132 protein-coding genes, 1 tRNA gene and 1 pseudogene (2 of these 134 running past the window's edge) are annotated in these 107,495 nt (G+C 69.0%); 57 read left to right on the forward strand and 77 right to left on the reverse strand.

Annotated features, from left to right (window positions below; genetic code table 11):
• From AC0L5F_RS14915 to AC0L5F_RS14995, 17 genes are all read right to left on the reverse strand, one after another.
• Window positions 1-115 carry the beginning of a phage tail family protein gene (locus AC0L5F_RS14915; RefSeq protein WP_473314204.1) on the reverse strand. The gene continues 812 nt to the left of window position 1, outside the view, so the window shows 115 of its 927 coding nt (coding positions 1-115); the start codon lies at window positions 113-115; the stop codon falls past the left edge of the window.
• An 18-nt stretch (window positions 116-133) separates the two neighbouring features.
• On the reverse strand, window positions 134-2,356 hold the full coding sequence (locus tag AC0L5F_RS14920) for a phage tail tape measure protein (protein WP_473314205.1): 2,223 nt from the start codon (window positions 2,354-2,356) through the stop codon (window positions 134-136).
• Between the two features lie 4 nt (window positions 2,357-2,360).
• Complete coding sequence (locus tag AC0L5F_RS14925) at window positions 2,361-2,513, reverse strand: hypothetical protein (protein ID WP_473314206.1); 153 nt, start codon at window positions 2,511-2,513, stop codon at window positions 2,361-2,363.
• 68 nt (window positions 2,514-2,581) lie between these two features.
• Window positions 2,582-3,082 (reverse strand): DUF7426 family protein, encoded by a 501-nt coding sequence (locus AC0L5F_RS14930; RefSeq protein WP_473314207.1) that lies wholly within the window; start codon window positions 3,080-3,082, stop codon window positions 2,582-2,584.
• Between the two features lie 106 nt (window positions 3,083-3,188).
• Complete coding sequence (locus AC0L5F_RS14935; protein ID WP_473314208.1) at window positions 3,189-3,689, reverse strand: phage tail tube protein; 501 nt, start codon at window positions 3,687-3,689, stop codon at window positions 3,189-3,191.
• A 33-nt stretch (window positions 3,690-3,722) separates the two neighbouring features.
• The gene (locus AC0L5F_RS14940) at window positions 3,723-3,887 is read right to left on the reverse strand and encodes a hypothetical protein (protein WP_473314209.1); all 165 of its coding nucleotides are present in this window, start codon (window positions 3,885-3,887) and stop codon (window positions 3,723-3,725) included.
• An 11-nt stretch (window positions 3,888-3,898) separates the two neighbouring features.
• Window positions 3,899-4,357, reverse strand: a complete 459-nt coding sequence (locus tag AC0L5F_RS14945) for a minor capsid protein (protein ID WP_473314210.1) — start codon at window positions 4,355-4,357, stop codon at window positions 3,899-3,901.
• On the reverse strand, window positions 4,350-4,712 hold the full coding sequence (locus tag AC0L5F_RS14950) for a hypothetical protein (protein ID WP_473314211.1): 363 nt from the start codon (window positions 4,710-4,712) through the stop codon (window positions 4,350-4,352). Before AC0L5F_RS14950 ends, AC0L5F_RS14945 begins: the two co-directional genes overlap by 8 nt.
• The gene (locus AC0L5F_RS14955; RefSeq protein WP_473314212.1) at window positions 4,713-5,036 is read right to left on the reverse strand and encodes a hypothetical protein; all 324 of its coding nucleotides are present in this window, start codon (window positions 5,034-5,036) and stop codon (window positions 4,713-4,715) included.
• Window positions 5,029-5,442 carry a hypothetical protein gene (locus AC0L5F_RS14960; RefSeq protein WP_473314213.1) on the reverse strand — a complete coding sequence of 138 codons (414 nt, stop codon included), beginning with the start codon at window positions 5,440-5,442 and terminating at the stop codon, window positions 5,029-5,031. The genes AC0L5F_RS14955 and AC0L5F_RS14960 overlap by 8 nt, the downstream gene beginning before the upstream one ends.
• A gap of 3 nt (window positions 5,443-5,445) precedes the next feature.
• The gene (locus AC0L5F_RS14965) at window positions 5,446-5,709 is read right to left on the reverse strand and encodes a hypothetical protein (RefSeq protein ID WP_473314215.1); all 264 of its coding nucleotides are present in this window, start codon (window positions 5,707-5,709) and stop codon (window positions 5,446-5,448) included.
• 17 nt (window positions 5,710-5,726) lie between these two features.
• Entirely contained in the window at window positions 5,727-6,593 is an 867-nt protein-coding gene (locus tag AC0L5F_RS14970; protein WP_473314216.1) for a major capsid protein, read from the reverse strand.
• A 27-nt stretch (window positions 6,594-6,620) separates the two neighbouring features.
• Complete coding sequence (locus tag AC0L5F_RS14975; RefSeq protein ID WP_473314218.1) at window positions 6,621-7,346, reverse strand: hypothetical protein; 726 nt, start codon at window positions 7,344-7,346, stop codon at window positions 6,621-6,623.
• A 75-nt stretch (window positions 7,347-7,421) separates the two neighbouring features.
• Complete coding sequence (locus AC0L5F_RS14980) at window positions 7,422-7,592, reverse strand: hypothetical protein (protein WP_473314219.1); 171 nt, start codon at window positions 7,590-7,592, stop codon at window positions 7,422-7,424.
• A gap of 23 nt (window positions 7,593-7,615) precedes the next feature.
• Complete coding sequence (locus AC0L5F_RS14985; RefSeq protein WP_473314220.1) at window positions 7,616-9,505, reverse strand: phage minor capsid protein; 1,890 nt, start codon at window positions 9,503-9,505, stop codon at window positions 7,616-7,618.
• A gap of 9 nt (window positions 9,506-9,514) precedes the next feature.
• Window positions 9,515-11,086, reverse strand: a complete 1,572-nt coding sequence (locus AC0L5F_RS14990; RefSeq protein ID WP_473314221.1) for a phage portal protein — start codon at window positions 11,084-11,086, stop codon at window positions 9,515-9,517.
• Window positions 11,087-11,114: 28 nt separating this feature from the next.
• Window positions 11,115-11,504, reverse strand: coding sequence for an HNH endonuclease signature motif containing protein (locus tag AC0L5F_RS14995; RefSeq protein ID WP_473314222.1), 390 nt, complete (start codon window positions 11,502-11,504; stop codon window positions 11,115-11,117).
• Window positions 11,505-11,541: 37 nt separating this feature from the next.
• Here AC0L5F_RS14995 and AC0L5F_RS15000 point away from each other — a divergent pair, with 37 nt between their 5' ends.
• Complete coding sequence (locus tag AC0L5F_RS15000; RefSeq protein WP_473314223.1) at window positions 11,542-12,309, forward strand: hypothetical protein; 768 nt, start codon at window positions 11,542-11,544, stop codon at window positions 12,307-12,309.
• Between the two features lie 2 nt (window positions 12,310-12,311).
• A complete protein-coding gene (locus tag AC0L5F_RS15005; RefSeq protein ID WP_473316203.1) occupies window positions 12,312-12,494 on the forward strand; it encodes a helix-turn-helix domain-containing protein in 183 nt (60 codons plus the stop codon).
• Here AC0L5F_RS15005 and AC0L5F_RS15010 read toward each other — a convergent pair.
• From AC0L5F_RS15010 to AC0L5F_RS15120, 23 genes are all read right to left on the reverse strand, one after another.
• A complete protein-coding gene (locus AC0L5F_RS15010) occupies window positions 12,491-13,759 on the reverse strand; it encodes a PBSX family phage terminase large subunit (RefSeq protein WP_473314224.1) in 1,269 nt (422 codons plus the stop codon). The two genes, AC0L5F_RS15005 and AC0L5F_RS15010, sit on opposite strands and share 4 nt — an antisense overlap.
• Window positions 13,756-14,283 (reverse strand): hypothetical protein, encoded by a 528-nt coding sequence (locus AC0L5F_RS15015; RefSeq protein WP_473314225.1) that lies wholly within the window; start codon window positions 14,281-14,283, stop codon window positions 13,756-13,758. Before AC0L5F_RS15015 ends, AC0L5F_RS15010 begins: the two co-directional genes overlap by 4 nt.
• Window positions 14,284-14,578: 295 nt before the next feature.
• Window positions 14,579-15,385, reverse strand: a complete 807-nt coding sequence (locus tag AC0L5F_RS15020; RefSeq protein WP_473314226.1) for a DUF7341 domain-containing protein — start codon at window positions 15,383-15,385, stop codon at window positions 14,579-14,581.
• On the reverse strand, window positions 15,382-15,636 hold the full coding sequence (locus AC0L5F_RS15025) for a hypothetical protein (protein ID WP_473314227.1): 255 nt from the start codon (window positions 15,634-15,636) through the stop codon (window positions 15,382-15,384). Before AC0L5F_RS15025 ends, AC0L5F_RS15020 begins: the two co-directional genes overlap by 4 nt.
• A gap of 124 nt (window positions 15,637-15,760) precedes the next feature.
• Complete coding sequence (locus AC0L5F_RS15030) at window positions 15,761-16,270, reverse strand: hypothetical protein (protein ID WP_473314228.1); 510 nt, start codon at window positions 16,268-16,270, stop codon at window positions 15,761-15,763.
• 148 nt (window positions 16,271-16,418) lie between these two features.
• Entirely contained in the window at window positions 16,419-16,661 is a 243-nt protein-coding gene (locus AC0L5F_RS15035) for a hypothetical protein (protein ID WP_473314229.1), read from the reverse strand.
• 166 nt (window positions 16,662-16,827) lie between these two features.
• The gene (locus AC0L5F_RS15040; RefSeq protein ID WP_473314230.1) at window positions 16,828-17,529 is read right to left on the reverse strand and encodes a hypothetical protein; all 702 of its coding nucleotides are present in this window, start codon (window positions 17,527-17,529) and stop codon (window positions 16,828-16,830) included.
• Between the two features lie 174 nt (window positions 17,530-17,703).
• Complete coding sequence (locus AC0L5F_RS15045; RefSeq protein WP_473314231.1) at window positions 17,704-19,245, reverse strand: DnaB-like helicase N-terminal domain-containing protein; 1,542 nt, start codon at window positions 19,243-19,245, stop codon at window positions 17,704-17,706.
• A gap of 73 nt (window positions 19,246-19,318) precedes the next feature.
• Entirely contained in the window at window positions 19,319-19,612 is a 294-nt protein-coding gene (locus AC0L5F_RS15050; RefSeq protein ID WP_473314232.1) for a hypothetical protein, read from the reverse strand.
• Between the two features lie 130 nt (window positions 19,613-19,742).
• Window positions 19,743-20,624, reverse strand: a complete 882-nt coding sequence (locus AC0L5F_RS15055) for a hypothetical protein (protein WP_473314233.1) — start codon at window positions 20,622-20,624, stop codon at window positions 19,743-19,745.
• On the reverse strand, window positions 20,624-21,175 hold the full coding sequence (locus AC0L5F_RS15060; RefSeq protein WP_473314234.1) for a hypothetical protein: 552 nt from the start codon (window positions 21,173-21,175) through the stop codon (window positions 20,624-20,626). The genes AC0L5F_RS15055 and AC0L5F_RS15060 overlap by 1 nt, the downstream gene beginning before the upstream one ends.
• Complete coding sequence (locus AC0L5F_RS15065) at window positions 21,172-21,465, reverse strand: hypothetical protein (RefSeq protein WP_473314235.1); 294 nt, start codon at window positions 21,463-21,465, stop codon at window positions 21,172-21,174. The genes AC0L5F_RS15060 and AC0L5F_RS15065 overlap by 4 nt, the downstream gene beginning before the upstream one ends.
• Window positions 21,462-21,632: a hypothetical protein gene (locus tag AC0L5F_RS15070; RefSeq protein WP_473314236.1), complete on the reverse strand. Its 171-nt coding sequence runs from the start codon at window positions 21,630-21,632 to the stop codon at window positions 21,462-21,464. Before AC0L5F_RS15070 ends, AC0L5F_RS15065 begins: the two co-directional genes overlap by 4 nt.
• Entirely contained in the window at window positions 21,629-21,967 is a 339-nt protein-coding gene (locus AC0L5F_RS15075; RefSeq protein WP_473314237.1) for a hypothetical protein, read from the reverse strand. Before AC0L5F_RS15075 ends, AC0L5F_RS15070 begins: the two co-directional genes overlap by 4 nt.
• A complete protein-coding gene (locus AC0L5F_RS15080) occupies window positions 21,964-22,704 on the reverse strand; it encodes an exonuclease domain-containing protein (protein ID WP_473314238.1) in 741 nt (246 codons plus the stop codon). Before AC0L5F_RS15080 ends, AC0L5F_RS15075 begins: the two co-directional genes overlap by 4 nt.
• Before the next feature lie 172 nt (window positions 22,705-22,876).
• On the reverse strand, window positions 22,877-23,839 hold the full coding sequence (locus tag AC0L5F_RS15085) for a hypothetical protein (RefSeq protein ID WP_473314239.1): 963 nt from the start codon (window positions 23,837-23,839) through the stop codon (window positions 22,877-22,879).
• Complete coding sequence (locus AC0L5F_RS15090) at window positions 23,836-24,741, reverse strand: lambda-exonuclease family protein (RefSeq protein WP_473314240.1); 906 nt, start codon at window positions 24,739-24,741, stop codon at window positions 23,836-23,838. Before AC0L5F_RS15090 ends, AC0L5F_RS15085 begins: the two co-directional genes overlap by 4 nt.
• Window positions 24,738-24,926, reverse strand: a complete 189-nt coding sequence (locus AC0L5F_RS15095) for a hypothetical protein (RefSeq protein WP_473314241.1) — start codon at window positions 24,924-24,926, stop codon at window positions 24,738-24,740. Before AC0L5F_RS15095 ends, AC0L5F_RS15090 begins: the two co-directional genes overlap by 4 nt.
• Entirely contained in the window at window positions 24,923-25,276 is a 354-nt protein-coding gene (locus AC0L5F_RS15100; RefSeq protein ID WP_473314242.1) for a hypothetical protein, read from the reverse strand. Before AC0L5F_RS15100 ends, AC0L5F_RS15095 begins: the two co-directional genes overlap by 4 nt.
• Window positions 25,273-25,401 (reverse strand): hypothetical protein, encoded by a 129-nt coding sequence (locus AC0L5F_RS15105; RefSeq protein ID WP_473314243.1) that lies wholly within the window; start codon window positions 25,399-25,401, stop codon window positions 25,273-25,275. The genes AC0L5F_RS15100 and AC0L5F_RS15105 overlap by 4 nt, the downstream gene beginning before the upstream one ends.
• Window positions 25,398-25,616, reverse strand: coding sequence for a hypothetical protein (locus tag AC0L5F_RS15110; RefSeq protein ID WP_473314244.1), 219 nt, complete (start codon window positions 25,614-25,616; stop codon window positions 25,398-25,400). The genes AC0L5F_RS15105 and AC0L5F_RS15110 overlap by 4 nt, the downstream gene beginning before the upstream one ends.
• Window positions 25,617-25,693: 77 nt before the next feature.
• Window positions 25,694-25,885, reverse strand: coding sequence for a hypothetical protein (locus AC0L5F_RS15115; RefSeq protein ID WP_473314245.1), 192 nt, complete (start codon window positions 25,883-25,885; stop codon window positions 25,694-25,696).
• Entirely contained in the window at window positions 25,882-26,127 is a 246-nt protein-coding gene (locus AC0L5F_RS15120) for a helix-turn-helix domain-containing protein (protein WP_473314246.1), read from the reverse strand. Before AC0L5F_RS15120 ends, AC0L5F_RS15115 begins: the two co-directional genes overlap by 4 nt.
• A 180-nt stretch (window positions 26,128-26,307) precedes the next feature.
• Here AC0L5F_RS15120 and AC0L5F_RS15125 point away from each other — a divergent pair, with 180 nt between their 5' ends.
• From AC0L5F_RS15125 to AC0L5F_RS15155, 7 genes are read left to right on the forward strand one after another with little or no spacing between them, the layout of a single operon-like run.
• On the forward strand, window positions 26,308-26,715 hold the full coding sequence (locus AC0L5F_RS15125; protein WP_473314247.1) for a hypothetical protein: 408 nt from the start codon (window positions 26,308-26,310) through the stop codon (window positions 26,713-26,715).
• Window positions 26,715-27,149, forward strand: coding sequence for a hypothetical protein (locus tag AC0L5F_RS15130; RefSeq protein ID WP_473314248.1), 435 nt, complete (start codon window positions 26,715-26,717; stop codon window positions 27,147-27,149). The genes AC0L5F_RS15125 and AC0L5F_RS15130 overlap by 1 nt, the downstream gene beginning before the upstream one ends.
• Window positions 27,146-27,496: a hypothetical protein gene (locus AC0L5F_RS15135; RefSeq protein ID WP_473314249.1), complete on the forward strand. Its 351-nt coding sequence runs from the start codon at window positions 27,146-27,148 to the stop codon at window positions 27,494-27,496. Before AC0L5F_RS15130 ends, AC0L5F_RS15135 begins: the two co-directional genes overlap by 4 nt.
• Before the next feature lie 37 nt (window positions 27,497-27,533).
• Window positions 27,534-28,970, forward strand: a complete 1,437-nt coding sequence (locus AC0L5F_RS15140; protein WP_473314250.1) for a recombinase family protein — start codon at window positions 27,534-27,536, stop codon at window positions 28,968-28,970.
• A gap of 24 nt (window positions 28,971-28,994) precedes the next feature.
• Window positions 28,995-29,600 carry a CpaE/TadZ family protein gene (locus AC0L5F_RS15145; protein ID WP_473314251.1) on the forward strand — a complete coding sequence of 202 codons (606 nt, stop codon included), beginning with the start codon at window positions 28,995-28,997 and terminating at the stop codon, window positions 29,598-29,600.
• Between the two features lie 39 nt (window positions 29,601-29,639).
• The gene (locus AC0L5F_RS15150; RefSeq protein ID WP_473314252.1) at window positions 29,640-31,037 is read left to right on the forward strand and encodes a wax ester/triacylglycerol synthase family O-acyltransferase; all 1,398 of its coding nucleotides are present in this window, start codon (window positions 29,640-29,642) and stop codon (window positions 31,035-31,037) included.
• 13 nt (window positions 31,038-31,050) lie between these two features.
• Window positions 31,051-31,341, forward strand: a complete 291-nt coding sequence (locus AC0L5F_RS15155; RefSeq protein ID WP_473314253.1) for a hypothetical protein — start codon at window positions 31,051-31,053, stop codon at window positions 31,339-31,341.
• Here AC0L5F_RS15155 and AC0L5F_RS15160 read toward each other — a convergent pair whose 3' ends face one another.
• The 5 genes from AC0L5F_RS15160 to AC0L5F_RS15180 all read right to left on the reverse strand — a co-directional run bounded on the left by AC0L5F_RS15160 (window position 31,342) and on the right by AC0L5F_RS15180 (window position 36,764).
• Window positions 31,342-31,830 (reverse strand): DUF2505 domain-containing protein, encoded by a 489-nt coding sequence (locus tag AC0L5F_RS15160; protein WP_473314254.1) that lies wholly within the window; start codon window positions 31,828-31,830, stop codon window positions 31,342-31,344.
• A 9-nt stretch (window positions 31,831-31,839) separates the two neighbouring features.
• The gene (locus AC0L5F_RS15165; protein ID WP_473314255.1) at window positions 31,840-32,583 is read right to left on the reverse strand and encodes a PspA/IM30 family protein; all 744 of its coding nucleotides are present in this window, start codon (window positions 32,581-32,583) and stop codon (window positions 31,840-31,842) included.
• Between the two features lie 77 nt (window positions 32,584-32,660).
• Window positions 32,661-34,565: a TPM domain-containing protein gene (locus AC0L5F_RS15170; RefSeq protein ID WP_473314256.1), complete on the reverse strand. Its 1,905-nt coding sequence runs from the start codon at window positions 34,563-34,565 to the stop codon at window positions 32,661-32,663.
• A 37-nt stretch (window positions 34,566-34,602) separates the two neighbouring features.
• Complete coding sequence (locus tag AC0L5F_RS15175; protein WP_473314257.1) at window positions 34,603-36,048, reverse strand: sensor histidine kinase; 1,446 nt, start codon at window positions 36,046-36,048, stop codon at window positions 34,603-34,605.
• Window positions 36,045-36,764, reverse strand: coding sequence for a response regulator transcription factor (locus tag AC0L5F_RS15180; RefSeq protein WP_473314258.1), 720 nt, complete (start codon window positions 36,762-36,764; stop codon window positions 36,045-36,047). The genes AC0L5F_RS15175 and AC0L5F_RS15180 overlap by 4 nt, the downstream gene beginning before the upstream one ends.
• A gap of 107 nt (window positions 36,765-36,871) precedes the next feature.
• On the opposite strand from AC0L5F_RS15180, the gene AC0L5F_RS15185 reads away from it, so the two are divergent.
• Complete coding sequence (locus tag AC0L5F_RS15185) at window positions 36,872-37,696, forward strand: hypothetical protein (RefSeq protein WP_473314260.1); 825 nt, start codon at window positions 36,872-36,874, stop codon at window positions 37,694-37,696.
• 22 nt (window positions 37,697-37,718) lie between these two features.
• Here the strand turns inward: AC0L5F_RS15185 and AC0L5F_RS15190 are convergent, their stop codons facing one another.
• Window positions 37,719-38,141: a hypothetical protein gene (locus tag AC0L5F_RS15190; RefSeq protein ID WP_473314261.1), complete on the reverse strand. Its 423-nt coding sequence runs from the start codon at window positions 38,139-38,141 to the stop codon at window positions 37,719-37,721.
• 84 nt (window positions 38,142-38,225) lie between these two features.
• Here AC0L5F_RS15190 and AC0L5F_RS15195 point away from each other — a divergent pair, with 84 nt between their 5' ends.
• The 3 genes from AC0L5F_RS15195 (at window position 38,226) to amaB (ending at window position 43,067) form a co-directional block, all read left to right on the forward strand.
• Window positions 38,226-40,400 carry a thiamine pyrophosphate-dependent enzyme gene (locus tag AC0L5F_RS15195; RefSeq protein WP_473314263.1) on the forward strand — a complete coding sequence of 725 codons (2,175 nt, stop codon included), beginning with the start codon at window positions 38,226-38,228 and terminating at the stop codon, window positions 40,398-40,400.
• Between the two features lie 79 nt (window positions 40,401-40,479).
• Window positions 40,480-41,559: a saccharopine dehydrogenase family protein gene (locus tag AC0L5F_RS15200; RefSeq protein ID WP_473314264.1), complete on the forward strand. Its 1,080-nt coding sequence runs from the start codon at window positions 40,480-40,482 to the stop codon at window positions 41,557-41,559.
• A 2-nt stretch (window positions 41,560-41,561) separates the two neighbouring features.
• Window positions 41,562-43,067: an L-piperidine-6-carboxylate dehydrogenase gene (gene amaB, locus AC0L5F_RS15205; RefSeq protein WP_473314265.1), complete on the forward strand. Its 1,506-nt coding sequence runs from the start codon at window positions 41,562-41,564 to the stop codon at window positions 43,065-43,067.
• Window positions 43,068-43,076: 9 nt separating this feature from the next.
• Here amaB and AC0L5F_RS15210 read toward each other — a convergent pair whose 3' ends face one another.
• Entirely contained in the window at window positions 43,077-44,207 is a 1,131-nt protein-coding gene (locus AC0L5F_RS15210) for an HNH endonuclease signature motif containing protein (protein ID WP_473314266.1), read from the reverse strand.
• A 761-nt stretch (window positions 44,208-44,968) separates the two neighbouring features.
• Between AC0L5F_RS15210 and AC0L5F_RS15215 the strand changes: the two genes are divergently transcribed.
• Window positions 44,969-45,235: a hypothetical protein gene (locus AC0L5F_RS15215; protein ID WP_473314267.1), complete on the forward strand. Its 267-nt coding sequence runs from the start codon at window positions 44,969-44,971 to the stop codon at window positions 45,233-45,235.
• Window positions 45,236-45,370: 135 nt separating this feature from the next.
• On the opposite strand, the gene AC0L5F_RS15220 is transcribed toward AC0L5F_RS15215, so the two are convergent.
• The 9 genes from AC0L5F_RS15220 to AC0L5F_RS15260 all read right to left on the reverse strand — a co-directional run bounded on the left by AC0L5F_RS15220 (window position 45,371) and on the right by AC0L5F_RS15260 (window position 52,675).
• Window positions 45,371-45,532 (reverse strand): hypothetical protein, encoded by a 162-nt coding sequence (locus AC0L5F_RS15220; RefSeq protein WP_473314268.1) that lies wholly within the window; start codon window positions 45,530-45,532, stop codon window positions 45,371-45,373.
• Window positions 45,533-45,577: 45 nt separating this feature from the next.
• On the reverse strand, window positions 45,578-45,988 hold the full coding sequence (arfB, locus tag AC0L5F_RS15225; RefSeq protein WP_473314269.1) for an alternative ribosome rescue aminoacyl-tRNA hydrolase ArfB: 411 nt from the start codon (window positions 45,986-45,988) through the stop codon (window positions 45,578-45,580).
• Window positions 45,978-46,574, reverse strand: a complete 597-nt coding sequence (locus AC0L5F_RS15230; RefSeq protein ID WP_473314270.1) for a PadR family transcriptional regulator — start codon at window positions 46,572-46,574, stop codon at window positions 45,978-45,980. Before AC0L5F_RS15230 ends, arfB begins: the two co-directional genes overlap by 11 nt.
• 116 nt (window positions 46,575-46,690) lie before the next feature.
• Entirely contained in the window at window positions 46,691-47,122 is a 432-nt protein-coding gene (locus tag AC0L5F_RS15235; protein WP_473314271.1) for a CBS domain-containing protein, read from the reverse strand.
• Between the two features lie 68 nt (window positions 47,123-47,190).
• Window positions 47,191-48,120, reverse strand: a complete 930-nt coding sequence (locus AC0L5F_RS15240) for an inositol monophosphatase family protein (RefSeq protein WP_473314272.1) — start codon at window positions 48,118-48,120, stop codon at window positions 47,191-47,193.
• 65 nt (window positions 48,121-48,185) lie between these two features.
• Window positions 48,186-49,184 (reverse strand): ribosome small subunit-dependent GTPase A, encoded by a 999-nt coding sequence (gene rsgA / locus AC0L5F_RS15245; RefSeq protein ID WP_473314273.1) that lies wholly within the window; start codon window positions 49,182-49,184, stop codon window positions 48,186-48,188.
• Window positions 49,181-50,497: a 3-phosphoshikimate 1-carboxyvinyltransferase gene (gene aroA, locus AC0L5F_RS15250; protein WP_473314274.1), complete on the reverse strand. Its 1,317-nt coding sequence runs from the start codon at window positions 50,495-50,497 to the stop codon at window positions 49,181-49,183. Before aroA ends, rsgA begins: the two co-directional genes overlap by 4 nt.
• A gap of 15 nt (window positions 50,498-50,512) precedes the next feature.
• Window positions 50,513-50,989 carry a DoxX family protein gene (locus tag AC0L5F_RS15255; RefSeq protein ID WP_473314275.1) on the reverse strand — a complete coding sequence of 159 codons (477 nt, stop codon included), beginning with the start codon at window positions 50,987-50,989 and terminating at the stop codon, window positions 50,513-50,515.
• A gap of 60 nt (window positions 50,990-51,049) precedes the next feature.
• Entirely contained in the window at window positions 51,050-52,675 is a 1,626-nt protein-coding gene (locus AC0L5F_RS15260) for a sigma-70 family RNA polymerase sigma factor (protein WP_473314276.1), read from the reverse strand.
• 238 nt (window positions 52,676-52,913) lie between these two features.
• Here AC0L5F_RS15260 and AC0L5F_RS15265 point away from each other — a divergent pair, with 238 nt between their 5' ends.
• The 4 genes from AC0L5F_RS15265 to rsrA all read left to right on the forward strand — a co-directional run bounded on the left by AC0L5F_RS15265 (window position 52,914) and on the right by rsrA (window position 55,386).
• On the forward strand, window positions 52,914-53,591 hold the full coding sequence (locus tag AC0L5F_RS15265; RefSeq protein ID WP_473314277.1) for a hypothetical protein: 678 nt from the start codon (window positions 52,914-52,916) through the stop codon (window positions 53,589-53,591).
• Between the two features lie 19 nt (window positions 53,592-53,610).
• Window positions 53,611-54,360, forward strand: a complete 750-nt coding sequence (locus AC0L5F_RS15270; protein ID WP_473314278.1) for an SOS response-associated peptidase — start codon at window positions 53,611-53,613, stop codon at window positions 54,358-54,360.
• A 112-nt stretch (window positions 54,361-54,472) separates the two neighbouring features.
• A complete protein-coding gene (locus tag AC0L5F_RS15275; RefSeq protein WP_473314279.1) occupies window positions 54,473-55,117 on the forward strand; it encodes a sigma-70 family RNA polymerase sigma factor in 645 nt (214 codons plus the stop codon).
• Window positions 55,117-55,386 (forward strand): mycothiol system anti-sigma-R factor, encoded by a 270-nt coding sequence (gene rsrA / locus AC0L5F_RS15280; RefSeq protein WP_473314280.1) that lies wholly within the window; start codon window positions 55,117-55,119, stop codon window positions 55,384-55,386. Before AC0L5F_RS15275 ends, rsrA begins: the two co-directional genes overlap by 1 nt.
• 64 nt (window positions 55,387-55,450) lie before the next feature.
• Here the strand turns inward: rsrA and AC0L5F_RS15285 are convergent, their stop codons facing one another.
• Genes AC0L5F_RS15285 through AC0L5F_RS15305 form a run of 5 tightly spaced genes read right to left on the reverse strand, consistent with a single transcriptional unit; the run spans window position 55,451 to window position 59,205 of the window.
• A complete protein-coding gene (locus AC0L5F_RS15285; RefSeq protein WP_369797015.1) occupies window positions 55,451-55,525 on the reverse strand; it encodes a 50S ribosomal protein bL37 in 75 nt (24 codons plus the stop codon).
• A 41-nt stretch (window positions 55,526-55,566) separates the two neighbouring features.
• A complete protein-coding gene (locus AC0L5F_RS15290; RefSeq protein ID WP_473314281.1) occupies window positions 55,567-55,929 on the reverse strand; it encodes a thioesterase family protein in 363 nt (120 codons plus the stop codon).
• A gap of 25 nt (window positions 55,930-55,954) precedes the next feature.
• Entirely contained in the window at window positions 55,955-56,479 is a 525-nt protein-coding gene (locus AC0L5F_RS15295) for a GNAT family N-acetyltransferase (RefSeq protein WP_473314282.1), read from the reverse strand.
• A 39-nt stretch (window positions 56,480-56,518) separates the two neighbouring features.
• Window positions 56,519-58,231, reverse strand: a complete 1,713-nt coding sequence (locus AC0L5F_RS15300) for an acetolactate synthase (RefSeq protein ID WP_473314283.1) — start codon at window positions 58,229-58,231, stop codon at window positions 56,519-56,521.
• A gap of 56 nt (window positions 58,232-58,287) precedes the next feature.
• Complete coding sequence (locus AC0L5F_RS15305; protein ID WP_473314284.1) at window positions 58,288-59,205, reverse strand: DUF2785 domain-containing protein; 918 nt, start codon at window positions 59,203-59,205, stop codon at window positions 58,288-58,290.
• A 70-nt stretch (window positions 59,206-59,275) separates the two neighbouring features.
• Here AC0L5F_RS15305 and AC0L5F_RS15310 point away from each other — a divergent pair, with 70 nt between their 5' ends.
• Entirely contained in the window at window positions 59,276-60,733 is a 1,458-nt protein-coding gene (locus AC0L5F_RS15310) for a sensor histidine kinase (RefSeq protein ID WP_473314285.1), read from the forward strand.
• Between the two features lie 116 nt (window positions 60,734-60,849).
• Here AC0L5F_RS15310 and AC0L5F_RS15315 read toward each other — a convergent pair whose 3' ends face one another.
• Window positions 60,850-61,101: a WhiB family transcriptional regulator gene (locus AC0L5F_RS15315; RefSeq protein ID WP_423844924.1), complete on the reverse strand. Its 252-nt coding sequence runs from the start codon at window positions 61,099-61,101 to the stop codon at window positions 60,850-60,852.
• A 161-nt stretch (window positions 61,102-61,262) separates the two neighbouring features.
• Here AC0L5F_RS15315 and AC0L5F_RS15320 point away from each other — a divergent pair, with 161 nt between their 5' ends.
• The 3 genes from AC0L5F_RS15320 to AC0L5F_RS15330 all read left to right on the forward strand — a co-directional run bounded on the left by AC0L5F_RS15320 (window position 61,263) and on the right by AC0L5F_RS15330 (window position 64,008).
• Entirely contained in the window at window positions 61,263-61,661 is a 399-nt protein-coding gene (locus AC0L5F_RS15320) for a hypothetical protein (protein ID WP_473314286.1), read from the forward strand.
• 189 nt (window positions 61,662-61,850) lie between these two features.
• Complete coding sequence (locus tag AC0L5F_RS15325) at window positions 61,851-63,023, forward strand: NAD(P)-dependent malic enzyme (protein WP_473314287.1); 1,173 nt, start codon at window positions 61,851-61,853, stop codon at window positions 63,021-63,023.
• A 13-nt stretch (window positions 63,024-63,036) separates the two neighbouring features.
• Window positions 63,037-64,008 (forward strand): zinc-binding dehydrogenase, encoded by a 972-nt coding sequence (locus tag AC0L5F_RS15330; RefSeq protein WP_473314288.1) that lies wholly within the window; start codon window positions 63,037-63,039, stop codon window positions 64,006-64,008.
• Window positions 64,009-64,134: 126 nt separating this feature from the next.
• Here AC0L5F_RS15330 and AC0L5F_RS15335 read toward each other — a convergent pair whose 3' ends face one another.
• From AC0L5F_RS15335 to AC0L5F_RS15345, 3 genes are all read right to left on the reverse strand, one after another.
• Complete coding sequence (locus AC0L5F_RS15335; RefSeq protein WP_473314289.1) at window positions 64,135-67,917, reverse strand: multifunctional oxoglutarate decarboxylase/oxoglutarate dehydrogenase thiamine pyrophosphate-binding subunit/dihydrolipoyllysine-residue succinyltransferase subunit; 3,783 nt, start codon at window positions 67,915-67,917, stop codon at window positions 64,135-64,137.
• Between the two features lie 115 nt (window positions 67,918-68,032).
• Window positions 68,033-68,209 (reverse strand): hypothetical protein, encoded by a 177-nt coding sequence (locus AC0L5F_RS15340; protein WP_473314290.1) that lies wholly within the window; start codon window positions 68,207-68,209, stop codon window positions 68,033-68,035.
• A 33-nt stretch (window positions 68,210-68,242) separates the two neighbouring features.
• Window positions 68,243-69,418, reverse strand: a complete 1,176-nt coding sequence (locus tag AC0L5F_RS15345) for a N(5)-(carboxyethyl)ornithine synthase (RefSeq protein WP_473316204.1) — start codon at window positions 69,416-69,418, stop codon at window positions 68,243-68,245.
• Between the two features lie 190 nt (window positions 69,419-69,608).
• Between AC0L5F_RS15345 and AC0L5F_RS15350 the strand changes: the two genes are divergently transcribed.
• From AC0L5F_RS15350 to AC0L5F_RS15365, 4 genes are read left to right on the forward strand one after another with little or no spacing between them, the layout of a single operon-like run.
• Window positions 69,609-70,427 (forward strand): SDR family NAD(P)-dependent oxidoreductase, encoded by an 819-nt coding sequence (locus tag AC0L5F_RS15350; RefSeq protein WP_473314291.1) that lies wholly within the window; start codon window positions 69,609-69,611, stop codon window positions 70,425-70,427.
• A 34-nt stretch (window positions 70,428-70,461) separates the two neighbouring features.
• Window positions 70,462-71,358, forward strand: coding sequence for an ABC transporter ATP-binding protein (locus AC0L5F_RS15355; protein WP_473314292.1), 897 nt, complete (start codon window positions 70,462-70,464; stop codon window positions 71,356-71,358).
• Window positions 71,355-72,953: an ABC transporter permease gene (locus tag AC0L5F_RS15360; RefSeq protein WP_473314293.1), complete on the forward strand. Its 1,599-nt coding sequence runs from the start codon at window positions 71,355-71,357 to the stop codon at window positions 72,951-72,953. The genes AC0L5F_RS15355 and AC0L5F_RS15360 overlap by 4 nt, the downstream gene beginning before the upstream one ends.
• Before the next feature lie 12 nt (window positions 72,954-72,965).
• Window positions 72,966-73,643 (forward strand): nucleotide-binding protein, encoded by a 678-nt coding sequence (locus tag AC0L5F_RS15365; protein WP_473314294.1) that lies wholly within the window; start codon window positions 72,966-72,968, stop codon window positions 73,641-73,643.
• A 35-nt stretch (window positions 73,644-73,678) separates the two neighbouring features.
• Here the strand turns inward: AC0L5F_RS15365 and AC0L5F_RS15370 are convergent.
• Window positions 73,679-73,753 (reverse strand) — tRNA-Arg (locus AC0L5F_RS15370).
• Window positions 73,754-73,833: 80 nt separating this feature from the next.
• Between AC0L5F_RS15370 and AC0L5F_RS15375 the strand changes: the two genes are divergently transcribed.
• From AC0L5F_RS15375 to lysA, 3 genes are all read left to right on the forward strand, one after another.
• Window positions 73,834-74,226, forward strand: a complete 393-nt coding sequence (locus AC0L5F_RS15375) for a response regulator (protein WP_473314295.1) — start codon at window positions 73,834-73,836, stop codon at window positions 74,224-74,226.
• A gap of 277 nt (window positions 74,227-74,503) precedes the next feature.
• Window positions 74,504-76,168 (forward strand): arginine--tRNA ligase, encoded by a 1,665-nt coding sequence (gene argS, locus AC0L5F_RS15380; protein WP_473314297.1) that lies wholly within the window; start codon window positions 74,504-74,506, stop codon window positions 76,166-76,168.
• 5 nt (window positions 76,169-76,173) lie between these two features.
• On the forward strand, window positions 76,174-77,568 hold the full coding sequence (lysA, locus tag AC0L5F_RS15385; protein WP_473314298.1) for a diaminopimelate decarboxylase: 1,395 nt from the start codon (window positions 76,174-76,176) through the stop codon (window positions 77,566-77,568).
• Window positions 77,569-77,589: 21 nt separating this feature from the next.
• Here the strand turns inward: lysA and AC0L5F_RS15390 are convergent, their stop codons facing one another.
• Together AC0L5F_RS15390 and soxR are read right to left on the reverse strand one after the other, a co-directional pair.
• Entirely contained in the window at window positions 77,590-78,243 is a 654-nt protein-coding gene (locus AC0L5F_RS15390; protein WP_473314299.1) for a histone deacetylase, read from the reverse strand.
• Window positions 78,236-78,691, reverse strand: a complete 456-nt coding sequence (gene soxR / locus AC0L5F_RS15395) for a redox-sensitive transcriptional activator SoxR (RefSeq protein WP_473314300.1) — start codon at window positions 78,689-78,691, stop codon at window positions 78,236-78,238. The genes AC0L5F_RS15390 and soxR overlap by 8 nt, the downstream gene beginning before the upstream one ends.
• Before the next feature lie 62 nt (window positions 78,692-78,753).
• On the opposite strand from soxR, the gene AC0L5F_RS15400 reads away from it, so the two are divergent.
• Entirely contained in the window at window positions 78,754-78,909 is a 156-nt protein-coding gene (locus AC0L5F_RS15400; RefSeq protein WP_473314301.1) for a hypothetical protein, read from the forward strand.
• A gap of 4 nt (window positions 78,910-78,913) precedes the next feature.
• Here AC0L5F_RS15400 and AC0L5F_RS15405 read toward each other — a convergent pair whose 3' ends face one another.
• Both AC0L5F_RS15405 and AC0L5F_RS15410 read right to left on the reverse strand, forming a co-directional pair.
• A complete protein-coding gene (locus AC0L5F_RS15405) occupies window positions 78,914-79,228 on the reverse strand; it encodes an AzlD domain-containing protein (RefSeq protein ID WP_473314302.1) in 315 nt (104 codons plus the stop codon).
• The gene (locus AC0L5F_RS15410) at window positions 79,225-79,923 is read right to left on the reverse strand and encodes an AzlC family ABC transporter permease (RefSeq protein ID WP_473314303.1); all 699 of its coding nucleotides are present in this window, start codon (window positions 79,921-79,923) and stop codon (window positions 79,225-79,227) included. The genes AC0L5F_RS15405 and AC0L5F_RS15410 overlap by 4 nt, the downstream gene beginning before the upstream one ends.
• 56 nt (window positions 79,924-79,979) lie before the next feature.
• Here AC0L5F_RS15410 and AC0L5F_RS15415 point away from each other — a divergent pair, with 56 nt between their 5' ends.
• The 23 genes from AC0L5F_RS15415 to AC0L5F_RS15525 all read left to right on the forward strand — a co-directional run bounded on the left by AC0L5F_RS15415 (window position 79,980) and on the right by AC0L5F_RS15525 (window position 99,926).
• Complete coding sequence (locus AC0L5F_RS15415; protein ID WP_473314304.1) at window positions 79,980-81,314, forward strand: homoserine dehydrogenase; 1,335 nt, start codon at window positions 79,980-79,982, stop codon at window positions 81,312-81,314.
• Between the two features lie 18 nt (window positions 81,315-81,332).
• Entirely contained in the window at window positions 81,333-82,397 is a 1,065-nt protein-coding gene (thrC, locus tag AC0L5F_RS15420; protein ID WP_473314305.1) for a threonine synthase, read from the forward strand.
• A complete protein-coding gene (gene thrB / locus AC0L5F_RS15425; protein WP_473314306.1) occupies window positions 82,394-83,269 on the forward strand; it encodes a homoserine kinase in 876 nt (291 codons plus the stop codon). Before thrC ends, thrB begins: the two co-directional genes overlap by 4 nt.
• Before the next feature lie 175 nt (window positions 83,270-83,444).
• Window positions 83,445-85,223 (forward strand): transcription termination factor Rho, encoded by a 1,779-nt coding sequence (gene rho / locus AC0L5F_RS15430; RefSeq protein WP_473314307.1) that lies wholly within the window; start codon window positions 83,445-83,447, stop codon window positions 85,221-85,223.
• A gap of 21 nt (window positions 85,224-85,244) precedes the next feature.
• Window positions 85,245-86,048: an adenylate/guanylate cyclase domain-containing protein gene (locus AC0L5F_RS15435; RefSeq protein ID WP_473314308.1), complete on the forward strand. Its 804-nt coding sequence runs from the start codon at window positions 85,245-85,247 to the stop codon at window positions 86,046-86,048.
• A gap of 60 nt (window positions 86,049-86,108) precedes the next feature.
• Window positions 86,109-86,591 carry a glutathione peroxidase gene (locus tag AC0L5F_RS15440; RefSeq protein WP_473314309.1) on the forward strand — a complete coding sequence of 161 codons (483 nt, stop codon included), beginning with the start codon at window positions 86,109-86,111 and terminating at the stop codon, window positions 86,589-86,591.
• 421 nt (window positions 86,592-87,012) lie between these two features.
• Window positions 87,013-87,222 (forward strand): 50S ribosomal protein L31, encoded by a 210-nt coding sequence (rpmE, locus tag AC0L5F_RS15445; RefSeq protein WP_473314310.1) that lies wholly within the window; start codon window positions 87,013-87,015, stop codon window positions 87,220-87,222.
• Between the two features lie 81 nt (window positions 87,223-87,303).
• Entirely contained in the window at window positions 87,304-88,371 is a 1,068-nt protein-coding gene (gene prfA / locus AC0L5F_RS15450) for a peptide chain release factor 1 (protein WP_473314311.1), read from the forward strand.
• Window positions 88,368-89,216 (forward strand): peptide chain release factor N(5)-glutamine methyltransferase, encoded by an 849-nt coding sequence (prmC, locus tag AC0L5F_RS15455; RefSeq protein WP_473314313.1) that lies wholly within the window; start codon window positions 88,368-88,370, stop codon window positions 89,214-89,216. Before prfA ends, prmC begins: the two co-directional genes overlap by 4 nt.
• Window positions 89,217-89,227: 11 nt before the next feature.
• Window positions 89,228-89,719 carry a VTT domain-containing protein gene (locus tag AC0L5F_RS15460; protein ID WP_473314314.1) on the forward strand — a complete coding sequence of 164 codons (492 nt, stop codon included), beginning with the start codon at window positions 89,228-89,230 and terminating at the stop codon, window positions 89,717-89,719.
• Between the two features lie 115 nt (window positions 89,720-89,834).
• Window positions 89,835-90,497: an L-threonylcarbamoyladenylate synthase gene (locus AC0L5F_RS15465; RefSeq protein WP_473314315.1), complete on the forward strand. Its 663-nt coding sequence runs from the start codon at window positions 89,835-89,837 to the stop codon at window positions 90,495-90,497.
• Complete coding sequence (locus AC0L5F_RS15470; RefSeq protein ID WP_473314316.1) at window positions 90,497-91,618, forward strand: MraY family glycosyltransferase; 1,122 nt, start codon at window positions 90,497-90,499, stop codon at window positions 91,616-91,618. The genes AC0L5F_RS15465 and AC0L5F_RS15470 overlap by 1 nt, the downstream gene beginning before the upstream one ends.
• Window positions 91,618-92,037, forward strand: a complete 420-nt coding sequence (locus AC0L5F_RS15475; protein WP_473314317.1) for a hypothetical protein — start codon at window positions 91,618-91,620, stop codon at window positions 92,035-92,037. The genes AC0L5F_RS15470 and AC0L5F_RS15475 overlap by 1 nt, the downstream gene beginning before the upstream one ends.
• 417 nt (window positions 92,038-92,454) lie before the next feature.
• A complete protein-coding gene (atpB, locus tag AC0L5F_RS15480) occupies window positions 92,455-92,997 on the forward strand; it encodes a F0F1 ATP synthase subunit A (protein WP_473316205.1) in 543 nt (180 codons plus the stop codon).
• A 92-nt stretch (window positions 92,998-93,089) separates the two neighbouring features.
• Complete coding sequence (locus tag AC0L5F_RS15485) at window positions 93,090-93,308, forward strand: F0F1 ATP synthase subunit C (RefSeq protein ID WP_473314318.1); 219 nt, start codon at window positions 93,090-93,092, stop codon at window positions 93,306-93,308.
• Between the two features lie 26 nt (window positions 93,309-93,334).
• Window positions 93,335-93,886: a F0F1 ATP synthase subunit B gene (locus AC0L5F_RS15490; RefSeq protein WP_473314319.1), complete on the forward strand. Its 552-nt coding sequence runs from the start codon at window positions 93,335-93,337 to the stop codon at window positions 93,884-93,886.
• On the forward strand, window positions 93,886-94,698 hold the full coding sequence (locus tag AC0L5F_RS15495; RefSeq protein ID WP_473314320.1) for a F0F1 ATP synthase subunit delta: 813 nt from the start codon (window positions 93,886-93,888) through the stop codon (window positions 94,696-94,698). The genes AC0L5F_RS15490 and AC0L5F_RS15495 overlap by 1 nt, the downstream gene beginning before the upstream one ends.
• A 34-nt stretch (window positions 94,699-94,732) precedes the next feature.
• Complete coding sequence (atpA, locus tag AC0L5F_RS15500; RefSeq protein ID WP_473314321.1) at window positions 94,733-96,373, forward strand: F0F1 ATP synthase subunit alpha; 1,641 nt, start codon at window positions 94,733-94,735, stop codon at window positions 96,371-96,373.
• 3 nt (window positions 96,374-96,376) lie between these two features.
• Complete coding sequence (locus AC0L5F_RS15505; protein ID WP_473314322.1) at window positions 96,377-97,321, forward strand: F0F1 ATP synthase subunit gamma; 945 nt, start codon at window positions 96,377-96,379, stop codon at window positions 97,319-97,321.
• A gap of 7 nt (window positions 97,322-97,328) precedes the next feature.
• The gene (gene atpD / locus AC0L5F_RS15510) at window positions 97,329-98,780 is read left to right on the forward strand and encodes a F0F1 ATP synthase subunit beta (RefSeq protein WP_473314323.1); all 1,452 of its coding nucleotides are present in this window, start codon (window positions 97,329-97,331) and stop codon (window positions 98,778-98,780) included.
• Entirely contained in the window at window positions 98,777-99,148 is a 372-nt protein-coding gene (locus tag AC0L5F_RS15515) for a F0F1 ATP synthase subunit epsilon (RefSeq protein ID WP_473314324.1), read from the forward strand. The genes atpD and AC0L5F_RS15515 overlap by 4 nt, the downstream gene beginning before the upstream one ends.
• Window positions 99,149-99,168: 20 nt before the next feature.
• On the forward strand, window positions 99,169-99,615 hold the full coding sequence (locus AC0L5F_RS15520; protein ID WP_473314325.1) for a DUF2550 domain-containing protein: 447 nt from the start codon (window positions 99,169-99,171) through the stop codon (window positions 99,613-99,615).
• Window positions 99,616-99,740: 125 nt separating this feature from the next.
• Window positions 99,741-99,926: a hypothetical protein gene (locus AC0L5F_RS15525; RefSeq protein WP_473314326.1), complete on the forward strand. Its 186-nt coding sequence runs from the start codon at window positions 99,741-99,743 to the stop codon at window positions 99,924-99,926.
• 238 nt (window positions 99,927-100,164) lie between these two features.
• Here AC0L5F_RS15525 and AC0L5F_RS15530 read toward each other — a convergent pair whose 3' ends face one another.
• Window positions 100,165-100,752 carry a cob(I)yrinic acid a,c-diamide adenosyltransferase gene (locus AC0L5F_RS15530; RefSeq protein WP_473314327.1) on the reverse strand — a complete coding sequence of 196 codons (588 nt, stop codon included), beginning with the start codon at window positions 100,750-100,752 and terminating at the stop codon, window positions 100,165-100,167.
• A 95-nt stretch (window positions 100,753-100,847) separates the two neighbouring features.
• Here AC0L5F_RS15530 and AC0L5F_RS15535 point away from each other — a divergent pair, with 95 nt between their 5' ends.
• Window positions 100,848-102,845, forward strand: a complete 1,998-nt coding sequence (locus AC0L5F_RS15535) for a protein meaA (RefSeq protein WP_473314328.1) — start codon at window positions 100,848-100,850, stop codon at window positions 102,843-102,845.
• Between the two features lie 18 nt (window positions 102,846-102,863).
• Here the strand turns inward: AC0L5F_RS15535 and AC0L5F_RS15540 are convergent, their stop codons facing one another.
• Window positions 102,864-103,034 carry a hypothetical protein gene (locus AC0L5F_RS15540; RefSeq protein ID WP_473314329.1) on the reverse strand — a complete coding sequence of 57 codons (171 nt, stop codon included), beginning with the start codon at window positions 103,032-103,034 and terminating at the stop codon, window positions 102,864-102,866.
• Window positions 103,035-103,096: 62 nt separating this feature from the next.
• On the opposite strand from AC0L5F_RS15540, the gene AC0L5F_RS15545 reads away from it, so the two are divergent.
• Together AC0L5F_RS15545 and AC0L5F_RS15550 are read left to right on the forward strand one after the other, a co-directional pair.
• Window positions 103,097-103,621 carry a ferritin gene (locus AC0L5F_RS15545; RefSeq protein WP_473314330.1) on the forward strand — a complete coding sequence of 175 codons (525 nt, stop codon included), beginning with the start codon at window positions 103,097-103,099 and terminating at the stop codon, window positions 103,619-103,621.
• A 1-nt stretch (window position 103,622) separates the two neighbouring features.
• Window positions 103,623-104,066, forward strand: coding sequence for an SSI family serine proteinase inhibitor (locus AC0L5F_RS15550; protein WP_473314331.1), 444 nt, complete (start codon window positions 103,623-103,625; stop codon window positions 104,064-104,066).
• A 1-nt stretch (window position 104,067) separates the two neighbouring features.
• Here AC0L5F_RS15550 and AC0L5F_RS15555 read toward each other — a convergent pair whose 3' ends face one another.
• From AC0L5F_RS15555 to AC0L5F_RS15575, 5 genes and pseudogenes are all read right to left on the reverse strand, one after another.
• The gene (locus AC0L5F_RS15555) at window positions 104,068-104,589 is read right to left on the reverse strand and encodes a GNAT family N-acetyltransferase (RefSeq protein WP_473314332.1); all 522 of its coding nucleotides are present in this window, start codon (window positions 104,587-104,589) and stop codon (window positions 104,068-104,070) included.
• Between the two features lie 9 nt (window positions 104,590-104,598).
• Window positions 104,599-104,799, reverse strand: a pseudogene (locus AC0L5F_RS15560) (endonuclease NucS domain-containing protein); the annotation flags it as partial.
• A 19-nt stretch (window positions 104,800-104,818) separates the two neighbouring features.
• A complete protein-coding gene (locus tag AC0L5F_RS15565) occupies window positions 104,819-105,304 on the reverse strand; it encodes a WapI family immunity protein (RefSeq protein WP_473314333.1) in 486 nt (161 codons plus the stop codon).
• A gap of 9 nt (window positions 105,305-105,313) precedes the next feature.
• Window positions 105,314-106,054, reverse strand: coding sequence for an endonuclease NucS (nucS, locus tag AC0L5F_RS15570; protein WP_473314334.1), 741 nt, complete (start codon window positions 106,052-106,054; stop codon window positions 105,314-105,316).
• Complete coding sequence (locus AC0L5F_RS15575; RefSeq protein ID WP_473314335.1) at window positions 106,054-106,443, reverse strand: hypothetical protein; 390 nt, start codon at window positions 106,441-106,443, stop codon at window positions 106,054-106,056. Before AC0L5F_RS15575 ends, nucS begins: the two co-directional genes overlap by 1 nt.
• 82 nt (window positions 106,444-106,525) lie before the next feature.
• Here AC0L5F_RS15575 and AC0L5F_RS15580 point away from each other — a divergent pair, with 82 nt between their 5' ends.
• A protein-coding gene (locus tag AC0L5F_RS15580; protein WP_473314336.1) for a 3-hydroxyacyl-CoA dehydrogenase NAD-binding domain-containing protein crosses the window boundary here: on the forward strand, window positions 106,526-107,495 show its 5' portion. Its footprint extends 224 nt past the window's final position; 970 of the gene's 1,194 nt are visible here — the first part of the coding sequence; it begins with the start codon at window positions 106,526-106,528; the stop codon falls past the right edge of the window.

Raw genomic sequence — 107,495 nt, forward strand, 5'->3', positions numbered from 1 at the left:
GGTCCCCGTACTGCAGGTGCCCGATCGCTGTGACCAGGGCACCTGGTGCGGTGCCGGGTGCGGCGACGACGAGTCCGCCAGTGTCACCGGACGGGACGGTTTCGATGAGGGTCACGCCAGGAATCGGCATCGGTCAGCCCCTCGCCCTCGTCTTGCGCCAGAGGCGCTCGGCCAGTTCGTCGGTCGACTCGCCCGGCTGCTGATACACCTTGTCGATCAGCGGGCCGCGGTCGCCCGACGGTGCCGCACCGCCGAAGAACATCGCCGACTCCGCCGCCTGCCCGAGGTTCGCCGCCGTCGGACGGTTCGCCGACGCCGCGAACTGCGGCGCCCCAGTCGAGGAAACGACCATCGCGTCACCCATCGCCTCGGCAGCCTTCCGCAGCCCAGGCAGGCCCTGATCGATGCCGTCAGCGATGCCTGCGGGAATCCACTGGCCGACCTGATCGCGCATCACCTTCGATGGCGAGCTGATCCCCAGCACCTTCTTGAGCCAGCCGGGGATGAGGCGGCCGACACCGCTCAGCTTGTCCTTGATCCACCGGAACCCGCCCTCGATGCCGTTCAGGAGACCGCGCATGATGTCGCCGCCCACGTTGTAGAGCAGGAGTCCGAGGTTCCCGACGGCCCGCAGGATGCGGCCGGGCAGCCCCTTCATGAAGGTCACGACCTTGTCGACGCCCTTGGAGAATGCGCCGGAGATGGAGTCCCAGTGCTTGAAGATCAGGCCCGGCAGCGACCACTTCAAGAAGAACCCGACGATCATGCCGGGGACCTTCTTGACCTTGTCGACGACCCAGTCCCACACGGCGGCCGTCTTCTCCTTGATGGTGTCCCAGTGCTTGATGATGAGGAACACGGCGCCGGCGATCGCGGCGATCGCTATCCCGATCGGGCCCATCGCGATCAGCCACGCAGCAGCCATGCGGGCTGCAGAGGCCAACGACTGGACACCGGCACGGACCCAACCGGCGCTGATCAGGGTCAGGGACAACACCTGCATCCCGGCCGACATGATCGCCCCAGCCTGAGTAGCGACCCATGCGGCCACGTTCTTGCCGGCGGCGATCGTCGCCTGCACACCCCACGCGACGAGCGCGGGGATCAACAAGGCGGTCAAGACGACCGCGATGACCGTGAAGATCGTCTGGTGGTCCTCGATGAACCCGATCGCGTCCTGCGAGGCACCCCACAGCCACACCATCGCGTCGCCAGCCTTGGACAGGGCGGGCCCGAAGTTCTCCGACGCAGCAGCAGCCACGTCGTTGATCGCCGGCAGAGCCCAGTTCCCGAGCCCGTAGAACGTCACCTGCGCCTGCCGCTTCAACGACGACAGCGAGCTGATCGCGTTGTCATTCAGCGTCTTGTCGAGCCGCTTCGCAGCCCCACCAGCGTCGTCCATCGAGTCGCCGCCAGCCTTCAGCGACTTCAAGAACGTGGGGATCTCGGACGTGTTCAGGTCCTCGATCGGGGTGCCGAACAGTGCGATCGCGGTGTTCGCCTGCGTCGCCGGGTCCTTGATGCCCAGCAGGCCGTCGATGACCTTCTGTGTGGCGCTGGCGGCCGTGTCGCCGCCGGAGAGGATGTCGTTGGCCATGTCCTGCGCCGACAGCCCGATCGTCTTGTACGCGCCCACCGAGGCGGTCGACATGTCCGTCGACCGGATCGTGAACTCCTTGATCGCGTCGCCAGCCTTGTCGATGCCGTAGGCGCCCTTGTCGGCGTTCGCGACCAGCAGCGAGAACGCCTGCTGCCCGGAGTAGCCGAGGGTGTCGAAGAACTGGGCGTACTCGTCCGACGCGTCCAGGATGTCCTCGCGCAACGCCTTCGGGACACCCTGCGACGCCGTGATCAGCAGATCGAACGCCTCGGTCGCGTTCTTCGCCAGGCCGTTCTTCACAGCCTGCCCAGCAACCTGCGCGGCCCGGTTGATGTCGACGTCGAAGACCTTCGCGAAGTTCAACGCGTTGATCGCCGCCGACGACAGCTCAGAATCGGAGGCGTCGGCCATCCCAGCAATCGACGTCCGGACCGCAGCGATCGCCTCGTTGACCTCGCCCATGCTGTCGCCGTAGTTCTGCGCGAACAGCCGCCCCGCCAGCCGGCCGATGCGGGCCGACTCCGACTGCGTCAGGCCCAGCTCGGCGGCGAGCTCGTCGTTGGCCGCCTCCAAGTTCATCCCAGCCGCGATCGACGTCACCAGCGCACCAGTGATCGCGACGCCGGCAGTACCGGCGATGACGGCACCCTTGGGCCCGAATCCCTTGAGCCAGTCCAGCGCCCCGTCGAGTGCGTCGCGGAACGGGGAGTTGTCCAGCCCCACGGTGCCGTACAGCTCGCCGAGATTCATCGACATGCGGTCACTCCTCGTCTGGTGTTGGGGGGTTGAGGATCCAGCCGATGCGGGTGGATGGGAACACGACGAGGCGGCGGCCGTTGAACACGCCGGCTGGTGGTGCGTCGATGAGGCCGCGGATGCGGTCCTTGAGCCATGACCAGGACCGTGTGGTCATGAGGTGGTGGTCGTCGACGTCGATGCCGTAGACGTCGTGGAGGTCGGCGGCGATCGCCGGCCAGTGGGTTAGGAGGTCCGCCCAGGAGTGGCCTTCTTCTTGGCCTTGCCCTTCGGGCTCGTAGTGCCGGTGGAGCCCTGTCGGGCCGACTTCGCCCCAGCCTTGCGGTCCTGCGGCTGCTTGGGTGCTTTTGGGGGATTGCCGCCAGAGTTCCAGTACTCTTCGGCAGCGTCCCGGTCGGCCACGATCCACTTGCTGACGGTGCCCAGAACCAACTTGAGCACTTCGTGGCTGAGCCCATCGGACATCATTTCGTCTAGCGCATCTCCGATGAGACGATGCTCGAACGATTCTTCTTCGCTCCCAGCGAGCCTGTTCAGGCGCTCGACCTCGCTGTCAGATACCTCCAGGCCGGACTCGATCCGCGCCTTCATCGAGACGACCGCCTGGAATAGCAGGCCGGTGTCTGCTGAGACCGCCTTGATCGTGTAGGTCTTGCCGTTGATCGGGAGATGAAGGTCTGAATCGAAACGGCTGCCGAGTTCGCTGTACGGGTCTTTGAACCCCATGGGGTGCCTCCTGGTCGGGTGGTGTCCCTGGTCGGGTTGGGTGTTGAAGGCGGAGGGGTCGGGCCCGACCAGGGGAGACTCCCGACCCCTCCGCCGTCCGGTGGGGCTACGGGGCGCCCGGGTGGGTGATCGGGGTCCTCTTGCCCTGACCCATCAGCTTGACGCTCGCGGTCGAGAGGGCGTCCATGCCGCCGCCGTCGTCCTCGTAGGACACGCCGACGAACCCCTGGTAGGCCTCGACCTTGGGGCCGTCTGCCCCGTTGTCCTCGTAGATGCGGACCTCGACGGTGTTGTCGAGTCCGAGCTCGACGGCGGCGAGGCGCAGGACCTCCTGACCGGGGTCGTAGGCGTCGGCAGCGGCCGCGGTGACGCCGCGGCGGACCTTGAACTCCGCGCCCCACTCCTTGGAGGTGGCGGTCTGGGACTTCCAGCCCTCACCGTCGAAGTCGGAGGAGTCCTGGAAACCGGCGGTCCCGATCGGCTTGAACTCGCTGATGCCGAAGACCCCTGTCCACGCGGGGGTCTCGGTGGTGCCGGTGTTGACGTCGATGCACCACTTGCGGTTGACGGTGTTGGCCCCGAGGGGGACCTTGGTGGTGACAGCCATGGGAAAGCTCCTTCGGGGCTCTGTTGGGTGTTGTCAGGCCTGGTCGGGGTCTGTGGTGGGGGTCGGTTCGGCGGGCTCGGGCTTCGCGGCGGCCTTCTTGGGCGCCTTGATCGGGGAGTAGCCGCGGCGCTCCATGACCGCGGCCACGGGGCCCTTCGCGGTGATCCGGTCGCCGGCAGCGTTGACGTGAGTGGCCATGGGGTTTCTCCTCAGGTGCGGTTCGTCGACGGCAGGTGCACGTCGGCGTAGAAGTTCTGGATGTTGGACCAGCGGTCGTTCTCGTCCCGCCCACCGGAAACCTCCGACCGGCGCAGGCACTGCACCACCCACACCCCGTCGACCCCGTCGAGCGGGGACGGGAGGCGGAAGTTCGTGGCACCGTGCAGTTGGTCGAAGATCGGCGACGACAGGGCGGTGGCGTTGGTGTACGCGCCGGCTGTCGCCCGGCAGCGGACCTGCAGCCCGATCACCGAGTGCGACAGCGACGGGTCGTCGTCGACCGTGTACGAGTTCAGCGCGACCACCTGGTCCGGTGATTGCGGTGTGCCGCCGAGGACAATCGCGACCTCACCAGCCGTGTAGGCGGTGTCGGGGCGCCACACACCCAACCCGAGGCCATCCAGGTGCATCGCCCACCCCTTGAGGAACAGGCTCGTGAAGTCAGCCACTGATCCCACCCCTGATCTCGTCGGCGACGATCTTGGTGACCGTGGCCCGCTCACCGGTCAGGGCGGACTCGAGGTACTTGGACTGGCGGCCCGCGTCGTGGTGCAGCGTCGGGTCCTCGTGCTGGACGACCGCGTAAGGGGTGTCGTAGGAGATGACACCGGTCAGGCCGTCCTCGGACACCGACACGGTGCCCGAGCGTTCCAGGGTGCCCTCCTCGATCGGGACCCTCGCGCGGGACACCTGCAAGATGTGCTCGCACCCCTTGCGGAGCCCGCGGGCTGCGGCATCGCGTTCGGCACGGCGGACCTTGTCCAACGCCAGCTCGACACTGGTGGTCGACCATCCGGCAGCCATCTAGGTCAACGCCACTTCGAGGTGCTGCCACGCACCTTGGCCGCCGTCGTCGCGGGGCTTCGCGACGATCACCGTGGCAGTGCGGGTCGGGAGGACCACCCGGGAGCCGGGAGTGAACTTCGGCGCGTGGACCAGACGCATGATCAGGGTCGTCTCGGACACGATCTCGGTGTTCTCCGTGGACCGCACGATCTTGCGCTGGTCGTCACGGAAGCACGGAACGCCGGTCACCGTGCTGGCGTAGGTGTCGCCGTTGCCGGTGGCCCCGGTGAAGGTGTCCACGTCGACCGTGTGCACCAGGTAGCGGGCGGGGATCTCAGCCATGGACGTAGACGCCCACGGGCAGCAGGCCGGCCACGCGCAGCGCCCGGACAGCGGCGGGGGCCACCTGGGCGCCAGAGACAGTGCTGGTGGCCGTGGCGGCCGTGTGGCGGCCGGAGAACGACACCGACCCGATCGACGCAGAGTCGACCTCGATGACGTCACCGACACCGCTGGTGTCGCCGGTGGCGTCCATCCACTGCGCCTGCGCGCAGGTCGCTTCAGACAGGGCGGACGCGACGGCCGTGTCGGTCGGCTTTTCGGTCTCAGCGTCGACGGTGTAGACGGCGCCGATCAGGAGCTCGTCGACGATCCCCGACGCACGCGCCAGCAACGCATCTGAGACCGACTCGGCCGCACCCGAGTACGCCATGTACTCGGTACCGGTGGCGTACACGGGTGCGACCATTGGTCAGGCCTCCTGGCCCGGCTCGTCGGCCGGATCCTTCTCGGAGTCGTCCCCACCGTCGGCGGACGCAGCAGCTGCCGCCTGGTGGGCTTCGATGGCCGAGAGGTACTCGGCCTTCTTCGACGCGGACCCCAGGTCGATGTCGTTCGCCTTCGCGAACTCGATCAGCCGGTTGTTGGTCCACGACTTGTCAGGGCCACCGTCGCCGGACGCGGCGTCGGCACCCGAAGGTGCCTCAGCCTCGTGCCGGTCGCGGTGCCGGCGCATGAGCATCCCCATGCCGATCAGGCCAGCGTGATGTCGACGACACCGTCGTCCGCCACGCGCTTGACCGCGTAGTGGACGTTGGTGGCCACGACGGTCGAGCGGGCCAGGATGTCCCGGTCCTGCTCGACCACGGGGCGCCGCTTGTAGAACAGGCCCAGGCTGTTCTGCTTCAGCAGCAGCGCCTTGGACGCGCCGAGGCGGTTCGTCAGGTAGACGCTGAGGCCGTTCTTCGTGCCCAGCAGACCGTTGTTGATCAGGGTGTTGCCCTGGGCGGTCTGCGCAGCCTGGATGAACTTGTCGTCGTTCATCATGACCTCGGCGCCGGCGGAGTTGACGTAGAGGCCGGCGAACTCGGTCGGGTCGAAGTCGTCGCCGAACTTCAGGCCGGCCTTGACGATGTTCGCCCAGGTCAGGCCACCGGTTGCGGTGAGCGTGAGCGGTGCCGAGTCGGTGGCCGTGGTCCCGTCGGCGTAGGTCACGCCGCCCACCACCGTCGCGGTGGCGGCGGCGATCAGGTCGGCGTCGACCTTGCGGGCGGCGAGGATGCCGAACTGGCGGATGGCCTCGTCCTGGACGTTGCCGATGCCGGTCAGCTGGGCCTTGTCGGTCCACTCGACGGCCTTGCCGGCCTCCTTGATGGTGGCCTGGCTGGACTTCTGGGTCAGCTTCTCGGGGACCAGCGACGCCGTCTCGGCGATGTCGGCCATGTCGGTGAGGTTCATCCACTTCGGGAAGTTGATGGTCTCGCCGGGCTCGCCGACGAGCTCGTCGCTCGAGAGGACGGCGGGGCTGGTCGCGACGATGGCCTTGCCGGTGAACTTCTCGAACGCCAGGTCGGCCCACACCTCGGGGGTGTAGAGGTCGGTGGAGAGGGTCTTTGCCATGATGCTTCTGCCTTTCGGGGCGGGTGGCTACTCCCGGCCGGACAGCCGGGCGTAGAGGTTGGGGTCACGGCGTGCGAGCTCGTTGCGCTCGGCGCCGGTCATGCTCTGGAACTGCTCGGTGGTGATGGCACCCTCACCGGACCCGCCGCTCAGCTCTGTGCCGCTCTTGCCAGCCGCCTGGGCTGCCTTGAGCTTGGGGTTCTTCTCGGCCGCCGCCTGGGCTGCCGTCTTGACGTCGTCCTCGAACGTGTCGGACGAGGGGTCGAGATCCTTGATCGCGTCCGCGAAGGAGCGCGAGTCTGTGAGTGCGCCGGCGTCGACCTTGAGGTCGGTGGCGTTGCGCCAGACGACGAGTTCGGCCTTGGTGTCGCGCTGGTCGGCGCGGGCCTGCTCGGTCTGGGTGGTCTGTTCGGTGAGCTGGGCCGTGAGCTGCTCCACGGTGGGGGTCTCGCCGGTGTCGCCGCCGAGGGCCTTGGTGATGCTGGCGAGGATCTCGTTGCGTGCTTCCTCGGCCGCCTGCTCCTTCGCGGAGACGCGCTCGGAGGCGTTCTCGCGGCGGAGGCGGGCGTTCTCGGCCTCGAGGCGGGTGGCCTTGGCTTCGGTGGTCTCGGTGCTGGTCTGCTCGGCCTGCGTTTCTGCGGCGGTCGCGGTCTGCCCGGTGCCGGTGTTGGCCGTGGTGTCGGTGGAGGTGGTCTCCGTTCCGGTGTCGGCGGCGGTCTGGGTGGTGCTGGTTTCGGTGCTGGTGGTGCTCATGCGGGCCTCCTGGGCTCGTCGGTTGGGCCTGCCGCCTGGGCAGGGTGGTGCACCCGACCACCTGGGTCGGGTAGATCAGAGGTCGCGGTCGGGAAGGTCCACGAACTGCGGCGTCGGCTCTGGCGACACGAAGCCGACGAACGTGCCGATCTGCGCCTCGGTGTCAGGACCGGGCGCCTGGGCCGGAGCTTCGCCGGTCTCGATGCAGAGAACCTCGACGCCTAGGAGGGAGATCCGTAGACGCATCGGACCTCCTGGCTGGGTTGGTTCTACAGGGCGCCGAGGCGCTCGCGCTGCGGCTGACGCTTCGCCGGCGTCGACGCGACGTGGTCGCGGATCTTCGCCTGCAACCCGCGCACCCGAGCGTCCGCTGCACCCTTCGCCGCGTCGTCGAGCGCCACAGCTGACTGGCGTTTCGCCGCGCGAACCTCACGCTCGAGGTACCGGAGCCGCTGACGGGCAGCGTCACCGGCAGGGTCGGCGGTCCGCGTCGGAGTCTTGGTCACACCAGGCAGGAACGCGGACACCGAGTGCCTGCAATTATGTACTACAATGTTGGAGGCGGCGTACCAGCCGCTCCCCGTCTGGAGGTTGTAGACATGACCGTCAAAGTCACGCCGGAAGATTTCGACCACGCTGTCAAGCGCTACCTGTCCGGCGAGCTCACCCAGAAGGAGGCTGCCGCCACCATCGGGCTCAGTCAGCCCGCCTTCTCTAGCAGGCTGATCCGCAACGGCTACCGAACCTTGAGCAGAGGCGAAGCCATGGAGCGCCGCCTCGCTCGCATGAGCCCGGCAGAGCGCCAGGCCCTCGCCGCCGCTGCGAACAAGGCCGCCACCGGGCGCGTGCTTCCAGCCGCCGAGATCGAGAAGCGCGCCGCCACCAAGCAAGAGCGGCAGTCGCACGCCACCGACGAGGAGCGCAGCATTGCCCGACTCATCGAGAGTCGGGGGGAGAAGGTGATCCTGCAGCAGGCCGTCGGCAAGTACAACCTCGACCTTGGAGCCTTCCCCGTCGCCGTGGAAGTCTTCGGCGGCGGCTGGCACTCGCATGGTCGGCACCGCGCTCGCCTCCCGCAGCGCATGGTGGATCTCGCCGATGCGGGCTGGAACACCCTCATCGCCTGGACCCACTTCACGCACCCGCTCGACATCAGCGCCGTGGCGGATGACGCCCTGGCCTACCTTGAGGTCGCCCGCAGGGACCCAGCCTTCCGGCGTCAGTACCGGGTGATTTGGGGTGATGGTCAGTTCATCGCCAGCGGCAGTGTGGATGACCACGACCTGACCCTGGTACCGACGGGCATCCGAGGCACGTATTCCCGACGGCGCTGACACGCGAGTCTCAGCCACGACGCAGCCCGGGTGAAACAGCCCATCTCCACGAGCCTGCGCCAGAGTCCCAGCAACATCGACACCATCAACCCGCCGCACCGGCGCGATCGACAACACCTTGCCCTCCCACGGACGGCACAGCTTGCACTCCTGCGGGGCGTCCGACACGATCACCAGATCCTGCCCACCAGCGGCCAGACGGGACACATGCCCGTCGACCGCAGCATTCGCCGTCGCAGACCTCGTCGCCATCTCCACGTAGGACTCCAGACCCCACCGCCGCCCCGACCGGTCCACGAACCCGGTGACACCCCGGGCCGCGAACTCGTTCAGCGCCGACTGCGCAGCCTCACGACGCGTCTGCGTCCCCAGCAGCACCTGGGGCGCCGACCGGGCGATCACGTCACGGAACACGTCATCGACGGCCCGCAGGATCCCCACATGCGTGGCCTGCACTGCACCGACCGTCTCAGTGACCAGCGCCTCAACCGCCGGCAACCCCGGCGGCAGGCCCCGCGGAACCCCGGTGGCACGTGACGCCAGCTCAGCCAGATCAGCAGCAGCGAGCGCCTCACCACGGTTGTACGCCTTCAACACCGCGGCGGCGATCTCCTCAGCCGAACGCCCCGTCAACCCCTGCAGCTGGGTGACGGTCTGGGCCTGCAGCAGCTGGACCTGCAGGAGCTTCCGCTCGGCCCAGTCCGGGGCGTCGAGGTCTTGGCGCAGGGCGCGGGCGATCCGCTCAAGGAGGATCTGTTCGGCGTCCTGGTAGAGGCCGACGATCCCGGCGACGAGGTTGGTGGTGTACTCCGGCGAGACCGGCATCAGCCCAGCCTAGGCGCCAGAGGAGGGACCGTCACCAGAACCTGCATCCGACGGCAGCGGGCCGAAGTCAGGGACCGTCAACGAGTTCTGGGCCTGGATCAGGCCCACCTCGGTGTCGACCGCGCCCTTGTCCCAGTCCGGGTGAACCATCCGCACGAGAGTCTCGATCGACGCGGCCTGAGCGGTCTTGAGCACAGCCGCTGTGGACGCGAGCTCCATGATGGTGGGCTGCACCGAGGGCGGAAACTCGACCTTGAGACGCTCGAACGGGCCCGGGCCACCGAACTTCGCCGCATCCACCTCGAGCAGCGCCTGCAGCAGGTGCCCCAGCTGAGGCGACCAGTAGCGGGACTTCTTCTCGCGGGTCGTCATCGACTTGCGCTCGCGCGCGGACACCTCGGTCGCAGTCTGGGTGGCCCCGTCGGAGTCAAGCCCGAACGTCTGTAACGAGTACCCGGCGCCGGAGATGATCCGCTCCAACAGGGCCTTAATCGTGGACTCGTAGGCGGCTGCATTCACCTGGAACTGCGTCGCCGTGATTGGAGCTGCGCCACCGCCATCATCCATGCCGGCAATCTTGACGAATGCCTCACGGTCTGCGTCGAACTCCGCGCCCTGACCTCGCCCCCTCGTTTCGAGCATGGTCTCGTCGATGAAGATGCGAGCCTTAGCCAAGCGGATGTCCCGCATCCACGACGTGTACGTCTCGTCGAGGGCATCCATGGCCGGCTCGATGCCGTCGAAGTCTGAGCGGCCGAGGTTCTGCCCGACCGGGTCGTTACGCCACCGCCGGTTCGGGCGGACGTTCGGCACGTACACCGCGGTCATCCGGTTGGTGCCAGTCTCGATCGCGGAGTCAGCGTTCACCGAGATGTCCCGGGTCGACGGGTGCTCCGTCAGCGGGACACGCTTGCCGAGCTCGTTGAACGTGCCCTCGTAGAGGCCGTGCTCGATGAAGCCGGGAGAGTGGCGTTCGAGGTGGCGGATCACCGTGCTGTCGCGGGTCTCGACGATCTGCCAGAACGTGACCGCCGACAGGCGGCCCATCTGGAACTCGGGCCATGCCGCGTCAGCGTGGACGGCGGTGATCAGCGGGTGGTTGGCGATCTGGTCGTCCCACACGATCCGCAGGTATACGCCGGTCAGGGCGGCGGCCACTTCGCCGGCTTCTGGCAGGAGGGATTCCCACGACAGGCCTTCGAGGATGGTGTCGAGGCGAGCCTTTCGGGCCGACACCTTGTCCTCGTCTTCGTTGGTCACGATCCTGGGCTGCTCAGCGAACAGTAGGTCAGCGGACGCCGTCGCGATGTCCGACGCCAACGGCACGTGAAGCTTGGTGCGCTGGTTCCCAGAAGTGGTGGGCTGCCCCCAGAACCAACGCGCGACTCCACCGACGACACCGCCGGCGTACTGTGCCGGGCGGATGCGAGCGAGGGGGCGGCCGGTCGGTCCGGTGCCGCCGTATGCGGAGGTCAGGTCGTCGGGGTTCCCGGAGTACCAGGCGGCCCACTGGGCGATCTGAGGTTGGATGTTCGCGAGTTGCTTCGGGGGCCAGGAGATGTCGCCGGTGGGGAGGGGCATGGGCTACGCGGCCTCCTCGAGCTCGGTGTCAGGTCTTGTTCTTGGCGCGCGCCGCTGCGCGTCTCGCGCGGCGGCAGGTGATGCAGCGACGTGCGCCGCTGGGTTCGATATAGGTGTTACTGGGGGTGTACTCGTGACCGCGGATGCAGCTGGTCTTGTGGGTCTTGCCGCGGGCGATGTTCTCGCGGAGCGTGACGGCTTCGAGGTGGGTCGGATTGCAGCAGGCGCGGACTCGGCAGAGGTGGTCGATCGTCATCCCGTCGGGGATGGGGCCGTTGGCTTCGGCGTAGGTGACGCGGTGGACGAGTCGGGTTGTGCCGGCGATTCGGACTTGTCCGTAGCCGTCCCAGTTCTTGGCTCCCTGCCAGATCCAGCAACCGTTGTCTTCGATACGGCAGCGCGCTTTGATCGACTCCATAAGTCGATTCTATACGATCTGGTGCTATCCTGTACGGATGAATCAGCGCATCTGGACCGACTACGAATTCGGATTCCTCGAGGACAACAAAGACTTGACGGCTGCCGAGGTGGCTGACGCCCTTGGTCGGACCGTGAAGTCCGTCCAGTACGCGCGCTGGAAGCTTTCCAAGGGCTGGTCGCCGATGCTGAAGGAGCGACGCTCTTGGACTCCCTCGGAAGACAAGTTCATCCTCGCCACGCCTCACCTGACTGCCGAACAGGTGGGCAAGCACCTAGAACGATCGAAAGTGTCAGTCTCGAAGAGGCGAGCCGTTCTTAAGGCGGTTCACGGCTCGTCGCTGAGCTTCGGACTGAACACCAATCCAGGGGCAATCGGTTCTCGACCATTGGTGGCGAAAACGTGTTCGAACTGTGGACGGCTGCTGCAAGCCGAGTGGTTCAGGCTGAATACCAAATCCGGCTCGTGGACTGGCAGGTGCAAAAGGTGCAGGGATCGTACCTGTGAGAGGCAGGCCAACGACGACCGAACAAAGGCACTCAGGAAGGCCTCAGTTCAGCGCTATCAGGATCTGACAACTCCGCTCGCTTCGAATGCTGGCAATGCGTGGACTGAGCAGGACTTCAAGATCCTCTCGGACCCAGACCTAACCGTTCTGGAGAAGGCTCTGGCTACCAAACGGAGTTACAAGGCGACGCTTGTTGCCTGCAGTCGCGGCAGATTCAAGTCGAAGGTTGGCCTGGGCGATCCAGACCGAGACCTCTGGATCATCAACAATCCGAACGCTGACAAGATGGCTGGGTGAACATGGACGAGCTCAAGACCAGGACCACGATCAGCGTCGCCGAAGCCGGGAAGGTGCTCGGGATCGGCCGTGATGCTGCCTACGCGGCAGCCGAACGAGGCGAAATCCCCACGATCCGAATCGGCCGCCGGCTCGTCGTCCCAGTTCCTCGACTCATTGCCATGCTCGAAGGAGACGAGACCTAGGCCGCTTCATCGAACTCGTCGACCTCAGGCCCGCCTAGCGACGTCAACGGGATGCTGTAACGCCACAACCGCTGCGACGAGAACACCGCATACCGCAACCCGTCACAGAAGTGATCGGCCTGCTTCAACGGGGCATCATCGCCACGCTCGGTGGCCTTCGGATCCCACGAGTAGCCGGGGATCTCGTTGATCAGGTTCTTGCAGGTCGACGACACCCTCAGCCGGTCCGTCGCCAGAAGTGACGCCACGGTTCGGATGCCAGGTAGCACGCTGTGAGCGGCACCTCGAACGTTGTACATCCCGTCGCGCTCCAGCTGCTTCTTGAAAGAAGCGCCAGCAGGGTCCACGAACACCCACTCCGGTGACCGCCACGACTCAATCGGCCGGCCCCGCAGCCACCGGATCAACGACGCCGAGTACTCCGCGTCGGTCCCCGACCCGGGAGACCACTCGTCCAACACCCACAAGCAGTCCTGGGCGACACCCAGCAGCAGGCCGGTGGTGTTGTTGGTCGTGCCGTAGTCCGATCCCAAGGCCAGCACACGGTCCATCGGGGGGATCTGCTCCGGTGCGACCACGTGGCGGGCCGGGTCCCAATCCGGGTAGATCGCACCCTCAGCGGCAACCCAGTCACCCAGAACGTTCCGCCGGTAGAACAGGCCGGTGTTCTCGCGCCTGATCGCATCCTTGCGAGCCTCCGACAGCGCCGGGTTGTCGTCGAGAACGAACTTCCACACCCGCCAATCCGGCAAGGCGTCCAGCCGGTCCAAGAACTTCCGCTTCAGCCAGTGCCCCGGGTTGTCGGGGTTCGTGGTCCCGAACAGCTTCGCACCCTCCCACAGCCGGTTCAGCAGCTGCGTGAAGAAGTCCTCACGCAGCAGGGTGACCTCGTCCACGTAGGCGCCAGAACAGGTGAGGCCGCGCAGGACGTTCTCGGAGCGGACGTCTGATGATCCGAGGACCCAGACGGTGCGGCCGAGGACGTTCGCGGTGTCGGCGCCGGCGGTGTAGTGGATCTGGTGTGCGGCGTCGCCGAACAGTGTCGGGTCGGTCAGCGGCGCGAAGACGTTACGGGCTGCTGATGAGCGGGTGCGGGACACCACGATCAGTTCGCCGCGGACGTCGCTGGTGGAGACGTAGATCAGCCACCGCAGCAACGACGCGATGGTCTTGCCGGATCGGACGGACCCTTCCCAGATGTTGACTCTCGCGGTGGAGTTTTCCAGCGATCCGAGCTGCTTGGGCGACAGGTCGTAGGTGGTCACTCGTCGCCGCCGTTGACCCTGTCGTTGATCCCGAGGCGCTGTCCGAGTTCGGACAGCAGCGAGGTGGTCGTTTCGTCGCGGCGGCCGCTGTCGATCGACGCGATCTTGGTGATCGTCGCGGACAGGGAGGCGTGGGAGTTGGAGTGGCGTTGCCAGTCGACGGACGGGATGAAGTCCGTCTCGGTGGGTTGTTCCACGCCCTCTGCGCCCCGCAGGACCGTGCGCCACTTCCGGCTGCCGCGGCGGGTCTGCAGCATGTCGAGCTGGTCGAACTCGAGCAAGGCCTGCTCATTCGCGAGGATCCGCTGCCGCTGGTCGGTCAGGTCTGCGCGACGGGCCTCGTTGGCTTCCTTGAGCGCCGTGCGGTCAAACTTCAGCGGCGGATTCTGCCGTGCGCACCACTTGCTGATCGTGTCACCGGACCGGCCGACGAGGCGAACGATCTCGTTGCGGGACGCACCGTCGGCGTGCAGCTGGCGGATGCGGGCCTGTTCGTCGTCGGTGAGTGGTTTGGTTGCGGCCATGGTTCACCGCCCCTTGCTGATGTCGGGGCGGGGCTCCTGGCCTCCGTCCGGGATGACGAAACCCCGGCAGCCACCTGGGCTCCGGGGTTGGTTTTGGGGTCGCGAAAACTCCGTGACCATTCGAGCACATCAACCAGACTTTTTCCTAGGACCTCGTCGGCGTGTCCGGTTGTACTCCCGATTCGCCTTCTTGCACGGCTCGCATGGAAGTTCGCCGGCCCTTCAAGTCCAAGTCCGACGGCTCCGGGAACTCCCCGCCCTCCCATCGCCGGACGCCGCCGCGCGTGACCCAACATCAGCCCACCCGCTGGTGGTTCACCAGCCGCCCCACAGGCTGGTCCTGCACCTTCACGCACCGCGAAGATCCGCAGTCCGGGCACAACATCATCCGCGGCCCCAGCTCGGCGGCCGGGTCAGGTGCACACGCCACCACGTCAACCGGGCGGGCGAACCGGCCAGCCTCGGACTCCTCGCGGATGTGATCTGCCAGCAGGCCAATATTCTCCGAGTCCCACGTCTCGCGGCAGTGCGAACACGTCGCCAACCTCGCCGACCACCGGACCGCCAGCGACCTTCGCTCACCACAGAGGGGGCAGGTGGCGTCCGGCCTCCAGACGGGAGAGTCCCACCCGGTGAGGACCCGGGCGCGGATCCACCAGCGGCGGATGTCGTTGTCGATGGCGTGCCAGGTGCAGCAGGTCACCAGGCCGGTCTCGGACCGTTCCGCGCTCGAGCGGCCGCACGTCTCGGCGGACGCAGACAGGCCGTAGAGGCGTCGGATTGCGGCGATGGTGTCCAGGGGTGCGGTTTCGCCGAGATCGGTGATCCAGCGGTTGGCCTTGAGGTCGATGTCGGCGACGGCGTCGAGGGCGTCGAGGTTCGCGGTTGGGCGGGATCCGGGGTGGGAGCTGCCGATCTCGCCGCCTTGGCTGGTGGCGTTCATGGAGCCGTCGAGTTGGGTGATGAGCGGTGGGTGGGTGGTGATGTGGTCGTTGGCGTAGTGGGTGCCCTTGGCGTCGTAGTCGTAGCGGGCGCGGCTGGTGTGGGTGTTGGTGAGCTGGTGGACGTGTTCGGCCATGGTGAGGCGGGTGGGTTCGGTCATCGCGGGCTCCTCCCCAGGATGCTGGGCAGATAGTTCCGGTCGTGCTCGCTCCTGCAATGGGCGTCGAGGCGGTCGATCGCCTGTAGGCCGGTGTAGGTCCACTCGCAGCTGCCGCAGCGTGCGGTGGCCTGGTCGATTGGTGGTTTGGGGTTGACCTCGGCGAGTACTTGGTCGGCGATGATCCTGGGGTGTTCGTTGTCGGTGATGCCGAGGGCGATGATGCCGGCGATGCGTTCACGGTCGGCGGTCATGGTCGGGTGTCCTTCCGGTGGCGGCGGGTGATGTGTTGGAGTGCGCGGGTGAGTGGTCCGGGCCGTGTGGTGAGGCGGACGTGGCGGCCGGTGCCGTGGCCGAGTTCGATGAGGCGGTGGCGGGTCACTGGTCGACCTCCGTTGCAAGGGCAGCGCGGAGTCGCTTTCCGTCGCTCGTGCGAGCCATGTGCTCGCCGAACGCCCAGTGGCCCTCGGTCGTGCCGTCGTAGTCTTCGACGGGTGGTTCCTTGTCGGCTACCCACTCGTCAGCCAACGCTTCGACGGCCTGCACCTTGGCTCGCAGGTTGTTCAGCTCGGCGGCCTGTCGTTCGTTCTCGGCGAGCAGGTTGGCGAGGTCGGCCGCGGGCATCGGGATCTCAACCCAGTAGCGGCGGACCTGACGCGGGCGGTCCACGTCGTCCCACGGCCACGAGCCGACGTAGTCGTTCTCGTGATCTCCTTCGTGGTCGCCGGGTTCGGTGCAGCGTTGCCACTCTCCGTCCCGGTCACGGTGCTCGGACGTGCAGGAGTCGACATCCGAGTGCTCGACCATCCCTGCCTCCGTCAGTACGCGGGTGATGTCAGCCCGGATCGCTGCGTGGACGTCCGGGGTGGCGTCCTCGTGCGCGCTCATCGGTTGGCCTGCCACGAGGTGACCAGCTTGCCCGAAGTGCGCGACCGAAGTTCATGACGACCGTCGTGGTCACGGTCCAGATCGCAACGAATGCGGATGTTCCCAATCGTGCCGTCGTGGTACTGCGTCGTCGCTCCACACCGCGCGCTCATGCCCGATCACCGCCGTCGGTCGTCGAAGCCGTCCTGACTGAATCGAGCCAACGAAGTAGCATGATCGTGTTGTCGTAGTCGATGCCCTTGCCAGCCTCAAACCGGCTGAGCGTCGCAGTCGATGGGAATCCGATCGCCTCCGTGGCGTCTCTCTGACTGATGCGGAGTAGCCGCCTGACAGCGATTACATCGTTGCGGAGGTTCTCGATCGCGTCGGCAATCTCGCCATAGGTCATCATGTTCGATCACCGCCGTCGGTCCCGTGCGTGCGGACGATGCGAGCGGCTTCATGGCAGGTCGAGCAGAAGTACATGTACGGCCCGTGCTCGGCGCAGCATCCTGTCGGCCCGTTGATCGAGTCGTGTCGATGGTCGCAGGTCGACCCGCAAATGATGACCTCGGGCATCACTCGCCTCCGTTCGCGCGGATGGTGGCGGCGCGGCTCAAGAGCCACGATTTCGCGTCCCACAGGTAAGAGCCCGCGATGAGGTGCTTGGCTGCGTCTTCCAGCGCCCTGGCCGCCACCTCGTCCTCGCGGTCCACGGTCGGCACGGGGGCGGACGGCAGGGCGGCGTAGGGGCATGTCCCGCACGACCCGTCGCAGGCGTCGCAGGCAGTGCAGGACGGACACTCACCCTCAGGCTGGCCGTGACGACACGTCAACGCTGGCTCAGCCTGCTCACCACCCGGCAGGGCGGCGAGAAGGTTGTCCAGGTCCTCGGCGATCCCGAAGTAGACCATCCCGAGGCTGTGGTCCGTCTTGTGCCACATGTCACCACGGGCGCTGATGTCGTCGGCGTACTCCCGCAGCGACTTCACCACGTCGGCCACCAGCAACGGCAACGCGGCGGTGAGGGCGGCGGCTGACATCTTTCGGTATCGGTCACGGATCACCTCACCGTGCCCATCGCCCTCCCAGGACCACCGGTTGTGGTCAGGGTGCGCGTCCGGGTCGTAGGTCGTCATCTCACCTTCGAGCTCAGCCATCGCCCGTGCTGCTGCCTCGACCGCAGCCTCCGACAGCCCCCGCACGTACACCGAAGCACGACCGGTCGACTGCTCTGCGTGGTCTGTGGTGGTGGTTGAGCTGGTGTCCTGGTCGGTCATGGTGTGCTCCTTGGGTGGTGGTGGTTTCCGGGTTGGGGAACCGGTGGGGGTGGTTCGGGGTGCGGGGTGCTTCGACCGGTTCCCCCCGTAGGGAGGGGGAACCGGGGAACCGGTCGAATCTGCGTTGCCCGGTTCCCGCCGAGGAACCGGTGGGGGAACCAGTGGGGGAACCGGTTAGGTGTGGTCATCGTCGGCCTCTCTGTAGGTGGCGACGGAGTGGTAGATGGAGCCTCTGGGGCCGTCGACTTGGGAGACGTAGCCTTCGGCGACGAGGAGGTTGAGGGCGTCGTTGATGGCGGTGGTCTTGCCTTTGACGAACTCGCGGATGGTGCGGCCGGAGGGGTCGGTGTTGGTCTCTTCGAGGTAGCGGGAGACACGTTCCATCAGGACGGTCGGGCGGAAGGTGCCGTCTGGGTTGGTGGTGTTCTCGTCGCTGATGGTGGCGATGATGTGGTCGGGTCTGGTGGAGTCGAGGGTGAAGGTGCCGGCGTATTTGCCGTTGGAGACGGCGCGGAGCTGGCCTGGGCGGTCTTTCTCGATGCGTAGGACCATGCGTCCGGTTTTGCCGGGGGCTGCTGGGGTCTTGGTGTCGACGAAGATGAGGGCGCCGTCCATGGCGCGTTTTTTGGCGGTGCCGCCGATGGCGTAGCCGCTGGTGCGGGCTTCGGTGTTCTTGGGGAGGTGGTCGATGGTGATGACGCATGCGCCGGCGTCGGCCAGTGGTGTGGCGAGGTGTCTGAGGGCGTCGGTGATTTCGTCGTTGTCGACGGAGCTGGCGCCGTACATGGGGAGGAGTTCGCCGAGGCTGTCGAGGATGGCGAGGGTGGGGTTCCAGTCGCGGATTTGGGTGATGGTGGTGAGGAGGTTGTCGCGGTCGTCGGGTTCGTAGTAGCGGAAGTGGTCGGGGTTGGCGATGAGGTGGAGGGGTGCGCCGAGTCGGGTGAGGCGGTCGGCGGTGGCGGCTTGGCCGTTGTGGTCGACGTCGACGAGGGCGGCTCGGCCGCCGTTGGTGAGGGTTTCGACGATCCCGGCTTGGGCGATCCAGGATTTGGCGGATTCTGGGTCGCCGTAGAGGCCGTTGACGCGGGCTGGGTAGAAGAGGGCGTGGCCGTCTTGGCGGTGGCAGATGGTGGGTGGGGGTGGTGTGGGGATGCCGGTGGTGAGGAGGCCGGTGAGGTCGGCGTGTTGGGGGTTGGTGGTGGGTGTGGCGTCCCAGAGGGTGCGGAGGGCGGTTTCGCTGGCGTCGAGGATGCCGGCGAGGGCGTCGTCGAGCTGTTCGGGTGCGGTGACGCTGTTGATGCGTTGTTGGGCTTGGTTGAGGGTGGTGGCGATGCGGCGGGCGATGGCTGCGGTGCGGATGAGGCCGGCGTAGTAGGGGGCTTGGGTGGGGAGGGTTGGGGTGGTGGTGTCGGCGAGGTAGGTCTCGAGGCGTGGTCGGCGGTTGGGGGGTTGGTGGGCGAGTTGTTGGTTGACGGCGATGGCGTCGGGGGCGAGGCCTTGGTTGAGGACGGCCTGGTAGGCGGTCCAGATGGTTTCGTGTTCGGGCCAGTGGAAGTCGTCGGGGTTGACGAGTCCGATGAGGTCGGGGGCGGTTTCGGGGTAGCGGAGGATGGTGGTGATGAGTGCTTGTTCGGCTGGCCTGTTGGTGTGGGGGTGCAGGGGTGTGACGTTGTCGTAGGGGTCGTCGGGTGGTTCGTTGTACGACACGTTGGTCATCCGTGCTTCCTTGGTGGTGGGTGTGCCCGGGCTGGTCGTCGTTGCCTGTCCGGGCTTGTGTGGGTGGTGCTGGTCAGTCGCCGTCGTCGCTGACTTCGCCGTCGTAGAGTTCGCCGGATCCTGGGCAGTCGATGGTGTGCTTGCCGACCTTCTTGGTGTGGTCGCGGAAGGCGAGTGTGTTGGCGTCGATCTGGATGAGGCCGGTGAGTTGGCGCTTGCCGCCGGGGGTGTGGTGGGGGCAGCGGGCCCATTTGACGGACTTGATGGCTCTGCGCTTCACCTCAGACCCCCCCCTGGGGGTGGTGTCGACGTCGAGGGGGAGGGCGTCTTGGTCGATGCCGGCGAACTTGGTGCGGATCTTGGTCATGTCTGCGGGGCTGATGGGGCTCACAGGAGGTCTCCGTTGGGTTGGACGGTGTCGATGGCGGGTGTGGTGATGACGAGGTCGTCGTTGCCGAGGTCGGTGACGTACCAGAGCTCGTCGACGTGCAGTGCGGTCATGCGGCCTCGCCGCCGGCGAGGTAGCGGTATGCGTTCAGGCCGGTGGTGCGCCTGAGCTGCGCCAGGGGTCGGCCGGAGGCTTGCCAGCGGGCGACGAGGGCGACCTTCTCGGCTCGTGTGAGGCGGACGGTCCGGTCGCCGGCCATGCGGCGTTCGATCGCGACCTGGTCGAGTTCTGGTTCCTGCGGCTCGATGGGGGTGCCGAATGGGCTCGCGTTGGGGTCGTCGATCGTGTCCTCGTCCCAGGCCAACGGGGGGACCCAGCCGTTGGCGCTCGCGTAGTTACGGGCCCGGGTGCGCGAGGTGTTGGTGTGTCTGTCGCCGCCCGGTGCTGGGGTCATCGACAGCTGGTCGTACAGGTCTGCGACGGCCCGAGCGGTCGCGACGCAGACCGGTCGACTCCCGTGGGCGAGGGGGCTCATGTTGGTTGCCTTGACGCCGATCCGTCGCCCGATCTCGGACTGGGACCATCCGAGAGCGACGAGCGCCTGGATACGCCTGGTAGTTCCGGTGCTGTCGATGATGGCTCCGTCGGCGAGGTCGAGTTCGACTGCGAGGATCGCTTCGGCGGTGGCGGGCCGGATGCGCTTGGAGGGTCCGTCGAAGCGGGTGCGGTCGCCGTAGACGAGCTTCCAGACGACTGACGGGGAGAGTCCTGCGGCGCGGGCGACGCGCTTCCAGCCCATGCCTTGGGTGCCGAGGCGTCGGACGTGGGCGCGGGCTGGTGTGGCGTCGACGTAGGCGGGGATGCCGTAGGCCCGTTGGCGTCGGCGGACTGCTTCGGCTGCGCGGGATGCCTCGCGGCAGTCGTCGCAGCGGCACTTGTCGATGACGTACTTGACGCGGGTGCCGTGGGCTCTGTGGGTCTTGGTGGGCATCAGAAGTTCGCCTCCTGCGGGAGTGGCCAGCGGATCTTGGCCATCGCGGTGGTGTGGGTGATGGGCATGTCGTCGATGGGCTGGCCGAGGTGGCGGGCGCCCATGGCGGCGAGGACGAGGGCGTCGGCTTCGTCGTTGCCCGTGATCTCGACGTCGGGGAATCGGCGGGCGACAGCCAGGAGGACCGAGTCCTTGTCGGCGTTGCCCTTGCCGGTGGCGTACTTCTTGAGGCAGCTGGCAGGGACCTCGACGACGGTGGCCTTACCCATGAGCTTGGTGACCACGAGCCACCAGAGGCCGTGCCTGTCGAGGTGTCCGGATTGGCGTCCCTGGGAGAGGGTCGGGTACTCGATGACGACGAGGTCTCCGGCGTTCACGTAGTCGTTCGTGATGGTGCAAGCGAGGTCGATGAGGCGCTGGGAGCGGTCGGTGAGGGTGGCGGTGGCTCTGCCCTTGGACTGGACGCGGGACACGGTGGTGGCGGGTCCGGTGATGGTGGCGATGCCTGTGGAGGTCAGGGACAGGTCAAGGCCGACGACTCTGCGGGTCATCGGATGCGCTCGGTTCGGAAGATGGTGGGGCGCGCTGGGTAGACCTCGCGGCAGGCGGCGCAGCGGACGGTGCCGTCGTCGTTCATGAAGTAGTCGAGGTGGTCCTGGCAGACGAAGCGGGCGATGGTCTCGTCGGGGATGCAGTGGTGTCGTGCGACGAGCCACCAGTCCGCTTCGGTGGAGCATGGGCCGGTGAGGGTGTGGATGATCTCGCAGGTGATGTCGTAGTCGAGGTGGTCGATGGTGCTGACCTCGGGCGCGTCGGTAGGTGTGGTGACGGTGGTGGTCATCGGGTGTCTCCGGTCATGCGGGGGAGGGTCGCTTCGGTGTGGGCGATGTCGTCGGGGTTGGGGCGGTAGGCGGCCATGTGGTCGGTTGCGGTGAGGTGGCGGGTCCACCAGATGACGAAGGTCCAGCCGGCGACGCTGATGGGGGTGATGAGGAGGAGCTCGGTCATGCCGGCACCAGCGCCCGAATCGGACGAGTCGCGACGTACCAGTTCGCCGGCCGGGCTCCCGGCGTTCGCTCGAGACCAGATGCCCAGGCCCGCTCCTCGGCCGTCTGCAGCGTGGTGGTCAGTTCGGCCCAGGGGACAGCGAGGTCCGTCTCGACGACCAACCGATGCTCCATGCGATCGCACGACAACGTGTACGAGGTCAATCCCACTGCTCGTCGTCGTGGCTTCGGCAGATCGGTGAGCCAGACGAGTCCGTCGGCACCGGGGCGGATCAGTCCTGCCTCGATGATTCCGCGGAAGCCGTCCGAGCACGTGAAGTGGAACAGGGTTCTCATGCCGGTACCGCCTGGGACTGCAGGGCCGTGTGCAACGGCCACCCACCGTCGACCCCGTCGTGCTCCTTGCCCGCCCGGTCGAAGTACTCCCGCAACGACCGCTGCATCTCCCGACGCCACGTCACCTGCAGCTGGTGCAACGCCTGCGGCCCCATCGCAGCCACAGAGGAGTCCGCAGCCGCGATCGCCTGAGCGAGCAGCACCGCACCCGCGGCATCGGCGGTCGCGTCGTGCGACTCGGTGAACGGCACCTTGTACCAGGCGCACAGGTCGGGGAGCGTGAACTTGCGGCCCTTGATGAACCTCTTGTCGCGGATCGTGTCGATGCCCTTCGCCAGCACCATGGGGTCGATCACCGACAGCAGCGGGGCACTGGTGACCCCTGGGAGGTTGTGGCGGCGGCACTCGACCTCGAGGAGCGAGAGGTCGTAGGCGGCGTTGAACGCGACCAGCGGGAGCCCGGACCTCAGGACCCCGGTGACGGTGTCGGCGATCTGGGCGACACCGTCGAGGGCGGGGATCCCGTCGGTGCGTGCCTTCTCGGTGGTGATGCCGTGGATGTTGGTGGCGCCTTCGGGGATCTCGATGCCGGGGTCGAGGAGCCAGGTGCGCTTGGCTTCTTCGGTCCCGTTGACGATCTTGACGACGGTGGCGGTGACGATGCGGTCGGTGTGGACGTCGACGCCTGTGGACTCGATGTCGAAGCCGTACATGGTCTGGTCGGCCCAGCTGGTCATGAGGTGGCCTCCTGGTCTGCCCTGTGGCGGGGGCGGTCGTCGAGGGATGGGAACAGGGAGTGGGCTTGGTCGCGGCGGTCTGCGATGTCGTCGTAGGCCGCGGCGTGACGGCCGGTACCGGTGAGGCGCCGACGCGCAGTCACGCGTGACGTCGCGGCCACCGGAACCCCCATCACTCGGCCACCCCGTTCCAGTGGCTGTTCGGGTCGTCGACGACGTCGACGTCCTCGATCCCGTCGACACGGATCCGCTCCTCGAGGCTGTCGATGACCTTCGCCGCCTCGGCCTTGGTCAGGTCGGACGTCGACTCGACTGGGCGACCGAGGATCGCAGCGCAGCCGGAGAAGCTCTGCTCCCTGGTCAGGCCCAGCTTCCCGATGAGGACGTGCAGCAGCTTGGACTGCTGGTCGGTGATGGAGTCCGACTCGGCCGCGGGAGCCGCGTCGGGCTCCGAGGGAGGGGCGGCGCCGTCTGCGGCGGCCGAGTCGGACGTCTGGGGGGCGGCCACGGCTGCGCGGACGCGGTCCTTCGTGCTGGTCGTGGCCCGTGTCGGCCGGGGGGCCTGCTCGACCAGCTGCATCTCCTCGACGTTGTAGGCCAGGCCGAGGAGGGCGTCGGGGGCGATGCGGCGGGCGACGTCGCCGGATGCGCGGGCGTAGAGCATCGCGCGGGGGTCGGTCTGGTACTTGCGGTTCTTGGCGTACCCGGCGCGCTCGGCCTGTTCGCTGGTCCATGTGACACGGACGACCTTGTCGGGGGACTCCTTGCGGTGGCCGGCGACGGTGACGGTCCCTTCGCCCTCGTCCTCGGTCCAGATGTTGTGGCCGGCGGAGAGGACAACGGCGACCATCGCGCGGGAGTACAGGGCGGGGCGGCCGCCGATGACGTAGAGCTGCTGGACGGCGGTCATCGGGTCGAAGCCGACGGATGCGCCGTAGAGGATCGCGAGGGCGGTGTCCTCGGGCTTGCCCTTGAAGTGGTCGGCGACGAACGGGGACCGGCAGATCGCGGTCGCGAACGTGTGGGCGTCGGCCATGGCGGCGGTGTACTCGCGGACCATGGACATGGCGCCGGAGGTCAGCTGCGGGGCGGGGACGGCGACGGGCTGGTCGTCGTACTGTTCGAGTGCGGTCATGATGTTGCTCCCTGTGTGATGTGGTCGGCCGTCTTGGCGACCTGGTAGAGGGCGACGGCGTCGCCGCGGGCGGGTTGCCTGCGGGCGATGCGGGTGTCGCCGTGGTGGCCGTACTGCGCTGCTCCCATGGCTGCGAGGACGGCGGACTGGGCGGCGCGCTTGCGCGCTTCGGCAGCCTTGTGCGCGTTGGTGGCGTCGATGAACTCGACGGCGGTGTCGGTGTCCAGGTCGGCGATCAGGCCGTCCTCGATCAGCGGGTGGAGTGCCTTGAGGGTCTGGATGGTGGCGACGGTGTCGTCGAGCGGTGGGGGTTCGTTGGCCTCGAGTGAGGCCCAGAAGTCGGCGCAGCGGGCGATGATGCCGGCGGCGATCTCGGGGTCGTAGTCGATGACGTACTCGGCCATGTCGAACCACGAGCCCCAGACGGGCATGTAGCAGCGGGTCCTGCCGGAGATGTGCAGCTGGAACATGGCCTGGACGTAGTAGTACGGGGGGACCTCGTCGGTGCCGGGCTCGCCCCATTCGGCCATGTCGCGGGCGGTCTTGGCCTCGACAACGACGCTCTCGAACGCGCCCGGAAACAGGGGGTCAGTCACCGTTGCGGAGGCGTCCGGTGTCGCGGCCGCCCATGGCAGGTCGTCACGGGTGAACTGGGGCTGGGACTTGAGGTCGCGGACCTCGTGCTGGTCGCGCCACCACGCGAGGATCGCGGGCTCGGCGTAGTGCCCCCGCCGGTGGTCCTCGGTCTCCTGCTCGAGCGGGACATTGCCCTTCATCTTGTGCCAGCACGACAGCGGCGAGTCGTAGGGCGACAGGCCGAGAATTGCGGACACCTTGCTGGCGGTGATGAGCCGGGCCCACGCGGTGGTACCGGGGACGAGTGGGGTGTCGGTGGCGGTCATGCTGCGTCGCCTCCCCAACGCTCGTCGAGGTACGCCTGAGCGGCTGCTTCTTCGGGGGTCTCCTCGGGAGCGTCGCCGTCGTAGTCGGCCCAGCGGGAGCGGGCGAACTGGCTGTCTTCCCAGGCCTGTTCGGCGGCGGCGAACTGGGCGTCGCTGCAGCTGTACAACGGGATGCCGCGGCTCATCGGTCGGCCTCCGCGCAGGAGGGGCACCGCGACGCGCAGACCACGTGGTGAGGGTCAAGGGAGTCGTCGACACAGGTGGTGAACTCGACCGAGTGCTCGGTGCAGATGGTGACGCCGCAGACGGTGCAGTCGGTCGCGGCTTCGCAGTCGAGGTCGTCGGGGTCGACCGGCTCGAACGTGCCCCGCAGGCTGCCCGGGCAGGCCGCATCCGCGTCGGGGGCAACGTCCGGGCTGACCGGGTGGTGGTCCTGCAGCTCGTCGCCGCACACGCAGACGGTGATGGGGTTCGGCGGGCAGGCCGGCGGCTGGTGGTGGCGCTGGGCCTCGGCCGGTGGGGTGAGGATGGTCATCGAGTCACCTCGATGGCCTGGTCGACGTGGGCTTCGAACCGGTTCCGGCGGGTCGGGCGGTCCGACAGCAGGCCGATCAGCGTCAAGACGGCGAACGCGAGGACAATGGCGAATGCGGCGCTCATGAGAGGACCTGCGCGACCTGGGAGGCGACGGCCTCCATGCCGGCCCGGTCGAGGTAGATGTAGATCCCGTCGGCGACGCGGATCCAGTAGCGGCCCATCGACTCGACGTACTCGACGTGGATGTCGGCTGCGGTGGCGTTGGCCTGGACGGAGTAGACCTCGCTCGCGAGGACCGGCGCGTCCGGCCGGGTGGTGGTGCTGGCGGTTGTTGCCATGGGATGCTTCTCCTAGTTCGTGGGCCCGGTATCTGACTTGGTGGTTGGTGCCGGGTCCCGGCTTGTGTGGGGACGGTTCAGGCGGTGTGCTTGAGGGGCAGTCCCCGCCGTGCGCGGATCTGGTCTTCCAGCTCGTCGACGGTGTGACGACTGGTCGGCGACCAGGCGGCCTCGGCCTGCTGGCGCGGTGTCATCCCCGCGGCGGCACGGCGGCCGGCGGCGAGGATCCGGCCGGCCTCGGCGATCGCAGCAGCGGACGGGCCGGTCATGCTGTGGCCTCGACCGAGTTGGCGAAGAGCTTCGGGTCGCGAATGAGCGCGCCGACGGGGATGTCCAGGACTGCGGCGATCCGATGAAGCACTTCGGGGCTGGCGTTCTTCCGCTCGTTCTCGATGTTGTCCAGCGTCGAGTAACTGATGCGGGCGAGGGTCGCGAACTCCCCGGGCTTCCATCCGCCCTTGATCCGGAAGTGGCGGATCGCTTCGCCGTTCTGCCTTGCGCTCTTGGTCATAGGAAGAGATTAGAAGAGGAGAAAGGAAGAAGTCAAGAGGAAGGTGGAAGACGTTCTGTTTCCGCAGGTCAGGCGGCGTGTCGTCCGGTGAGTTACTGCCTTGTGTTTCTGGTGCTTCCTCTGATTACCTCTTCTAAGTACGCCTAGACTCTTCCGATCACTTCCTGAGAGCGTGAGCCCATGAAGAAGTACCCCGCAGACGCGTGGCAGAGGCTCGGCAGGGCCGTATACAACGCGCGCTTGAAGGCCGGCTACGGCGACACCCAGGCATGGGCCGACGTGGTTGGCCGGTCATCCCGAATGCTGCTTGGACTCGAGCGCGGCGAACCGGTCGGGCGCGGCACCCTGGACCTTGTATCGACCGCTCTGGGCTGGCAGCTGGAGCACCCGTATTCGCTGCTCGAAGGGTCACCGACATGGGGGAGGGGTGGCCAAACTGTCACCCCCGACAACGAGGGTGAACCTGAGTTCGAGCTGTTGACCAGAGTCAGAGAAGACCTGGCGGACGATGAGATGGAGACCTTGATGAACGAGGCGACCCCGTACCTAGAGATGCTGATCCGCGACATTCGCAACCGGCGTTCCTGATGGCGCCGTACAACCCGTGGGACGACGCCGGCGAGCGGCACCCTGGCTGGATCATCGAACGCGTCCCACTCAGGGGATTGCACGAGGTGATGTGCGTGAAGAACCGGATCATCCTGCTCGAGCAGGACCGCACCAAGTGGGAGCGGCGTTGCGACCTGGCGCACGCGATCGCGCACATCGATCTGGCTCACTGCGACCGGTTCGATCGCAAGGCTGAGGCGGCCGCGGTCCGGCACTCGGCGAAGTTGTTAATCGATCTAGAGGATCTCGGGGAGGCCTTGGCGACGTCTGCCGGCCGATTGACGGACGAGGCCGCTGAGCATCTCCTTGTTGACCTCCCCACCCTGGCGGCCCGATGCCGTCACCTCCACCCCGCCGAAGCTGGGTACCTGCGTCGGCGCCTGAATCACCTAGAGATGGAGCACGCAGCATGATCAGAGCAATAGCAGGCATCGTCGCAGTCCTACTGGCTAGCGCGTGCTCAACCTCCGGCACCTCCGCTGACTTCAACGTCCTCGACAGTAGAGACGACGGTTACATCGTTGTTGAGGTTGGAACGAGCGATGCTGGTGTGCTCGAAACGATCTTCAAGAACGCTGCCGATGCTCTCGCAGGAGAGCGGGGAAACGACTACTACGTGCGGTTGGTGTGCAAGACGGACAACGCGATTGTCATGGGAACCGGGAGATATGCAGCCGACGAGAAGGGGGCTAATGTCACCGGACTGAACGAAGGCGAGTACGTCTTCGACCCCGCGAAGGGGGCGAAATGCGGTGAGTAGGCAACTCCGTCCGGTCCCGGATAGTCCGCCGCGGGCGGTGCTGTACCTGCGGCAGTCGATCAGCCACGACGACTCCATCAGCCTCCAGCTGCAGGAGGTGTCGTGTCGCACCTACTGCGAGGCGCAGGGGTACGAGGTCGTCGCTGTCGAGGCGGACCCGGGGATCAGTGGGCGGACGTGGAAGCGCCCCGCTGTGGTGCGGGTGATGGACCTGGTGGAGTCCGGCGGTGCGGACGTCATCGTGTTGTGGAAGTGGTCTCGGTTGTCGCGGTCGCGCCGGGACTGGGCGCTGGCGGCGGACCGGGCAGAGGTTGCCGGGGGCCGGATCGAGTCGTCCACCGAGCACGTCGACGTCGGGACCGCGACGGGGCGGCTCACCCGGGGGATGCTGGTCGAGCTCGCGGCGTTCGAGTCCGACCGCATCGGCGAGGTCTGGAAGGAGGTTCACGGCTCACGCCTGGCGAAGGGGCTCGCACCGACAGGGGCGCGACGGTTCGGGTACCGGATGGACCGCGACGCCGGGATGCACGTCCCCGACCCGGTCGAGGCCGGGTTCCTAGTGAAGGCGTACGAGCAGTACGTGGCGGGTCGGGGGTTCCGGCTGATCGCGGCGTGGTTGAACGCTGAGGGGTCGAGGACGACCCGCGGGGGGCTGTGGACCGCGGGCGTGCTGATTGACGTGATGGACGCGGGGTTCGGTGCTGGCCTGGTGAAGTGGAAGGGGGCCCTCCACCCGGGGGCGCACGAGGCCGTCGTCAGCGCAGAGGTCTGGCAGGCCTACACGGACAGGCGGGCGGCGGCGCGAGTCGTGCCGGCCCGGGTGAAGTCGTCGAGGTACGTGCTGTCGGGGCTGGTGAAGTGCGCCCGGTGCGGTGGGCCGATGACGGGTCAGTCGCGAGGGCCGAAGCAGTCGGCGGCGTTCCGGTGTCGCCGGTACGCCGAGTACGGGCGGCACGACCCGAACGGGTGTACTGGCGGGTACGTGTCGATGCGGTTCGTTGAGGGTGTCGTGTTGGCCGAGCTGGAGGCCTACGTGGAAGACGTCGACCACGCGGCGCGTCTGGCGTCCCGGTCGGTGGCTGAGGAGGTGTCGTCGGCGGGGGAGCAGCGGCGGCTTGTGCGTGAGGTCGCACGGTTGGATGAGGCGTTGTCGAACTTGACGGTCCAGCTGGCCGAAGGTGTGGTGCCGGCGGGGGCATACCAGTCGGCGCGTGACGATCTGGTGGGGCGGCGGCAGGTGGTTGCCGAACGATTGGAGGAGATCGCGCGGGAGGGACGTGCGGCAGCCGTGGATCGGGTGCAGGTTGCGGCGGGACTGCTGGAGGTTTGGGAGCACGAGGCGGTGGAGGTTCGCCGCCAGCTGCTGGGGTCGCTGGTGGAGCGGGTGGACGTGATCACGTCGTCGGAGACGACAACGGTTGGTGTGGCTGGTGGTACGTCGAACGCGGTGGTGGATGTGATCTGGCGATCCTGAGCCCCGATGCTTTGGGGGGTCGTGTTGGGTGACGTGTCCGGGTTGCTGGCCGCGTGCCGGGCCGCCAACCAGGGCCGAGCCGACGAGACCGACCAGCACGCCGAGGTGGTCGAACCATGCCTGCGGCTCGTCAGCGGGCTGCCGCGGGCCGACATGTGGGCCCAGATCAGGCCGAGTGCGTTCGACCTGGTGCTCAGCCGTCTGCGCCAGACGTCCGAGGCGGTGGTCGTGGACTGCGGTCACGGGATCGTGTCGGACGGGCCGGGACCAGCAGGTCGTCACCAGACCACGATCGCCGTGCTCGAACGGGCCGACGAGATCATCGTGGTCGGACGGGCCGAGCCCGTCGGGCTCACCCGACTGGTGCGCGCCCTGCACGACCTCTCATCGGTGGCGCCCGGACGATCGCCGCGGGTGCTGCTCAACATGACCCGCCGATCACTCGGATGGTCCGATCGCGAGGTCAACGCCACCGTGGCCCGACTCACCGGTGTGACACCGCAGGCGCACCTGCCGTTCGACCAGTCCACCTGGGACGCGGCGGCCATCACCGGCCGCACGCCACGGGTTGCCGCGCCCTCCTCGCCCTTCGTGGCTCGCGTGGAGGCGTTCGCCGGGAGCCTGTTCTGACTGGGTGGTAACTTTCTTCGCACCGAACCGAGGAGTGCGATGCAACGGTTGAGCCCGCTGGACGCGATGTTCCTGCATCAGGACAGCCCCACGGTGCCGCGTCAGGTGGCGTCCCTCGCGATCCTCGAGCCCGGCGCCCAGCTCGATCACGACCGGCTGGTCCACGTCATCAACGAGCGCATCGACCTGGTGCCGCGCTACCGCCAGGTGCCACGGTTCGTGCCGGGCGGACTGGGCACCCCGGTCTGGCTCGACGACGAGAACTTCGACATCTCGCTGCACGTGCGCCGCTCGGCGCTGCCCCGGCCGGGCACGCTGGACTCCCTGCACGAGCTGGTCGGGCGGCTGATCGCCCGCCGCCTCGACCTGGACCGTGCCCTGTGGGAGCTGTACCTGATCGAGGGGTACCAGGGCGATCAGCTGGCCCTGTTGTTCAAGGCGCACCAGGCGCTGGTCGACGGCTCGCACACCATCGACCTCGCCCAGGTGCTGCTGGAGGAGACCGCCGCCGAGCGCGACATCCCGCACCAGGACTGGGAGCCCCGCTCGGGGCCCGGGGTCACCGGACTGGTCACCAGCACGTTGCGCCACAACGCGAAGCACCCCGCCGAGGCGCTGCGGGTCACCGAGCACAACCTCGGTCGGCTGGCGCGCAAGCTGCCGGTGATCGGCACCGACGGCTCGGTCCCGCGCACCGTGCTGTCCACCGAGTTGTCGCGGCACCGTCGCTTCGCGACCCTGGCGGCAGATCTCGATCAGTTCCGCGCCGTGCGCGAGGCCCACGGCGGCACCGTCAACGACGTGATCCTCGCCTCGATCGCCGGTGGCATCCGCGGCTGGATGCTCACCCGGGCCGAACCGGTCACCGCCAAGACCAGCTTCCGCGCCATGGTGCCCATGTCGGTGGCTGCCGGTGACGGTCTTCCCACGTCCCTGGGGTCCACCGTGCGCGGCCACCTGCTGTCCCTGCCGGTGGGGGAGACCAACCCGGTCGTGCGCCTGCACCAGGTGTCGTACGCCCTGAAGGACCACCGCGAGACCGGCTCGGCCGTCGCGGCCAACACGCTGGCCAACCTCCCCGGGTTCGCCACCTCCACGTTCCACGCCGTCGGCGCCCGGGTGGCCGACGCAGAATCGGGTCGTGGCCACCAGATCGTCATCACCAACGTCCCCGGACCGCAGGACCCGGTCTACATGGCCGGCGAGGCGGTGGCCGAGGTGTACCCGTGCGTCCCGCTGAGCGGGCATCGCGCGATCTCGATCGGTGTCACGTCCTACCGCAGCAAGGTGTTCTTCGGCATCGTCGCCGATCGTGAGGCAGTCCCCGACGTCGACGTGCTGGCGCAGTGCATCGGCGAGGCGCTGGCCGAGCTGGTCGACACCGTGACATCTCGTTCCAGCCGTGCCCCGCGGGGCCGGCAGCGGCCGCAGCGGTGAGGGAGCAGAGGTCATGAGGGTCTACCTGCCCGTGGGCGCCAGCGAGCTGCAGCGGCTCGAGGCCGGCGACGCCATCGAGGTCGAGGGCTACCTGGCCGCCTCGACCGACGAGGACGACGAGCTCGCCGCCCTGGAGGCCGCCGCGGAGGAGGCGCCCGCCGTGGCGGTCGCCGAGACCGATGACCCGGACGGCCCGATCACGCTGCACGACGTCGAGGCGCTGCACGTGGCCGTCGACGACAGCGGCGACCTCGCGTGGTTCGCCACGCAGGAGATCGCCGCCGTCATCGAGCTGGTGGGCTGACTACAGCTTCGTCATCCCGTACTCGACCTCTTCGTCGAGCGAGGCGACGATGGCCTTGGCCACCTCCGGCTCGATCTTCTTGCCGAGGAACGGGATCGAGACCTTGACGTCGCCGGTGACGACGAAGGTCGCGCCCTTGCCGCCGGGGGCGAGGGTGGCGGTGCCGTTCATCTCGGCCGGCTGACCGATGATGCTGACCTTGACGTCTGCGGTGCGGGTGCCGTCGGCCGCGGGACCGCTCCACTTCTCGGTCTGCTTGACCTTCACGGTGTCGCCGGTGAGCTTCTTGACGAAGTCGGGCATCGCCGCTTCCTGGGTGCGCACGATGGTGACCGAGCAGCCGTCGCCGGACTCCTCGACGGTCACGCTGATGTCCGACGAGTCCTGGTGCTCGCACGACTCGGTGCGGAACGCCTGGTCGGAGATGAGCCCGTAGACCGCTTCCACGTCGGCGCCGGGATAGCTCAGGGAGTGATTGATCTTGGCCATGGGGGTCTCCTACTCGGTGGGGGCTTCGACGGCCGGTGCCGCGCCGCTCTTCAGCTCGGAGAGACGGGCCTCGACCTCGAGGGCGTCGCTGTCCATCTCGAGCTCGGCGAACTGCGAGTCCAGGCTGGACGCGGCGAGCTCTGCCTGGCCGGCGACCTGGGCCTCGACCCGGCGGACCTTGTCCTCGAACCGCGACACCTCGCTGGTGGGGTCGAGCACGTCGATGGACTTGACGGCGTCCTGCACCTGGGCCTGGGCCTCGGCGGTCTTCTGACGCGCCACGAGCTGGTCGCGCTTGGACTGCAGCTCCTCGAGCTTGCCCTTCATCTGCACCAGGCCGGTCTTGAGCTTCTCGACGACCTCGTTCTGCGACGCGATCTGCGGCGCGGCGGACTTGGCCTCGTTCTCGTAGCTGATCTGCTTGCTCAGCGCGACCTTGGCGAGGTTGTCGAACTTGTCGGCCTCGTCAGCCTTGCCCTCGGCACGCAGCGAGTCACCCTTCTGCGACGCGGCGATGGCCTTGGCGCCCCACTCCTTGGCCGCGCGGACGTCCTCGGCGTGGTCGGCCTCGGCCATCCGCAGGTTGCCGATCGTCTGTGCCACGGCCTCCTCGGCGTCGGCGATCGAGTTGGTGTAGTCGCGCACGAGCTGGTCGAGCATCTTCTCGGGGTCCTCGGCCTTGTCGAGGAGTGAGTTGATGTTCGCCTTGGTCAGCTGGGCGACACGGCCGAGGATCGACTGCTTCTGGGTCATCGGGGCTGCTTTCTGTGTGGGCTACCTGGGTGAGACTGTATGACGTTCGGAGGTTCGGAACCAGCAAACCGGAGGGGTCAGAAGCGGCCACCGCCGCCGCGTCGTCCGCGCGATCCTCCGCCGGAGGACCGCCGCGACGACCGCCGAGTGCTGCTGGAGCGTCGCCGCGACGACGAGGACCGGCTGCTCGAGGAGGAGCGTGACGACCCAGAGCCGATGCCACCGAGGATGATCGAGCCGCCGGGGCTCGACGATCCGCGCTGGTCGGACTCCCAGCGTCGTACGTCGGCCTGCGCGCGTCGTTCGGCGTCGTCGGCCCTCTGCTCGGCCTGCGTCAGCATCTCCAGCGAACCGGCCGGGTCGGTCGAGACCAGCTGCTGGGCCCGGTCGAGCAGGCGTGCGGCCTCGGACAGGTGGGTGCGTGCGTCGGCGCCGACCGCGCCGCGACGGGTGTCGATGAAGTCGCTGACGGACCTGACGCGTGACGTCACCCGCCCGAGCGACTCCTGCAGGGCGACGCGGGCCTTCTCGGCCTCGGCTGCCGCCGCCCGCGCCGGCGCGAGCAGGTCGTCGAGCTCGGCTTCGGCGGTCTGCAGCCGCCGCACGGCGTCGAGCGGGTCCCGATCGGGCCGGGCGGCGTGGTCGACGGCCTCGCGGGCTGCGGTCAGTGCTGCCGTCACCGGTGGGTCCGTGACGCCGAGCCGAGCGGCATCGTCGATGTCCTGGGTGATCGAGGTGGTGCGCTCGGCGATCTGCCGTGGTGCCGCTGCGAGGTCGGCGTCGGCGTGGTCGAGGGAGTCCAGCAGCGTGGAGGCCTGGCCGAGCGCCTCCTCGGCCGCCTTGGCCCGCACGACGGCCGTGGCCCGGTCGTCCGCGGTCACGGCGGCCGTCCCCAGGTCGGCCTGCTGGGTGGCCTCGCTAATCAGGTGTTCGGCCTGGTCGACGTTGCCTTCGACCGACCCGAGCGGCACGCCCGGGTGGTCGGCACGCAGCCGCTCCAGCACGGCGCGCGACGTGGTGAGCCGGGCCCGGATCTGCTCGCCACGGTCGGGGATGGCGGCCAGCACGTCGGGCACCGTGGCCTGCAGGTCGCGCAGGGTGTCGAAGGCGGTGACCTGTTCGGCGACTGCTGCCTCGACCCCGGCGCACAGCTGGAGGATCTGCGTGCCGATCCGCTGGTGCTCGTCCGGCGTCTCCGGAGTCGAGTCGTCCAGCTGCTGCCGCAGGGCGAAGGCCGACTGCGTGTCGGTGCGAGCCTGGGCGAGCGCTGCCCGGAAGTCGCGGGTGGCCTCGGTGCCGAACTGCGCCTCGGCGAACGCCAGCTCCTGCTCGGCGGTGGTCAGGGTGTTGTCGGCACTGACCAGCGCGGTGCCGCACCGTTGGTCGAGGTCGCCGGCGTCGTCGGCCGCACGGCGTCGGCTTCGCACGACGAGCGCGCCCGCACCTGCCACCACGGCCGCGCCGAGACCCACGGGGACCCAGGGGAATCCGCCTCCCTGCGCTGCGGCGGTGTAGCCCTGCGCAGCCGCGATAGCAGCTCCGGCCCAGTCCTGCTGACGCAGCTTCGGCAGGATGTCGTCGCGCTCGACCTTCTGCAGGTCGGCGTCCGAGAGCTTCTGTGCGTCGTCGACCGAGTAGCCGAACGCGCGTTCGTCCGTGGCGACGGCGAGCAGGATGTCCTGGGGTGCAAGGTCGGACCGGGTCGCGGATTCGTCGGCCCAGTCCTGCCCGGCCAGGCCGTCGAAGGTGGGGACGAAGACGACGAACAGCTGTTGGCCGGTGGCGTCGAAGTAGTCGTCGAGAGCGGCTCGGACTTCGTCGGTGCGTGATCCGAGCACGCCCGCCGGGTCGGTGATCGGCCCGCTGATGCTCAGGGGGGACTCGGCGGAAGCGGATCCGGCGACCCCCAGCACGGTGGCGATCAGCACGGTGATCACCGCAGCCAGTGACCGGGCGGCCCGACGTGCGCGGTGCGAGGTCACCCGGTGATCATATTCGGGCTGGCGCGGTGAGCGGAAGTCAGCGCGGCAGGGTGACGGCGAACTGCGTCCTGCCCGGCGCGCTGGTGACGGCCACCGTTCCGCCGTGTGCGTGCGCGATCGCCCGGACCAGCGAGGTGCCGAGACCCGCGCCGCCCGACGCCCGGGTGCGGGAGGAGTCGCCGCGGGTGAAGCGGTCGAAGATCGAGGGGAGCAGGGCGGCGTCGATGCCGGGGCCGTCGTCGGTCACGGTCAGCGTGACGGTGGCGTTGTCCGCGGTGAGGGCGGTGTGCACGGTGCTGCCGGCCGGCGTGTGGTTGGTGCCGTTGCGCAGCAGGTTGGTGATCAGCTGGTGCAGGCGTTGCTCGTCGCCGTCGAGCGTCACGGGCCCGTCCGGCAGGTCCGAGGTCCAGGTGCGGTCCGGGTCCACCACCGACGCGTCCTGCACGGCCTCGGCGACCACCCGGGTCAGGTCGACCCGCGTGCGCTGCAGGTCCCGGCCCGCATCGAGGCGTGCGAGCAGGAACATGTCCTCGACCAGACGGGTCATGCGACCGGCCTCGGCCTCGACCTTGCCGAGCACCTGGCCCAGCTCGTCCGGGTCGGTCATCTCGACGCGGCGCACCAGCTCGGAGTAGCCCTTGATGGTCGCCAGCGGGGTGCGCAGCTCGTGCGAGGCATCGGCGAGGAACTGCCGCGCCTGCTGCTCGCTCTCGTGGCGCGCCCCCAGGGCGGCCTCGACGTGTCCGAGCAGCTGGTTCAGGGCCTCACCGACCTGGCCCACCTCGGTGCCGGGGTCGGTCAACGACTCCGGGACGCGCGACGTCTCGCCGACCTCGCCGGAGGCCAGGTCCAACGAAGTGACCTCGTGCGCCGTGGTCGCGACCTGCCGCAGCGGACGCAGCTGGCGACGGATCAGGGACCGGCCGGCGACGGCGGCCGCCACCACGCCGAGTCCGGCCAGCACGAGCTCCCACACGATCAGGGTCGCGACCGTCTCGTCGACGTCGCGGGTCGGCACGCCCTGGACGACCACGGCGTTGCCGCGGGTGGTGGCGGCCGCCACCCGGAAGGAGCCGTACCCGGGAACGTCGATGGTGCGAGGTGGTTGCGCAGGTTCGATGTCGGTCAGCGCTGCGAGCGCCGTGGCGTCGAGTGACCGCAGACCGCCGGCCCGGGTCACCCGGCTGCCCAGGGAGGCACCGTTCGGCCCGATGAGCGCGCTGATGCTGCCCTCGACGTTGCCGCGCGGATTGGGCAGCATGCCCGCCGGGCCCGGTCCGCCGATGCCGCTCGGACGCTCGCCGCGGATCGCGGTCTGCGTGCGACCGAGTGACCGGTCGAGGTCGTCGTCGAGCCGGTTCATCAGGTACGAGCGCAGCACCACGGTGGTCGTGAGCGCGATCAGCACGCTGACGATCGCCACGAACGCCACCACGGTGGCGATCAGGCGACCGCTGAGGGACGCGGGCAGGAGGCGTCTCACTCGGCCGGCTTCAGGACGTAGCCGGCACCACGCTTCGTGTGGATCATCGGTGGGTCGTCACCGGCCTCGATCTTCTTGCGCAGGTAGGAGATGTACAGCTCGACGACGTTGGCCTGGCCGCCGAAGTCGTACTCCCACACGCGGTCCAGGATCTGCGACTTCGACAGCACCCGGCGGGGGTTGCGCATCAGGTAGCGGAGCAGCTCGAACTCGGTGGCGGTCAGCTCGATCTCCCGGTCGCCGCGGTGCACGTCACGGCTGTCCTCGTCGAGGACCAGGTCGCCCACCCGCAGCACCGAGCTGGACCGCTCCGCCGCCACGCCGCTGCGTCGCATCAGTCCGCGCAGGCGCGCCACGACCTCCTCGAGGCTGAACGGCTTGGTCACGTAGTCGTCGCCGCCGGCGGTCAGGCCGGCGACCCGGTCCTCGACGGCGTCGCGAGCGGTGAGGAACAGCACCGGCACGTCGGGGGAGTGGACCCGGACCCGGCGCAGCACCTCCATGCCGTCGAAGTCCGGCAGCATCATGTCGAGCACGATCGCGTCCGGGGCGGTGTCCTTGGCGCTGGTGACCGCGGTGCGCCCGGTGTGGGCCATGGTGATGTCCCAGCCCTCGTACCGCAGCGCCATCTGCAGCAGCTCGGCGATGTTCACCTCGTCGTCGACGACGAGCACGCGCAGCGGGCTGCCGTCCGGACGGGTGAGGGTGTCGTTCATGACACCAGTGTCCTCGGTCGAGCCTGTGCGTGGCTGGATCCTTGCTGTGAGTCACCTGTGAGCCGGAAATGGCCACGCGGCGGCGTCCTCCGTCGCATCATGGGCAGATGTCCCTGCGCGCCGCACTCGTCGTCGCCCTCGCGGTGTCGACGCTTGCGGCCTGCGGGGCCGCGGTCGAGTCCCGACCGCTGCCCGACGGGGTGACGGTCACGATCGACCAGAGCCGCACGGAGCGCAAGAGCCGTGTCGTCTTCCTGCGCGTGCACAACGGGACGTCCCGCGACATCACGGTCACCTCGTTCCGGCTGACCTCGCCACGGTTCTCGCCCTTCACCTGGACCGGGCCGGAGGTCGTCACCGCCCCCTACGAGGCCGATCTCGAGTTCGAGATGCCGCGCGGCGAGTGCGGCGAGGGGATCGATGCGCGCGTCACGCTCGACTACACGACGGGTGGTCAGCGCTACGAGTCGACGGTGCGTCCTGACGACGTCTACGGTGCTGCCGGCCTGCTGCTCGACCGTGACTGTGCGCAGCAGACCCTGGAGGAGGCCGCCGACCTCAGGCTCGGCGACACGAGTGTCAGCGGAACCGGCCGCGACGCGGTCCTCAGCCTGCCGATCACGGTCACCCCGACCGGTCGGCGCGACGACGTGACGCTGGTGGGATTCGACTCGACCGTCCTGTTCGCGCAGGCCGCCGGTTCCGACGACGCCGTCGACCTGCCGTTGACCGGTGGTCCGACCCGGCTGGTGATGAAGCTGATCCCCGCGCGGTGCGATCCGCACGCGCTGGGGGAGGACAAGGTCGGCACGCTCATCCCGGTGCAGGTCCGTGCTCCCGGACTGCCCGAGAACTCCTCGTACTACCTGCCGATCGGTGCCGAGCGCCGGTCAGCCCTGTTCGCGTTCTTCTCGCTGCACTGCGGACTCTGACGCCCGTCCGTGCGGAGGTCGGTCAGAACAGCAGGTCGAGCAGGCCGGTGAGGGGATCGGACGGTCCGCTCGGTGACGGGCTGGGCGCCGACGTGGTGCCCTCGGTCGGCCTGGGCGACGGTGGCGGGCTGGTCGGCGGCTTCGGCGACGAGCCGGTGGCCGGCGCGCGGGGCGTCGTCGTCGGTGCCGAGACCGGCTCCGGAGATGAGCTGTCACGCGTGGGTGCGTCGGCCGTCGGGGACGAACGATCCGGAGTCGGTGTCCGAGTCGGGGAGGACGTCTCGGGCGAGGAGACGGTCGGAGCCGGTTCGTCGAGGCCCGGTGTGGTGACGACGTTTCCGGCCTCGATCTGCTGATCGCCGGAGGTGAAGGTGATGACGGTGGCGGCGGCGACCGTGACGATGACGGACGTCGCCACGACCTTGCTGATCCTGGTGAACCGCACGGAGGGCTCCTCGCGGGTGGGGGCGCCGACGTGGGAGCGTCGACATCTCGAATAGATCCTAGACCGAGGTGGCACAGTGTCCCCATGCGGCAGGCGATCGACGACCACTTCCTGGCGGAGGTCGATCGGTGGCGCACGGCTCCCGAAGGCGCGTCACGGCGCGCCGACGCCATGGGTGGGCAGGTGGCTCCAGGGCGGCTGATGGCGCTGTTCGAGGCGCAGCTGCAGAGCAGGCACCTGGACTTCGCCGCCCGCTGGCTGTTCGCCGAGGGCGAGGGCTTCTACACGATCGGCTCGGCCGGCCACGAGAGCAACGCCATCGTCGCCTCGGCGCTGCGGCCGACCGACCCGGCGCTGCTGCACTACCGCTCGGGCGGCTTCTACGCGGCGCGGGCGCAGCAGGTCCCCGGGTCCACCCCGATCTCCGACGTGCTCCACAGCCTGTCGGCGTCGGTGCTCGACCCGATCTCGGGCGGCCGGCACAAGGTGTTCGGCCACCCGGACCTGTCCGTGATCCCGCAGACGTCGACGATCGGCTCGCACCTTCCGCGTGCCATGGGTCTGGCCTTCTCGCTGCCGCGCGCGCACCAGCTCGGTGCCGACGCGCCCTGGCCGTCCGACGCGGTGGTGGTGGCGAGCTTCGGCGACGCGTCGGCCAACCACTCCACCACCGTCGGCGCCCTCAACGCCGCCTCGTACATCGCTCGACAGGGCCTGCCGATCCCCCTGCTGCTGGTGTGCGAGGACAACGGACTGGGCATCAGCACCCCGACACCTCGGGGATGGATCGCCGACGTGCTGTCGCGGTACCCCGGCATCTCGTACCACGCGGCGGACGGCACGGCCCCGGCCGAGGCGACGGTGACGATGGATCGGGTCGCCCACCGGGTCCGCACGTCGCGGCGACCGGCGATCGTCCACCTGCGCACGGTGCGCTTCATGGGCCACGCGGGGTCGGACGCCGAGCTCGGCTACCGCACCCCGGCCGCCATCGCGGCCGATCACGACCGTGATCCGCTGCTCGCCACGGCTGCCACGCTGGTCGCCGAGGGGCAGGTCAGCCCGGACGAGGTGCTGCAGCAGTACGAGGCGATGCGGACCCACGTGATGGACCAGGCCGCTCGAACGCGCGGAACGGAACGGCTGGCGGACGCCGGGGCCGTCATGGCGCCCCTGACCGACCGACACTCTCGCGCGGTGCGGCTCGCTCTCGCCGACCAGACGGCCACGGAGCCGGGGCTGACGCTGGCAGGCGCGATCAACGCCACGCTGGCCGACATCATGACCCGTCGGCCGCACAGCGTGCTGTTCGGCGAGGACGTGGCCGTCAAGGGCGGGGTCTACGGCGTCACCCGTGGGTTGCGCAAGTCGTTCGGCGCGGCCCGCGTGTTCGACTCCTTGCTCGACGAGCAGACGATCCTCGGCACCGCGCTGGGCGCCTCGCTGGCCGGTCTGCTGCCGATCCCCGAGATCCAGTACCTCGCGTACCTGCACAATGCCGAGGACCAGCTGCGCGGCGAGGCGGCGTCCCTGCGGTTCTTCTCCGCCGGCCAGCTCGGCAACGGCATGGTGGTGCGGATCGCCGGTCTGGCGTACCAGAAGGGGTTCGGCGGGCACTTCCACAACGACAACTCGGTCGCGGTGCTGCGCGACATCCCGGGTCTGGTCCTCGCCGTTCCGGGCCACCCCGACGAGGCTCCCGAGCTCTTGCGCACCTGCGTGGCCCTGGCGGCGGAGGAGGGCCGCGTGTGCGTGTTCCTGGAGCCCATCGCGCTCTACCACGAGCGCGACCTCGAGCCGGGCGACGGCGCCTGGGTCACCTGCGGTCGCACCGACCCGGATCGTGATCCGCTGGGCACGGTGTCCATCCACGGTGACGGCACGGACCTGCTGCTGGTCACGTTCGGCAATGGCGTGCGCATGAGCCGCCTCGCGGCGCTCGAGCTCGAACGCGCCGGAATCGCCTGCACGGTGCTGGACCTGCGCTGGCTCTCACCGCTGCCCGTCGACGCGCTGGTGGACCACGCGGGGCGCTTCTCCCACGTGCTGGTCGTCGACGAGACGCGGCGCAGCGGCGGGGTGGCCGAGGCCGTCGTCGCGACGCTGGTCGACCACGCCCACCCGGGCACCCTGGGCCGGGTGGCCAGTCGTGACTCCTACATCCCGCTCGGCCCGGCCGCACACCACGTCCTGCTGTCGGTCGACGACATCGTGCGGGCCGGAACGACCCTGCTCGGAACAGCCCGGAGATCCCACTAGGGTGAGCGTGACGCCGGTCACCCCCGGCGCCACCGCATCCGTCGGCGCGCGATCCGCGCCGGTTCCCAGGAGGTCTGTCGTGTCTCGCATCATCCATCAGGTGGCCGTCTTCGGTCTCGGCAAGGTCGGCGAGCTGGTCGCCGTGCTGCTGCAGGAGTCAGGGTTCAAGGTCGTCGGTCACGACGCTGCCCCCCGGAACGTCGGATTCGAGACCAAGGCCGTCGACGTCACCGACGCCGAGGCGCTGCGCGAGGCGTTGCGCGGCTTCGACGCCGTGGTGTCGTGCCTGCCGTACCACCTGAACATCGACGTGGCCGAGGCTGCGCACGCTTCCGGCACCCACTACTTCGACCTCACCGAGGACGTCCCCACCACCAACCGGGTCATCGAGCTGTCCGAGCAGAGCAGCGACGTCGTGTTCGCCCCGCAGTGCGGCCTCGCGCCGGGACTGATCGGCATCATCGGCGCCTCGATCGCTGCAGGCTTCGACCAGATCCGTTCCATCGAGCTCAAGGTCGGCGCCCTGCCGCAGAACCCCACGGGCCTGCTCGGCTACGCCGTCAACTGGTCGGCCGAGGGCGTCGTCAACGAGTACCTCAACGACTGCGAGGTGCTGCGGTCCGGCCACCGACAGATGGTGCCGGCGATGACCGAGAAGGAGCGGGTCTTCATCGGAGGCATCGAGCTGGAGGCCGCGCTCACGTCGGGCGGGCTCGGCACGATGTGCCAGACCTACGAGGGGCGTGCCACGCGTCTGGACTACAAGACGCTGCGCTACCCCGGTCACTTCCGGCAGATGCACTTCCTGTTCGACGAGCTGAACCTGCGCGAGGAGCGCGAGCTGGTCGGTCGACTCGTGGTCGACGCCAAGCCGCCGGTCAACGACGACATCGTCTACCTGCACGCCGCGGTCGAGGGCGTCAAGGACGGCCAGCCGTTCCGCGAGAACTACGTGCGCGGCTACCGCCCCATCGAGATCGCCGGCCGCACGTGGCGCGCCATCTCGTGGACGACGGCCGCGTCGATCGTGTCCGTCGTCGAGCTGGTGTCCGACGGGCGGTTGCCGCAGAGCGGTTTCATCAAGCAGGAGGACATCGCGCTGGCCGACCTGTTCGCCACCACGGCCGGCGCCCGTTTCGAGACCCTGGGAAGGGTGTGAGCATGAGCACCACGAGCACACGAGCACGCGAGATCCTGGCGACCCTGGGTGCCGGGGACCCGTTCGAGGACTCCGGCGACCTGACCTGTCGCTCGCCCATCGACGGCGGCGTCATCGGGACGCTGCGGTCCCACACGCCGGAGCAGGTCACCGAGCAGATCGGCCGCGCTCAGGCCGCGTTCGAGCAGTGGCGCACGGTTCCGGCGCCGATCCGCGGCCGCATGGCGCGCGAGCTGGGCGAGCTGCTGCGCGAGCACAAGGACGATCTCGGTGCCCTGGTGTCGATCGAGGCCGGCAAGATCGTGTCCGAGGGTCTGGGCGAGGTCCAGGAGATGATCGACATCTGCGATCTCGCCGTGGGACTGTCGCGCCAGCTGACCGGTCTGACGATCGCCACGGAGCGTCCCGGCCACCGGATGATGGAGCAGTGGCACCCGCTGGGCGTCATCGGTGTCATCTCGGCGTTCAACTTCCCGGTGGCCGTGTGGTCGTGGAACGCGGCGCTCGCGTTCGTGTGCGGCGATGCCGTGGTGTGGAAGCCGTCGGAGAAGACCGTGCTCACCGCCCTGGCCTGCCAGGCGCTGGCCGTCGAGGCTGCCCGTCGCGCGGGTGCGCCCGAGGGCCTGTCGTCGGTGATCGTCGGTGACCGGACGGTCGGCGAGGTCATGGTCGACGATCCGCGCGTGCCGCTGGTGTCGGCCACCGGGTCCACCCGGATGGGTAAGGAGGTCGCGCCGCGCGTGGCCGCTCGCCTCGGGCGCACGCTGCTGGAGCTCGGTGGCAACAACGCGGCGGTGGTCGCACCTTCGGCTGATCTGGATCTCGCCGTGCGCGGCATCGTGTTCTCCGCGGTGGGCACGGCCGGCCAGCGGTGCACCTCGTTGCGCCGCATCATCTGCCACGAGTTGATCAAGGACGACCTGGTGGCCCGGCTGAAGACGGCCTACGAGACGCTGCCGATCGGCTCGCCGTTGGATCCGTCGACGCTGGTCGGACCCCTGATCGACGAGCCGGCGCTGGATGCGTTCGGCGCCGCGATCGCCCAGGCGCAGGCCGATGGCGGCACGTTGGTCACCGGCGGGGGACGTGCCGAGGTGGACGGTGGCGGGTTCTACGCCCGGCCGGCGATCGTCGACATGCCCGCGCAGACCGACATCGTCAAGGCCGAGACGTTCGCGCCCCTGCTGTACGTGCTGACGTACAGCGACCTGTCTGAGGCGATGGTGCTGCACAACGAGGTCACGCAGGGCCTGTCGTCGTCGATCTTCACCCTGGACGTCCGGGAGGCCGAGACCTTCGTGTCGGCCGTGGGATCGGACTGCGGGATCGCCAACGTCAACATCGGGCCGTCGGGTGCCGAGATCGGTGGTGCGTTCGGTGGCGAGAAGGACACCGGGGGAGGCCGCGAGTCCGGCTCGGACGCGTGGCGCAGCTACATGCGGCGCGCGACCAACACGGTGAACTACTCCACCGAGCTGCCGCTGGCCCAGGGCGTCGAGTTCGTCTGAACCGTCGCGTCAGGCGGCGTGCTGGGCGGGTTCGGCGGGGGCGGTGCGGCCGCTGGGCAGGGTCCAGGTGATGACGTCGTGTGACTTCATCTGGTGGTGCCGGCTGCAGAGTGGCCAGAGGTTCGCCCCGTCGGTGGGTCCGTGGGGCCAGGGTTGTCGGTGGTCGTACTCGCACCGGTCGGCTGGTGTGGTGCAGGTGGGTGCTTGGCAGGTGCCGTCGCGGAAGGTGATGGCCTTGCGGAGGGTGTCGGGTGCGAAGCGGCCGGCGTAGTGGTGTTCGAGGGTGTTGCCGGCGGCGTCGGTGAGCAGCTTGTGCCAGAACGGGTTCGCGGTGTCGTCGGTGATCCAGTGTGCGGGGACGATGAACGTCCCGTCCGCTGCGACCGCTGGTTCGTCGGTGAGTCCGACCAACGTGGTGGCGGGGACCACGACGGCGATGTCGGCGCCGATGGCGGGTTGGCCGGTGTCGGTGGTGGTGGTCCAGGAGGCGAGCAGGTCGGCCCGCCTCTGGGCGATGGTCCGTTCGTCGTGCTCGAAGGCTCGGGCTTCGCGGTCGAGCCTCTTGTCGATCGCAGCGGCCATGTGTGATGGCAGGTAGGCCGACAGCCAGGCCATGCCGTCGTCGACGTGCTCGACCACGACCCGCCGTTCGGCCCGTTGGGTCTCGGTCCGCTCGTTGGCCAGGTCGGCCTCGACCCGGGCGACGAACTTCTTGAGCCAGGTCTTGAGCTCGATGCTGGTGTGGTCGGCTGCGTAGGCGACGACCCGGTGGTCGAGGCGGGTGATGGACTCGGGTCGTTGCAGGCGTCCGATGGTGTCGCTGATCAGCTGGGCGCGCCGTCCGTCGAGGACGCCGTCGGCGAACGCGGCCCAGACGGTGGGGGTGTGGTCGCGGAGGCGTTCGGCGGCGGTCAGGATGCGGTGGACCTGGCCCTCGGAGAGGTTCAGGGTGTATCCGATGTCCAGGGCGATCGATCGCAGTTGTGCTTGGCGCAAGAAGTGCTCACTGGTGTGGGAGTACTCGGCCTCGAGGGCTTCGTTGTGGTCGAGGACAGCGGCCCAGGCGGCGTGCTCGGCGACCGCGGCAGCACGAGTCGCGGCGACCAGCCGGATCTCGGTTTCTGCCTGCGATTGCTGCATGTTTCCAACCTAGAACACCCCTGTGACACTCCACCTTTGTCGACCACAGATGTCCACAACCGGTCGTGCCGGGCGGTGAAGATGTCGTCACCAGGGCAATACAGGCGGGCTTGCCGAGTTCCTCGGCGCCGTTAGATCCAGATGAGCGACCACACCACGAACGCGAGGATGACAGCCGCCCCAATGGCGAGTGCGAGGAAGAACCCGGCACGACCCAGCAATGTCGACAATTGCTGTCGGTTCATACGGCGATCCTAGTGGCGAGCCGCTGATAGTTCGGCGAACAAGGCGTACTGGGAGTTTGCAAGGCTTTTCTGGCGAACGATCGCTCCCGCCGAGCTTCTCGATCACCAATCGTCAGAAGGGCGGCACGGCTTCGCTGGTTGGTTGCTCCACCAAAGGGGACGACGGATGGCCGTCACTTCTTTCTGCTCAAGGCGATCCGGCGACCGCCAGCTCGTCGTCCTGAGCTTCCCAACCGGGTGGCAGAGCGGACTCGCGACGGCCATCCCCATCCCGGACAGTACCGGAAGGCAGTCAGTCCACCGACTTAGTCCCCCTACAAAGCGCGAAGACGCGCGCCCGTTCTACTAGGTGTATTGAGTGTTTGCGGGCTTGGCGAGAGCAAACGCGGCTTCGCCATCCGGGGATGCCGTCGTCGGGTGCATTCGGAGCGTGCGGGCCCGGCCAAGAGTTCTTCGAGGTCTTTGTGACAGTCAATTGAGGTCGATCGCGGGTCGAGCGCCGGTAGTCTTCCCGCTGTGGAGTTCCCGTCGTTCAATGGTGCTGGCGATGTGATCTTCGCCGTGCTGAAGTACGCGCTCTTTCTCGCGGTCGCAATCACGAGCTTTCGGCGCAGCCTGCTGTTGAGCAGATACCCGATCTGGCGAAGCGTGGTCATTGGCGTCATCGCAGGAATGTTCTGGGTGGTGTGGCTCATCGTGTCGTGGGTCAACCGTGAACGGATCGCAGGAGAGTGGACTGCGTATCGCCAAGAGCGAGAACAGCGTGTTGCCCAGCCCTCGTGAGTGGCGACAGCAACGGATTCTCGACACCCATCAATGCTCCCGGCTTCATGGTGTGAGCCGCCAGGTGTCCTAGGAGTCGGCGGACTTGCGCGCCGGGGTCACCTGGCGCTGGGGCGCTGGGTCGACCCGCCGCGACTACGGCCCGTCGGGGCTGGGTTCGGTCTCCGGCTCGGGGATCTCGCCGGGGCCGGGGTCGCCGCCGGGGAGGACCTCGGGGAAGGCCGGGTCGGGAAGGTCGGGGATGTCCGGACCCTCTTCGGGCTCGAGCTCGTCGGGTTCAGGAGGCGCGATCGTCATGAGGTGTTCGTACCCCGCGCCGCGCCCGTCAATCAAGCCCCTCGCTCAACCCCAGTCGCCGCGGCGGCCCTGCTTGGTCTGGGACTTGCGCTTCTTGGCGTCCAACCGCCTCTCGACCGAACCCCGCGTGGGCCGCGTCGCCCGACGCTTCTTGGGCGGCACGATCGCACCGGCGACCAGCTGCTCGAGGCGCGCCTTGGCGGCCTCGCGGTTGCGGTGCTGCGACCGGTACTGCGACGACACCACCGTGATCGCCCCGTCGACCAGGCGACCGCGCAGCCGCGTGGCGGCGAGGGCCTTCTGCTCGGGGGTGAGCGCGGTGGTGTCGGTGAGCGACCAGGTCAGCTCGACGCGGGTGTCGCTGGTGTTGACGTGCTGACCTCCCGGGCCCGAGCTGCGGCTGAACTTCCAGCCCAGCTCGCGCTCGGGGATCGGGTGCTTCCGGTCAGGCTTCATCACCAGCAAGGATGCGGTACATCGTCTTGCGGGCGTCGTCCAGGGCCGCGGTCGCGGCCTCCTGCTGGGCCGGCGTACCGGTCTGGAGGACCTGCTTCCAGGCCTGGACGAAGCCCTTGAAGCTGGCGACGAGTGCGCGATGACCGTCGGTGGGGTGCTGGCCGTCGGCCTGCTCCCAGGGTGTGCCGAGCTCCTCGCGGTGCTCCTCGACGTAGGCGGTGCCGGCCTCGGTGAGGGAGGCGGTCTTGCGACCGTCGACGCGCTCGAAGGTGATCAGGCCCTCGTCCTCGAGCTGTTGCAGCACGGGGTAGATGGAGCCGGGGCTCGGGGTCCAGCTGCCGCCGGACCGCTCGCCGATCTCCTGGATGAGGTCGTAGCCGTGACGGGGCTGCTCGTCGAGCAGCAGCAGGGCGGCGGCACGGACGTCGCCGCCTCGACCGCCGCGGCGACGCCCGCGAGGACGGCCGCGGCCGGGTCCGAGGTCGAACCCGAAGTCGGGTCCGAACATGTCCGCGCCGAACGGTCCGGCGCCGGGGCGTCCTCGCCCGCGGCGTCGATCGTCGCGGTCGTGGTGCTGATGACTCATGTGGGGGTTTCTCATGGGTTCTCCTGAGTTCGGGATCGGGAGCGATTGGGCTCGACCGATCAGTTATCGATACCTAAACGATATATCGATAACCTATCGAACGCAAGTCGCTCGACTCAGCCCCCGGCGACGTAGCTGTTCAGCTGGTCGCGCTCGAACTCCAGCTGGTCCATGCGGGTCTTCACCGCGTCGCCGATGCTGACCACCCCGACCACGCGATCTCCCTCGAGGACCGGCACGTGCCGGACGCGGTGCTCGGTCATCAGGCCCATCAGCTCGGCGAAGGAGTCCTCGGGTGCGCAGACCCGCACGTCGGTGGTCATGATGTCGGCCACCGGTGTCTCGCGGGCGTTGGTGGTGCCGCGCAGCTTGCGGACGATGTCACGCTCACTCACGATGCCGTCGAGGGTCGACCCGTCGTGACTGACGATCAGCGCTCCGACGTTGAGGTCGGCCAGCAGGTCGAGCAGCTCGGAGACGGTCGCGTCGGGCGCGACGGTGAACACCTCGCTGCTGCCCTTGGACGTCAGGACGTCTTGAACCTTCATGTGCACAGCTCCTTGCGACGATCGGGATCGACGGACGATGTGCAGGAACTGTAACCCGCGTCACAGCGTCAGGACAGGTCCTCGGACGGGTGCCGGTCGAAGGCGAACGGCCGCACGTTGTCAGCGGGGTCGCGCGGACCGGGCTCCGGCTCGTCGTCCCAGCCCTCGATCGAGGCCGCCCCGTCGGGGAAGTGGCCGACGTAGGCCATGGCCTCGTCGTGCAGCAGCCCGTTGGTGGCCAGCGCGTTCTCGCCCCACGGCCCAGGCTCGCCGGCGAGGCTGGTGAACCGCCCGCCGGCCTCCCGCACGACGATGTCGAGCGCCGCCATGTCCCAAACCTTGAGCTCGGGCTCGGCCGCGATGTCGACCGCACCCTCGGCCAGGAGCATGTAGGACCAGAAGTCGCCGTAGGCGCGCGTGCGCCAGCACCGTCGCAGCAGCGCGGCGAACGCGTCGGTCTTGCCGATCGCCGCCCAGCCGCCGAGCGAGGCGTACGACAACGAGGCCGATTCCAGGCGCGACACCTTCGAGACCGAGATGCGGCGCGACTTCATCAGCGACTTGCCGGTGAAGGCGCCAGCGCCCTTGGAGGCCCACCAGCGGCGGCCGAGCGCCGGCGCCGAGACGCACCCGGCGACGATCTCGCCGTCCTCCTCGAGCGCGATGAGGGTGGCCCACACCGGGACGCCGCGCACGAAGTTGGAGGTGCCGTCGATGGGATCGACGATCCAGCGGCGGCCGCCCTCGCCGTCGTCCGCGCTGCCGCGCTGCTCCTGCCCCTGCTCCTCACCGAGCACCTGGTCACGGGTGCGGGCGGACTTCAGGTTGCGCCGGATGGTGGCCTCGACCGCCTGGTCCGACTCGGTCACGTACGTCATGTCCGGCTTGGTGTCGATCTGGAGGTCGAGGGCGCCGAACCGGTCCATCGAGAGGCTGTCGGCGTTGTCGGCCAGGACGTGCGCGAGGCGCAGGTCGTCGTTGTACGAATGGGCTGACATGCCGTCAGGATACGGCCCGCCATCGCACGGATCCGGGACCCCGCCGACGTGGGGTGGAGGCGGGTTCAGTCGCGCTGGTCGCGGCTGGACAGCATCCGGCGGAATCCGACGACCCGCTCGGCCGGCAGCCGTCCGTCGGACACGGCGACATCGAGCGCGCACTCCGGCTCGTCGGTCGTGTGGGGGCAGCCGCGCGGGCAGTCCAGAGCGATCTCGCCGAGGTCGGGGAAGGCGCGGATGACGTGGTCGGGCTCGACGTGGTTGAGCCCGAACGAGCGAATGCCCGGGGTGTCGATGATCCGGCTCCTCTCGCCGGACGGGAGCGTGGGCAGCGACAGGCTGATGGCCGACGTGGAGGTGTGTCGGCCGCGGCCGGTCACGGCGTTGACGTGGCTGGTGACCCGGTCGGCGTCGGGCACGAGCGCGTTGACGAGGGTCGACTTGCCCACGCCGCTGTGCCCGACCAGCACCGTCACATGGCCGGCGAGGGCCTCGCGCACCTCGTGGGTGTCGCCGCCGCGCTGCGTGACCAGGACGCGTACGTCCAGCGGCGCGAGCTGCTGCAGGATCTCGTCGGGTGACGCGAGATCGGCCTTGGTCAGGCAGACCAGCGGCGTCATGCCGGCGTCGAACGCGGCGACCAGGCAGCGGTCGATCAGCCCGGGGCGTGGCGGTGGGTCAGCCAGGGCGGCCACCACCATCAGCTGGTCGGCGTTGGCCACGATGATGCGTTCGATCGGGTCGTCGTCATCGGCGGAGCGGCGCAGCACGGTGGACCGTTCCTGGACCTCGACGATGCGCGCGAGGGTGCCCTCGTCCCCGCTCGTGTCGCCGACCACGCGGGCGATGTCGCCCACGACGACGCCCTTTCGACCGAGCCCGCGCGACTTCACGGCCGTCAGGGTCTCCTGCGTGTCGTCGAGCACCACCGTGTAGCGCCCGCGATCGATCGTCACGACGTGGGCGATGGCCGCATCGCTGTAGTCGGGACGCACCTTGGTGCGCGGCTGCGTGCGTCGACGTGGCCGCTCGAAGGCGGCGTGCTCGTCGTCGAGGCGGCTCACGGCTCGGTGACCGCTCCGGGCGCGACCATGGCGCGTTCCCACTCGGGCGCGAAGTCGGGATACGTCTTGGCGGTGGTCTCGATGTTCTCGACGCGCAGGTCCTCCACCCGCAACCCGAGAACCGCTCCCGCGTGCGCCATGCGGTGGTCGTGGTAGGTGCCGAACACTCCGCCGTGCAGCGGCCGGGGCTCGATCCGCAGGCCGTCGTCGAGCTCGGTGACGTGCCCGCCGAGCGCATTGATCTCGGTCGCGAGCGCCGCGAGCCGGTCGGTCTCGTGGCCGCGCAGGTGGGCGATGCCGGTGAGGGTGGAGGGACCGTCCGCGAGTGCGGCGATGGCCGCGACCACCGGGGTGAGCTCGCCGACGTCGTGCAGGTCCAGGTCCACCCCGGAGGGTGTCGGTGGTCCTGTGAAGACGAGATCGTCGCCGTCGCGCACCGCCGCCCCGCCGAACGCCGCCGCGATGTGCGCCCACTCGTTCCCGGGCTGGTCCGTGGACGTCGGCCAGTGCCGGATGCGCGCGGTGCCGTGGGTGACCAGCGCCGCTGCGATGAACGGGCCGGCGTTGGACAGGTCGGGCTCGATGCCGACGTCGACGCCGTCGATCGGTCCCGGCTGCACCGACCAGCGGTCGGGCGAGCTGGTGTCGACCTGCACGCCGCGACGCCGCAGCTCGGCCACCGTCATGTCGATGTGGGGCTGCGAGGGAAGGCGGTCGCCGACGTGCTCCAGGTCGAGGCCCAGGTCGAAGCCGGGAGCGGCGAGCAGGAGCGCCGAGACGAACTGGCTGCTGGCCGAGGCGTCGATCTGCAGGGGCCCGCCGGCGACCGAGCCGGTGCCGACGACGGTGAACGGCAGTGCCCCTCGGCCCTGGTCCTCGACGGTCACGCCGAGGTTGCGCAGGGCCTCGATCGTGGCGCCCATCGGACGCTGACGCGCCTGCTGGTCGCCGTCGAAGGTGACCCGTCCGGTGCCGAGCGCGGCCACCGCGGGCGCGAAGCGCATGACGGTGCCGGCGAGTCCGCAGTCGATCGTGACCTCGGGGGAGTCATCGCGGGTGCGGGGTGTCACGTCCCACGTCACCGTGCCGTCCTCGGCCTCCGCCGGCTGGACGGAGGCGCCGAGCGACGTGAGTGCGGAGACCATCAGCAGGGTGTCGCGCGACTCGAGGGGTCGCGCGATGGTCGAGGGCGAGTCCGCGAGGGCAGCGAGGACGAGGGCGCGATTGGTCAGCGACTTCGACCCCGGAACCACGACGGCCCCGTCGTAGGGCGTCACGCGGTGCGGAGCGGGCCACGGCAGGGGTTCGGACATCCCCTGCAGTCTAGATCAGCGCTGGAGCGCCGACTGCACCGTCTCGCCCGCCTCGACGACCTTGTCCTTGGCGCGTCGACCGATGAACTTCTTGTGCGGGTCGGGGTCGAGCGTGGCCATCAGCAGTCCGCCGGTGATGGCGAGGTTCTTGAGGAAGTGGATCCGCTGGTTGGTGCGCGCTGCGGGATCGGTCTCCTCCCAGAAGCGGTGGCCGGTGGCGGTGGTGGGCGGCATCGTCGCTGCGAGGACGGCTGCTGACGTGCGCGGCATGCGGCCGGTGGCGAGCGCGAGGCCGGCGCCCACGTGCACGGCGCCGTTGAGGCGCACCAGCGTGGTGGCGTCGACGGGGGTGTCGGGTGCGAGCTTCTTGACCAGGTCGGCCGCCGGCTGTGCCTTGGCTGCGCGCAGCCCCGGGCTCTTGATCGCCGAGGCTCCGGCCACGACGAACAACGACGCCAGCATCGGACGGGCCACCACGCGCAGAAGAGTCATGCTCCATTCATACCTGACCAGCCGTCGAGGGCAAGCCGGGTGGGTGGAGGGTGAAACCGATCAGGGCGCGGACCACACCGGGGCGACGAAGCTGCGCCGATCGTTGGAGCTCGTGGGATCGCCGGGCGACGAGACGGTGGCCGTGCCGTGCGGCGTGGTGCCCGCCACGCTGATCGCGACCGAGCCGCCCTGGCCGGCCGGCAGCGTGCGCTGGCAGACCACAGCGGTGACCGGCTGACCCACGGTCACCGAGCCACAGGTCCACCCGGGCGTGACTCCACCGCGGAACTCGACGGCGTGGGTGAAGGCGAACGTGACGCTCACCGTCTGCGCCTGGGCGACGCCGGGGTTGGCGGCGAAGATGGTGGCCGCGATCGATCGCTGCAGCTGGGTCGAGGTGTTGGTGACGTCGATGCGGCTGACACCGAAGTCGGTGGGCAGGATCGCCGGCGCCGACGACGTGGGGGCTGTGGGCTGGGGTTGCGGTCGCGGCTGGGCCCGGACGGTCTGCGCGACGGGGCTGTCGACGAGCGGACTCGTCGTCGTGGTCGGGGCCGGTTCGGGTGTCGGCTCGGTCGGCGCCGGCGTGATGACCGTCGGGGGAGCGGCGTCGGGCAGTGGGGGTGGGGCCGTGGCCGGCGCCAGCGCGACGGCGGCCGGGACCTGCTCGGGCGATGCGGAGAATCCGCCCGTGGCGGCCACAGCACCGGTGGCGACCGCGGCGACACTGACGGCTGCCACGACGGCACCCTGCGGGCCCGAGGCGAGCGCCATCGTTCCGGCCGACTTGACCGGCGCCAGCGCCGCCTCGGCACCGCCCAGGATCGCGGCCTTGAGCGCGGCGAACGCGCTGCCCACAGTGGCCAGCAGGCCCGATCCGACGGTGAGGTAGCCGGGCGCTGCGGCACCGAGCAGGGCGAAGCCGATCACGCCAGACAGGTTCTGGTTGACCTCGTCCAGCTCCATGGACAGGCCCATGCAGCTGACGCAGGTGTCGAGGTGGGCCTGGACCTTGGCGCTCTCGCGGGCCGAGAGTCCGCCCCGGACGTGCGAGCCGAGCCGCGACGTGGTGGCACGGCACTCGGCGTCCTGCGCCTCCGACAGGTGTCCTTGCAGGTAGGCCTGGCGGAGACCTTCGCGCGCCCGATAGGCCAGGGCGGAGACGCTGTTGGCGCTCATGCCCAGCAGCGGAGCGATCTCTCCGGGCTTCTGGCCCTCGACGTCCAGGTGCCACAGGACCATCTGCCAGCGCTCGGGGAGTGCGGCGAACGCCTGTGCTGCCGCCGTCTGCTCGAAGCGCATCTCGGCGGGGTCGACCCACTCCACGTGGCGATCCAGCTCGGACTCGTCGTCGGTGACCCGCACTCGCTGGGCGGCCCTGACGCGGTCGACGTGCAGGCGACGCATGGCGGTCAGGAGGTAGGCGCGGAAGGACTCGTCGGGGCCCTTGCCGTTCTGGAGGGTCGCCAGCACGCGGGTGAACGACTCCGCGACGAGGTCGTCGGAGTCGGTGCTGCGCACGAGCTGGCGAGCGAGCCGGTGGGCTGCCTGGGCGTGGCGCTCGAACAACGTTCCGTATGCGGCGAGGTCGCCGCCGCGGACGGCGGAGATGAGCTCGGCGTCGCTGCGCTCGACCGTGAGTGCGTGGTCGTCGGCGACGCCGTGTTCCGGTGTCGACGTGGTCACGGTGCGCCTCCCTCAGCGAGTCGTGATGTGGGTCCGGCGGCATGGCGGTGAATCCCTCAATTCACATACCGCATGCAATAACGATAAGGACTTTAGACCCTACACCTTGGTCCTGTCACGTGAACGGTCAGAAATGGCCCGAAAATCATCGGCACCTGGTTCTGCGTCACGTTCTGGCGCCGGCCAGGTCTCATACGCATCACGGCACCGCGGCACCTGAGACGGCTGGAGACCACGCATGCATCGCTTCGGACTGAGCTTCGCGCTGTTCGACGCCGCCATGCGCACGCGTTCGAGCGACCTGACCGACGTGGCTCGCGAGGTCGGAGCGAGCGCTGCCGACCACGGAGTTCCCCTGCGTGACCTGCTCGATCGGGTGGAGCGGAGCCATGTCGAGCAGGATGCCGAGCCGTCGTTCGGCGTCGTGCGCGCGCTCGTCGAGGCCTGGGTCGATCGTGCAGCCCTGCACCGTGTCGACATGTCGTGCGAGAACCCGATCACGACCCTGGCCGGGATTCCGCACCTGCACAGCCGCCTGTTCGACATCTACCGACGTGCGGAGCGTGACGGCCACCGGGGAAGCGATGGGCACGTGCTCGTCGTCATCGAGCTCGGGGTCGCGCCGCAGGGGCATGAGCTGGAGGGCTCACTTCGTGCCCTGGAGGTCGCCGAGCTGCTGCGGCAGGTGTTCACCGGTGACGAGACGATCGCTCAGCTGACCCCACGGCGGTTCGCCGTGCTCGCCGAGCGGGCGGCCGCCGATCCGCTGACGATCCACACGGCCGCCACGTTGCTGCGGCGCGACCTCCCCGCCCCCGCGCCCGGCGGCGATGACGCGCCCCCGCGGCTGTGGGTCGAGGAGCTCCCGGCGGACACCGACGCGGTGCTCGCCGTGCTGGCCGTCCTCGCCTGCTGAACCGTGGCACGCTGGTGCCATGTGCGGCCGGTACGCGACTTCCCAGACCTCCGACGACCTCACGCAGGCCTTCGCCACGGACCTGGTGAGCCTGGACGGGGATCTCGAGGCCGACTTCAACGTGGCGCCCACCAAGCAGGCGCCGATCGTCGTGGGCCGCCGCGTCGACGGTGCGGCTGACACCGATCCGCCCAGCCGTGAGCTGATGCAGGCCCGGTGGGGTCTGGTGCCCAGCTGGGCCAAGGACCTGTCCATCGGCAACCGCATGATCAATGCCCGCGCCGAGACCCTGGCCGAGAAGCCCTCGTTCCGCCGGGCGTTCGCGAAGCGCCGCACGCTCGTGCCCGCCGACGGGTACTACGAGTGGTACACGTCGGACGACACCCCGGTGGGCGGCAAGCCGCGCAAGCAACCGTTCTTCATCCGGCCCAAGGATGGTGCCGTGCTGGCGATGGCCGGCCTGCACGAGTTCTGGAAGGACCCGGTGACCGACACCTGGGTGGTCAGCTACACGATCATCACCACCAGTGCCGAGGACTCCCTGGGGCACATCCACGACCGCATGCCGTTGTTCGTCGAGCCCGATCGGTGGGATGCGTGGCTCGATCCCGCGCCGCGCCCGACCGACGAGCTGCTCGACCTTCTCACGCCGGCCGCCCCCGGTCTGCTCGACGCGTACGCGGTGTCCACCGCGGTCAACAACGTGCGCAACAACGGACCCGAGCTGGTGGCGCCCCTGGCGTCGGACACGTCGGGCCAGCCGGAATAGGCCCCCTCGATGCACTGTTGACCAGTGACGAGGAGGCCACATGTCTGCACGATCTGCCTGCATGGAACGACCCACCGTGCCAGCCGCGGAGCCGGGAGTACGCTGGATCTCGATGACCGACGCACGCGACACCACCACGAGGGCCGTCGACGAGCCCGAGGCCGCCGTCAGCATCGACGACGAGACGCTCGAGGAGCGTCACGCTCGCTTCGAGGCCGACGCACTCCCGTTCATCGACCAGCTCTACTCGGCCGGACTGCGCATGACCCGTAGCCCGCAGGACGCCGAGGACCTGGTGCAGGAGACCTACGCCAAGGCGTTCAGCGCCTTCCACCAATTCAAGCCCGGCACCAATCTCAAGGCGTGGCTGTACCGCATCCTCACCAACACCTACATCAACTCCTACCGCAAGAAGCAGCGCCAGCCGCAGCAGATCACCGACGAGATCGAGGACTGGCAGATCGCGGCGGCCGAGTCGCACTCCTCGTCCGGACTGAAGTCGGCCGAGATGCAGGCGTTGGAGCACCTGCCCGACAGCGACGTCAAGGACGCGCTGCAGGCGCTGCCCGAGGACTTCCGCTACGCGGTCTACCTCGCCGACGTCGAGGGATTTCCGTACAAGGAGATCGCCGAGATCATGGACACGCCCATCGGCACCGTGATGTCGCGGCTGCACCGAGGCCGTCGGATGCTGCGCGAGCAGCTGTCCGACTACGCCCGCGACCGTGGCATGGCCGTCGCCGGGGGTGACGCCTGATGGGCGCGTGCGACGGACCCGACTGCGAGAAGGCCCTGCAGAACCTCTACCTGTTCATCGATCAGGAGATCGACACCGCCAGCTGCGAGGAGATCCAGCAGCACATCGACGAGTGCACCGACTGCCTGGGCGAGTTCGACCTCGAGCGCGTCGTCAAGCAGCTCGTCTCGCGCTCCTGCACCGAGGTGGCACCCCAGCCGCTGCGCGACAAGGTGCTGGTCTCGATCCGCACCGTCCAGGTGCAGATCACCGAGACCCGCAACTCGTAGGCACCGCATGCAAGAACCCCCGTCGTGATCGACGGGGGTTCTGCTCTGTTCAGTGCTTCACGAACTACGCGTTGGGGCGCTTTCCGTGGTTGGCGCCCTTCTTGCGACGCGCGCGACGCTTGCGGCCGGTCTTGCCCATGATGGGACCTCCTGGAAGTAGACGTCCCAGTCTCCCACACGTCAGAGTCGAGCCAGAAACCGCTCACGGTCCACGATCGCGCGCTCGACGGTGCCGCGGGCAAGCTCGTTGCCGGAAGCATCGCTGGCGCTGACCGAGAAGCGAGCGCGGCGATCGTCCACGACCTCCACCTCGGCCGTGGCGGTGACCTCCGTGCCGATCGCACTGGCGGCGAGGTGGGCGATCTGGATGCGGATGCCCACGCTGGTCTGCTCGGCGGTCAGGTCGAGAGCCGCGCACGTGGCCGCTTCGCACCACGCGATCAGGACCGGGGTGGCCAGCACGTCCAGGTCGCCACTGCCCACGGCGCGAGCGGTGTCTGCGTCCGTGACGGTGCGGGTGACGGTGTGAGTGCTGGGGGACATGTGGCCCACGGTATCGGCCGTGGTGTCAGGAGATGTGCGCGACAGGGGCGGCGAAGCCCCACAGGTCCACTCCGGGCTCGGGCGAGAAGTCCAGATCGGGCTGCCGGACGAATCCGAACGACTCGTACAGCCGGTGCGCCGGCTGCATCTCGGGCAACGAGCACAGGGTCATCTCGGTCAGACCGGCGTCCGCGGCACGCTGCATGCAGGCGCTGACGAGAGCTCGACCCACGCCCAGATGTCGGGCGTCCGGGCCGACCGAGAGGGTGCGGAACTCGCCCTGGTGGTCGTGCGCGGACGTCTGGCGGTCCGGTGAGCCCGGGGGGCACCAGGTGACGGTTCCCAGCAGGCGATCGCCGGCCACGGCGACGAGCAGCACGCTCCCGGCCGCGCGCCCGGCCGCGTCACGCAGCCAGGCGGCGTACCCGTGGTCGTAGCTGCCGTCGGACAGGCGCAGGTACCCGTCGGCGTCGTAGCCGGCCACCGTCAGTTCACCGACGGCGGCGAGCTCGTCCGGCCTCGCCTCCCGGATGACCAGGTCGGAGCTCATGGGCGCGGATCGCTCACTCGTTGCACTCGTTCGGCTCCGTCAGATGCCGGTGGTGTTGCGGGGGTACATCGCGTTGACGTCGGTCATGACGTTGACCAGGTAGGGCACGCCGGACGCGAAGGCGCGGTCGAGGGCGGGACCGATCTCGTTGGGATCGGTGACCCGCTCGCCGCCGCCGCCCAGCGCCGTGACCACCTGGTCGTAGCGGGTGTCGGGAGCGAGGTCGGCCGCGACGTCGTAGCCGTAGAGGAACTGCATGGGTCCCTTCTCCAGGCCCCAGGCGGAGTTGTTGCCCACCACCATCACGACCGGCAGGTCGTGGCGCACCAGGGTGTCGACGTCCATCAAGGACATGCCGGCCGCGCCGTCGCCGTACAGCAGCACGACCTGGCTGGACGGCCGGGTGATGCGGGCGGCCATCGCCGCGCCCATGCCGGCGCCCAGGCAGCCGTACGGTCCGGGATCGAGCCAGCCGCCGGGACGCTTGGGCTCGACGAACTTCCCGGCGAACGACACGAAGTCGCCGCCGTCGCCGATGACGACGGCGTCGTCGGCCAGGCGGGGGAGCAGCTCGCCGTAGATCCGAGCTGGGTGGATCGGGTCTGCGTCGGCGCCCAGCAGTGCGTTGTCGCGCTCCGTGGCGGCAGCGACCTCGGCCTGCAGCCCATTGAGCCAGCCACTCCAGTCCGGCCGCGATCCGGCCGTGCTCTGCAGCGCCTGCAGGAGGCCGGTGAACACCAGCGTGAGGTCACCTGCGGCCGACGCGGCCATGGCTGCGTGCGTGGACACCTGGCCGGGGGAGTCGGCGATGTGCACGGTCTTGGCCGGCGTCGTGCCTTCCTTGCCGCCGAAGATGCCGTAGCCGAGACGGAAGTCCAGCGGAGTGCCGACGACGATCACCAGGTCGGCGGCATTGAAGGCGACCGAGCGCGCCTTGGTGACGAGCTGCGGGTGACCCCCGGGCACGATCCCGCGGCCCATGCCGTTGGCGATGACCGGGATGCCGGTCTCGGTGACGAAGGCGAGCGCAGCCTCCTCGGCCCGGTCGGCCCAGACGTCGGTGCCGAGCACGAGCACCGGAGCCGTGGAGTCGGCCAGCAGTCGGGCGATGGCGCCCAGTGCGTCGGCGTCCGGCTCGATCGGGGCGGTGGTGTTGCCCGTCGACTGCGTGGTCACGGTCGTGGAGTTGAAGAACTGGTCCATCGGCACGTCGACGAACGTGGGCCCACGGTGCGACGACCCGGCGAGCGTGAAGGCCTCGTCCATGGTCGGCGCGATGTCGTCGACCATGTGCGCCGTGGTGGCCGACTTCGACACCGTCTCCACGATCGGCGGGTGGTCGAGCTCCTGCAGGCTGCCGGTGCCCCAGCGACCAGCGGGTGCGCGGCCGCCGACCACGACGAGCGGCGAGCCGGCGAAGTGTGCCTGCGCGATCGGGCTGACGCCGTTGGTGACGCCCGGGCCCGCGGTGAGGACGGCCAGGCCGGGAGTGCGGGTCAGCTTGCCGACGGCCTCGGCGGCGAACACCGCGGACGGCTCGTGCCGCACGTCGATGATCGGCATCGCCGGCTCAGCCTTGACCGCGGCGTCGTACATCGGGAACACGTGAGCCCCGGAGAGTGTGAACATGGCCTCGACCCCGTGGGCGCGTGCGACGTCGACGGCGTGGATGCCACCGTGCCCTGCACGTTCGGCGGCAGAGTGGCCCTCTCGTTCGGGTCCGGCGGGCTGCGTGGTGTCCTCATCACTCATGGCCAGCACGCTACTGGACCGCGGGGGCATCGCGGCCGAGGGCGAATCCTGAGCCGTCAGGAGAAGGGCTTGGCCCGGGTGGTGGCACGGTAGAGCCACGGCTGCTCGGCCCGGATCTGGTCCAGCACCGCCAGCAGCAGATCGGCGCGGTGCGCCGGCTGCTCGGCGAACAGCTCGGCGTCGGCCGCGAGATCGTCACGGCCCTGCACTCCGAGGGCCAGCTGCAGGTGCAGGGCACGCAGGAACGACGACGTGTTGCGCACGGCCGGCGACGGCCACTCGGCCTCGAGATGACCTCGGGTGCGTGGCGGCTTGATGCCGTCGCCGAGTCGGGCCAGCCACGGCTCGACGATGCTCGGGTCGAGCGCGTTGCGGTGCAGCAGCGTCATGACGGCGTAGGCGAGGCGGTCGTCCTCGCCGTGGCGCCAGATGTAGGCCGTGGGGGTGAGCACCCGGTCGGCGATCACGTCGAGCAGGACGGTCAGCTCGAGGCGACCGAAGTGCCGGGACCGGGCGAGCGCGGCCAGCAGGTCGGCGCCATGGGCGATGGCGTTGGCCCAGCCCTGCTCGGGGATCCAGCCGCGGTGATCCTGCTCGCGGGTGTACCAGGCGGTGGCGTGGTCGCCCCAGTCGAGCACGGACTCGGCCGACAGCAGGTGCTCGTTGTTGTCGCGGCCGATGATCTCGGCCAGCATCAGGGCGCTGTAGGAGCGCCGCAGCACCGACATGTCGCCGTCGTTGCCCAGTCCGTAGCGCAGCCCCGGCACGACGCCGTCGCCCAGGCCGGACAGCAGGTCGTCGTAGGTGCCCTTGGTGATCCAGGTGGTCAGGAGCGGGTAGGCGAGGTCCTCGCGCCAGCGGGGGTTCGGGTGCCCGAGCATCTCCACGAGGTCGACGGTCGACTCGTTGAGCGGCCGATCGGCGGGCACGTCCATGCCCTGCTGCATCACGGACTGCCAGTACGCCTCGGACACGCCGTCATCGTATGTCCCACCGGCCGCGTGGCCAATCGGCCGCGAGGAGGCGCCCTGCCAAGATGGGACCGTGCCCTCCCTCGGCGACATCGCGCGCTTCCAGACGTCGCTGACGCCTGACGACGTCGACTGGCTGCACGCTCTGGTCGCCGACTGGCAGATCATCGCCGACCTGTCGTTCTCCGATCTCGTGCTGTGGATCCCGGACGCCGAGTCGCGCGGGATGTGGGCCGGGGCGCAGATCCGCCCCACCACCGGCCCCACCACGCTCCTCGAGGACGTCGCCGGCTCGTTCGTGCCGTCGGGCCGCTCCGGACTGCTGGACCGGACCCTCGCCACGGGTCAGTCGCAGACCGAGGACGTGGAGGATCTCGCCGACGGACCGACGGTGCGGGTCGAGGCGGTGCCGGTGCGACGTGACGCGGCCCCGTTCGCGGTGGTGGCCCGCCGCAGCGCCGTGGCGGTGGCCCGCACCTCCAGCGCACTCGAAGGTGCCTACCAGGACGCAGCGGAGACGCTGGTGGCCATGGTCGCGCGCGGTGAGTTCCCGCTCCCGGGACGGCGATCAGAGCTGGCCGACTCGTTGCGGGTGGGCGACGGCTTCGTGCGCACCGGTGTGGACGGGCTGGTCCGGTACGCCAGCCCCAACGCCTTGTCCGCCTTCCGTCGGCTGGGCCTGACCGGCGACCTGATCGGCACGCACCTCGGCGAGGTCGCGACGGCGCTGGTCGACCGCCGGCCGACGGATCGGGGCCCGTTGGGGCTGTTCGACGGAGACGACGCCGGAGAGGCGGACCTCGAGAACGCGTCGGCATCGCTGATGGCCCGGGTCATGCCGCTGCGGTCCGAGACCGGCCGCGACGGCAACCTGATCCTGCTGCGCGACGTCACCGAGCTGCGCCTGCGCGAGCGAGAGCTGGTGTCGAAGGAAGCGACCATTCGCGAGATCCATCACCGGGTCAAGAACAACCTGCAGACGGTGGCGGCCCTGCTGCGCATGCAGGCGCGTCGCTCGCAGCTGCCCGAGGCGCGCGTGGCGTTGGAGGAGGCCGAGCGCCGGGTGGCGTCGATCGCGCTGGTGCACGAGACGCTCAGTCGTTCGTTCGGCGACTTCGTGGAGTTCGACGAGGTCGCCGACGGTCTGCTGGCCAGCGTCATGGACCTGGCCGCCAGCGGCGACGCGCAGTTGACCGCCGAACGGATCGGATCGTTCGGCTCGTTGCCCGGCACGGTGGCGACACCGCTGGCCATGGTCATCACCGAGCTGGTGCAGAACGCGGTGACCCACGGCTACGACCCGTCGAGCCGGACCACGGGTACCGTCACGCTCGCGGTGAATCGCATTCGTGACCGCTTGCGCCTCCGCGTGACCGACGACGGGCGGGGGCTTCCGGACGGCTTCGCCGACACCCGCAGCCTGGGCCTGTCGATCGTGTCGACGCTGGTCGAGAGCGAGCTCGGCGGCACCCTGGACTTCGAGCAGAACCGGCTGGGCGGCACCACCGTGGCGATCTCGCTGGTCGTCTGACGAGGTTCACCGACCCCCGGAAAACCGACCCCGGAAACGCCGAACCCCGCTCTGCCTCCGGGGAGGCGTCGCGGGGTTCTCCGATACGTAGCGTTGCTTCGGGCTCGATCCGACCGTCAGGCGGTGCGGATGCGGGCCCTGGCGTTGCGGCGCTTCAGCGTGCGACGTTCGTCCTCGCTCAAGCCTCCCCAGACACCGTGGTCCTGTCCTGATTCCAAGGCCCACTGCAGGCACTGGTCTCGAACGTCACAGCGGCGGCACACCACCTTCGCCTCTTCGATCTGCAAGATGGCGGGGCCGGTGTTGCCGATGGGGAAGAAGAGTTCGGGGTCCTCATCGAGGCAGGCGGATTTGTGGCGCCAGTCCATGGGACACTCCTTCCCGTTCGGTTGCGTGCCAGTACGCGGCCTTGTGGGCCGTGCACGTGGCGGTGGGTCCATCGTCCCAGCCTTTCCATGACCGGACAAGGGCCACGGCCCACCAGTCTGCTGTCTGATGGATCACACAGCCACGCCCCTAGACTTCCCCCGTGAGCGACGACGAGCGAACGACCACGCCCATGGGAACGGCCCGCACCCTGCTGCTGGTGGCCGGATCGGTGGTGCTGGCCGAGGCGTTGGTGCTGATCGTGCTGGCGATCCTGGACCTGCTCGACATGTCGTCGGACCGGATCGGCAGCGGCATAGGCGTCGCGGTGATCCTCGCGGGCTACGCCGTTGCGCAGGTCGTGGCGATCCGATTCCTGCTGCTCGGCCACGCGGTCGCGCGCAGTCCGGTGGTCGTCACGCAGATCCTGCAGGTGCTGGTGGCCACCAATCTGCGCGATCAGCCCGGGCTGGCGGCGGCCGTCGCACTGCCCGCCGTCGTGGTGCTGGGGTGCCTGCTCGCTCCACCGGTCACCCGGTCCCTGGCCTCGGGCCGTCGCTGAGCTCCCGTGTGAGAGACTGACCGACGGGCGTGATCCGCCCCTACTGCTGCGGCCACGCGCTCATCGCGAGCCGCGCCGACGACGCTGGTCCGACGATCCGGGCCGGATCGTCGAGACCACCAGATCCCCCGTTCTTCGGACGAAGCCAGCATGGTTGCCCCTCACATCGACTCTGACCTCCCTCTCGACATGCCGGATCCATCGGATCCGGTGTTCGCCCTGCACCGCGGCGGCAAGATGCAGATCGCCGCGACGGTGCCGCTGCGCGACGCCGACGACCTCTCGATGTCCTACACGCCCGGCGTGGCGCGGGTGTGCGAGGCGATCGCGGCCGACCCCGAGGTCGCCCACGAGTACACCTGGGTCTCCAACACCGTCGCCGTCGTCACCGACGGCACGGCCGTGCTGGGGCTGGGTGACATCGGCCCGGCCGCCTCGATGCCGGTCATGGAGGGCAAGGCGGTGCTGTTCAAGCAGTTCGGCGGCGTCGACGCCATCCCGATCGCCCTCGACACCCAGGACGTCGACGAGATCGTCGAGACGGTCGTCCGCCTGGCGCCGTCGTTCGGCGGCATCAACCTCGAGGACATCTCGAGTCCGCGTTGCTTCGAGATCGAGCGGCAGCTGATCGAGCGCCTCGACATCCCGGTCTTCCACGACGACCAGCACGGCACCGCCGTGGTGACCCTCGCGGCCCTCATCAACGCGGCCCGGCTCACCGACCGTGACCTGTCCGAGCTCAGGGTCGTCATCTCCGGAGCCGGTGCCGCCGGCGTCGCGATCGCCAAGATCCTGCGCGCAGCCGGCGTCGTCAAGATCGCCGTCGTCGACCGCTCCGGAGTCATCCACCCCGGCCGCACGGACCTCGGCAGCAACGTCGTCAAGCAGTGGATCGCCGCCGACACCGGGGCATGGGCCAAGCCCGGCACCATCGAGGACGCGCTCGACGGTGCCGACGTCTTCATCGGCGTCTCCGGTGGGACGGTCCCCGAGGCCGCCGTGGCACGCATGGCGTCCGACGCGATCGTGTTCGCGATGGCCAACCCGAATCCCGAGGTGCACCCGGACGTCGCGGCCCGGCACGCGCGCGTGGTCGCGACCGGCCGGTCGGACTTCCCGAACCAGATCAACAACGTGCTGGTGTTCCCGGGCATCTTCCGCGGAGCCCTGGAGGTGCGCGCGACCGTGATCTCCGAGGGCATGAAGCTGGCCGCGGCCCACGCCATCGCCGACCTGGTCGGCGACGACCTCTCGGAGTCCTACGTCATCCCGTCGCCGTTCGACGCGCGCGTGTCGAATGCGGTGTGCAAGGCCGTCACCGACACGGCGCGCCGCGAAGGCGTCGCGCGCCGGCCCTACTGAGCCGAGCGCTGTCGTGTTCGCCGTCTACGTCGAGCGTCCGGATCGTGACGACCCCCTGGACGCGCTGGTGGTCGGCGAACGCCCCGAGCCGGAGGTGCCCGACGGCTGGGCGAAGGTGCAGGTGCGTGCGGCCTCGGTCAACCACCACGACGTCTGGAGCCTGCGCGGGGTGGGCCTGAAGGACCGCTACCTGCCGATGATCTTGGGCTGCGATGCCGCCGGGCTCGACGCCGACGGCAATGAGGTCATCGTGCACGGCGTGATCAGCAGCCCGGACTGGACCGGCGACGAGACGCTCGACCCCGAGCGCACGCTGCTGTCGGAGAAGCACCAGGGCACGTTCGCCGAGTCCGTCGTGGTGCCGGCCCGCAACGTCGTGCCCAAGCCGACCGGGCTGTCCTTCGAGGCGGCGGCGTGCCTGCCGACGGCCTGGCTGACGGCCTACCGCATGCTCTTCACCCAGGTCGACCTGGCCGAGGGCGACACGGTGCTGGTCCAGGGCGCCGGCGGCGGCATGTCGACCTCGTTGATCATGCTGGCCCGCGCCGCCGGCTACCGCGTGTGGGTGACCAGCCGGGACGCCGAGAGCCGGGAACGGGCCGTGCGCATCGGTGCGCACGAGGCGTTCGCGTCCGGTGAGCGTCTGCCCGAGCGGGTCGACGCGGTGATGGAGACCATCGGCCGCGCCACCTGGTCGCACTCGATCAAGTCGCTGCGTCCCGGCGGCACGCTGGTCACCTCGGGCGCCACCTCAGGCGACCTCGAGGTCGGCGAGCTGCGGCACATCTTCTTCCGCCAGCTGAGGATCCACGGCTCCACCATGGGCACCCGCGACGAGCTGGACGCTCTCGCCCGCTTCATGGCCGACCGGGGCGTCGAGCCGCTCGTCGAGCGGGTGCTACCGATGGAGCAGGCCGCCGACGGCATCCGTGCGGTCAAGGACGGCGAGGTCTTCGGCAAGGTCGTCCTGACCGCAGGCCGCTAGCGCCCGGAGCGTCAGGACGCGCCAGCGAAGCGTGAGCGCTCCGCGCCGGAGTCGGCGCGCCTGCGGCGCGGTGACCCTCACGCTGCGCTGGCGTTTCTGAGCGCTCGCTCGCTGCGCTCGCTCGGCTCAGGAAAACGCGAGGTCCATCAGCTGGGCCTGCTCGGTGACGTGGCGGCTGTGGGAGCCCACCGCGGTCGTCGACGACTCCGGGCGCGAGACCCGGGTGAGCGGGAGACCGCCGAACTCGCCACTGAGGTGCAGCGCGATGTGCGGCCACGGACCCTGGTTGGCGGGCTCGTCCTGGACCCAGCGGACCTCGGTGGCCTTCGTGTAGCGGGCGACCTCGGCGTTGAGCTCGTCGACCGGGCGCGGGTACAGCTGCTCCATGCGCACGATGGCCGTCCGCGACGAGCCCTCCTCGCGCTTGTCGCGCTGTGCGACCAGGTCCCAGTAGACCTTGCCCGAGCAGACCAGCACGCGCTCGACCTGGTCGGCGTCGACGGTCTCGTCGCCGATGACCGGACGGAACGACCCGCTGGTGAAGTCGTCGGGCATCGAGACGGCGGCCTTGTTGCGCAGCATCGACTTGGGGGTGGCCACGATCAGCGGACGGTGCTCGTCCTCGAAGGCCTGGCGGCGCAGCAGGTGGAAGTACGACGCCGGCGTGGACGGCTGGGCCACGGTCATGGAGTCCTCGGCGCACAGCTGCAGGAAGCGCTCGATGCGCGACGAGGAGTGGTCGGGACCCTGGCCCTCGTAGCCGTGGGGGAGGAGCAGGACGACGCCCGACTTCTGCCCCCACTTGGTCTCACCGGCCGAGATGTACTCGTCGATGACCGACTGGGCCCCGTTGACGAAGTCGCCGAACTGCGCCTCCCACAAGGTGAGCGCCTCGGGCCGCGCCACCGAGTAACCGTACTCGAAGCCGAGGGCGGCGTACTCGCTGAGCAGGGAGTCGTAGATGTAGAACGGGGCCTGGTCCTCGCTGACGTGCGCCAGCGGGGTCCACTCCTCACCGTTCTCGCGATCGATGACCGTGGCGAAGCGCGTGGTGAACGTGCCGCGTCGGCTGTCCTGCCCGGCCATCCGCACCGGGCGACCGTCGGCGAGCAGTGCGCCCATGGCGATGATCTCGCCGGTGCCCCAGTCGATCGGGCCGCTGGTGATGGACGCGGCGCGACGCTGCAGCTGCGGCAGCACCTTGGGGTGCACCGTGAACCCCTCGGGAACGGCGGTGTACGAGTCGGCGATCGCCTTGAGCATCTCGGGGGACACCGAGGTGACCAGTTCGCCGCTGTGCTCGGGCTTCTCCGGGTAGTCAGGGGTGCGCGTGTACGCCGGATCGGCGTTGGCCTCCTTGACCTCGACGAAGTTGCGCTCCAGCTGCGCCTGGTAGTCGGTCAGCGCAGCCTCGGCCTCCTCCAGCGTGATGTCGCCACGTCCGACCAGCGCCTCGGTGTAGAGCTTGCGCACCGACTTCTTGGCGTTGATCGTGTCGTACATCAGCGGCTGGGTGAAGCTGGGGTCGTCGCCCTCGTTGTGGCCGCGTCGGCGGTAGCAGACCAGGTCGATGACGATGTCCTTGTGGAACGTGCGGCGGTACTCGTACGCCAGCTGCGCCACGCGGATGCACGCCTCGGGGTCGTCGCCGTTGACGTGGAACACCGGCGCCTGGATCATGCGGGCGACGTCGGTGCAGTACGTGGACGAGCGCGACGAGGACGGCGACGTGGTGAAGCCGACCTGGTTGTTGACGATGACGTGGATGGTGCCGCCGGTGCGGTAGCCGCGCAGCTTCGACAGGTTCATCGTCTCGGCCACGACACCCTGACCGGCGAAGGCCGCGTCGCCGTGCACCAGCACGGGCAGCACGGGGAACTCCTCGCCGCGGTTGAGGCGGTCCTGCTTGGCGCGGGTGATGCCCTCGAGCACCGGGTCGACGACCTCCAGGTGCGACGGGTTGGCCGCGATCGAGACCTTGATGGTGTCGCCGTTGTCGGAGGTGAACTCACCCTCGACGCCCAGGTGGTACTTGACGTCGCCGGAGCCCTGCACGGTACGGGGATCGATGTTGCCCTCGAACTCGCGGAACACCTGGCTGGCCTTCTTGCCGGCGATGTTGACCAGCGCGTTGAGGCGGCCGCGGTGGGCCATGCCGATGCAGACCTCCTCGAGGCCGTCGGCGGCAGCCCCCTCGCAGATCTCGTCGAGCAGCGGGATGGTGGTCTCGCCGCCCTCGAGGCTGAAGCGCTTCTGGCCGACGAACTTGGTCTGCAGGAAGGTCTCGAACGCCTCGGCCTGGTTGAGCTTCTGCAGGATGCGCAACTGCTCCTCGCGCGGAGGCTTGGTGTGGGGGCGCTCGATGCGCTCCTGGAACCAGGTGCGCTCCTCGGGCTCCTGGATGTACATGTACTCCACGCCCATGGTGCGGGCGTAGGAGTCACGCAGGATGCCGAGGATCTCGCGCAGCTTCATGAACCGCTTGCCGTTGCCGAACGAGCCGGTGGCGAACTCGCGATCGAGGTCCCACAGCGTGAGGCCGTGCGACGCGGTGTCGAGGTCGGGGTGGATGCGGGGGGTGCTGTCGAGCGGGTTGGTGTCGGCCATCAGGTGGCCGCGCACGCGGAACGCGTGGATCAGCTCGAGGACGCGGGCCTGCTTGTGGACCTCGTCGTCGTGGCTGACCGCGATGTCCTGCGCCCAGCGGATCGGCTCGTAGGGAATCTTGAGGGCGCGGAAGATCTCGTCGTAGAAGCCCTCCTCGCCCAGCAGCATCTGGTGGATGCGCTTGAGGAACTCACCGGACTGCGCGCCCTGGATGACGCGGTGGTCGTAGGTGGAGGTGAGCGTCATCATCTTCGAGATCGCCATCTGCGCGATGGTGTGCTCGGACGCGCCCTGGAACTCCGGCGGGTAGTCCATCGAACCGACGCCGACGATGACGCCCTGCCCGGCCATGAGGCGCGGCACCGAGTGGTTGGTGCCGATGCCACCGGGATTGGTCAGCGAGAGCGTGGTGCCCTGGAAGTCGCTGACCTCGAGCTTGCCGTCGCGGGCCTTCTTGACCATGGTCTCGTAGGCGGACCAGAACTGCGCGAACGTCATCGTCTCGGCGGCCTTGATCGACGGCACCAGCAGCTGGCGCGACCCGTCGGGCTTCTGCAGGTCGATGGCGAGACCGAAGTTGACGTGCTCGGGCTTGAGCTGGACCGGCTTGCCCTTGTCGTTGGTCTCGTAGCCGGTGTTCATCTCCGGCATGGCGGCGGCGGCCTTGACGACGGCGTAGCCGATCAGGTGCGTGAACGAGACCTTGCCGCCGCGGGCGCGGGCGAGGTGGTTGTTGATGACGGTGCGGTTGTCGAACAGCAGCTTGACCGGGACCGACCGCACGCTGGTGGCGGTGGGGACCTCGAGGCTGGCGTCCATGTTCTGGGCGGTGCGGGCGGCAGCGCCGCGCAGCACGACCTTCTCGACCTCGCCGGGACCCTGCTTGTCGGAGCCGGAGGTGTCGGCACTGCTCTTGTCGGCACTGCTCTTGTCGGCACCGCTCTTGTCCGCACCGGTCTTGTCGGGCGCGGGCTTGGGAGCAGGCTCCTTGGCGGCCGGCTGCTTGGCAGTGGGTGCAGCCTTCTCGGGAGCAGCCTTCTTCGCAGGCTCAGCCTTGTCGGCGGGCTCGGTCTTCGCGGCGGGCTCTGTCGTGTCGGCCGCGGGCTCCGGCGACGTGCCGTTCGACGGCGAGGTGCCGTTCGAGGGCTCGGAGCCGTCGGCGGTGCCCCCCTTGGCGAAGAAGTCGGCCCAGGCGGCGTCGACCGAAGTGGGGTCGTCCGAGTACCTGTCGTACATCTCCTCGACCAGCCACTGGTTGGTTCCGAAGTCTGGGGTGGGAGTGTCCTGTGAGGTCTCGGCCACGGCCTCGATCGCCTCTTCCGTCGTGTTGCTGGTGCGCTTGCTGATCCGGTACCCACATTAGCGCGACACGCCACGGCGTGGGCGGCAGGTGCCGTGTCCGATCCGCCCTGAATTCTCAGTGAGAGATGGTGAGTCGCACGTCACGTCCGACAAAGGCCCCGAATGCGTTCGCCTCGCGCTCGATGGCGCGTCTGCGCGACCCCGTGATGACGGGCACACCGACCACCCGCACGTCGGCGGTGGTGGCCTCGATCGTTCGGGTCCACAGACCGGCGACTGGTCCGTCGCGCATCAGCAGGTCGATGCGTCTGACCGGGACAGGGCATCACGGGAGCGCCGCGTGCGGGTGATCGGTCGTGCGGCCCTGGAAGGTGAGGATGGCCGGGTTCAGGACGTGTCCGTCGCGGATCTCGGTGGCCCGCCTCAGCGTCTCGTCGGCCTGCACCGACTCGGCCCCGGACAGCACGGTGCGCAGGAACGGCGTGAGCGCCGCGCTGTTGTCCCACGTCGCCGACGACCACAGGTACGAGGGACTGTGGTCCACCGCGTAGTAGAGGACGTGGTCGCCGACCTCGAAGGTCGGGTCGTCGAAGCCGGTCGGACGAGCCCAGCTGAACCCCATGGCCTCGTCGCACGACACGTCGACGATCACGCTTCCTCGTCGGAACGCCTCGACCTCGCTGCCGGTCAGGTACGTGACGGGTGCCAGCGGATCCTGCAGGGTGCAATTCACGACGATGTCGTTCTCGGCGAGGTAGGCCGCCAGCGGCTCGCGCCCGCGCTCGGTGATGACGCTCATCGACCGGCCGTCGGGCTCGAGGTCGAACTGGCGGATGCGCACCGAGTGGATCGGCGAGCCGACGGCGGCGACCTGTCGGTTGGTGAGCACCGCCACCTCGTGCACCCCGTGCGCGTTGAGGGCGGTCACCGCACCGCGGGCGGTGGCGCCGAAGCCGATGACGACGGCCGAGAGGCGTCGCCCGTAGTCGCCGGTGATGCCGGCCAGCTGCATCGCGTGGATGACCGAGGAGTAGCCGGCGAGCTCGTTGTTCTTGTGGAAGACGTGCAGGCCGACACCCCCGTCGTGGGTCCAGTGGTTCATCGCCTCGAACGCGATGAGCGTCAGCTGGCGGTCGATCGCCACCTGGGTGAGCGCGGGATCCTGGACGCAGTGCGGCCATCCCCACAGGGTCGATCCGGTCCTCATCGCCGCCACGTCGGCCAGCTGCGGCTTCGGCAGCAGGACGACGTCGGAGTCGGACACCAGCTGGTCGCGTGACGCCATGCCGGCGACCAGGTCCACGAGCTCGTCGTCGTCGTAGCCGAACCGAGCGCCGTACCCGTGCTCGAGCGTGATGCAGGCTCGCAGATCCGGGTCGAGCGCGGCCAGGTGCGCCGGATGGATCGGCAGCCGGTGCTCGTTCTCCTTGGCCGAGGAGCCGATGACGCCGATCGTGCGAAGGGTGGTTCCGTGGGCCGGGTCGTTCCCGACGGGCTTCAGCGCTCTTCCTCGACGGACGTGCCGGACTTCGTTGACATTCCCTGACGTGGCGACGTGGCGCTCATGGGGTTCCCTTGATGTAGCGCCTGGGCAGCGCTGTGCTGCGACAGTACGCCTGTTCGTCGTCGCAGGGGTGTCGCAGCGGTTAGGCTCGGCGGCTGTCACCCAGGGTCACCCAACGAGGAGAGCCGTGAAGAGCTTCGAGGGCAAGGTCGCGATCGTCACCGGTGGCGGCGGCACCGGCATCGGCAACGCACTGGTCAACCAGCTCGCCCACGCGGGTGCCACCGTGGCGTTCTGCGACATCGCGAACCTGGAGGCGACCGAGCAGCAGCTGCAGCAGATGGGCGCCGATCACCTCGCCGCGACGGTCGACATGGCCGATCGGACCGCGATCGATGCCTTCGTGGAGCAGGTGATCGAGCGGTTCGGGCACGTCGACCTGCTGATCAACAACGCCGGCATCGCGCTGGGCGACCGCACCTTCGCCGAGCTGACGCCGGAGGACTTCCAGCGCATCACCGACGTCAACTACTGGGGTGTCATCCACACCACCCAGCGCTGCTACCCGCACCTGATCGAGCGACCCGAGGCGGCGGTGGTCAACCTCTCGAGCTCGCAGGGCATCCTCGCGGCGCCGTACCTGATCCCGTACTGCACGACCAAGTTCGCCGTGCGCGGATTCACCGACGCCCTGCGCGCCGAGCACCGCATCCGCGGCATCAAGAACCTGACGTTCCACACGGTCCACCCCGGGGCCGTGGCCACGGACATCACGCTGCACGCGGACTACCACGACAGCTCCACGCAGAAGTTCCACGAGATGCTGCAGAAGGGCACCTCGGCTGACCGTGCTGCCGAGATCATCCTCAGCGGTGTGCTCAAGAACCGCGGGCGCATCTTCATCTCCGACGGTCGGGCACAGGACGTGCTGGCCCGCCTGCTGCCGACCGGCTACACCCACGTCGTGCGCGCCGTGATGCGGCAACGAGGCATCACGCCACGTTGACTCCTCGCCGCGCGGTGGAGGCACAATCGGGACCATGTCGTCCGTGATCGAGATCAGCAGCCTGACCAAGTCGTTCGGAGACGTGCGAGCGCTGGACGGGCTGGACCTCACCGTTCGCTCCGGTGAGGTCGCCGCGTTCCTCGGGCCCAACGGAGCCGGCAAGTCCACCGCCATCCGGGTGCTGCTCGGTCTGCTGCGCGCCGACGGCGGCGAGGTCCGGCTGCTCGGTGGCGATCCGTGGCACGACGCCGTGGCCCTGCACCGCCGCCTCGCCTACGTGCCGGGTGACGTCACCTTGTGGCCCAACCTCACCGGGGGAGAGGCCATCGACGTGTTGTGCCGGCTCCGCGGGACGGTGGACGTCGCGCGCCGCGACGCGCTGGTCGAACGATTCGAGCTGGACCCCCGCAAGAAGGCGCGCACCTACTCCAAGGGCAACCGGCAGAAGGTCGCGCTCATCTCGGCGTTGGCGTCCGACGTCGAGCTGTACGTGCTGGACGAGCCGACGTCGGGCCTCGACCCGCTGATGGAGGCCGAGTTCCAGTCGGTGGTGGGCGAGCTCAAGGCGGAGGGCCGCACCGTGCTGCTGTCCAGCCACATCCTCGCCGAGGTCGAGAAGCTGTGCGACACCGTCACCATCATCCGTGCGGGCGCCACGGTGCAGGCCGGGCGGCTGTCCGAGCTGCGCCACCTGACCCGCTGCAGCGTGTCCGCGACGGTCCGCGGCGACGCGTCGGGCGTCGGGCGCATGACGGGTGTGCACGACTTCCGCGTCGACGGCGACCAGGTCGCGTTCGCCCTCGACGGCGAGCACACGGCCGAGGTGATGCGCGCGCTGGCCGACGCCGAGATCGTCGCGGTGGTGAGTAATCCGCCGTCGTTGGAGGAGCTGTTCCTGCGTCAGTACGGCGACACCGGAGCCGAGGCATGAACGGTCTGGCCGGCACCGGGACGCTGCTGCGCCTGGCCGTGCGGCGCGACCGGATCAGGCTGCCGGTCTGGATCCTGGCGATCACCGCGTTCGCGGGCTACTGCGTCGCGGCCCTCGACATCGCCTATCCGACCGAGGCCGACCTCGGGCCGATCGTGTCGTTCGTGCAGGGACCGGCCGGCACCATCATGAGCGGCCCCGGCTACGGTCTCGCCGCGCCGACGCACGCATCGGTGTTCGCCGCCGTCTACGGCTTCTACGTCCTGATCGCGGTCGCCTTCATGAACGTGCTGCTCGTGGTGCGCCACACCCGCGCCGACGAGGAGGCCGGGCGCACCGAGCTGGTGCGCGCCGGAGTCGTGGGTCGGCACGCGGCGCTCGCCGCGGCGTCGCTGCTCGCTGTGGTCGGCGACGTGGTGCTGGCCGTGCTGGTCGCGGCGGCGCTGGCCGGTTCGCTCCCCGCGTCGGGAGCGATGCTGTTCGGCGCCTCCGTGGCTGCGCTGGGTCTCGCCTTCGCCGGACTGGCCGCCGTCGTGGTGCAGGTCGTGGAGTACTCCCGCGGCGCCTCGGCCCTGGGCAGCGCGATCATCGGGTTGGCCGTGGTGGTGCGCGGGGTCGGTGACGTGCTCGGCGAGCACGGGAGCGCCCTGTCGTGGTTCTCCCCGTTCGCGTGGGCCCAGCAGACGCGGGTCTTCGTCGACGGCCGACTGTGGCCGCTGCTTCCCTGCCTGGTGCTGGCCATGGTGGGTGTCGTCGCCGGAGCTCTGCTGCAGCAGCGGCGCGACGTCGGCGCCGGGTTGCTCGCGGCCCGGCTCGGTCGACCGACCGCGTCGCCGCGCCTGTCGTCGCCATGGTCCCTGGCGCTGCGGCTCGAGCGGTCCGTCGTCATCGGCTGGACCGTGGGCGTCGGGCTCGTGGGTCTGCTCTACGGGTCGCTGGCCGAGACGGTGCAGACGTCGTTCTCGAGCCTGCCCAACGACCTGCTCGTCGTGCTCGGGGGCGATCGGGCCCAGCTGCTCGACGGGTTCGTGTCGGTCATGGTGTTCTTCGACGCGACCTTGGCCGCCTGCTGCGGCGTCGTCGTGGTGCACCGCCTGACCAGTGAGGAGGGCTCGTCACGCGCCGAGGTCGTGCTGGCGACCGCGGCCAGCCGGTGGCGCTGGATGGGCGCCGGTCTGACGTCGGCGATGATCGCGGTGACGTCGGTGCTGGTGGCGTCCGGGCTGGGCATGGGGCTCGCGACCGCCGCCGTGCTCGGCGACGCTGGTCGGGTCCCGCAGGTGCTGCTGGCCCACCTCACGTACCTGCCGGCGGTCGCCGTGGTGGTGGCTCTGGCCGGGCTGGGATTCGCACGTCGGCCACGCTGGGTCAACCTGGCGTGGGTGGTGGTGGGGTTCTGCATCTTCGTCGGGTACTTCGGCCCGCTGGTGCACGTGCCGCAGGCCGTCACCGACCTCTCGCCGTTCGCCCACGTGGCCCGGATGCCGCTGGAGTCGTTCACGGGTGGACCGCTGCTGGTGCTCGCCGTGATCGCCGTGTTGGTCGCCGCGGGTGGGCTGGCCGTCTTCCGGCGGCGCGACCTCACCACGGGCTGACACCATCGACGCATGGATCGACGGACGAGCGTCATTGCCGAGGTGGCCGGTGCTCTGTGCGCGATCGAGTCCGACCACCCCTGGAGGGTGGGTGTCGACGGAGTGTGTGGCGTCGGCAAGACCACCTTCGCCGCGGACCTCGCGACGGCGATCGCCGCTGGCGGCCGCCCAGTCGTCGTGATCGACTCGGACGGATTCCATCACGTGCAAACCCGACGCAGACGCAACTCCACCGATCCCGCGCGGGGGTACTACGACGACGCCTACGACCTGGACGCGGTGGGGAGAAGGGTGCTCCGGCCGTTGGGCCCCGGCGGCTCCCTGGAGTACGCGGTGCGCGTGCACGACCTCGCCACCGACGAGGTCATCGAGGACGAGGTCAAGACGGCGCCGTCGAACGCGGTGGTCCTGTTCGCCGCCACGTTCATCCAGCGTGACGACCTGCGTGGTCTGTGGGACGACGTCGTCTTCCTCGACGCCGTCGAGGATGCGCCGCTGGCCCGAGGTGTGGCCCGGGACGCCGAGGCGCTCGGAGGCGACGATGCCGCTCGTGCGGCGTACGAGCAGCGCTACATGGCGGCCTGTCGCCTGTACCTCGCGGAGCAGGATCCGAAGCGTCGGGCCTCCATCGTCATCGCGCACGACGACCCGCAGCACCCCTCGATCGAACGCATGCGCGCCCGGGCATGAGAGCGCCGGTGCCGCCCGGTCTGACGCCGCAGTGGTGGTGCCCCCGGCAGGATTCGAACCTGCGCCCCCGCCTCCGGAGGGCGGTGCTCTATCCCCTGAGCTACGGGGGCCCGAACGGTGCGAACCTGTCGCTATACCAATCTGGCCATCTGTCGTGTGAGCCTATCGCACGACCGCTACCGTCAGGCTCATGCCCAGAGTGCTGGTGGTCGACGACACGGAGTCCATCCGCCTGCTGATCAGGACGAATCTGGAGCTGGCCGGCTTCACCGTCGACGAGGCCGTGGACGGTGCCGACTGCATCGAGCAGCTCGCGTCGGCCGACGCGCTTCCCGACGCGATCACGATCGACGTGATGATGCCGCGCATGGACGGCATCTCGACGGTCGCGGCGCTGCGGGCCGAGCCGCGCACGGCCAACATCGCCATCGTCATGGTGACGACCCAGAACCACCCCGCGGACATCCAGAGAGCCACCGACGCCGGGATCGACCACTTCCTGGTCAAGCCCTTCGACCCGGACGAGCTCGTCGTCGAGCTGCACCGCGCGATCACCGCCCGGTCCGGTCGCGCCACATCGTGACTCTGGGCTCTTGAGCGGGCCCTCCGCCGGACGTACGCTTTCCTCACACGGAGAGGAGGTGGTCCCAAGAATGAACAGCTCTTGGACAAGTGAGGTGGCTGTCCGCTAGTCGGACGTCCGTTCCCGGACTGGCTGGCGAATTCCAGCAGCCACCCGACCCACAGGGATGCCGAGTGTCCGCTCGGTCCGCGCTCCTCGACACGTCGCACGTGACGCTCGAAGAACTGCGCGACCCTGTGGGTCGTTCCACGTCCACACGCCCCGATACGCTGGGTCGGTGACCCCCGAACAGCTCTCCGCCGCGATCGTCGATGCCCTCACCGCGCTCGTCGACGCCGGGTCGGTGACGCTCCCGGACGGCGTGCCCGCGACCGTGGTCGTCGAGCGGCCGAAGGTCAAGGAGCATGGCGACTACGCCACCAACATCGCTCTCCAGCTCGGCAAGAAGGCCGGCATGAATCCGCGCGACTTCGCGCAGCTGCTCGCCGACCGTCTCGCCTCGTCCGACAGCATCGCGAGTGCCGAGATCGCCGGTCCGGGCTTCCTCAACATCCGGGTCGCCGCAGGTGCCCAGGGCGCGCTCGCCGGCCAGGTGGTCTCAGCCGGTGACGCCTACGGCCACGGTGACGCGCTCAGCGGGCAGAGGGTCAACCTGGAGTTCGTCAGCGCCAACCCCACCGGACCGATCCACATCGGCGGCGTGCGGTGGGCAGCCGTCGGCGACTCGCTCGGCCGCATCCTCACGGCCGCCGGCGCCGACGTCACCCGCGAGTACTACTTCAACGACCACGGCGTGCAGATCGACCGGTTCGCCCGCTCGCTGCTGGCCGCCGCCCGCCGCGAACAGGCCCCCGAGGACGGGTACGGGGGTCAGTACATCCACGACATCGCGGCCGACATCGTCGCCAAGGTGCCGGGCGCGGCCGAGCTGCCCGACGCCGAGGCGCTCGAGACCTTCCGCGCCCATGGCACCGAGCTGATGTTCGCCGAGATCAAGGCGAGCCTGCACGAGTTCGGTGTCGACTTCGACGTGTTCTTCCACGAGAACGACCTGCACGAGTCCGGTGCGGTCGACCGTGCGATCGCCCGTCTCGACGAGCTCGGCATGATGTACGACCGCGAGGGTGCCCGCTGGCTGCGCACGTCGGACTTCGGCGACGACAAGGACCGCGTGGTCATCAAGTCCGACGGCGAGCCCGCCTACATCTCCGGTGACCTCGCCTACTACCTCGACAAGCGCGAGCGCGGGTTCGATCGCTGCCTGATCATGCTCGGCGCCGACCACCACGGCTACGTCTCGCGCATGATGGCGATGTGCGCCGCGTTCGGCGACACCCCCCGGGTCAACCTCGAGCTGCTGATCGGCCAGCTGGTCAACCTGCTCAAGGACGGCGAGCCGCTGCGGATGAGCAAGCGCAACGGCACCGTGGTGTCGCTGGAGGATCTCGTCGACGCCATCGGTGTCGATGCCTCCCGCTACGCGCTGGCGCGCTACTCCACCGACACCTCGATCGACCTCGACCTCGACCTGTGGTCGAAGCAGACCAGCGACAACCCGGTGTTCTACGTCCAGTACGCCCACGCCCGGCTCAGCTCGATCCTGCGCAACGCTGCCGACCTCGGCATCGACGTCGATCCGGCGGGCTACGACCCGGCGCAGCTCGGCGCCGACCAGGAGGGTGCCCTGCTGCGTGCCCTGGCAGAGTTCCCGCGCATCGTCGCGCGGGCCGCCGATCTGCGTGAACCGCACCGGGTGGCTCGGTACCTGGAGGACACGGCGGCCGCCTTCCACAAGTTCTACGACGTGTGCCACGTGCTGCCCAAGGGCGACGAGGACGTCACCGACCTGCATCGAGCACGTCTGGTGCTGGTCGCCGCCACCCGGCAGGTCATCGCCAACGGGCTCGCCCTCCTGGGCGTGTCAGCACCAGAGCGGATGTGACGACGATGCGCTCCCACGAGGCAGGTGCCCTGCACGGCCAGTCCGGCGATCGCGGTCCCGCGTGGCTGAAGAGTCCTGACGACTCCAACCAGCTGGTGGACCACCTGTGGTCGCAGAACGTGTCCAAGGTCGACGGCGTGCTCACCGTCGCGGGGGAGTCGGTCGCCGACCTCGCGGCGGAGTTCGGCACCCCCACGTACGTCGTCGACGAGGACGACTTCCGCGCTCGCGCCCGGTCGTTCCGCGACGCGTTTCCCGACGCCGACGTCTACTACGCGGGCAAGGCCTTCCTGTGCGTCGCCACGGCGCGCTGGGTGGCCGAGGAGGGCCTGAAGCTCGACGTGTGCACCGGCGGCGAGCTGGCGGTCGCCCTGAAGGCGCAGTTCCCGACCGAGCACATTGCCCTGCACGGCAACAACAAGTCCGTCGCCGAGCTGCGCCGTGCGGTCGAGGCAGGTATCGGACGCATCATCATCGACTCGGTCGAGGAGATCGGCCGGCTGTCCGACATCGCCGCCGAGCTCGGTGTCACGGCCCGGGTGATGGTGCGCGTCACGGCCGGTGTCGAGGCGCACACGCACGAGTACATCTCCACCTCGCACGAGGACCAGAAGTTCGGCTTCTCCATCTCCGACGGCGCGGCTCTCGACGCCGTGCGCCGGGTGGTGGCCGCTCCGGGACTGGAGCTGCTGGGCCTTCACTCGCACATCGGCTCGCAGATCTTCGTGACCGACGGCTTCGAGGTCGCCGCACGCCGGGTGCTGCGCCTGCACGCCCAGATCATCGACGAGCTCGGCATCACGCCGCCGGAGTTCGACCTCGGCGGCGGTTTCGGCATCGCCTACACCACCCAGGACGACCCCTCCACCCCCGACGACCTCGCCCGCGGCATGCTCAAGATCGTCGACGACGAGTGCGCGGCCATGGGCATCGCCGTGCCGCAGCTGTCGATCGAGCCGGGGCGCGCCATCGCCGGTCCGTCCACGTTCACGCTGTACGAGGTGGGCACGGTCAAGTCGGTGGGGCTCGATGGTGGTGCCTCGCGGCGATACGTGTCGGTCGACGGCGGCATGAGCGACAACATCCGGCCCGCGTTGTACGGCGCCGACTACTCGTGCACGCTCGCGTCGCGCGTCTCCGACGCGCAGCCGGTGCTCAGCCGCGTGGTCGGCAAGCACTGCGAGTCCGGCGACATCGTGGTCAAGGACGAGTTCCTGCCCAGCGACGTCCGGGCCGGCGACCTGCTCGCCGTGCCCGGCACCGGTGCCTACTGCCGGTCACTGGCCAGCAACTACAACCACGTGCCACGTGCCGCCGTCGTCGCCGTCCGCGACGGCGAGGCCCGCCTCATCGTGCGCCGCGAGACCGAGGACGACCTCCTCGCCCTCGACCTCGGCTGAGATGCCCCAAATTTTGCGGGTTCAAGCACCGTTTCCGGGGGGCGATTCGGTGTCTGTGCCCGCAAAATTCGGTACCCGGGTCGACAGGTAGTGCGCGATCTGGTGGTCGGTCCAGTCGCGGGATTCCCGCAGGCCCTCGGCCAGGGTGGCGAGGTAGGCCGGTGACGGGGTCGTGTGGTCCGTCTCGTGGGCGCCGTGGGGGGACGTGAAGGTCAGCAGGGGTCGGCCGTCCAGCTCTCCGACGTCCACCAGCGTCTCGTAGACGCCCGGTCCGGTCGCGTGCCGCCCGTCGGGCAGGGGAGCGAGGACCAGGTCGGCCAAGGGGTCTGCCTCGACCGGGTCGCGGTACATCTCCTGGGCAGCGATGTCCGCGAACTGCTGCGCGGTCACGAGGTAGGCGCGAGCCGCGGTGAAGTCGGGGGCCAGGTGGTCGTAGAACGCCACGCCGCCGCCCCACTGGGGGGAGTCGCCCGCGAAGTACAAGGTGCCGGGCAGGTCGACGGCCACCGACCGCTTCGGGGGCGTGCTGTCGCGGGCCCCCGGGTTGGGCCGGCCTCCGCCCGGTGGCGTGCCACCCTCGAGGTAGCAGGCGAGCCGGGTCGACCACAGGTTCGACCCGTAGGAGACGTACCAGACGTGGCTGGGCCACGTGTGGTCTGCGTTCGGCTCAGCCATCGCCGGTCACCAGCAGGCGTCGCGGGCCGGGCCCCTCGGCCGCCAACGCGTCGTCAGGGTTGTTCAGCGAGCAGGAGCGCAACGACAGGCAGCCGCACCCGATGCACCCCGTGAGGTCCTCGCGCAGCCGCTGCAGCTGCTCGATCCGAGCCTCGAGGTCGTCCTGCCACCTGCGGCTCAGGCGGGCCCAGTCGGCCTTGGTCGGGGTGCGACCGTCCGGCAGGGTGGAAAGGGCGTCGGCGATGTCGCCCAACGAGATGCCGACGCGTTGCGAGACACGGATGAAGGCGATGCGCCGCAGCACGCTGCGCCGGTAGCGACGCTGGTTGCCGGCCGAGCGCGTGCTGGTGATCAGCCCTTGGCGCTCGTAGAAGTGCAGCGCCGAGACCGCGACGCCGGAGCGCGCCGACACCTCGGAGGGAGTCAGCTCGACGGGTTCACGGGGCATGTGACGACCGTAGTCTCTTCGCCGCTTGACCTCAACCATGGTTGAGGTTGTTGGCTCACGACATGAACGCTTTCGCTCGGTCGATCCTTCGCCGCCCGCACACCGTGACCTCGAGGTGCCGCACCTGCGCACGCGACCTGCGCCGCCGGCGCGACGCCGCCGTCAGAGCCCGCCAGTCGATGCAGATCGACGCGGGGTGGTGGCGTCACGTGCGCTGACGAGTCACGTCACCGCGCGCAGGACGGCCGTGACGGCTGCGGCCACGATGACGGCGAGCAGCGGAGAGCCCTTGCGCCACGAGATGATCGCGGCCGCGGCGACTCCGACCGTGGAGGCACCGACGGCCAGGTTCTTGCCGTCGGCGAAGACGCTCGTGGCGACCAGGGCGGCGAGCACGGCCGGAGCGGTCAGCACGATGACCCCGGCGAATCGAGGCGGAATCGGACGGCCTCCCAGCACGACCGGTCCGAAGGCCTTGATCGAGGCCGTGGTGACGGCGACGCCCAGGATCGTCCACCACACGAGGTGCGCGCTCACGAGGCTCGCCTCCGCAGGCCCCATGTCGCGGCGAGGCTGGCGACGAGGATGGGCACGCCGGCAGGCGTGAACGGGACCAGGGTCAGCGCGATCGCGGCACCTGCCAGGGCGACGCCGATCCGGTCACGATCGCGCAGCTCGGGGATCAGGATCGCCACGAAGAACGCCGGATAGATAGCGTCGAGCCCAAAGCGGTCCAGATCGCCGATGAGGTCGCCGCCGAAGGCGCCGACGATCGTCCCGAGCTGCCACGTCACGAACTGGGGCGCGGTGGTGCCGAACAGCTTCCAGCGGTCGAACGTGCCGTCGGGCCGCACGGCCACCGCCCACGACGAGTCGACCACTGCCTGTCCTTGCGCGGCTCGCTTCAACGGTCCGCCCGGCAGCGACGGTGCGAGCGCTGCGCCCATCGGCAGGAACCGCGAGTTCATCAGCGATGCGGCGGCCACTGCAGCGAACGGGTTGCCACCGGCGGCGAGGATCGCGGTGGAGGCGAACTGGGCCGAACCGGCGAACACGACCAGCGACATGACGATGGCCGCCCAGGGGCCGAATCCGACGTCGCGCGCCAGCACGCCGAACGACAGCGACAGCAGTCCGCTGGCCACGGCGAAGGGCATGCCGATCCGGAGTCCCTCACGAAAGGACGAGCGGGGGTCGGGCGAGTCCACGTTCTCGGCATCGGGACTGACCACGTCTCAGGATCGCAGACGGCCGTCCGGCCACGCGGCGGGGCCGATACCCTTGCCCGGTGAGCCACTCGTCGTTGGAATCTGGGCCGTGGGAACCCGGCCGCCCCCTCCGCATCGCCCTGCTGGGCTGCGGAGTCGTCGGCACCCAGGTCGCCCGCCTGCTCACCCGTGATGCCGACGAGCTCGGCGCTCGCATCGGTGCGCCCGTCGAGCTGGTCGGCATCGCCGTACGTCGTCTGGGCCGCGACCGAGACCTCGACGTGCCGGCCGAGCTGTTCACCACCGACGCCGAGGCGCTGGTGTCCCGCGGCGACATCGACGTGGTGGTCGAGGTCATCGGCGGCATCGAGCCCGCTCGCCGGCTGATCCTCTCCGCCCTCGAGCACGGGGCCTCGGTGGTCACCGCCAACAAGGCGCTGCTGGCCGAGGACGGTGCCACCCTGTACGAGGCCGCCGAGAAGGCCGAGCGTGACCTGTACTTCGAAGCGGCGGTCGCCGGTGCGATCCCGATCGTCCGGCCGCTGCGCGAGTCGCTGGCCGGCGACTCGGTGCAGCGTGTCATCGGCATCGTCAACGGCACCACCAACTTCATCCTCGACGCGATGACCACCTCCGGCCAGGGCTTCAGCGACGCGCTCGACGAGGCCCAGCGCCTCGGGTACGCCGAGGCAGATCCGACTGCGGACATCGAGGGATTCGACGCCGCGGCCAAGGCCGCGATCCTCGCCGAGCTGGCGTTCCACACCCGGGTGACCATCGACGACGTCCATCGCGAGGGCATCGCCGACGTCACGGCGGCCGACATCCGTTCCGCGGACGACATGGGGTGCGTCGTCAAGCACCTGGCCATCTGCGAGAAGCGCGACACCCCCGACGGTCCTGCCGTGTCGGCGCGCGTGCACCCGGCGATGATCGACAAGAACCATCCGCTGGCCAGCGTCCGAGGCGCTTACAACGCCGTGTTCGTGGTGAGCGAGTCGGCCGGGGAGCTGATGTTCTATGGCCCCGGAGCCGGCGGCTCTCCCACCGCCAGTGCCGTGCTGGGCGACGTCGTCTCGGTGGCACGCAACCGTCGCAGCGGCGTGTTCGGGCCGGGAGAGTCCACCCACGCCCGCCTCGAGGTGCTCGACATGGGCAGCGCGCGCACTCGGTACCACATCTCCATCGACGTCGACGACCGCGCGGGGGTGCTGGCCCAGGTGGCCGGCCAGTTCGCCGAGTTCGACGTCTCGATCCGCACGGTGCGCCAGGAGGGCAGCGGGTCCGACGCCCAGCTGGTCATCGTCACGCACGAGGCCGACGACGCGGCGCTGGCCGCCACCGTCGCCTCGCTGCGCAATCTCGACATGGTCCGCGACGTCAGCTCGGTGCTGCGGGTCGAGGGAGGCATCTGATGCCCAAGACGGAGGTCGTTGATCATGGCTAGCCCGTGGCGTGGAGTGATCCACGAGTACCGCGACCGTCTGCCCGCGATCCAGAACGTCATCACCCTGGGCGAGGGCGGCACCCCGTTGATCCACTCGCCGTGGCTGTCCAACGTCGTCCACGGCGACGTGTGGCTCAAGGTCGAGGGTGACAACCCCACCGGCTCGTTCAAGGATCGAGGCATGACCGCCGCGATCTCCGCGGCCGTCGACGAGGGCGCCAAGGCCGTGGTCTGTGCCTCCACCGGCAACACCTCGGCCTCGATGACCGCCTACGCGGCGCGTGCAGGACTCACGCCGATCGTGCTGGTGCCGCACGGGCGCATCGCGGCGGGCAAGATGGCCCAGGCCGTCATGCACGGTGCCGAGGTCATTCAGGTGCGCGGCAACTTCGACGACTGTCTCGACATCTCGCGGGCGCTCGCCAAGGAGTACCCCGTCGCCCTTGTCAACTCGGTCAACCCGATGCGGCTGCAGGGTCAGAAGACGGCGTCGTTCGAGATCGTCGACCAGCTCGGCGACGCCCCTGACCTGCACGTCCTGCCGGTGGGCAACGCCGGCAACATCTCGGCGTACTGGCTGGGCTTCACCGAGTACCACCGCGAGGGCCCGGCCACCCGCACCCCGACCATGTGGGGCTTCCAGGCCGAGGGCGCCGCGCCGCTGGTCCATGGTTCTCCGGTCGCGCACCCCGAGACGGTCGCGACCGCCATCCGCATCGGCAACCCGGCCTCCTGGACGCTGGCCGAGCAGGCTCGCGACGAGTCCGGCGGCCGCATCGCAGCGGTCAGCGACGCCCAGATCCTGTCGGCCCAGCGCGAGATCGCCCGCCGTGAGGGCACCTTCGTCGAGCCGGCGTCGGCGGCCGGCGTCGCCGGGTTGCTGGCTGCGGCCGCGGCAGGCGACGTCGAGTCCGGCCTGCGCATCACCGTCACCGTCACGGGCCACGGCCTCAAGGACACCGAGACGGCGCTCAGCGGCATCGAGTCGATCGTCGACTCGGTGATCGACGCCGACGTGCTCGCCGCGGCTGCCGCCGCGGGCCTGGCATGACCTTCGTCGACCACCCCGTCACGGTGCGGGTGCCGGCGTCGAGCGCCAATCTCGGACCAGGGTTCGACGCCTTCGGTCTCGCCTTGACCCTGTACGACGAGATCACGGCAGAAGTGATCGCCGACGGACTCGAGATCGACGTGATCGGCGAGGGTTCGGGCTCTGTCCCGCTGGACGACACCCACCTGGTGCTGCAGGCGATGAACGCGGCGTTCGACCTGATGGCCGAGCGCCCCGACGGCCTGCGCATCACCTGCCGCAACGCGATCCCGCACGGACGCGGTCTCGGGTCGTCGGCGGCGGCCATCGTCGGCGGTATCGCCGTGGCGCGGGCGCTCGTCGTCGGCAGCGAGGATCGCTTCGACGACGGCGCAGCCTTCCAGCTGGCGGTCGACATCGAGGGCCATCCGGACAACGTCGCGGCCGCCCAGCACGGAGGGCTGACCATCGCCTGGATCGACGGTGCGGCGGCGGCCGTCGAGCGCCTCGACGTGTCCACCCAGGTCACCGTGTTCGTGCCGGGCGAGGCCGTGTCGACCGAGCGGGCGCGCGGGCTCCTGCCGGAGTCGGTGTCGCATCGAGACGCCTCGTTCAATGCCGGGCGCGCAGCGTTGCTGATCGCGGCCCTGACCGGCGCGCCGCACCGGCTGATCTCGGCCACCGAGGACCGGCTGCACCAGCAGTACCGCGCCGATGCGATGCCCGGCTCGTACCAGCTGGTGCGGGCGTTGCGGGTCGAGGGTGTGCCGGCGGTCATCTCCGGCGCGGGGCCCACAGTGCTGGTCTTCGCCAGGGATGTCGCCGACCGCGCCCCCACGGGTTGGGTGGCGCACGAGCTCGACGTGGACCTGCGCGGCGTCGTCGCCGTGTGAGCGGCGCGGCGCGGCCACGGGCCGACCGCGTTCGGGTGTTACAGTGGCGATGCCGGAGTTGAGATGCATCTCCCCGGCGATCGCCATGTTCATCGGCCCGTCCATGACGGGCCAGCCCATTCATCGTGACCGGATCATCCGGCACAGGCTCATGGCCACACGCGAAGGAACACACGTGACTGAAACCCCCACGACCGACACCGCGGCAGCGCCCAAGAAGTCGTCCGGCGGCCTCGGCGGCAAGGTGCTCGCCGAGCTGCAGCAGATCGCCGCCGATCTCGGCATCGACGGCACCTCCATGCGCAAGGGCGCCCTGATCGACGCCATCAAGCAGGCACGCGGCGACGCGCCGGCGGCGCCCAAGGTGCAGACCGACGCGCCCCAGAAGGAGCCGGCGGCGAAGAAGGACGACGCCTCGGCCGAGGAGTCCACGGCAGCCGAGAAGAAGTCGTCGCGCGCGCCGCGGCAGGACAAGCCGGAGCAGAAGGCCGACACGTCCGCCGACGAGGCGCGGGCCGACGACCAGGGCGACAAGAACGACAAGAGCGACAAGAACGACAAGAACGAGGGCGGCAACAACGGTGGCCGCAACCGCAACCGCAACCGCCAGGACAACAACGGCGGGAACGACGGTGGCAACAACGGCGGGCGCAACCAGGGCAACGGCGGCAACCAGGGCAAGGAGACCCAGGGCAACGCGAACAACGGTGGCCAGAACCGCCAGCAGAACAACGACGACGACGATCAGGACGGCAACGGCCGCCGACGCAACCGTCGTGGACGCAACCGCAACAACCGCGGCATGGAGGCGGAGCCCACGTACAGCGAGGACGACGTGCTGGTGCCCGCCGCCGGCATCCTGGACATCCTCGACAACTACGCGTTCGTTCGCACCACGGGCTACCTGCCCAGCGAGAACGACGTCTACGTGTCGCTGTCGATGGTGCGCAAGTGGAACCTTCGCCGCGGTGACGCGGTCACCGGTCAGGTGCGTCAGCCTCGCGAGGGCGAGCGCAAGGAGAAGTTCAACCCGATGGTCAAGATCGAGACCGTCAACGGCATGTCGCTGGAGGACTCCTCCAAGCGCGTCGACTTCTCCAAGCTGACCCCGGTGTACCCCTCGGAGCGTCTGCGCCTCGAAGGTGCCGCCGGCGGACTGACCGGACGCCTGGTCGACCTCGTCTCGCCGATCGGCAAGGGCCAGCGTGGCCTGATCGTCTCGCCGCCCAAGGCGGGCAAGACGATGGTGATGCAGCAGATCGCCAACGCGATCACCGAGAACAACCCCGAGTGCCACCTGATGATCGTCCTGGTCGACGAGCGTCCCGAGGAGGTCACCGACTTCCAGCGCACCGTCAAGGGCGAGGTCATCGCGTCGACGTTCGATCGTCCGGCCACCGACCACACCACCGTCGCCGAGCTGGCCATCGAGCGGGCCAAGCGTCTGGTCGAGCTGGGCCACGACGTCGTCGTGCTGCTCGACGGCATCACCCGCCTCGGCCGCGCCTACAACCTGGCCGCGCCGGGCTCGGGTCGGGTCATGTCCGGTGGCGTCGACTCGTCCGCGCTGCACCCGCCGAAGAAGTTCTTCGGTGCCGCTCGCAACATCGAGGACGGCGGCTCGCTGACCATCCTCGCGACGGCGCTCGTCGAGACCGGGTCCCGGGTCGACGAGGTCATCCTCGAGGAGTTCAAGGGCACCGAGAACTGGGAGCTGCGGCTGCGTCGCGAGCTCGCCGACAAGCGGATCTTCCCGGCCATCGACGTCGCCGCGTCGAGCACCCGCCGTGAGGCCGATCTGATGGGCGCCGCCGAGCTGGCCGCGACCACCAAGCTGCGTCGCGACGTCGCGGGCGCGGACGCCCAGAAGGCGCTGGAGACGGTTCTCGAGGGGTTGGCCAAGACGGCGACCAACACCGAGTTCCTCTCGCAGAGCTCACCCGCCGCCGGCTGACCCCGGCACAGGTATCGGACCATGACAGCAGGATGGATCGTGGCGGTGGTCGAAGCCGCCATGATCCTCCTGCTGGTCGTGCTCTGGCAGGTCGGGGCTGCGCGCCGGCGGAAGCTGCAGCACCGGGTCCGTGAGCTCGAGCGGGGTCGTCGTCGACGCCGCTCGGTGCTGTCCCCGGAGGGTGCGGTCAAGGCCGTCTGGGAGACCGCCTCGCTCGTGCGCGACAAGGGTGTCGGCGGAGCATTCCGGTCGTCGATCAGCGACATCGCGAACTGGGCCCAGGTCCAGCGGCCCGACCTCGTGCGCCTGGCCGGCGACGACGGCTGCGTGGCGATCCTGTTCTCCGACATCGAGGGCTCGACGGCGTTGAACGACTCGCTCGGCGATCGCGGATTCGTGCGGGTGCTCTCGCAGCACAACGCGCTCGTGACCAAGCAGGTCGGCCGCCACCACGGGCACGTGATCAAGACCCAGGGCGACGGCTTCATGATCGCCTTCGCCGAGGCCGACCAGGCGGTCCGGTGCGCGGTCGACATCGAGCGCGCCCTGGCCAAGCGGCGTGCCAAGCCGCGGATCGCGGTGCGCATCGGGATCCACTACGGGTCCGCCGTGCATCGCGACAACGACATCTTCGGGCGGAACGTGGCACTGGCTGCGCGCGTCGCCGGGCTCGCGGAGGGCGGGCAGGTGCTGGTCAGCGGCGAGGTGATCGACCAGATCGCCGAGGACGACGAGCTCGACCTGATGTTGACCGACCCCGAGGTGGTCAGCCTGCGTGGGCTCTCCGGGGAGCAGGTCGTCGCGGTCGTCGACTGGGCGGAGTAGGTGCTCGGAGCGACGCTGTTTGGAATGGTCGGTCGCGATGAGCACCCCTAGGATCGACGCATGACGACTGCATACGACTTCTCCGCCACCGCCATCGACGGGGCCGAGCGCCAGCTGGCCGACTACCGGGGCAAGGTCCTGCTGGTGGTCAACACCGCGACCGCCTGCGGCTTCACCCCGCAGCTCGAAGGGCTCGAGAAGGTCTACGAGACCTACGTCGACCGCGGACTGGTGGTGCTGGGCTTCCCGTGCGACCAGTTCGGTGGACAGAACCCCGAGGACGCCGAGGGCACCGCGGCCTTCTGCACGAAGAACTACGGTGTCACGTTCCCGATGTTCTCCGAGATCGAGGTCAACGGCGACGGCGCGCACCCGCTGTACCAGTGGCTGAAGGCCGAGAAGGGTGGCGTCGGACCGAGCAAGATCAAGTGGAACTTCACCAAGTTCCTGATCGACACCGAGGGCAACGTGGTCAAGCGCTACGGCTCGACCACCAAGCCCGAGAAGATCGCCAAGGACATCGAGAAGCTGCTCCCGGCCTGAGGCGGTCGAGGCGCGGCCACCGCGAGTCGTTCGGCTGTGTTCGCCTCGCTGCGCTCACGGTCGCTTCGCTCCCTGGCGAACGGACACTCACTGCTCGCCAGGGAGGCCGCTTGCGGCCGACCGTGCCCTTCGCTTCGCTCACGCTTCGCTAGGGACCGGGAGCGCCAGCGACCGAGGCGCGGCCACCGCGAGCCGGTCGGCTGTGTTCGCCTCGCTGCGCTCACGGTCGCTCCGCTCCCTGGCGAACGGACCCTGCTCGCGTGCCCTTCGCTCCCTGGCGAACGGCTGGTGGGGGAGGACGGTGGGGAATATTCGGTCGGTCGATTTTGCTCTAGTACCTGTCAACTGGCACCATTCATCCTTGGCTCTGGTTCACGGACCGCAACCGCGAGATCCGACCCAGCGGCCGCGAGAGGACATCATGCAGAAGAACATCCACCCGAACTACGTGGAGACCCAGGTCACGTGCACCTGTGGCAACAGCTTCACGACCCGCAGCACCTCCGAGGAGGGCACCCTCCGCGCCGACGTGTGCTCGGCCTGCCATCCCTTCTACACCGGCAAGCAGAAGATCCTCGACACCGGTGGACGCGTGGCCCGCTTCGAGAAGCGGTACGCCAAGAAGTCCTAGCGACCTTCCAGCGCCGGCCACACCCCACGGGGTGAGGCCGGCGTTGTCGTCTGTCACCACCCTCACGAGACCGGAGCCACCATGTTCGAAGCCGTCGAGACGCTCGTCGACGAGCACGCCGAGCTCGAGCAGCGGATGGCCGATCCGGCGGTGCACTCCGATCCGGCGATGGCCAAGAAGGTCGGCCAGCGGTATGCCGAGCTGAGCGCGGTGGTCCGCACCTACCACGAGTGGCAGCAGTGCCAGGAGGACGTCGTCGCTGCCCGCGAGCTGGAGATGGACGACGAGGTCGCCGAGCTCGAGCGGCGCATCCCTGAGCTGGAGGAGCGTCTGCAGCATCTCCTGGTGCCGCGCGACCCCGCCGACGGCAAGGACATCCTGCTGGAGATCAAGGGCGGCGAGGGCGGCGAGGAGTCGGCCCTGTTCGCCGGCGACCTGCAGCGCATGTATGCCCGATTCGCCGAGCAGCACGGCTGGACGACCGAGATCCTCGACTCCAACGAGTCGGCGCTGGGTGGCTTCAAGTCCGTCACCATGGCCGTGAAGGCCAAGGGAACGCCCGAGCCGGGTGAGGCCCCGTACGCCAAGCTGAAGTTCGAGGGCGGCGTGCACCGGGTGCAGCGTGTGCCCGTGACCGAGTCGCAGGGCCGCATCCACACGTCGGCAGCCGGCGTGCTCGTGCTGCCCGAGGTCGAGGACATCGACGTCGAGATCAACGACAACGACCTGCGCATCGACGTGTACCGCTCGTCCGGTCCCGGCGGGCAGAGCGTCAACACCACCGACTCCGCGGTGCGCATCACCCATGTCCCGACCGGCATCGTGGCCAGCTGCCAGAACGAGAAGAGCCAGCTGCAGAACCGCGAGCAGGCCATGCGCATCCTGCGGTCACGGCTGTACGACGCCGCCCAGGCTGCTGCCGACGCCGAGGCTGCCGACGTGCGCAAGAGCCAGGTCCGCACCGTCGACCGCTCCGAGCGGGTGCGCACCTACAACTTCCCCGAGAACCGGCTCTCGGACCACCGCACCGGCTTCAAGGCGTACAACCTCGACCAGGTCATGAACGGTGCGCTCGACGACGTGATCGCCTCGTTGGTGGAGGCGGACCTCGCCGAGCGGCTCGACCAGATCGAGCGGCCGGAGCAGTGACGCGCGTCCGCACGCAGTCCGAGCGGCTGCTCGACGACGCGATCGCGACGCTGGAACACGGCGGTGTGGCCTCTCCGGTCGCCGATGCGGAGTGGTTGCTCAGCCACGTGCTCGGCGTGCCCCGTGCCATGCTGCGCCGCGCGCCGGTCGACGCGACGCAGAAGGCCGCCTATCTGGAGCTGGTCGATGCCCGTGCGCGCCGGTTCCCCCTGCAGCACCTGACCGGAAGCGCCGCCTTCCGGTACGTCGACGTGGAGGTCGGGGCAGGCGTGTTCGTCCCGCGCCCCGAGACCGAGCTGCTCGCCGGCTGGGCCATCGAGCATGCCGCTGCCCTCTCCGAGCCGGTGGTGGTTGAGCTCTGCGCCGGATCCGGCGCCATCTCGCTGTCGATCGTGCACGAGGTTCCGCAGGCCAGGGTGCACGCCGTCGAGCTCGACCCGCCTGCCGTCGAGTGGGCGCAGCGCAACCTCGCGGGCACCGGCGTCGACCTCCGCGAGGGCGACATGGCCGAGGCCTTCCACGACCTCGACGGCACCGTCGACGTCGTCGTCGCCAACCCGCCGTACATCCCGCTGGACGCCTGGGAGTCCGTCGCTCCCGAGGCGCGCGACCACGACCCCTCCTTGGCCCTGTGGGCCGGTGACGACGGACTGGACGCCATGCGGGTCGTCGAGCAGGTCGCGTGGCGGCTGCTCAAGCCCGGGGGAGTGGTGGGCGCCGAGCACGCAGACGCGCAGGGTGAGTCCGCGCCGGCCGTCTTCTCCTCACGCTGGTCCGACGTCCGTGACCATCGCGACCTCGCCGACCGGCCACGGTTCGTGACCGCCTCCCGCCCCGCCCATTAGAGTCACGCGTCATGGGCGGCGATCTGGCGTTGTACGGGACCGCCGTGGCCGTGGGGCTCGGCGCCGCCTTCTTGCCGGTCTTCGTCAACTCCGAGGTCTACGTCGTCGCGATCGGCGCCACGGTTGACAACCGGGTCACACTGGTGCTGCTGATCGTGGTGCACGTCATCGCCATCACGATCGGCAAGGCAGCCATCTTCCAGCTGGCCCGCAAGGGCACCCGCAAGATCCGCTCGGTCGAGCGCCGACCGCCGCGCAATCGCTTCTTCCTGTGGATCCGCTCGGTCAACGACCGGCTGCTGGGCCTGCTCGACCGGCCGTACGCCGGCGGACTCACGGCGTTCGCGTCGTCCTTGACCGGCATCCCGCCGCTGGCGATCGTCACCCTGCTGGCAGGGGCCTCCAAGCAGCCGCAGTGGCTGTTCCTCACGATGGTCTTCGTGGGACGGCTGATCCAGTTCCTGGCCCTCGCGTTCCTGCTGCACCAGATCAGCTGGTTCTGATGACTCGCCCATGGGCCGAGCGAGTGCAACGAGCGACGGCGAAGCGTGCGGGCGAAGCCCGCCTGGCAGGAGGAACGAGCGCCAGGGCGGCGACGAAGGAGCCGCACGCTCTACGATGACCAACGTGCTCTTCGACTGCCGCGACGACGCCTCCTTCGACGAGGGCCTGCTGAAGGCTCAGCACGCGCTCGAGGAGGGCGAGCTGGTGGTGCTGCCCACCGACACGGTCTACGGCGTCGCCGCCGACGCCTTCTCGCCGCAGGCGGTCCAACGCCTGCTCGACGCCAAGGGGCGCGGTCGTCAGATGCCGCCGCCGGTGCTGGTGGGCGCCCCGACCACGCTGGACGCACTGGCCGTGGACATCCCCGGCTGGCTGAGGTCTGCGGTCGAGCAGCTGTGGCCCGGCCCGCTGACGGTCATCTGCCACCAGCAGCCGTCGCTGACCTGGGACCTCGGCGAGACCCACAACACCGTCGCGGTGCGCATGCCGAACGACCCCGTCGCCCTCGCGCTGCTCAAGCAGACCGGGCCGCTGGCGGTGAGCAGCGCCAACACCACCGGTGACCCGGCCGCCACCACGGTGCAGGAGGCCCAGGACATGCTCGGCGACTCGGTATCGGTGTACCTCGACGGCGGACCGGTCACGTCCGGCCGGCCGTCGACGATCCTCGACGCCACCGGCAGCTCGCCACGCATCCTGCGCGCCGGCTCCATCGGTCTGGACGTGCTGCACGAGTTCAACAACACCATCGAAGGTCCCGACGGAAGCAGCGGCTAGTGCGCGAGTACCTCGTCGTCGTCGGCATCGCGCTGGGCGTCACCTACCTGCTGGCCTCGATCGCGCGGGTTTCCGCCCACCACCTCGGAGCCGTGGCGCGGGTCCGCGATCGCGACGTCCACGCGGTGCCCACGCCGTACTTCGGCGGCCCGGCCATGCTCGGCGGCCTGCTCGCGGCCTACCTCGCGGCCACCCACCTGCCGTTCCTGTCGTTGGCCGACGAGTCGGTCTTCGACCCGGTGCGCGGAGTGCTGCTCGGTGGCGCGGTCATCTGCCTGGTGGGCGTCATCGACGACCTGTACGAGCTCGATGCGCTGAGCAAGTTCGCCGGCCAGGTGCTGGCGAGCATCCTCGTGGTCACCCAGGGCGTGCAGTTCGTGTACCTGCCGCTGTACGGCAACTACCTGGGCCTGGACCGTGCACAGGCCACCATCTTCACCGTCGTGCTGATCGTCGGCACCGCCAACGCGGTCAACTTCGTCGACGGGCTCGACGGACTCGCTGCCGGCATGGTCGGCATCGGCGCGGTCGCCTTCTTCGCCTACGCGTTCATCCTCGCGGTCGAGAACGGTGAGACCCGAGCGATCGCAGCGGCCCTGCTCACCGCGTCACTCGCCGGGGCGTGCCTGGGGATCCTGCCGCACAACTTCTTCCCGGCCCGCATGTTCATCGGTGACTCCGGCTCGATGCTGATCGGCTTCGTCCTGGCCTGCTCGTCGATCAGTCTCACCGGCCAGTTCCCGGCCACGAGCCTGACCGAGGGCATCGGCGGCGCCGAGGTCACCTTCCTGCCGGCCCTGCTGCCGCTGATCCTGCCGTTCACGATCCTGCTCGTGCCGTTCGCCGACCTGGGGCTGGCCGTCGTGCGTCGCACGCGCGCCGGCCGATCGCCGTTCAGCCCCGACAAGATGCACATCCACCACCGCCTGCTCGAGATCGGGCACTCCCACCGCCGCGCCGTGCTGCTGATGTACGCCGCGGCGGGCCTGGTGGCGTTCGGCAGCGTGGTCATCAGCCTGTTCAGCGGGTGGCAGTCGATCGCCGGGTTCGGTGTCCTGGCCCTGCTCACCGCGGCCGCGGTGTTCCTGCTGCCGAAGCTGGATGAAAAGATCTGGTCCTGATGTCCTTCACCTCGCGCTCCTCCCTGATGTCCATCGTCGCGCCCATCGCTGTCCTGACCGTGGTGTGCGCCGTCGCGGCGGCGCTGCTGGTCGGCGCCGGCGGCGCACTCGGTGCCGTCCTCGGCGGCCTGGTGGTCGTGCTCTTCCTGGGGTCCACACCCGTGGTGCTCGAGCCGATCGTCAAGGCCAGCCCGCAGCTCTCGCTCGGCGTGGCGGTGCTGTTCTTCGGCACCAAGGCGGCGGCGGCGGCCATCGCGCTGATCCTGCTGTTCGACGTCGGCGGAATGGCGCAGCACGTCGACGCGGGGTCCTTCGGCGTCACCGCCGCCATCGTCTCCGTCGCCTGGACGCTGCTGCAGATTCGGGCCTTCCGCACCCGGCGGGTTCCTACCTATGACCTGCGTAACAAGGATGCGTGAGTGGCTGGTAACCTCGGCATCAGCGACGAGCGAGAGGGGCCCGGATCCATCGGGCGCGCCTGGTTCTCGCACAGTGACGCTGGCCGTTTTGCCGGATCGCCGACCACCCGAAAAACCGGGCGTCGACCGCGCCATGAGACAAAGGTGACCGAGTGAGCTTCGCCTCGACCACGTTCTGGGCTGCCGATGGGCCTCCCAGCCCAGGTCCTGCCGACTTCAACCTGCCGGCGATCTTCCCGTGGGGGGACATGGACGGTGGCGTCACCAAGCCCATGGTGCTGGTGGCCCTGTCGGCGCTGATCATCGTCGCGCTGTTCTACCGCATGGCCAAGCCCGCCGCGGTCGTCCCGGGTCGTCTGCAGTTCGCCGGCGAGCTGCGTCTACGGCTTCGTCCGCAACGGCATCGCCCGCGAGAACATCGGCTCCAAGGAGTTCAAGCCGTTCGTCCCGTTCCTGTTCACGATCTTCCTGTTCGTGCTGGTCAACAACTTCTACGGCCTGATCCCGCTGTTCCAGTTCCCGACGATGTCGCACATCGGCTACCCGATGGCGTTGGCGATCCTCAGCTGGCTGCTCTACAACGGCGCGGGCATCAAGAAGAAGGGCTTCGTCGGCTACCTCAAGCACGAGACCGTGCCTGGCGGCATGAAGGGCCCGATCCTGCTGCTGCTGGTGCCGCTGGAGTTCCTGTCCAACATCTTGCTGCGCCCCATCACGCTGACGCTGCGTCTGTTCGCCACGATGTTCGCCGGCCACCTGCTGCTCATCCTGTTCGCCCTCGGCGCGGAGTTCCTGCTCCTGCACTCCGAGAACGCCCTGCGCTACCCGGCCGGCATCGCCTCGGCGCTGCTGTTCTTCGCCATCAGCTTCCTGGAGATCCTCGTGATGTTCCTCCAGGCGTATGTGTTCACGCTGCTCACGTCGATGTACGTCGGCGAGGCGCTCGCGGACGAGCACTAGAAACACCCCACACGGGGACACCCCACAACTTCATCCCGACCAGCACGACCCATCGACGCGGGACACTCCGCGTCACAACGAAAGGAAATGCCGTGGGAGGCACCGCAAACATGATCGGCCTCGGCCTGGCCGCGATTGGCCCCGGTATCGGCGTCGGTCTCATCTTCGCCGCGTTCGTCACCGGAGTCGCTCGTCAGCCCGAGGCTGAGGGCAAGCTGCGCCAGATCGCCATCTTGGGCTTCGTGCTCGCCGAGCAGTTCTTCATCATCGGTCTGGCTCTGGCGTTCGTGCTCAAGGCCAGCAACACCTGATTCGTACACCGACAGAAGGCACACACATGATCGCGACCCTGTATGTGGCGGCCGACGAGGCCGTGGAGGGTGAGGAGCTCAATCCCCTCATCCCGCACCTCGCCGAGATCGTCCTCAGTGCGCTCGTCTTCGGCCTGATCTTCTTCCTGCTGAAGAAGTTCGTCATCCCGATGTTCGAGAAGGCCTACGCCGAGCGCACGGCTGCCATCGAAGGTGGCATCGAGGACGCCCAGAAGGCACAGAAGGAGGCCGACGCGGCGCTGGAGAAGTACACCGCCCAGCTCGCCGACGCACGCCACGAGGCCGCGGCCATCCGCGAGGAGGCCAAGGAGCAGGGTGCGCAGATCATCGCCGAGGCCCGGGCCCAGGCCCAGGCCGAGGCGGAGCGGATCACCACCACGGCGCACGCGCAGATCGAGGCCGAGCGGTCGCAGGTCATCGCACAGCTGCGTGGCGAGGTCGGTTCGCTGGCCACCGATCTGGCCGGGCGCATCGTGGGCGAGTCCCTCGATGACGACGATCGCCAGAAGCGCACGGTGGAGCGGTTCATCGCTGAGCTGGAGGGGTCGGCCAACTGATGCAGCACCAGATGCGCGGTGTCTCGGCGAAGTCCCTCGCCGAGGTGCTCGCGACCGTCGAGGCGGTCGAGAAGCCGGGCGGCGACCTGTCGGCCGAGCTCTTCGCCGCTGTCGCCGCGATCGATGGCGCCCCGGCGTTGCGGCGGGTCCTCACCGACCCGTCCACCGACACCAGCGCCAAGCAGGGGCTGGTCGAGAACGTCTTCGGTGCCACCTACGGCGCTGACGCCGTGACGGTCCTGCAGTCGGCGACCGCCGGCCGCTGGGCCTCGCCGCGTGACTTCACCGACGGTCTCGAGACGGCCGGGGTCACCGCCCAGGTCGTCGCTGCCGACGCGGCCGGTGAGCTCGACGCACTGGAGACCGAGCTGTTCGAGATCGAGCGTGCGGTGCACGCCGACGACGAGGTGCGCGGGATCATCGCCGATCGCACCGTTCCGGCGAAGGCCAAGGCATCGCTGCTGACCGACCTGCTCAGCGGCAAGGTCTCGGCCTCGGCCCTGGCCCTCACCGTGCAGGCTGCCGCGACCCGACGCGGCTCGTTCGAGCGCACGCTGTCCGAGTTCGGCGACACCGCCGCTGCCCGGCGCAACCGGTTGCTCGCCGAGGTGCGGGTCGCCTATGAGCTCGGCGAGTCCGAGAAGTCCCGTCTCGCAGCAGCGCTCACCGCCAAGTACGGCAGCGACGTCCACCTCAACATCGTCGTCGACCCCTCGGTCGTCGGAGGCATCTCGGTCTCCGTCGGTGACGAGGTCGTCGACGGCACCATGTCCACTCGCCTCGAGGCTGCCCGCCGGCAGCTTGCAGGCTGAAGCGTTTTCCCAACCAGGCAGAAGGCAGACACAAATGGCCGACCTCACGATCAGCCCGGACGACATCCGCGGCGCCCTGCAGAAGTTCGTCACCGAGTACAAGCCCGACGCGGCCTCGACCGAAGAGGTCGGCATCGTCGCCGAGGCCGGTGACGGCATCGCCCGTGTCGAGGGCCTGCCCTCGGCCATGGCCAACGAGCTGCTCGAGTTCGAGGACGGCACGCTCGGCCTCGCCCTGAACCTCGACGTCCGCGAGATCGGCGTCGTCATCCTGGGTGACTTCTCCGGCATCGAGGAGGGCCAGCAGGTCCGCCGCACCGGCGAGGTCCTCTCGGTCCCCGTCGGTGACAACTACCTCGGCCGCGTCGTCGACCCGCTGGGCAACCCGATCGACGGACTCGGCGAGATCGAGACCGACAAGCGTCGTGCGCTGGAGCTGCAGGCCCCGAACGTCATGCAGCGCAAGAGCGTGCACGAGCCGATGATGACCGGCCTGAAGTCGATCGACTCGCTCACCCCGATCGGCCGTGGCCAGCGCCAGCTGATCATCGGTGACCGCCAGACCGGCAAGACCGCCATCGCGATCGACACGATCATCAACCAGAAGCAGAACTGGGAGTCCGGCGACCCGGACAAGCAGGTGCGCTGCATCTACGTCGCGATCGGCCAGAAGGGTTCGACCATCGCCGGCGTGCGTGGCGCACTGGAGGAGTCCGGCGCACTGGAGTACACCACCATCGTCGCGGCCCCCGCGTCCGACTCGGCCGGCTTCAAGTACCTCGCCCCGTACACCGGCTCGGCCATCGGCCAGGAGTGGATGTACAACGGCAAGCACGTCCTCATCGTGTTCGACGACCTGTCCAAGCAGGCCGACGCCTACCGCGCCGTGTCGCTGCTGCTGCGTCGCCCGCCGGGCCGCGAGGCCTACCCCGGCGACGTGTTCTACCTGCACTCGCGGCTGCTCGAGCGCTGCGCCAAGCTCAGCGACGACCTCGGCGCCGGCTCGATGACCGGTCTGCCGATCGTCGAGACCAAGGCCAACGACGTCTCGGCGTTCATCCCGACCAACGTCATCTCGATCACCGACGGTCAGATCTTCTTGCAGTCCGACCTGTTCAACGCCAACCAGCGTCCCGCGGTCGACGTCGGCATCTCGGTCTCGCGCGTCGGCGGTGCGGCCATGCAGAAGTCGATGAAGGCCGTCACCGGTTCGCTCAAGGTCGAGCTGGCGCAGTACCGCGCCATGGAGGCGTTCGCCATGTTCGCCTCCGACCTCGACGCAGCCTCCAAGCAGCAGCTGGCCCGCGGTCAGCGCATCATGGAGCTGTTCAAGCAGGGTCAGTACGCGCCGTTCCCCGTCGAGGACCAGGTCGTCTCGATCTGGGCCGCGTCCACGGCCAAGCTCGACCCCGTCCCGGTCGAGGACATCAGCCGCTTCGAGTCCGAGTTCCTCGACTACCTCAAGCGCTCGCACGGCGGCATCCTCGATGCCATCCGTGAGTCCGGGAAGTTCGAGGACGACAACGCGCAGGCGCTCGAGGGTGCCTACGAGTCGTTCACCGATCAGTTCGAGACCTCGGAGGGCGGCTCGATCAAGGCCGGCCACGAGGAGCACGAGGCCCTTGCCGACGAGGACGTCGAGCAGGAGCAGATCGTCAAGCAGAAGCGAGGCTGACACATGGCAGCGTCGGTACGAGAGCTACGCGCGAAGATCAGGTCGACCCAGGCGACCAAGAAGATCACGCGCGCCATGGAGCTGATCGCCGCGTCGCGCATCATCAAGGCGCAGCAGCGAGCGGCGGCGGCAGCGCCGTACGCCCGCGAGCTGACGCGCGCCGTCTCCGCGGTGGCGACGTTCTCCAACGTCGACCATCCGTTGACGCGGGAGAAGGAGAACGCCACCAGGGCGGCGGTGCTGGTCATCTCCAGCGACCGTGGTCTGGCCGGTTCGTACTCCTCGGCCGTGCTCAAGGAGGCTGAGCGACTCGTCGAGAAGCTCAAGAACGAGGGCAAGGACGTCGAGCTGTACCTCTCGGGCCGCAAGGCCGAGGCGTACTACAACTTCCGCCAGCGCGAGTTCGTGAAGTCGTGGACCGGATTCTCCGACAAGCCGGAGTACTCCGACGCCCGCGAGATCGGCAACACGTTGGTGGACGCCTTCAACATCGACACCGAGACGGGCCTGGACATCGACGGCGAGCCGGCCGACATCGACCGTGCGGTCGACGAGCTGCACGTCGTGTTCACCCGGTTCAGGTCCATGCTGACCCAGGAGCCGGACGTCATCCGGTTGCTGCCGCTCGAGGTCGTCGAGGGCACCGAGGTTCCGGACACCAACGAGGTCCTGCCGCTGTACGAGTTCGAGCCGTCGGCCACCGACGTGCTCGACGCGTTGCTGCCCAAGTACGTGCACAGCCGCATCTACTACTGCCTCCTGCAGGCGTCGGCCTCCGAGCTCGCCGCCCGTCAGAAGGCCATGAAGTCGGCGACCGACAACGCCGAAGAGCTGATCCAGAAGTACACCCGTACTGCCAACCAGGCCCGCCAGGCGGGTATCACCCAGGAAATCAGCGAGATCGTGGGCGGCGCCAATGCGCTGGCCGACGCGACCGCTGGGGAGTGAGAGAGACATGACTGCCACCATCGACGAGAAGACCACCGGCAGCACCACGGGCCGGGTGGCTCGGGTCATCGGCCCGGTGCTCGACATCGAGTTCCCCGCCGACCAGATCCCCGACATGTACAACGCGTTGACGGTCGACACCACCATCGACGGTGTCACCGAGACGCTGACCCTCGAGGTCGCGCTCCACATCGGTGACGGCCTGGTTCGCGCGATCAGCCTGCGCCCGACCGACGGCATCGTCCGCGGCGCCACGGTCACCGACACCGGCGGACCCATCATGGTCCCGGTCGGCGACCAGACGCTCGGCAAGGTGTTCAACACCACCGGCGACGTGATGAACCTCGCCGAGGGCGAGACCTGGGAGGTCACCGAGCGCCGCGGCATCCACGCCAAGGCCCCCGCGTTCGACCAGCTCGAGTCCAAGACCGAGATGTTCCAGACCGGCATCAAGGTCATCGACCTGCTGACGCCGTACGTGCAGGGCGGAAAGATCGGCCTGTTCGGCGGTGCCGGCGTCGGCAAGACCGTGCTGATCCAGGAGATGATCGCCCGTGTGGCCCGCGACCACGGTGGCGTGTCGGTGTTCGCCGGTGTCGGCGAGCGCACCCGCGAGGGCAACGACCTCATCGCCGAGATGGAGGAGGCCGGCGTCCTCGGACAGACCGCCCTCGTCTTCGGTCAGATGGACGAGCCGCCGGGAGCGCGCCTGCGCGTCGCCCTGTCGGCCCTCACGATGGCCGAGTACTTCCGCGACGTGCAGAACCAGGACGTCTTGTTGTTCATCGACAACATCTTCCGGTTCACGCAGGCCGGTTCCGAGGTCTCCACGCTGCTGGGTCGCATGCCGTCGGCCGTGGGATACCAGCCCACGCTGGCCGACGAGATGGGCGTCCTGCAGGAGCGCATCACCTCGACCCGTGGTCACTCCATCACCTCGTTGCAGGCCATCTACGTGCCCGCCGACGACTACACCGACCCGGCGCCGGCCACCACGTTCGCGCACCTGGACGCCACCACCGAGCTGAACCGTGAGATCGCCTCCATGGGCATCTACCCGGCCGTCGACCCGCTGACCTCCACGTCGCGCATCCTCGACCCGCGGTACATCTCCAACGAGCACTACACGACCGCCAACCGGGTCAAGAGCATCCTGCAGCGCAACAAGGAGCTGCAGGACATCATCGCGATCCTCGGTGTCGACGAGCTCAGCGAGGAGGACAAGACGCTGGTGTCCCGCGCACGTCGCATCCAGCGCTTCTTGTCCCAGAACACCTACGTGGCCAAGCAGTTCACCGGCATCGAGGGCTCGACGGTCTCCATCGACGAGACCATCGACGGCTTCACCAAGATCTGCGACGGCGACTACGACCACGTGGCCGAGCAGGCCTTCTTCATGTGCGGTGGCCTCGAGGACGTCGACAAGAAGTGGGACGAGATCCAGAAGGGCCTCAAGTGACCCTGCAGATCGAGCTCGTCGCCGCCGACCGCGTGGTGTGGTCGGGGCAGGCCCGCGAGGTCAGCGCGCGCACGGTCGACGGCGACCTGGGCGTGCTGACCGGGCACGCGCCGCTGCTGTCGTTGCTCGTCCCCGGTGTCGTGGTCATCCACGCCACCGAGGGCGAGCTGGTGCGTGCGGCGGTGGCTGAGGGCTTCCTGTCCGTGGCCAACGACCACGTCTCGATCCTCAGCGAGGAGATCTTCCTCGAGGCCGAGATCGACGAGTCGGCGCTCCAGCACGAGATCGACACGGCGCGCGCGGCAGAGGACCACGATGCCGTGCTGCGCGCCGAGGCCAAGTTCCGTACCGTCGGCAAGGCGTCCTGACGACCTGAGGGGGTTCGACCGTGCCGCTGTGGTGGTGGTTGATCGACTCCCTCGCGCTCGTCGTCGCGCTCGCGGTCCTGCTGGTCGTCTGGTTCGTCGTCCGCCGGCGGCTGATCACCCGCGGTTCCAGCGGCACGTTCGAGATGAGCACCAACCGCGACGTCGAGCCCGGACTGGGCTGGATGCTCGGGTTCGCCGTGTACCGCGACGCCGAGCTCTGCTGGTACCGGACCTTCTCCCTGTGGCCGGGACCGCGCTACCGCTTCGCACGCGGCACCGTGCTGATCGAGGGCCGGCGCCTGCCGGTGGGCACCGAGAATCATGCCGTGCACGGGGGTCACGTCATCGTCGACACCAAGAACGAGTGCGGCGTGCGCCAGTTCGCCATGAGCGCCAACGCCCTCACGGGGCTGTTGTCGTGGCTCGAGTCGTCGCCACCGGGGCAGCGCGTCAACAACGTGCTGTAGGTCGTTGTGGAGGTAACTCCAGGTGACGACACGTCGTGGCCCGAATTGACTAATTCTCATTGACCGCGGGCCCGCGGTCAGAGACAATCAGGGTGAGGTCATCCCCCTAGCCAAAGAGGTCTCTCGTGTTCATCAAGCGTCTTGCGGCGGCAGCAGCTGTCTCCGTCATCTCCGTCGTGGGCATCGCCCCGGCAGCCACCGCAGCACCCAAGTCGTCCGATCCGGTCGTGAAGACGACCATCGCCAAGCCGACCAAGCCGGCCAAGGCCATCGACTGGGACGCCCCGCAGCGGATGATCGACTGGGACTGATCCCAGACTGATCCACCAGGACCGCCCACCCCTCGGGGTGGGCGGTCCTGTCATGTCAGGACCAGCGCATCTAGCGCTCGCCGCTGTGCTGGTCTGCGGCTCGCTGGCGCTCGCCGCTGTGCTGGTCTGCGGCTCGCTGGCGCTCGCCGCTGTGCTGCATGTGCGGCTCGCTAGCGCTCGCCGCTGTGCTGCATGTGCGGCTCGCTAGCGCTCGCCGCTGTGCTGCATGTACGGCTCGCTAGCGCTCGCCGCCGGGCACCCAGAGGATGTCGCCGTCTGCGCGATTGGCGTGGCGCCCCAGGATGAACAGCAGATCGCTGAGGCGGTTGAGGTACCGCGCCGTGAGAGGGTTCATCGTGTCGCCGTGCTCGGCCAGGGCTGCCCAGGCGGCTCGCTCGGCCCGGCGGGTGACCGTGCAGGCCACGTGGATGGCCGCGGCCGCCGGGGTGCCGCCGCGCAGGATGAACGACCGCAGCTTGGGCAGCTGCTCGTTGTAGTGGTCGCACCAGCCCTCGAGCCGGTCGACGTAGTCCTGCTCGACGCGCAGCGGGGGGAACTCCGGGTCCTCCACGATGGGGCACGACAGGTCCGCGCCCACGTCGAACAGGTCGTTCTGGACGTGAGTGAGCACTCGCGCGACGTCGTCGTCGATGCTCCCGGCGAACTGACGGCCGAGGGCGAGGGCCATGCCGATCTGCGCGTTGGCCTCGTCGACGTCGGCGTAGGCCTGCAGTCGCAGGTCCAGCTTCGACGTCTCGCTCATGTCGCCGAGACGGGTCGTGCCGGCGTCGCCGGTGCGCGTGTAGATACGGGTCAGGTTCACCATGGCCCTGAGTGTAGGCGGCGCCTCGCGGGCTGGTGTGAGCCACGACGCCCTGCCGTTCGGGTGACCGTGAGATTACGGGACGGTAACCTGACCGCATGTCCGACCAGCCCGTCCAGCCCGAGCGCGACCGCCCGTGGGTCATGCGCACCTACGCCGGCCACAGCTCGGCCGCGGAGTCCAACGCCCTGTACCGCCGCAACCTGGCCAAGGGCCAGACCGGCCTGTCGGTGGCCTTCGACCTGCCGACGCAGACCGGCTACGACCCCGACCACGAGCTCAGCCGCGGTGAGGTCGGCAAGGTGGGTGTGCCCATCCCGCACCTCGGGGCGATGCGGCGGCTGTTCCAGGACATCCCGCTCGACGAGATGAACACCTCGATGACCATCAACGCCACGGCCATGTGGCTGTTGGCGATGTACCAGGTGGCGGCCGAGGAGCAGGGCGTCGAGCCCGCCCAGCTGTCCGGCACCACGCAGAACGACATCATCAAGGAGTACCTGTCGCGCGGCACCTACGTGTTCGGCCCGGCCCCGTCCTTGCGGCTGACCACGGACATGATCGCGTACACGGTCAGCACCATCCCGAAGTGGAACCCGCTCAACATCTGCAGCTACCACCTGCAGGAAGCCGGCGCCACGCCCACGCAGGAGCTCGCCTACGCACTCACCACCGCCATCGCGGTGCTCGACGCGGTGCGCGACTCCGGTCAGGTGAAGCCCGAGGAGTTCGAGAAGGTCGTCGGCCGCATCTCGTTCTTCGTCAACGCCGGCGTCCGGTTCATCGAGGAGATGTGCAAGATGCGTGCCTTCGGGCGCCTCTGGGACGAGATCACCCGCGAGCGCTACGGCGTGCAGGATCCCAAGATGCGCCGCCTGCGCTACGGCGTGCAGGTCAACTCGCTCGGCCTCACCGAGGCGCAGCCCGAGAACAACGTGCAGCGCATCGTGCTGGAGATGCTCGGCGTCACGCTGAGCAAGGACGCCCGCGCCCGCGCTGTGCAGCTGCCGGCGTGGAACGAGGCCCTCGGCCTCCCGCGGCCGTGGGACCAGCAGTGGTCGCTGCGGCTGCAGCAGGTGCTCGCGTTCGAGTCCGACCTGTTGGAGTACGACGACATCTTCGAGGGCTCGGTGGTGATCGAGGCCAAGGTCGCCGAGCTGTGCGAGAGCGCCAAGGCCGAGATCGACCGCGTCCAGGCCATGGGCGGTGCTGTCGCGGCCGTGGAGTCCGGCTACATGAAGCAGGCGCTCGTCGGCTCGCACGCCGAGCGGCGGGCCAGGATCGAGGCCGGCGAGATGCTGGTCGTCGGGGTCAACTCGTACACCGAGACCGAGCCGTCGCCACTGACCGCCGACCTGGACGGCGCGATCATGGTCGCCGACCCGAAGGCCGAGGCGAACGCCGTGGCCGACGTGCAGGCGTGGCGTGCCGATCGTGACCAGGGTGAGGTCGACGAGGCGCTGGCGCGTCTGCAGCGTGAGGCCAAGACCGACACCAACCTGATGGAGGCCACCCTCGCTGCCGTGCGTGCCGGTGCCACCGTGGGGGAGTGGGCCGGCGCCCTGCGTGAGGTCTTCGGCGAGTACCGCGCACCCACCGGCGTCAGCGGAGTCGTCGGCGTGGCCGAGGCGGGCGCCGAGCTGAGTGCCGTGCGCGAGAAGGTCGTGCGCACCGGTGAAGAGCTCGGTACCCGGCTGCGGTTCCTCGTGGGCAAGCCGGGCCTGGACGGACACTCCAACGGGGCCGAGCAGATCGCCGTGCGTGCCCGTGACGCCGGCTTCGAGGTCATCTACCAGGGCATCCGGCTGACTCCCGCTCAGATCGTCGCGGCCGCCGTGGCCGAGGACGTGCACTGCGTGGGTCTGTCGATCCTGTCCGGCTCCCACATGGAGCTGGTGCCCGAGGTGCAGAAGGCGATGACCGAGGCCGGCATCGGTGACGTCCCGATCATCGTGGGCGGCATCATCCCGGAGTCCGACGCCCGCAAGCTCGAGGCGTCCGGCGTTGCCGCGGTGTTCACGCCCAAGGACTTCGGCATGACCGACATCATGGGCCGCATCGCCGACGAGATCCGCTCGGCCAACGGTCTGGAGTGAGCCGGTGGTCGGGGACGGTCAGGCCGCGAGCTTCTGGCGCTGCTTCTTCGACAGGTCCGCGATCTTGACGAGCTTGCGCTTCTTGACCGTGTAGCCCGGCGGCAAGGTGCCCTTCTTCATCATCTGCAGCGGGCACCGCTTGCACGCGGGCTTGTCGCTGCAGCACTTCTTCTTGGGCGGCTTGGGCACGACGTCATCGTACCCTCCCTAGGTGAGGCTCGCCTAAGTAGTCGATGTGGAACAATGGCCGCATGGCTGCTCCTGCATTCGTCACCACCCTCAACGAGCAGATCGGGCACGAGTTCGACGCCCATCAGCAGTACGTGGCGATCGCCACCTACTACGACGCGCTCACCATGCCGCAGATGGCTGCGCTCTTCTACGCTCAGGCGCTGGAGGAGCGCGATCACGCGATGATGATGGTGCAGTACCTGCTCGACGCCGACGAGACGCCGGTCATTCCGGCTCTCGCCGCGCCGCGGGTCGACTTCGCCGACGTGGTGGAGCCGGTCCAGGTCGCGCTCGACCAGGAGAAGCGGGTCACCGAGCAGATCAACAACCTGACCCGCATCGCGCGCGAGAACAACGACTTCGCCTCCGACCAGTTCATGCAGTGGTTCATCAAGGAGCAGGTCGAGGAGGTCGCGTCGATGAGCGATCTGCTGGCCGTCGTCACGCGGTCGAAGGACGACTACGAGCGCATCGAGGACTGGATCGCCCGAGAGGACCGAGACGCTGGCGGCGACCCGACGGCCCCGCCGGTCGCGGGCGCCTGACGTGCGCTGGTCCGCCGGCGCCTTCCTGGCGGTCGCTGCCCTGGCGACCGTGACCGCGTGCGGGTCCGACGGCTCCACGGCAGGTTCGGACCCGCAGCCCGATCCGACCGCCAGCGCCATCGGCACCCGGCTGGCCATCACCGTGGTCGCAGCCGAGGGCGCCGAGCCGCGGGCCATGACGCTCACGTGCGATCCGCCCGGTGGTGATCACCCGAACGCGGCTGCAGCCTGCACGTCGATCGCCGCGGCCGGCGGCACCGACGCCTTCGCCCCCGTGGAGGACGCGGCCGTGTGCACGATGGTGTACGGCGGCCCGCAGACCGCCACCATCACGGGCACCTACCAGGGCGCTGCCGTCGACGCGTCGTTCAGCCGTGAGAACGGCTGCGAGATCGACCGCTGGGACACCCTCGGCACCGAGGTCTTCGACGTCCCGCTCCAGTGAGTCAGGCGACTCTGGCGTAGAGCAGGACGTCCATGCGGCGGTCGCCGATCGGCGCGTACGAGCGCATCAGTCCCTCGCGCTCGAGACCGGCGTGCTCGGCAATGCGCACCGACGCGACGTTCCACGGCTCGATGTACGCCTCGACGCGGTCGATGTCGGGCTGCTGCAGGGCCCAGTCGGCGGCCACGCCCACTGCTCGCGCGGTGAGGCCCCGGCCACGGTCAGCCGGGCCTGTCCAGTAGCCCAGGGACGCGCGCCCCTCGCCCCGCAGACGCACGCCGACGAATCCGAACGCCGGCTCGTCCTCGCTCGGTGCCGCGGCGAAGGGCCAGCCCGTGCCGTCGCTCAGGCGAGAGTGCTGCCGGGCGACGAACTCCAGCGCGTTCTCGACGCTGGCTGTCGTCGGCACGCTGCTGACCAGGGGGATGTAGGGGTCGTCGGCCACCGACATGACGACCTCGACGTCGGTGTCACGCCACGCCCGCAGCACGACCCCGTCGCCACGGAGTATCGGCATCTGCATGGTCCGAGGCTAGAACAGGCGCAATGACGGGTCGTCGATGCCGCGCAGCTCGTCGTAGTTGACCACGACGCAGGTGATGCCGCGGTCCTCGGCCAGCGTGCGGGCCTGGGGTTTGATCTCCTGGGCCGCGAAGATGCCCCGCACCGGGCGCAGGCCGGGGTCGCGGTTCATCAGCTCGAGGTACCGGGTCAGCTGCTCGACCCCGTCGATGCAGTCGATAACCGCCGCTTCACCTGACGGGGCAAGCGCGAAGTTCGGACTCCCACGCTCTGGCTGCTGCCTCCACGTCGTTCGGAGAAAGCGTCAGCTCGACGAAGTGGTCGTAGATGTCTGCTTCGGCAAGTCGGTCAGGTAGAGCTTCCAGGGAGATATAGACCCGAAGCACCACCAAATCAGAGGTCCGGGCTTGGAAACTGAAGGCGAGGTTTGGCTCCGTGAACACCAACATGTCGCCGTCGTTGACCTTGTCGTCAACGGGTGAAGGTCGCTTGCTGCCGTCAGAGACGCTGCGCAACCACCCGACTAGTCTCCGAGCCTCCCAAGCGGTCAGCGATGGGTCTCTAAAGGTCCAAGACTCGTGACCCGACCTGACTGTCCCTGCGATGATCAGCCAGTTTGCGTCCCAATCCATCGGACCCGATCCGTTGGTTGCGGGAAACTCGTAGCCATCGATCGTCATGGCGAACTGGTTGCCGTCGTGTGACTGGAGTTCCACGGCCACAGCCTAGAAGAGGCGAAGGCTCGGGTCATCGAGTCCACGGAGTTCGTCGTAGTTAACGACGACGCATTCGAAGCCGCGATCCTCGGCCAACGTGCGTGCTTGCTTGGCGATGGTCTGCGCCGCGAGCATTCCGCGAACAGGTCGCAACTGGGGGTCGCGGTTCATCAGCTCGACGTACCGGCTCAACTGTTCGACTGCATCGATGTTGGCGTGGCGCTTGATCTCGACTGCGACATGTTTCGCTGGCGCTTGTATCGTTCCGTCGATGTCGCCACGACGCTTGATCTCGACCGCGACGGATGCGTTCGAGCCGTCCTTGCACAACAGGTCGACCGGGCCGATGGCGGTCATGTACTCGCGGCGCACCAGGCTCATGCCGTCTCCGAGCGCGGCGGTGTGCTCGGCCAGCAGCTCCTGCAGGTGCTTCTCGACACCGTCCTTCTGCAGGCCGGGATCGACGCCGAGGTCGACCGACGTGTCGCTGAGGATCTCCTCGAGCCGGATGCGGAGCGTGTCGTCGGTCTTGGTGGCCGAGACCGTCCACTCGGGCACACCGTCGTCTGCCGTGCCCTCGCGCAGCGTGCACGGCGGGCTCATCCAGTTCAGCGGCTTGTAGGAGCCGCCGTCGGAGTGGATCAGCACCGAGCCGTCGGACTTGACCATGATGACGCGGGTGGCCAGCGGCAGGTGGGCGGTGAGCCGCCCGGCGTAGTCCACCTGGCAGCGCGCGATGACGATGCGCACTACTGCCTCGTCAGGGTGCCGAGCCGGAACTCCAGCTTCGTGGTGTCGCCGGAGTCGACGACCTTGCCCTCGTCGGTGTTGCCGTCGTCGCCGATCAGCCGCACGACGTCGCCGTCGACCTCGTACTTGCCGACCCGGAAGTCCGGCATGCCCTCGAAGTCCTCGGTGAAGGTGCCGTCCTCCTCGAAGTGCACCACCCACTCGACGTCGGGAGCCTCCCAGTCGCCGCGGATCGCGATGGCAGCGTCGGTGGAGGAGTCGACCGACGGCGTGGGTCCGGGCCGGGACGGCGCGCCCGTGGCGGGCGTGGGCGACGGTTCGTCGGAGCCGCCGAGCGTCGTGCAACCCGCAAGACAGGCCGCGGCGATCGCCCATGTGGCGACGGTCATACGTGGATTCATCAAGACCCTGTTCCGGTCGTGGTGGCGTCACGTTAGTCTGTCACGACCCCGAACCTACTCAGGAGTAGCCATGCAGGAGATCGTCGACCAGATCAACGGCGAGGGCGCCGACTCCCAGATCGCCCGCACGTTGCTGCTGCCGTACCTGAACCACGCGGCCACGATGTTCGAGAGCGGCTACGCCACGGCACCCGACATCGACGCCGCCATGCGCTTCGGCTGCGGCTACCCGGTCGGCCCGTTGGCGCTGGTCGATGCGCTCGGCGCCACGACGGTCGTCGACGGCCTCGAGGCGATGTACGCCGCCAGCGGCGACGAGCTGCACCAGCCCGCCGCGGTGCTCTCGGCCCACGCAGCCGACGGTGCATCGTTCGCCGACGCCGGGGGAGACGCCGGGCAGGCGCCGCCGGCCTTCATGCACACCATCGAGCGCGTCGGCGTCGTCGGCACCGGCACCATGGCGTCGGGCATCGTCGAGGTCTTCGCCAAGGCTGGCTACGACGTGACCTTTGTCGGCCGCGGCGAGGACAAGATCGCCGGCGTCATCGCCGCCATCACCAAGAGCCTCGACAAGGCCGTCGCCCGCGGCAAGATGGACGAGGACGGCAAGTCGTCGGTGCTCGAGCGCCTCACCGGCAGCACCGAGCGCGAGGCCCTCGCCGACGCCGACATCATCGTCGAGGCGATCGCCGAGGACCTGGACATCAAGCTCGAGCTGTTCACCGACCTCGACCGCATCGCCAAGCCGGGCGCCATCCTCGCCACCACGACCTCGTCGCTGTCGATCAACGCCTGTGCCGCCGCCACGAAGCGTCCGCAGGACGTCATCGGCATGCACTTCTTCAACCCGGCCGCCGTCATGAAGCTGGTCGAGGTCGTCACGGCCGACGACACCTCGGTCGAGGTCGACGAGACCGTGCGCGCGTTGTGCCTGGCCACCGGAAAGCACCCCGTCTCGTGCGGGGACCGCGCCGGCTTCATCGTGAACGCCCTGCTGTTCCCGTACCTCAACGACGCGATCAAGCTGCACGAGGACGGCG

The organism is Aeromicrobium sp. 10G20-16, from assembly GCF_055809665.1.

Coding starts and splice junctions, on each gene's coding strand:
- AC0L5F_RS15060 (WP_473314234.1), bottom strand. CDS start 21,175: ATGACCCGCAGAGTCGTCGGCCTTGACCTGTCCCTGACCTCCACAGGC.
- aroA (WP_473314274.1), bottom strand. CDS start 50,497: ATGTCCGAACCCCTGCCGTGGCCCGCTCCGCACCGCGTGACGCCCTAC.
- rpmE (WP_473314310.1), top strand. CDS start 87,013: ATGCAGAAGAACATCCACCCGAACTACGTGGAGACCCAGGTCACGTGC.
- lysA (WP_473314298.1), top strand. CDS start 76,174: ATGCGCTCCCACGAGGCAGGTGCCCTGCACGGCCAGTCCGGCGATCGC.
- AC0L5F_RS15340 (WP_473314290.1), bottom strand. CDS start 68,209: ATGCGCGACGGACCAGTCGCCGGTCTGTGGACCCGAACGATCGAGGCC.
- AC0L5F_RS15375 (WP_473314295.1), top strand. CDS start 73,834: ATGCCCAGAGTGCTGGTGGTCGACGACACGGAGTCCATCCGCCTGCTG.
- AC0L5F_RS14920 (WP_473314205.1), bottom strand. CDS start 2,356: ATGTCGATGAATCTCGGCGAGCTGTACGGCACCGTGGGGCTGGACAAC.
- AC0L5F_RS15040 (WP_473314230.1), bottom strand. CDS start 17,529: ATGACCGACCAGGACACCAGCTCAACCACCACCACAGACCACGCAGAG.
- AC0L5F_RS15495 (WP_473314320.1), top strand. CDS start 93,886: ATGCAGCACCAGATGCGCGGTGTCTCGGCGAAGTCCCTCGCCGAGGTG.
- AC0L5F_RS14975 (WP_473314218.1), bottom strand. CDS start 7,346: ATGAGCACCACCAGCACCGAAACCAGCACCACCCAGACCGCCGCCGAC.
- AC0L5F_RS15355 (WP_473314292.1), top strand. CDS start 70,462: ATGTCGTCCGTGATCGAGATCAGCAGCCTGACCAAGTCGTTCGGAGAC.
- AC0L5F_RS15065 (WP_473314235.1), bottom strand. CDS start 21,465: ATGACCACCACCGTCACCACACCTACCGACGCGCCCGAGGTCAGCACC.
- AC0L5F_RS15545 (WP_473314330.1), top strand. CDS start 103,097: ATGGCTGCTCCTGCATTCGTCACCACCCTCAACGAGCAGATCGGGCAC.
- AC0L5F_RS15230 (WP_473314270.1), bottom strand. CDS start 46,574: ATGAGTCATCAGCACCACGACCGCGACGATCGACGCCGCGGGCGAGGA.
- AC0L5F_RS15325 (WP_473314287.1), top strand. CDS start 61,851: ATGCCGGATCCATCGGATCCGGTGTTCGCCCTGCACCGCGGCGGCAAG.
- arfB (WP_473314269.1), bottom strand. CDS start 45,988: ATGAAGCCTGACCGGAAGCACCCGATCCCCGAGCGCGAGCTGGGCTGG.
- AC0L5F_RS15035 (WP_473314229.1), bottom strand. CDS start 16,661: ATGATGACCTATGGCGAGATTGCCGACGCGATCGAGAACCTCCGCAAC.
- AC0L5F_RS15090 (WP_473314240.1), bottom strand. CDS start 24,741: ATGACCGCCACCGACACCCCACTCGTCCCCGGTACCACCGCGTGGGCC.
- AC0L5F_RS15240 (WP_473314272.1), bottom strand. CDS start 48,120: ATGTCAGCCCATTCGTACAACGACGACCTGCGCCTCGCGCACGTCCTG.
- AC0L5F_RS15195 (WP_473314263.1), top strand. CDS start 38,226: ATGCGGCAGGCGATCGACGACCACTTCCTGGCGGAGGTCGATCGGTGG.
- AC0L5F_RS14995 (WP_473314222.1), bottom strand. CDS start 11,504: ATGGAGTCGATCAAAGCGCGCTGCCGTATCGAAGACAACGGTTGCTGG.
- AC0L5F_RS14960 (WP_473314213.1), bottom strand. CDS start 5,442: ATGGTCGCACCCGTGTACGCCACCGGTACCGAGTACATGGCGTACTCG.
- AC0L5F_RS15045 (WP_473314231.1), bottom strand. CDS start 19,245: ATGACCAACGTGTCGTACAACGAACCACCCGACGACCCCTACGACAAC.
- prfA (WP_473314311.1), top strand. CDS start 87,304: ATGTTCGAAGCCGTCGAGACGCTCGTCGACGAGCACGCCGAGCTCGAG.
- AC0L5F_RS15390 (WP_473314299.1), bottom strand. CDS start 78,243: ATGGCTGAGCCGAACGCAGACCACACGTGGCCCAGCCACGTCTGGTAC.
- AC0L5F_RS15050 (WP_473314232.1), bottom strand. CDS start 19,612: ATGACCAAGATCCGCACCAAGTTCGCCGGCATCGACCAAGACGCCCTC.
- AC0L5F_RS15095 (WP_473314241.1), bottom strand. CDS start 24,926: ATGAGCCGCGGCATCCCGTTGTACAGCTGCAGCGACGCCCAGTTCGCC.
- AC0L5F_RS15235 (WP_473314271.1), bottom strand. CDS start 47,122: ATGAAGGTTCAAGACGTCCTGACGTCCAAGGGCAGCAGCGAGGTGTTC.
- AC0L5F_RS15300 (WP_473314283.1), bottom strand. CDS start 58,231: ATGAGTGATGAGGACACCACGCAGCCCGCCGGACCCGAACGAGAGGGC.
- AC0L5F_RS15150 (WP_473314252.1), top strand. CDS start 29,640: ATGCAACGGTTGAGCCCGCTGGACGCGATGTTCCTGCATCAGGACAGC.
- AC0L5F_RS15295 (WP_473314282.1), bottom strand. CDS start 56,479: ATGAGCTCCGACCTGGTCATCCGGGAGGCGAGGCCGGACGAGCTCGCC.
- AC0L5F_RS15120 (WP_473314246.1), bottom strand. CDS start 26,127: ATGACCAAGAGCGCAAGGCAGAACGGCGAAGCGATCCGCCACTTCCGG.
- AC0L5F_RS14985 (WP_473314220.1), bottom strand. CDS start 9,505: ATGCCGGTCTCGCCGGAGTACACCACCAACCTCGTCGCCGGGATCGTC.
- AC0L5F_RS15460 (WP_473314314.1), top strand. CDS start 89,228: ATGGGCGGCGATCTGGCGTTGTACGGGACCGCCGTGGCCGTGGGGCTC.
- AC0L5F_RS15015 (WP_473314225.1), bottom strand. CDS start 14,283: ATGGCCGCAACCAAACCACTCACCGACGACGAACAGGCCCGCATCCGC.
- AC0L5F_RS15465 (WP_473314315.1), top strand. CDS start 89,835: ATGACCAACGTGCTCTTCGACTGCCGCGACGACGCCTCCTTCGACGAG.
- AC0L5F_RS15160 (WP_473314254.1), bottom strand. CDS start 31,830: ATGGCCAAGATCAATCACTCCCTGAGCTATCCCGGCGCCGACGTGGAA.
- AC0L5F_RS15435 (WP_473314308.1), top strand. CDS start 85,245: ATGACAGCAGGATGGATCGTGGCGGTGGTCGAAGCCGCCATGATCCTC.
- AC0L5F_RS15085 (WP_473314239.1), bottom strand. CDS start 23,839: ATGACCGCACTCGAACAGTACGACGACCAGCCCGTCGCCGTCCCCGCC.
- AC0L5F_RS15135 (WP_473314249.1), top strand. CDS start 27,146: ATGATCAGAGCAATAGCAGGCATCGTCGCAGTCCTACTGGCTAGCGCG.
- AC0L5F_RS15125 (WP_473314247.1), top strand. CDS start 26,308: ATGAAGAAGTACCCCGCAGACGCGTGGCAGAGGCTCGGCAGGGCCGTA.
- AC0L5F_RS15165 (WP_473314255.1), bottom strand. CDS start 32,583: ATGACCCAGAAGCAGTCGATCCTCGGCCGTGTCGCCCAGCTGACCAAG.
- AC0L5F_RS15110 (WP_473314244.1), bottom strand. CDS start 25,616: ATGGCAACAACCGCCAGCACCACCACCCGGCCGGACGCGCCGGTCCTC.
- AC0L5F_RS15080 (WP_473314238.1), bottom strand. CDS start 22,704: ATGACCAGCTGGGCCGACCAGACCATGTACGGCTTCGACATCGAGTCC.
- amaB (WP_473314265.1), top strand. CDS start 41,562: ATGAGCACCACGAGCACACGAGCACGCGAGATCCTGGCGACCCTGGGT.
- AC0L5F_RS15275 (WP_473314279.1), top strand. CDS start 54,473: ATGACCGACGCACGCGACACCACCACGAGGGCCGTCGACGAGCCCGAG.
- atpD (WP_473314323.1), top strand. CDS start 97,329: ATGACTGCCACCATCGACGAGAAGACCACCGGCAGCACCACGGGCCGG.
- AC0L5F_RS15210 (WP_473314266.1), bottom strand. CDS start 44,207: ATGCAGCAATCGCAGGCAGAAACCGAGATCCGGCTGGTCGCCGCGACT.
- AC0L5F_RS15490 (WP_473314319.1), top strand. CDS start 93,335: ATGATCGCGACCCTGTATGTGGCGGCCGACGAGGCCGTGGAGGGTGAG.
- AC0L5F_RS15270 (WP_473314278.1), top strand. CDS start 53,611: ATGTGCGGCCGGTACGCGACTTCCCAGACCTCCGACGACCTCACGCAG.
- AC0L5F_RS14980 (WP_473314219.1), bottom strand. CDS start 7,592: ATGCGTCTACGGATCTCCCTCCTAGGCGTCGAGGTTCTCTGCATCGAG.
- AC0L5F_RS15025 (WP_473314227.1), bottom strand. CDS start 15,636: ATGACCGCCGACCGTGAACGCATCGCCGGCATCATCGCCCTCGGCATC.
- AC0L5F_RS15400 (WP_473314301.1), top strand. CDS start 78,754: ATGAACGCTTTCGCTCGGTCGATCCTTCGCCGCCCGCACACCGTGACC.
- AC0L5F_RS15220 (WP_473314268.1), bottom strand. CDS start 45,532: ATGACGATCGCGCCTCCTGAACCCGACGAGCTCGAGCCCGAAGAGGGT.
- AC0L5F_RS15315 (WP_423844924.1), bottom strand. CDS start 61,101: ATGGACTGGCGCCACAAATCCGCCTGCCTCGATGAGGACCCCGAACTC.
- AC0L5F_RS14935 (WP_473314208.1), bottom strand. CDS start 3,689: ATGGCTGTCACCACCAAGGTCCCCCTCGGGGCCAACACCGTCAACCGC.
- AC0L5F_RS15075 (WP_473314237.1), bottom strand. CDS start 21,967: ATGAGAACCCTGTTCCACTTCACGTGCTCGGACGGCTTCCGCGGAATC.
- AC0L5F_RS14955 (WP_473314212.1), bottom strand. CDS start 5,036: ATGGCTGAGATCCCCGCCCGCTACCTGGTGCACACGGTCGACGTGGAC.
- AC0L5F_RS15100 (WP_473314242.1), bottom strand. CDS start 25,276: ATGACCATCCTCACCCCACCGGCCGAGGCCCAGCGCCACCACCAGCCG.
- AC0L5F_RS15020 (WP_473314226.1), bottom strand. CDS start 15,385: ATGACCGAACCCACCCGCCTCACCATGGCCGAACACGTCCACCAGCTC.
- AC0L5F_RS15535 (WP_473314328.1), top strand. CDS start 100,848: ATGTCCGACCAGCCCGTCCAGCCCGAGCGCGACCGCCCGTGGGTCATG.
- AC0L5F_RS15155 (WP_473314253.1), top strand. CDS start 31,051: ATGAGGGTCTACCTGCCCGTGGGCGCCAGCGAGCTGCAGCGGCTCGAG.
- AC0L5F_RS15055 (WP_473314233.1), bottom strand. CDS start 20,624: ATGCCCACCAAGACCCACAGAGCCCACGGCACCCGCGTCAAGTACGTC.
- AC0L5F_RS15505 (WP_473314322.1), top strand. CDS start 96,377: ATGGCAGCGTCGGTACGAGAGCTACGCGCGAAGATCAGGTCGACCCAG.
- AC0L5F_RS15000 (WP_473314223.1), top strand. CDS start 11,542: ATGAATCAGCGCATCTGGACCGACTACGAATTCGGATTCCTCGAGGAC.
- thrB (WP_473314306.1), top strand. CDS start 82,394: ATGACCTTCGTCGACCACCCCGTCACGGTGCGGGTGCCGGCGTCGAGC.
- AC0L5F_RS14930 (WP_473314207.1), bottom strand. CDS start 3,082: ATGGGGTTCAAAGACCCGTACAGCGAACTCGGCAGCCGTTTCGATTCA.
- AC0L5F_RS15360 (WP_473314293.1), top strand. CDS start 71,355: ATGAACGGTCTGGCCGGCACCGGGACGCTGCTGCGCCTGGCCGTGCGG.
- AC0L5F_RS15255 (WP_473314275.1), bottom strand. CDS start 50,989: ATGACTCTTCTGCGCGTGGTGGCCCGTCCGATGCTGGCGTCGTTGTTC.
- AC0L5F_RS14965 (WP_473314215.1), bottom strand. CDS start 5,709: ATGCGCCGGCACCGCGACCGGCACGAGGCTGAGGCACCTTCGGGTGCC.
- AC0L5F_RS15440 (WP_473314309.1), top strand. CDS start 86,109: ATGACGACTGCATACGACTTCTCCGCCACCGCCATCGACGGGGCCGAG.
- AC0L5F_RS14940 (WP_473314209.1), bottom strand. CDS start 3,887: ATGGCCACTCACGTCAACGCTGCCGGCGACCGGATCACCGCGAAGGGC.
- AC0L5F_RS14970 (WP_473314216.1), bottom strand. CDS start 6,593: ATGGCAAAGACCCTCTCCACCGACCTCTACACCCCCGAGGTGTGGGCC.
- AC0L5F_RS15180 (WP_473314258.1), bottom strand. CDS start 36,764: ATGAACGACACCCTCACCCGTCCGGACGGCAGCCCGCTGCGCGTGCTC.
- AC0L5F_RS15555 (WP_473314332.1), bottom strand. CDS start 104,589: ATGCAGATGCCGATACTCCGTGGCGACGGGGTCGTGCTGCGGGCGTGG.
- AC0L5F_RS15030 (WP_473314228.1), bottom strand. CDS start 16,270: ATGAGCGCGCACGAGGACGCCACCCCGGACGTCCACGCAGCGATCCGG.
- AC0L5F_RS14990 (WP_473314221.1), bottom strand. CDS start 11,086: ATGCCCCTCCCCACCGGCGACATCTCCTGGCCCCCGAAGCAACTCGCG.
- AC0L5F_RS15185 (WP_473314260.1), top strand. CDS start 36,872: ATGTCCCTGCGCGCCGCACTCGTCGTCGCCCTCGCGGTGTCGACGCTT.
- AC0L5F_RS14925 (WP_473314206.1), bottom strand. CDS start 2,513: ATGACCACACGGTCCTGGTCATGGCTCAAGGACCGCATCCGCGGCCTC.
- AC0L5F_RS15105 (WP_473314243.1), bottom strand. CDS start 25,401: ATGAGCGCCGCATTCGCCATTGTCCTCGCGTTCGCCGTCTTGACGCTG.
- AC0L5F_RS15475 (WP_473314317.1), top strand. CDS start 91,618: ATGTCCTTCACCTCGCGCTCCTCCCTGATGTCCATCGTCGCGCCCATC.
- soxR (WP_473314300.1), bottom strand. CDS start 78,691: ATGCCCCGTGAACCCGTCGAGCTGACTCCCTCCGAGGTGTCGGCGCGC.
- AC0L5F_RS15265 (WP_473314277.1), top strand. CDS start 52,914: ATGCATCGCTTCGGACTGAGCTTCGCGCTGTTCGACGCCGCCATGCGC.
- rsrA (WP_473314280.1), top strand. CDS start 55,117: ATGGGCGCGTGCGACGGACCCGACTGCGAGAAGGCCCTGCAGAACCTC.
- AC0L5F_RS15530 (WP_473314327.1), bottom strand. CDS start 100,752: ATGGTGAACCTGACCCGTATCTACACGCGCACCGGCGACGCCGGCACG.
- AC0L5F_RS15130 (WP_473314248.1), top strand. CDS start 26,715: ATGGCGCCGTACAACCCGTGGGACGACGCCGGCGAGCGGCACCCTGGC.
- AC0L5F_RS14950 (WP_473314211.1), bottom strand. CDS start 4,712: ATGGCTGCCGGATGGTCGACCACCAGTGTCGAGCTGGCGTTGGACAAG.
- AC0L5F_RS15070 (WP_473314236.1), bottom strand. CDS start 21,632: ATGACCGAGCTCCTCCTCATCACCCCCATCAGCGTCGCCGGCTGGACC.
- atpA (WP_473314321.1), top strand. CDS start 94,733: ATGGCCGACCTCACGATCAGCCCGGACGACATCCGCGGCGCCCTGCAG.
- AC0L5F_RS15365 (WP_473314294.1), top strand. CDS start 72,966: ATGGATCGACGGACGAGCGTCATTGCCGAGGTGGCCGGTGCTCTGTGC.
- AC0L5F_RS15575 (WP_473314335.1), bottom strand. CDS start 106,443: ATGACCGTCGCCACATGGGCGATCGCCGCGGCCTGTCTTGCGGGTTGC.
- AC0L5F_RS15005 (WP_473316203.1), top strand. CDS start 12,312: ATGGACGAGCTCAAGACCAGGACCACGATCAGCGTCGCCGAAGCCGGG.
- AC0L5F_RS15290 (WP_473314281.1), bottom strand. CDS start 55,929: ATGTCCCCCAGCACTCACACCGTCACCCGCACCGTCACGGACGCAGAC.
- AC0L5F_RS15115 (WP_473314245.1), bottom strand. CDS start 25,885: ATGACCGGCCCGTCCGCTGCTGCGATCGCCGAGGCCGGCCGGATCCTC.